Here is a 115,343-nt window from a genome sequence, read left to right as displayed (position 1 = left end):
GAGCAATTGCGCGCGGCAATGCGCAACGGGCGGCGACAGTGGAACGAACAATGGAGCGCTTGAACTTCGACGGCTGGTTGCCGATTCGGGTCTGGCCGGTCGCCGGGCAGTGGCAGGTGGATTGGTGCTGGTTCGGTGACACGCCGTTGCATCAACCATTTTTTCGCGAGGCGGTGGAGGATGCGCTGCGGCTGCCGTTCAATCAGGCTTTTCGACGGCAGACGCCGCTGTCGGCACTGAGCGATTGGCAGGCGCAAAGCCCCGGGCTCGCGCCGAGTGCATTCATTCTGCACGCCTCGCGCTGTGGTTCGACATTGATCAGTCAGATGCTCGCGCGGCTCGATGACCACATCGTGGTCTCCGAGCCGCCGCCACTCGATGCGCTATTACGCAGTGATTTACCCGAAAGCGCACGGCGTGCCGCCCTTCGCGGATTGCTTTCTGCGTACGGGCAGCGCCGTTGCGGCATTGAGCAACGGTTGGTGATCAAGCTCGATGCCTGGAACATTGGTGAGTGGCCGCTGCTACAGGAATGTTTCCCCGATACGCCGTGGCTGTTTCTTTATCGCGACCCTTTGGAAATTGCCGTTTCTCATCTGCGCCGGCCGGGCATGCACATGGTGCCGGGGATGCTCGGCGACTGTGTGCTGGAGGATGGCTTGCCGTTTGAGGGGCGCGAAGATTTCATTGCCCGGCGTCTGGGGCGGTTGCTTGAGGCGGGGTGGATGCATTGCCGGGATTCGGCGGGATTGCTGGTGAATTACAGCGAGCTGCCCGAGGCGATGGCCGATCGTCTGGCGCGGTTTTTCCGCTTGAGCGAAGCGCAGCGCCAGCAAGTATTTACAGCGACCGCACAGCATGCGAAACAGCCTTCACAAGTGTTTGTTGCCGATGGTGAAGACAAGCGCCGCGAGGCTTCGGCACTGTTGCAAACGCGCGTGCACAACTGCACCCGTGCGCCCTATGAAGCGCTGGAAAAACTTCGCCTGAGTGCCACTGCGTTTGCTTCATGACTTGCCGGACAAATCCGCCATGCCCTTGAGCAACTCGATCGGCAACGGGAAGACAATCGTCGAACTCTTGTCACCGGCAATCGAACTCAAGGTCTGCATATAACGCAACTGCATCGCGCCGGGCTGGCGACCGAGCATTTCCGCTGCCTGCATGAGTTTTTCCGACGCCTGCAACTCGCCTTCGGCGTGGATCACCTTGGCTCGCCGCTCGCGCTCGGCTTCGGCCTGTTTGGCGATGGCGCGAACCATCGATTCGTTGAGGTCGACATGCTTGATCTCGACGTTGGCGACCTTGATGCCCCAGGCATCGGTCTGCGCGTCGAGCACTTGCTGAATGTCGATGTTCAACTGCTCGCGTTCGGCCAACAGTTCATCCAGTTCGTGCTTGCCGAGCACGGCGCGCAGGGTGGTTTGCGCCAATTGGCTGGTGGCTGACAGATAATCTTCAACCTGAATAATCGCCTTCTGCGGGTCGAGCACGCGGAAGTACAGCACGGCGTTGACCTTCACCGACACGTTGTCGCGGGTGATCACGTCTTGCGGCGGCACATCGAGCACGACCGTGCGCAGGTCAACCCGGACCATTTGCTGCACCACCGGAATCAGCAGGATCAGACCGGGACCTTTGACCTGCCAGAAGCGGCCAAGCTGGAACACCACGCCGCGCTCGTATTCGCGCAGGATGCGAAACGTCGAACCGGCCAAAGCGATGACCAGTAACAGCAGCGCAACAAAACCGATTTGCAGACCCATGATCACTCTCCGAGTGTCGCCGCGTCAGTCGCGGCCACTTGCAGCAACAATCCCTTGCGCGCCACCACGCGCACCGATTGCCCGGTTTGCAGCGGGGTGGCGCTGAGCACTTGCCAGCGTTCGCCTTGCAGTTGCACCCAGCCGTTGCGGGCATCGTCCGGTTGCACCGTGGTGATTGCGGTCACACTGCCGAGCAGGCCGGCGTCGCCACTGACGGCGTGGCGCGGTCGGGTTTTCAGGGCGCGGATCAGCAGCGCGATCAACAGCAGGGCGCTGATCAGACCGAGGCCGATCATCATCGGCACCGGCAGTTCGGCGTTGCTGAGGATCAGCGCGCCGATGACGAACATGATGATCCCGCCCAGGCCGATGACGCCGTAATTGGGCAGTGCGGCTTCGGCGATCAGGAACACGATACCCAGCGTGATCAGCCACAGACCTACCGGGCTCATGGCTGGCAATGAGGTGTCGGCGGCGAGTGCGGATGTGCTTGTCAGCAGGAGCAGGGCGAAGGCACAACATCGGCTGTTCACGTGACTCTCCATGAGCGTCAGTGGCGGGTTCTTTCAGTCTAGTTGAGGGTTGGGCTGGATGAATTTTGATCAATGTGCGGATGTGTCCGGTGAGCGGATTTCCCTTCGCCAGCGGCCCGCCGAACTAGACTCAAAAACACAGCAACAACCTTCCGCGCGACACCGAGGTGCATCATGCGAATGGCAAAAAAGGTGCAAAGCAGCCTGACCCGGGCGCACTGCGAATACGACATCGTCGCCCACCGGCATTCATCGAGCAGCCTGGAAACCGCACGAGTCGCCGGGGTGCCCGCCGAGCGCGTGGCCAAATCGATCATCCTCGACGACCACCACGGGCACTACCTGATGGCCGTGCTGCCGGCCAGTCGTCACCTGGACCTGAGCAAGGTGCGCCTCAGTGGCGAATGGCAACTGACCCGCGAAAGCAATCTGGCGCACATCTTCGACGACTGCGAACGCGGCGCGGTGCCGCCGCTGGGCGATTCCTACGGGCTCGACATGGTCATCGACCCGCTGCTGACCCGGCAGAAGGATATTTACCTGGAGGCGGGCAACCACAACTATCTGCTGCACATGAGCATGCCGGAGTTTCTGAAAATGGTGCCGCATGCCGAGGTGCGGGAGTTGAGTGATTAGGTTTTGTGGTGCCGGCACTGAGGCCTTCGCGAGCAGGCTCGCTCCCACAGGTTGATCGCATTCCCCTGTGGGAGCGAGCCTGCTCGCGAATAATCTTCCACACACCCCATTTTTGAAGGAGCTCAGCAATGGAGCAACCAACCCACAGTCTCCCATCCCTGTTCAAACAACTCGGCCTGGACAACGACCCGACCAGCATCGACCAATTCATTGCCACCCATTCCCCGCTCAAACCCGACCTGCATTTGGCTGATGCGTTTTTTTGGACGGAGAGCCAGTCGCAGTTTTTACGGGACGAGATTCTGGATGACGCCGACTGGGCGGAGGTGGTGGATCAGTTGGATGTGTTGTTGCGAAAGGGCAGAAGCATGTAAAAAAAATTGTAGGAAAAGGCTGAAATGTAAAAAAAACATGCGCGGTGTAAAAAAAACTGGGCTTTAATCGTCGCAGTGAATTTTTTATGTGGACGATGACGATGCCAACTGTTGGATATGCCCACCTGCGTGATGCGCTGAAGCTTAATGCATTTGTCCCCAAGCGCATTGCGATGATCAAACCGGTTACCCGGATTACCTTGATCGGTGAGTGTCTAGCGGTTCCAAACGGCGTCGCGCCGGCACAGGGTTCGACACTTGAGCACATCTTGTTTGCTCTGAAGCATGAGGGAATAAACCTGTGCATTCTTGCTCAGGCGCTTGAAACCGTTGAAGCGGACGAGTTGCTAGGTGAGTTGAGCCGATCACCTAACGGGGTATTTATCCGCAAGGCCTGTTTTCTTTGGGAAAGTTTCACGGGCAAACAGCTGGAATATTCCGTACCGGTTCGGGGCAACGTTGTCGCTTTGTTTGATCCCAAGCGTTATGTCACCGGGCCTGCAATTCGAAATAGTCGTTGGCGGGTAGATTTTAACGGGTTGGGGTCAATGCGTTACTGCGCCACAGTCGAGCGTACGACGGAGCTGCAGGCGCTGCTTGATCTGGACATCCTTGGTCGAGCCCAGGCTTTTATGGCGACGTTGCCGCCGGAAATGATGGATCGGGCAATCAATTGGGCCTATCTGCATGAGACCCGCGATTCTTTCGCCATTGAGAAAGAAGAGCCCAACGAAGAAAAGTCGCGACGTTTTGTTCGGCTTCTCCGCCAAGCCCATGAGCGAACAGAGTTGAGCGAAGACTATTTGGTCGAGTTGCAGAACAGTACGGTTTCCAATCCTTTCGATAAAGCTGTGCTTTTCCGTCATGAACAGAACCATTTACACAACGGCTTGAGAGGCGCAGCTGGCGTCAGCTATGTCCCGCCTCCACCGCAATTGTGCAGGGAGTTGATGGACGAGTTGATGAGTTTTGCCAATCACTCAGCCAAGCAGGTTGATCCGTTGACAGCTGCAGCGGTTGTGGCTTTCGGGTTTGTCTTTCTTCACCCGTTCATGGATGGCAATGGTCGACTTTCACGTTTCCTGATTCACCAGACGCTTTGCCACTCTGGCGCTCTAAAAAATGGTTTGTTGTTACCGGTTTCCGTAGCGATGAAACACGAAGAGTCTGGCTATCTCGAAGCGTTAAAGGAGTTCTCGAAACCAGCAAGAGAGTTCTGGAATGTCACTTGGCTGGACGCTGATCAGATGGCTTTCGATTTTATTGGGCACGACTCAATCTATCGATTCTGGGACGGGACTCAATGTGCAGAATTTACCTTGCAGATGGCCTTGCGAGCATTGGAAGTGGAGTTGCGCGAGGAGACCGAGTTTCTTGAAAAATACGACTACGTCATCAAAGAGGTGAATGGGCGTTTTGACGTACGGGGGAGCGACCTCTCGAAACTGGTAATGATGTGTCTGGACAACGGTGACAAAGTTTCAAAGCATCGACGTAAGCAGTTCCAGTTCAGCGTGCCGGAGGAGGTTTTCGATTTCATTGAGCAGATAGCGGGTGATTTCGATTCGGTAGGCTAACCCTGAACAGGCAATTTGTTTCAAAACTTGACTGAAATTCCCCTCCAATGCGATATTGATAGTTAGCAAACTAACAGTGTGCATTTCCCCGTGCCGAACGATCTCGACGCTCTCCAGATGAACATCAGCAGTGCCATGGTGGTGGCCGCCAGGCATTGGCGGAAGATCTGCCAGACCACGCTGGTCAACTATGGAATCTCTGAAGCCTGCGCGGTCCCGCTGCTAATGATCGGGCGTCTGGGTGAGGGCGTGCGCCAGGTACAGGTGGCGCAGGCGGCCGGAATGGAGAGTCCGTCGCTGGTGCGTCTGCTCGATCAGCTGTGTCATTCCGGCTACGTCTGCCGCACCGAAGATGCCCAGGATCGCCGGGCCAAATGCCTGAGCCTGACCGACACCGGTCGTGAACTGGTGCAAGCGGTCGAGATCGAACTGGTGCGCTTGCGTCACGAGGTGCTCGAAGGCATCGAGCAAAGCGATCTGGAAGCTACGCTTCGGGTACTCAGAGCTTTTGAGGCGGCCAACCCGCCATGGGTGGTTAATTCTTGAACGGTTTTTTCTCCGGCATTCCGCCGGCCCGTGACTGGTTCTACGGGGTGCGGACTTTTGCAGCGTCGATGATCGCGCTGTACATCGCCTTGCTCATGCAAATGCCGCGTCCGTATTGGGCGATGGCCACGGTGTATATCGTCTCCAGCCCGTTTCTCGGGCCGACCAGTTCCAAGGCCTTGTACCGCGCCATTGGGACTTTTCTCGGTGCCGCGGCGGCGGTTTTTTTCGTGCCGATGTTCGTGCAGAGCCCGTATGTGCTGGTGGTGGTCATCGCGCTGTGGACGGGCATTTTGTTGTTCCTGTCCCTGCAACTGCGCACGGCCAACAACTATGCATTGATGCTCGCCGGTTACACCCTGCCGCTGATTGCCTTGCCGGTGGTGGATAACCCGCTGGCGGTGTGGGACGTGGCGGAAGCGCGGACCGAAGAGATTTTCCTCGGCATCGCCGTGGCTGCGGTGGTCGGCGCGATGTTCTGGCCACGCCGTCTGGCGCCGGTGTTCAACGACGCGGTGAGCAAGTGGTTCGCCGACGCGACGACCTACAGCCTGAAATTTCTCAGCCGCGACGTGCAGCCCGAAGAAGTCACTGCGCTGCGCATGGCCATGGTTGCCAACTTCAACAGTCTCGAATTGATGATCGGCCAGTTGCCCCACGAAGGCGCACTACCGCAAACCGTGCGCAACACCAAAGAATTGCGCGGGCGCATGATTCATCTATTACCGGTGATCGATGCGCTGGAAGATTCGCTCTACGCCCTAGAGCGGCGCACACCAGAGCTGGTGGAAAAATTCGCACCGCTGCTGGCTGCAACCCGCGAATGGCTCGCTCATCAGGACGCCGATCTCGACCGCTGGCAAGCGCTGAAAGATCAGCTCGAAGCCCTGCAACCGAGCGTCGAGGCGCTTGAGGATCGCAGGCAATTGCTGTTCTCCAACTCGATTTATCGCCTCGGCGAATTCATCGATTTATGGCAGGACTGTCGCAGTCTGCAGGACGCGATTCTCTGCGAGCGCCAGGACAGCTGGCGTGCGGTCTACCGTCACTGGCGCCTCGGTCGTCTGACGCCGTTCATTGATCGTGGGCTGATGCTCTACTCGGCGGCCTCGACCGTTCTGGCGATCATCACCGCCTCGGTGCTGTGGATTCTGCTCGGCTGGCCGGACGGCGGCAGCGCGGTGATTCTCGCCGCGGTGGCCTGTAGCTTCTTCGCCTCGATGGACGACCCGGCACCGCAGATTTACCGGTTCTTTTTCTGGACTGGCATGTCGGTGTTGTTCGCCAGCCTTTATCTGTTTTTGATTCTGCCCAACCTGCATGACTTCCCGATGCTGGTGTTGGCGTTTTCCATCCCGTTCATCTGCGTCGGCACCCTGACGGTACAGCCGCGGTTCTTCCTCGGCATGCTGCTGACGCTGGTCAACACCTCCTCATTCATCAGTATTCAGGGCGCTTACGATGCGGATTTTTTCGCCTTCGTGAACTCCAACCTCGCGGGTCCGTTAGGGCTGTTGTTCGCGTTTATCTGGACGCTGGTTGCACGCCCGTTCGGCGCCGAACTGGCGGCCAAACGCCTGACCCGCTTCAGCTGGAAAGACATCGTCCACATGACCGAACCGGCCAACCTTGCCGAACACCGCAAATTGGGCGTGCAGTTGCTCGATCGACTGATGCAGCACTTGCCGCGTCTGGCCCTCACCGGCCAGGACACCGGCATCGCGATGCGCGAAGTGCGCGTCGGCCTGAACCTGCTCGATTTGCTCGCCTACACCCCACGGGTGACCGGCGCGCCGAACGCGCTGTTGCAGCAAGTGGTCAGTGAAGTCGGCGAGTATTTCCGCGCCTGCCTCAAGGCCGGCGAACGCTTGCCGGCGCCGGCCCCGCTGCTGATGACTCTGGATCGCACCCGTCGCGCACTCAATGGCCACGGCGACGATGAAACCCGTCTGAACCTGTTGCACGCCTTGAGCGGTTTGCGTCTGGCGTTGCTGCCCGGCGTCGAATTCGTCTCCAGCGCCGACTCCGAAGAACCGCTGCCCGATGGAGCGCCCCTATGATCGGTGATCTGGACATCAGCGGCATTTTCCTGCCGACCCTGCTGGTGTTGATGGGCATCACGTATGTGCTGTTTTTGCTGGTGCATGCCGTGCTTACGCGCGTGCACTTTTACCGTCTGGTCTGGCACCGGGCATTGTTCAACGTGGCGCTCTACGCGGTACTTCTGTACGGCGTGGACTCACTCAGTCGATACCTGATGACATGAAAAAACCGTTTTTGACCATCGGTCGCGTAGTACTGACCCTGCTGATCGTGACTTTTGCCGTTGTCCTCGTCTGGCGCATGGTGATGTATTACATGTTCGCGCCATGGACCCGCGACGGCCACATTCGCGCTGACATTATCCAGATCGCCCCGGACGTGTCCGGGTTGATCCAGCAGGTTGAAGTGAAAGACAACCAGTTGATCAAGCGCGGCCAGGTGCTGTTCAGCATCGACCAGGATCGCTTCAAACTGGCCTTGCGTCAGGCCAAAGCGGCTGTGGCTGATCGCGAAGAAACCCTCGCTCAGGCCCAGCGTGAAGCCAAGCGTAACCGTGGCCTCGGCAATCTGGTGCCGGCCGAGCAACTGGAAGAAAGCCAGTCGAAGGTCGCCCGCGCGCAATCGGCGCTGGCCGAAGCTATGGTCACGGTGGACAGCGCTCAGCTCAACCTCGACCGCTCAGTGATTCGCAGCCCGGTGGACGGCTATGTCAACGACCGCGCGCCGCGTCCGCAGGAATTCGTCACCGCCGGACGTCCGGTGTTGTCGGTGGTCGACAGCAACTCGTTCCATATCGACGGCTACTTCGAAGAGACCAAACTTGACGGCATTCATGTCGGCCAGTCGGTGGATATCCGCGTGATCGGTGACCGCGCCAAGCTGCGCGGGCATGTCGAAAGCATCGTTGCCGGTATCGAAGACCGCGACCGCAGCAGTGGCAGCAATTTGCTGCCGAATGTCAACCCGGCGTTCAGCTGGGTGCGGCTGGCACAGCGGATTCCGGTGCGGATTGCCTTTGATGATGTGCCGGAAGATTTCCGCATGATCGCCGGGCGCACTGCCACGGTGTCGATCATCGATGACGCAAAAGTCGACGATAAAAAGCAGGAGCCCGCGCAATGAGCAGGGCGCTGATGATCGCCGGGTTGGGCGTGATGCTATCGGCCTGTCAGATGGTCGGGCCGGATTATCACGTGCCTGAGGAGGCAGCGGTTCAGCGCAAGGATTTTCAGGGTGAGCTGGCGGTGGCGGGTAAACCGGTGGTGTCGGCGCCGGTGCCGGCGGATTGGTGGCGGCTGTATAAAGACCCACGCCTCGATCAACTGGTGCAGCAGGCCATGGCTTCCAACACCGATTTGCGCGTCGCCGCCGCCAACTTGCAGCGCGCTCGCGCCCAAGTCGACGAAGCCGAGGCCGCTGGTGGCTGGAGTGCTGGCGTGAAAATGGGCGCCCAGCGTTTGCAGGAGTCCGGACAGGCGTTCTTGTTGCCGGAGAAAGTGCCGGTGGACAACGTTGGCGATATCGGCATCAGCGCTTCGTATCAGTTCGATCTGTGGGGCACGTTGCAGCGCGGCATCGAAAGCGCCAAAGCCAACGCCGACGCGACCCAGGCCGCCGCCGACACCGCACGCATCACCTTGGTGGCCGACGTAGTTCGCGCCTACACCCAAGTCTGCGCGGCCAACGAAGAGCGCGAAATCGCCCAGCACTCTCTCGACCTGCAATCGCAAGGCACCACGCTGATTCAGCGTTTGCGCGATGCCGGCCGTGGTGATGAAACTCAGGTGACTCGCTCGCAAACCCAATTCAAATCCCTGCGCGCCGAACTGCCGCGTTATGAAGCCGCGCGTCAGGCCGGGCTGTTCCGTTTGTCGATGTTGCTGGCGAAACCGGTTGATCAGTTGCCCGCCGGTACCGCGACCTGCGCCGAGTTGCCGAAAATCGCCCAATTGGTGCCGGTCGGCGATGGCGCTGCGCTGCTCAAACGTCGCCCGGACATTCGCCAGGCCGAACGTCGTCTGGCCGCTTCGACCGCCGGGATCGGCGTCGCCACTGGCGAGTTGTATCCGGACATCAGTATCGGCGCGACCATCGGCACTGTTGGTCTTATCGATGACTTGGGTGATCCGTCGACCAACCGTTGGGGCTTCGGCCCGTCGCTGAGCTGGAAAGTCCCGACCAACGGCGCCCGTGCGCGCATCCGTGAAGCCGAAGCGACCACCCAAGGTGCGCTGGCGCATTTTGACGGTGTGGTGCTCAACGCCATTCGTGAAACCCAAACCGGCCTCGCCCAGTACAGCGCACTGCTGCAACGTCGCGATGCGCTGGCCGATGCCGAGCAGTCGGCGAAACTGGCAGCAGACCAGACCCACCGCTTCTTCCAGGCCGGCCGCGAGTCGTTTCTCGCCGACCTGCAAGCGACCCGCACCTACACCGATGTCACCGCGCAACTGGCCGCCGCCAACACCCAGGTTGCGATGAGCCAGATCGATTTGTTCCTCGCCTTGGGCGGCGGCTGGGAAAGCGGACGAACGCACGCTCCAAGCCCCAGCAAACCCTGAGGCCGTTGCTATGCTTTGAAGTGTTGGAAGGGCGCCCCGTGCAAAGCACCCTTCCAGCGCACATTGCTAGCGCTGGTCTAGGGGAAACCAATAATGAAAAACCCTTACGCTCTCGGCTTCTGGTGCGCCCTCGCAGCGCTGGTGCTGCTCTCGGCCACCTATTTCTACGGCATCATGCTGGCCCACCAGATCGACAAGGCCATGGTTTTCCTCGACAGCGCCGTCGCGCTGATTGCGGTCATGGCAATCGTCGTGGTCGCCTGGGCGTCGCTCCAGGTGCAGCGGGTGAAGAAACGTCAGCTTGAACAGGGCAAAACCCTCGTTCTGATCTGGGACACCAAGGTCGCCCTGCGCCGGGTCGAAACCGTGTTCGACCGGTATTTCTGGGGCAGTTACTGGCAACCGGGGCGAACCTTCGCCGAAGTCATGGGCGAACTCACCGGCACGCCGCTGGAAAAAAGCCTCGAAGCGCTGAAAAAACAGTGCCTGGAGCTCGACAAGCAGATTGATGGCGAGGGCTGGCACTGGCTCAACAATGCCCGTGAACTGTCCGATGTCGCTACGGCCATGGCCCGTGAGCGCTATCAACTGGATTTCTGCGATCCGCGCGCCGATGGGCCGGGCGGGGCGGTGATCGATCGGGACTTTGAAGTGCTGGTGTATACCTGGACCGCGCGGCTGAAAAGCTTTGATCATCAGCTGGATGAGATTGAGGTTCAGTATTCCTGAATCTCGCTGAATCGACCGGCCTCATCGCGAGCAGGCTCACTCCTACATTTGGAATGCGTTTCCCTGTAGGAGTGAGCCTGCTCGCGATAGCGTCCTAAAAAACAGCGAAACTCTTCCAGCCTAGCGATTGTCCATTCCCCCCATAGACACTCTTTAACCTTTAAACATTGGGCCGTCTTGCGCGCCCGGTGCTAATCTCCATCGCTGAATTCAGCGCAGTCGAGCCGCGACCCGGTCACGGGTTCAGGGAAGACGACCACACTCACAGCCACGGAAATCGATCAGGTCATTCATGAATAAATCAGCAGGCGTGCTTCTCGGAATTGTTGTTGCCATCGGCGCGATCAGCGCAGGCGGGGCCTGGTACACCGGGACCAAGATCGAAGGCGTGTTGAACAACGCCGTCAGCAATGCCAACCAAGAGCTGCAAACCGCGATGGCCGGCTCCAACGGCAGCGCGTCGCTGGAGTTGGTGTCGCTGGAACGCCATACCTTCACCAGCACCGCGCACTATCGCCTCAAGGGTGAAGGCGAGATGTTTGGCGACAAACCAGTCGAATTGCTCTTCGTTGACCACATCGAGCATGGTCCGTTGCCGTTCTCGCGTCTGGTTTCGCTGAAATGGCTGCCGGTCATGGCCACCAGCAACTATGAGCTGGAAAAGAATCCGGCCACCGAGAAATGGTTCGCCGCGACCAAGGGCGCCGCGCCGCTCAAAGGCGTAACCAGCATCGGCTACGACGAGTCCACCACCAGCACCCTCGATCTGCTGCCGTTCGAAACCGCACTGGATGAGCAGTCGAGTCTGAAGTTCTCCGGCCTGACCATGAACATTTCTGCCAACGCCAAAGCGCAGAAGGTCAAGGCGGACGGCTACATGGACAACCTGAAACTGGTCACCGTCGCTGAAGATCAGGCGCCGGTGCAGGTCGAACTCAACGGTCTGACCCTGGCCAGCAACCTCGCCAAGAGCAGCTATGGCTACTACACCGGGGAAAACACCCTGGTGCTGACCAACAGTAAAACCACTTTCGGCACCAAGCAGTCGGTCCTCGGTGTGAAGAACTTCGAAATGAAGAACCTCACCGAAGAAAACGGCAGCAATGCCTCGGGCCGCGCTGACTACAAGGTTGGCGAAGTCAGCCTGAACGACAAGAAAATCGGCTCGGCCAATATGGCCATGAGCCTGAAAAACCTCGACATCCCGTCGACCATGTCGCTGATGCAGATCTACCAGACCAAATTGCAGCCATACGAAAAAGCCGCCGCCGAGGCAGCAGCCCAAGGCCTGCCAGCGCCGGAGCTGAACCTGACCGAAGCGGAAAATGCGCAGGTCAAAGCCGATCTGCAAAAACTGCTGGCCGCCGGCCCACAGTTCGCGCTGGAAAACCTCTCGTTCAACACCGCCAACGGCGAGAGCAAGGCCAATCTGGTGATCGACCTGACCAAGCCGCAATCGTTGGACTTGCCGCCGGATCAACTGGGCAAACAACTGATTGCATTGCTTGACCTGAATATCCAGGTATCGAAGCCGATGCTGGTTGATCTGCTCAGCGTGCAGGCGCAACTCGACGGTCAGACCGATGCCAAGGCTATTGTCGATCAGTCCAAGGAAGCCGCCGACATGTTCGCCGGCATGGCGGTCGGTTCGCAGTTGGCCGTCGTCGACGGCACCAACGTCGTGACCAAGCTGCATTACGCCGCCAATCAGGTCGAATTCAACGGCCAGAAGATGACCGTCGAGCAGTTCGTCGGCTTCCTGATGAGCAAGTTCGCAGGCGTCACGCAAGTGCAGTAATCCTGCGCTTTAAATAGCAACGCCCGGCCTCCGTATTGCACGGACGCCGGGCGTTTTGCTGTCTGGTGTTCGGGTTTTTGGCGTTCCGGCTAAGCCGTCGCGAGGATTCTGAACAATTATTGTGTTGTGGATCCTGGTCAACGCTTGCGTGCAAGACTGCCTGACTAAGCTTGGCCGTTGGATGTGCATTGGCGGCCACCGTTACGAATGGGCAAGGAGGGCATTGCGACCCGGCTGGCCATGTAAGGATGCTGACGAATGCCGCGTATTGATGTTCCTGTATTACATCGTGGTTTACGCCCTTTGTTCCGAGTCGCGCTGTGCAGCCAGTTGCTCTGGCCGGCGATGGCGTTTGCCGACACACCCTATGATCAGATGGTGCGCGACGCCCGTGCCGGGCAAACCACGCCGGCGCTGACGGTTTTGCGTCAGGTGCCACCGGGTCAGTCGACGATCGGGCAGATCAGCGATCACCTGCAAATCGCCAGTTGGGCCGGCCTCGATGCCGAAGTGGTGCAGGTTTATGAAACCCAGGGCCGCGATCGCGTCCTGCCGGTTCAGGCGCTGACCGCCACCGCCCGCGCCTATCGCAACCTCAAACGCTGGGATCAAGCCACGCAGGTCTACAACAAGGCCCTGGCGCTGGAGCCGGATAACGCCGACCTGCAACTGGGCCTGGCCCTGACCCAGGCTGACGCCGGCAAGCCCGACGAAGCGGTGACTCGTGCCAAAGCGCTGGTGGTGGCCAAGCCTGATGATCCTTCCCGCCGTCTGGCGCTGGGCTACGCGTTAACCCGCGCCGGCAAACAGTACGACGCCCTGTTCGAATACGATCAAGCCTTCAAACGCGCCGGCAGCAAACCGGAAGTCGCCCGTGAATACGTGGTCGCTCTGCAAAAGGCGCGTCTGCCGGAACCGGCGCTGCGTCTGGCCAATCAGCGTCCGGGCCTGATCGATCCGGTCACGTTGCGTCGCCTCGAAGGTGATCTGGCCGCCGAGCGTGTGCGTCTCGCCGAGCTCGCCACTCGCAGCGAAAAAGAGCGCTACGTCATCACCGATCGCGCGCTGGCCGATTACGACAAGCTGCTCGCCACCTGGACCCCCGACTCGACCCCCCACGACGACGTGATTCGCTGGCGCATTGACCGCATGGGGGCGCTCAAGGCCCGCGCACGCACCGCCGACGTCATCACCGAGTACCAGAAGCTGCAAGCCGAGGGCGTGAAGGTTCCAACCTACGCGTTGCGCTGGGTAGCGGCGTCGTATCTGGATCAGCGTGAACCGGAAATCGCCACGGACTTGTATCGCCAGGTGCTGTCGGCGCCGGACGCTGATGTCGGTGATCGCCTCGAAGACACTACCGCGCTGTATTACGCATTGCTGGAAAGCGACCGCGCCGATGAAGCGCGCAAAGTCGCCGAGGACGCCGCCAAGTCCCAGCGTCCGCGTGTCGAACTCAAAGGTTTGCCCATCGGCAACCCCAACCATGAATGGATGGACGCCCAGCAGTTGGCCGCGCAAGCCGGGACCTATGGTTCCGACCTGCCCCACGGCGAAGAACGCTTGCAAACGCTGGTCGATCAGGCGCCCGGCAATGTCGGCCTGCGTCTGGCTCAGGCCGACCTGTATCTGGCGCGGCAATGGCCGCGCCGCGCGGAAATCCAGCTCAAGGAAACCGAGAGCATGGTGCCGCGCGCCATGGGCCTGGAAATCGGCCAGGCCCACACGGCCATGGAATTGCAGGAATGGCGGCAAATGGATGCGCTGACCGACGATGTCGTCGCACGCTATCCGGATAACCGCCAGGTGCAGCGTCTGGCTCGCGAGCGCGAAGTCCATGACATGTCGGAACTGCGCGTCGAAGCCTATGGCGGCAAGGCCAATGGTGGCGGCAGTGGCGATGCCGGCGCCGTCAGCGGCAGCCGCGACTTTGGCATCCAGACCACCTTGTACAGCCCGCCGATGGATGAAGACTGGCGCGTGTTTGCCGGGGCTGGCTATGCCACCGGCGACTTCGCCGAAGGCACCGGTCACCACCGCTTCCAGCGTGTCGGCCTGGAGCGGCGCACCCGCGACATGACCCTCGAAGCGGAAGTCTCTAACCATTCCTACGGTTTTGGCGACAAACAGGGCGCGCGTCTGGCGATCGCCCGCGACATCAACGACCACTGGCAGTACGGCGGCAGCCTCGAATACCTCTCGGCCGAGACGCCGTTGCGCGCACTCAACAGCGACATCAAGGCCAACGGCGGCAGCGGTTTCCTCCGCTGGCGCGCCAACGAAAGCCGCGAGTGGAAACTGTCCGTCAGCCCGTCGCATTTCAGCGACGGCAACAACCGCGTCGAAGCCTTGCTCACCGGTCGCGAGGGCGTCTACAGCTCGCCGAACGTGCAGGTCGATGCGGGTCTGGAAGTCGGCACCAGCCACAACTCCAAGTCCGATGACGTGCCGTACTTCAACCCCAAATCCGACTTCAGCGTGATGCCGCTGGTCAACGTCAATCACGTGCTCTACCACCGCTACGAAACCTCCTGGAGCCAACAATTCCAGGCCGGCGCGGGCACGTACAGCCAGCGTGATCACGGCACCGGCGGCATGGCGTTGCTCGGTTACGGCCAGCGTTATGCCTGGAACGACGTGTTCGAGGTGGGCGGCTTGTTCAGTGTGATCAACCGGCCTTACGACGGTGATCGGGAGACCGATCTGCGTCTGCTCGTCGACCTCACTTTCCGCTTCTAGAAGAGTTTGAAGATGCCTTTGATTTCGCGTTTCATCCTTCTGCTGGGAGCGCTGCTGGTCAGCGCCTGCGCCCAGCAAGCTCCGGCCTTCGCGCCGCCGTCCGAGCGTCCGCTGGCGGCCAGTGAAAAACCGTGGCCGAAAAATCACGTGCTCGGTATCGCCTATCACGATGTTGAAGACCGCGATCCCGATCAGGCCGTGGTGGCGGTGCGCACCGAGCGCATGATCGAGCAGCTCGCCTGGTTGCGCGAGAACGGCTACAAACCGGTGACCGTCGACCAGATCATGGCCGCGCGCAAGGGCGGCCCGGAGCTGCCGGCGAAAGCGATCCTGCTCAGTTTCGACGACGGTTATGCGAGCTTCTATACTCGCGTGCTGCCTGTGCTGCGCGCCTACAACTGGCACGCCTTGCTGGCCCCGGTCGGCGTCTGGATCGACACGCCACTCAATCAATCGGTGGATTTTGCTGGCGCCCCGCGCGCACGTTCAGACTTCCTGACCTGGGACCAAGTGCGCGAGATCTCGCAATCCGGTCTGGTGGAAATCGCCGCGCACACCGACGCCAATCACAAAGGGATTCTGGCCAACCCGCAGGGCAATATGCAGCCGGCGGCGGCGACCCGACGCTACGATCCAGTGACCAAGCGTTATGAATCCGAGGCCGATTTCCAGGCGCGGATTCGCACCGACGTGAACGCCATCTCGGAAAAAATCCGCAAGGTCACTGGCAAGAAACCGCGTATCTGGGTCTGGCCATATGGTACGGCGGACGGCACTTCGCTGACCGTGGTCGGCGAGGAAGGCTATGAGATGGCCCTGACGCTGGACGACGGCCTCGATGCCCTCGACAACCTGATGAGCAGCCCGCGCTTCCTGGTTGCCTCCGATCCCGACGGCGAGGTTTTCTCCAATAGCATCGTCGACGTGCAGTCGGATTTCGTCATGCGTGTGGTGCATGTTGATCTGGATAACGTCTACGACCCGGACCCGGCACAACAGGACATCAACCTCGGCAAGCTGGTGCAGCGCATGGCCGACATGGGCGCCAACACGGTGTTCCTGCAAGCCTTTGCCGATCCGCAGGGCGATGGTCTGGTGCACTCGCTGTACTTCCCCAACCGTCACTTGCCGGTACGTGCCGACATTTTCGACCGCGTTGCCTGGCAACTGCGCACTCGCGCCAATGTGAAGGTGTTTGCGTGGATGCCGGTGCTGAGTTTCGGCCTTGATGCGAAGCTGCCGCGTGTAACGCGCTGGGATCCGAAAACCGGCACCACCGCAGTCGATCCGGATCAGTACAAACGACTTTCACCGTTCGATCCGGAGGTGCGGCGGATCATCGGCGAAATCTACGAAGACGTGGCACGGCTGACATCGGTCGACGGCATCCTCTATCACGATGATGCGGTGCTTTCAGACTTTGAAGACGCCAGCCCCGAAGCCTTGAAAGCCTACGCCGCCCACGGTTTGCCGGGTTCGATTGCCGCGCTGCGCGATGATCCTGCAGCGATGCAGCGCTGGACGCGCTTCAAGAGCAAATACCTCATCGACTTCACCAACGAGCTCACCGCCAAAGTCCGCGCGATTCGTGGCCCGCAGGTGCTGACCGCGCGCAACATCTTCGCCGAGCCGATGCTCAATCCCGAGAGCGAAGCATGGTACGCACAGAACCTCGACGACTTCCTCGTGACCTACGACTGGACGGCGCCGATGGCCATGCCGCTCATGGAAAAACAAACCCAGGCCGAGTCCGGCCCGTGGCTGGAAACCTTGGTGCAAACCGTCAGCAAGCGCCCCGGAGCCCTGAACCGCACGGTGTTCGAATTGCAGGCACGGGACTGGACGAAAAAGGACCAGGCCGACATCGACGGTGCGCATCTGGCGGACTGGATGGGCCGTCTCAAGCGTCAGGGCGCGACCAGTTTCGGTTACTACCCGGACAACTTCCTCGACAACCTGCCGGACCTGAAAACCGTAAGGCCTGCACTCTCCAACAAATGGAATCCATAACATGCTGGATAGACTGTTAGCCCTGCTTGTTCTGGCGCTCGTCCTCGGCGTGCCGCTGGGCCTGATCTTCCTGGTCACCGGGCAGTTCCTGATGGACTTCGTGTTCTTCTACCCGCTGTTCATGTCCGGGTTGTGGATTGCCGGTGGCCTGTATTTCTGGCTGCACTGGGAGCGCCACTGGCCGTGGCAGGACGACACCCTGCCGCCGCCACTGGAAGGCGAGCCGCTGATCTCGATCCTGATCCCTTGCTACAACGAAGGCGACAACGCCGCCGATACGATCCACGCGGCGCTGGCCCAGCATTACCCGAACATCGAAGTCATTGCGATCAACGACGGCTCCAAGGACAACACCGCCGAAGTGCTCGATGCGCTGGCCAAGGAAGATCCACGTCTGCGCGTGCTGCATCTCGCGGAGAACCAAGGCAAAGCTGTGGCCTTGCGAATGGGGGCGATCGCTGCGCGCAGTGAGTATCTGGTGTGCATTGACGGTGATGCGCTGCTGGCACCGAACACGGCGGCGTATCTGGTCGCACCGATGCTGGATAACGCACGCCTTGGCGCGGTGACCGGCAACCCTCGGATTCGCACGCGTTCGACGCTGGTCGGGCGGGTTCAGGTCGGTGAGTTCTCCTCGATCATCGGCCTGATCAAACGCACGCAACGGGTGTTCGGGCGGATCTTTACCGTCTCCGGCGTGATCGTCGCGTTCCGCCGTACCGCGCTGAACCGCGTCGGTTACTGGAGCCCGGACATGATCACCGAAGACATCGACATCAGCTGGAAGCTGCAACTCGATCACTGGAGCATCTTCTACGAGCCGCGTGCGTTGTGCTGGATCCTCATGCCGGAAACCCTCGGTGGTTTGTGGAAGCAGCGGTTGCGCTGGGCCCAGGGCGGTGCCGAAGTGCTGTTCAAGAACATCCGTGGCATCTGGCAGTACCGCCATCGTTACCTGTGGCCGCTACTGTTCGAATACTGCCTGTCGACCGGGTGGGCATTCACCTTCCTGTTGTCGGTGATTTTCTGGGGCGTCGGCAAGTTCGTGGTCATGCCGGAAGCCATTGCGGTAGATCACCTGATGCCGCCGGCGTTTACCGGGTTGCTGCTGGCCTTCGTCTGCCTGGTGCAGTTCGCCGTCAGCATCATCATCGACCGCCGCTACGAGCCTGGGTTGGGCAAGACCATGTTCTGGGTGGTCTGGTACCCGATTGCATTCTGGTTTGTCAGTTTGCTGACCACGCTGGTCAGCTTCCCGAAAGTCTTGTTCGGCCAACATCAGAAACGTGCGCGTTGGGTCAGTCCCGACCGGGGTATCAAACCGATTGGCGACGACGAAGAGGAGGTCATCAAATGAAAATCATCCGGACCCGCCAGCGGCCGTTCCTGGTCGTGGTCGATGTGATTCTTACCGTTGTGGCGTGGGTTGGCCTGCTGTTTCTGCTGATCCGTGGCTTGTGGCCGCTGATCGAAACTCACGCGGGCGGGCCGCTGATCGATAAATCGGCGTTCGACGCGCTGGGCACCCTGCAGATTTATCTGTGGGTGGCGTTGGTCAACGCGGTGATTCTGATCGGTTGGGCGCGTTATCAGCAGCGTAAAAGCCGCAGCTTCGCCCAGCGTCGGTTGCCGTCGCCGGTGATCGACGATGAAGGGCTGAGCAAGAGTTTCAAACTCTGCGATGAGCGCTTTCAGAAGCTGCGCACACCCGGGGTTATGACCATTCACAACGATCAGGAAGGTGACATCAGCCATGTGGTGACGCACTTCTGGCCGGTTCGGCAGCAGGAACTGCCACCGCCGCTGGCACCGCTGGAGCATCCACGGGTGATCTTTCTGCATGCCGAGGATGACGATAATCGCGAACCGGTGAATCGTATTACCTGAATGGTGAACCCCGTGTAGGAGCTGCCAAAGGCTGCGATCTTTTGAACTTAAAGATCAACAGATCGCAGCCTTCGGCAGCTCCTGCACGGTTTTTTCAATCGCGGATCAATGTCCAGGCCTCTTCCATAGCCAGCGGTTGCTTCATGCGCTCGGCCAGCAGCGCCATCGCCCGGTCCTTCTCGCAGGCGACTGCAGCGACCAGAATGCCGTTTCTGCCAAACAGACCAATAAATGGCGGATGTTCAGGCTCGCCGCGAAACTCCACCTCATCCCAATGCTCGGCGTGGCCCAGGTAGTCGTAGTTCTTGCCGAAATGCCAGGTCCAGAAGAACGGCACGTCGAGGTAATGTTCGTCGCCACCGAGCATGTTGGCAGCGGCGATGCGTGCGTGTTGCTGAGCCAGGCGCCAGTGCTCGATACGTTGCGGCTGGCCGTGGAGCGGAAACGTAGCGATATCGCCGATGGCCCATAGGCTTTCGCTCAGGCGCATGCGGTCATCGACGCGCAATGACTGATCCTTTTCCCTTGGCAGTGAGGCGAAAGCCTCGGTGGCTGGTTGTACACCGATCCCGACCAGTACCAGATCCGCAGAAAGCCGCAGACCATTGTCCAGCAGCACCGCTTCGACCTTGCCCTCACCGATAATCTCTGTGGCCTCGTGCTCGCTGATGAACTTCACGCCGTTTTCCTCGTGCAAAGCGCGGATGGCTTTGCCCACGGCCTCGCCGAATTGCGCGGCGAAGGGAATCGCGTGGCGAGCCAGCACCGTGACATCGAGGCCATGCTGACGCAGGGCCGAGGCGCATTCGAGGGCGATGAAGCTGTCACCGATGATCACGGCGCGTTGATCGGGGCTGGCCGCTTTCATGATCTGTTCGGCCTGGGCTTTTGAGCGCAGCACGAACACCTGCGGAAGATCGGCTCCGGGTAACTTCAGCGGGTTGGGCTCACCGCCAGTGGCCAGCACGGCCGCGTCGTAGCGCAAGATCTGGCCATCGCTGAGGTGCAAAACCCTGCTTGAGGCGTCGAGCGAGGTGATTTCGTTTTCCAGTCGCTCAATACGCTGCTCTTTATAAAAAGCTTCATCTCGCAGCGGAGGGGTTTCCTCGGGGGGCATTTCCCCTGCGAGAACAAATTTGCTCAGCACCGTGCGGTCGTAACCGGCATCTGCCTCGCGATCAATCATCACGATGCGGCCACCAAAACCTTTTTCCCGCAGCGCTGCCGCACACGCGGTACCGGCCGCACCCGCGCCGACGATCACGAACGTGCGCGAATCATCCGCCGGAGGGGTATGCGGATCCGCCAACGGCTGATCATCGACCCAGACCTCATCGCCACGCAGTTCCAGCGGATAACGTTTGAGGCTGTCGAGCGCCGGTGGCTCGCACAGTGCGCCGTCTTCTGCGCGAAACGCAGCCTTGTGCCACGGGCAGATCAGGCGCCCGTGACACAAGGCACCGTCAGCCAGCGGCGCCCCGGCATGTGGGCATTCGCCTTGAAATGCGCGTAATTGCCCAGCGGCGCGCAGCAGCACAATCTTGCATTCACCGATTTCAACTTGCAGGCCACGGTCTTCAGGGACATCGGCAATACGGGCGACGCGGTGCAGGGACATGGGCGGCTTCCTCGCGGGGCATTTCTCTTGTGAGTTTGCGTCGTAGTGCGAGGTTCAGCCATTTGCTACTGCCACGGCACGAACGGTACGGCTATAGTTTGCAGGCCGAACACGGCCCCACTGCACAAGGTGCTCCCGGAATGACCCGATTGACCTCTCTCAACCCCTGGCTGGCGGCACTCGCCGTCACCCTTTGCGTGCAGTTTCCGGCGCAGGCCCAAGAGCGTTTCACCCTGAGCATTCCGGGTGTTTCCGATAACCGCCTGTTCACCTCGGCAGCGGCGAGCGATGCGCCCGGTTGTGGCGGCAAGAACCAGTCACCGGCCCTGAGCTGGAACGCAGGGCCTGCCGGCACCCAGAGTTATGCGATCGTCATGCACGATCCGGACGGCCAGAAAGGCCTGGGCGTCGATCACTGGATTCATTACGGCATCAAGTCCACCACGCGCCAGATTGCGGCAGGTGTCGGGGCCAAATCCGCGTTCGAAGGCGTTGGCGGCACCAACAGCAAGGGCAACACGCATTACATGGGGCCTTGCCCGCCAGTGGGTGACAGTGCGCACCACTACATCATCCAGATCTACGCACTGGATCTGGCGCCGGACGCCTTGCCGGCCGGTCTGACCCGCGCCGAGCTGATGGAAAAAATCAAAGGTCATGTGCTGCGCAACAGCAGCGCAGTGCGGCGTTATCACCGCTGAAAATATTTTCAGCGGCGTTTAACCCGAACTGAAGGGGCTGCCCGTCTCAGTGGATGAATGATCAATTTCATCCCGAGGTCAGCCCCCATGTCACTTGCTCTTTTGCGTCCTGTCGCGGTTGCTGTGCTGCTGGCGCTCGCCGGTTGCGGTGCTTCGTCCACGCCCGATTCCGCTGCTGTGCCCGCGCCTGCGCAGTCCGAAGTTCTCGTTCGCCAGGAAGCGGTCATGGCTGACACCTCAATGGCCAAACGCGCGCTGTACAGGATGCCCAATGCGGGCAGTGCGCCGATGCCGTTGAGTGAAAGTTATCCACAGGGCTATCGCGACGAGCAGCGCGAGCAGTATCAGGCGTTGGCGGATAACCCGATCCACAGCGTTGCCGAAACGCCGGTTTCAACGTTCAGTGCTGACGTCGACACGGGCGCTTATGCCAACGTCCGTCGCCTGCTCAATCAAGGCCGATTGCCGCCGGAAGGCGCGGTGCGTCTGGAGGAAATGATCAATTACTTCCCTTACGACTACGCGCTGCCCAGCGATGGCTCGCCCTTCGGCGTGACCACCGAACTGGCCGCTTCACCGTGGAACCCGCACACCCGCTTGCTGCGCATCGGCATCAAGGCTTCCGACCGCGCGGTGGCGGAACTGGCCCCGGCCAATCTGGTATTTCTGGTCGACGTGTCCGGCTCGATGGATCGTCGCGAAGGGCTGCCGATGGTCAAAAGCACGCTGAAATTGCTGGTCGATCAATTGCGCGATCAGGATCGCGTGTCACTGGTGGTGTATGCCGGCGAATCCAGAGTGGTGCTTGAACCGACTTCCGGGCGCGAGAAAGCGAAAATTCGTACAGCCATTGAGCAATTGACTGCCGGCGGTTCGACCGCCGGCGCTTCAGGCATCGAATTGGCCTACCAAATGGCGCAGCAGGCCTTCATTCCCAAAGGCATCAACCGCATCCTCCTGGCCACCGATGGCGACTTTAATGTCGGCGTCAGTGACTTCGACAGCCTCAAACAAATGGCTGTGGATAAACGCAAAACCGGGATTTCGCTGACGACCTTGGGTTTCGGTGTGGATAACTACAATGAACACTTGATGGAACAACTGGCCGACGCTGGCGATGGTAACTACGCCTACATCGACAACCTGCGCGAGGCGCGCAAAGTGCTGGTGGATCAGTTGAGTTCGACCCTCGCCGTGGTGGCGCAGAACGTCAAACTGCAGGTGGAGTTCAACCCGGCGCAGGTCAGCGAATATCGCCTGCTCGGCTACGAAAACCGTGCGTTGAAGCGTGAGGATTTCAGCAATGACAAAGTCGATGCCGGTGAAATCGGCGTAGGACATACGGTGACCGCGTTGTACGAAATTGTTCCGGCGGGTGAAAAGGGCTGGTTGGAGCCGCTGCGTTACGCCAAGTCGGAACCGGTTGTTTCCGCGAAGAGCGGAGAATTGGCGATGCTGCGTGTGCGTTATCAGCGTCCCGAAGGTGGGAAAAGTCTGCTGATCGAACGGCCGATCGCCAACCAAGTCGCAACCGCCAGCGAAGATCTGCGTTTTGCCGCCGCCGTGGCCGCATTCTCCCAGCAACTCAAGGACAGTCGCTACACCGGCGACTTCAGTCTGAAAGACACCGAGGCATTGGCCCGTGGCGCGCGCGGCGATGATCGCTTCGGCTTGCGCAATGAGTTCGTGCAACTGGTCGCGCTGGCGCAGAGCTTGCGCAACTCAACCGCTTCGAACGCGCTGGCTACTGAACGACGGATGGAATAAGTGAGTCGTCTGAAAGGCTTCATCAGTCAGCTGTTTGCTTCGGCAGACAGCTCAACCGCCAACAGCGATGAATCGCTGCTGGCGCGTTATCGCGAGGGCGACGGCGCGGCGTTCGAGATCTTGTACGCGCGCCATCGCCAAGGCCTGTACCGGTTTCTACTCGGATTGAGCGGTAAACCGGAACTGGCCGACGAGGTGTTTCAGGAAACCTGGCTGAGCCTGATCCGCAGCAGCAGTCAGCCACAAGGCCGGGCGACATTTCGCACATGGCTGTTCCAGATTGCCCGTAATCGCCTGATCGATCACTGGCGCAAGCATGGCGCCCAGCAACCGCTGCACGACAGTTATGATGAACAAGCACATGCCGTCAGCGACGAGGCGAACGATCCCGAGCAACTGTTCAGCCTCAGCCGCGACAACCAGCGTCTGGAAAGCGCCCTGCAAACCCTGCCCGCCGACCAGCGCGAAGTGTTCCTGCTGCGTGCCCACGGCGACCTCGACCTGGGACAAATCGCCAGCCTCACCGAAACGCCGCTGGAAACCGTCAAAAGCCGCTTGCGCTACGCCCAGCAAAAACTGCGTCGGCTGCTGGCCGAGGAGGTACTGACATGACTGACGCCCGCCAGACACCTGAAGATCCGCTGATCAAACATGTGCGCGAACAGCACAACGCTGAACCGCCAGCGCATCTCGATGCGTTCATCCTCGACGCCGCGCAGCGTCAAACTCCTGCGCCGAAATCAACCCTTTGGCAACGCTGGCTGGATCTATGCCGCAAACCACGCTGGCAAGTCGCGTTCGCCAGCCTCGTTGGCGTGGCATTGATGCTGTCGCTGGTGCAGCGCGCCCCTGAACCGCTGCGCCAGTACGACTACGCCCCAGCCCCCGAACTTGCCGTACCGATGACCGACACGGACTCAGCGCAACTGCACCGATTGTCCGCCCCGGCCGGCGCCATGCCGGCACCTGTGCCGATGATGGAAATGGCCGCGCCGATGCAAGATCAAGCGATCAGCGCCGATGAAACCAAATTCAGCAAACGCGCCACCGCCCCGGCCAATGGCCTCGACGCGCAACTGCGTGAAGTCCTGCGCCTGCGCCAATCCGGACAGTCGCAAGCAGCTGACAGCCTGTTCAACAACCTGCACAAACGCTACCCGAACGCCGATCTCGACGCTCGACTCGAACAGTTGCAAGAAAAATGACCCTGTAAACCTCAGCCATTTGGCAATGCCCCGCAAAAACGCGCACTATCGGGGCATTGCCAATACGCTGGAGGACAACGTGGCATCGAAAATTGACCGCATTGCCCAATTGCTCAACTGCCCGGAAAAGGGCGAAGAGATGCGGCGCGCTATTACCGAGGCACGGAAGGAATTTCTGCTGAACCAGCCGGAAGAAGACGTCGTTGATGAGGACGAGGTTTTTGAGGAGGTTGAGGGGGAAGAGGACGACGATGAATATGATGAGTTTGATTGGACGACGGAATGAATTGAGCTTCAGGCGCTTGCTCAGTTTTTGGTCGCCTGATCCAAGGCAGTGGGCTCAGTGCCGACTCTTTTGTGAAATGTGGCGAAGTGCTTCAATGGCTGACCGTTCGCCTTCTGTCTCTTTCAGAGCCCTGCGTCGTTCGGCATAAATTTCATATTCAGCTCGGGCTTTTTCTTCCGCTGCTTGATTAGTTGTGTGCCCCGATCCTTGCAAAATCTGGCGGCTGTTGAATTCCAAAAACTGGTTCAACTTCTCCTGCCAATCCCGCAGAAAAACCTGTTTGCGCATCATTGCTTGGTCTTCGGCGAAATCCAGCCACATCGTAACGATGCGATTGAGAGCATTGATTTCTTCTTGGATGAGGTAGTTTTTAGCGATTGTGACATCGCTTTTGCGCACTTCATCTCCCTTGAAGTTGGTTAGACCCATATATGGTTTTGAGGCGTCAACGCGCTGGAAGATTAACTCGGCGGCAGTCAGGCCAGTGCTGGCGAAATGAAGCTTGTTTTGGATGATCTGAAAGAACGCAGTCGTATCTTTGTTGGACGGCACATAATCGGCCGCCATCGCGAAGATATCCTTCACCCTTAAATAAACCCGTCTTTCGCTGGCTCGAATATCTCGGATGCGCTCAAGCAGTTCGTCAAAATAGTCAGGTACCTGTGAGTGCCCCACTGGAGGGTTTCTCAATCGCTCGTCGTCCATGGCGAAGCCCTTGACCAGATATTCTTGAATGACCTGGGTGGCCCATCGACGGAATTGGGTTCCTCGCTTGGAACGGACGCGGTATCCCACCGCGATAATCAAGGGCAGGCTGAAATATTTGACGTTGTAAGGTTTGTTGTCGGCGGCAGTTGTTCGGTAAAACCGAACAACTGAATCCTCTGACAACTCGCCCTCGGCAAAAATATGGCTGATATGTTCGCTGATGGTTGCTTTGGCCTTACCGTACAGTTCACAAATCATCGACTGAGATAGCCAAAGCGTTTCGGACTCGAATCGACATTCCAGGCGTACCTGACCTTCGGAGCTTTCAAAAAGCAAAAGCTCCCCTTGAGGGGCTGCAGGATAGGCTGTGTCGTTCTGATCAATCATTGGGCTGTCCGCGACCAGTTCTGGCGAGTCTTTACATTGATCGCAAAGGCTCAGGTTTGGCTACGTAGTGTGGCGAAAACCGCTGGCCTAATGAACCCGATTGTCGTGTAATTTTGTTTCCAACCGATCTTTTCATAAAACCATCGCCCACAAAAAAGCCCCGGACTTCATCAGTCCGGGGCTTTCTCGTTCAAATCAATGGTGCACCAGGCGGGATTCGAACCCACGACCCCTGCCTTCGGAGGGCAGTACTCTATCCAGCTGAGCTACTGGTGCAGCGGGCGACATCATACCTAGGTCGGCTCGGGGCGTCCATGCTGGGTTTGAGCGGGTATTGTCAGTGCGCGTGTCGGCGCAAATCGCTGCATTCCATAAAACGGTAACGTCCTGCAAAACCCTCGCTTGGCGCTTTCGCGGGACTGTTCTATGGTTTTGTGGCGGCTGAGGCTTTTGGCTCGTTGATCTGAAAAATTCCACAAACACGGCGTTTTTGTTCTTTTTTTCGAACGACCTATTGTCCTTTAACCCCTTTGATCCTACGATCCGTTTGAGATTTCAAACGCTCGTTGACCGGGCGTTGAAGCGCCGGTGTTTCGAATCGTGCACTGTTGATGCGCCACACCCGGTCACTGATTTCCCTGACGGCAGCCTCGCGAGGCGCCTTTCTACAATCATAATTTGCTCCGCGCAGGCCGCGGTGCTGTTAAGGAAAGCCGACATGCAGCTTAAAGACACCCTGTTGTTCCGCCAGCAAGCGTTCATTGATGGCGCTTGGGTCGATGCGGACAACGGTCAGACGATCAAGGTCAACAACCCGGCCACCGGCGAAATCCTCGGTACCGTGCCGAAGATGGGCGCTGCCGAAACCCGCCGTGCCATTGAAGCCGCCGACAAGGCGCTGCCAGCCTGGCGTGCCCTGACCGCCAAAGAGCGTGCCGGCAAGCTGCGTCGCTGGTTCGAACTGATGATCGAGAACCAGGACGACCTCGCGCGTCTGATGACCCTCGAACAGGGCAAGCCGCTGGCCGAAGCCAAGGGCGAAATCGTTTACGCCGCTTCGTTCATCGAGTGGTTCGCCGAAGAAGCCAAGCGTATCTACGGTGACGTGATTCCGGGCCATCAGCCAGACAAGCGCCTGATCGTGATCAAGCAGCCAATCGGTGTGACCGCCGCAATTACCCCGTGGAACTTCCCGGCGGCGATGATCACCCGCAAGGCCGGTCCAGCACTGGCTGCCGGTTGCACCATGGTGCTCAAGCCTGCTTCGCAAACTCCATTCTCTGCATTCGCACTGGCCGAACTGGCTCAGCGCGCGGGCATTCCTGCGGGCGTGTTCAGCGTGGTGTCCGGCAGCGCCGGCGACATCGGCAGCGAGCTGACCAGCAACCCGATCGTGCGCAAACTGTCTTTCACCGGTTCGACCGAAATCGGTCGTCAACTGATGTCGGAATGCGCCAAGGACATCAAGAAAGTCTCGCTTGAGTTGGGCGGCAATGCGCCGTTCATCGTGTTCGACGACGCGGACCTGGATAAGGCCGTCGAAGGCGCGATCATTTCCAAGTACCGCAACAACGGCCAGACCTGCGTCTGCGCCAACCGTCTGTACATTCAGGATTCGGTCTACGACGCGTTCGCCGAGAAGCTGAAAGTGGCCGTGGCCAAACTGAAGATCGGCAACGGTCTGGAAGACGGCACCACCACTGGCCCGCTGATCGACGAAAAAGCCGTGGCCAAGGTCCAAGAGCACATCGCTGACGCCGTCTCCAAAGGCGCCACCGTACTGGCCGGTGGCAAGCCGATGGAAGGCAACTTCTTCGAGCCGACCATCCTGACCAACGTGCCGAAAAATGCTGCTGTGGCCAAGGAAGAAACCTTCGGTCCACTGGCGCCGCTGTTCCGCTTCAAAGACGAAGCCGAAGTGATCGCGATGTCCAACGACACCGAGTTCGGTCTGGCCTCCTACTTCTACGCTCGCGACCTCGGTCGTGTGTTCCGTGTCGCTGAAGCGCTGGAATACGGCATGGTTGGCGTCAACACCGGGCTGATCTCCAACGAAGTCGCGCCGTTCGGCGGCATCAAGGCCTCGGGCCTGGGCCGTGAAGGCTCCAAGTACGGCATCGAAGATTATCTGGAAATCAAATACCTCTGCCTGGGCATCTAAGCCGAGAAAGGGATCGCTGCAAACGCAAAGGGCACGAGAGCGCTGTCCCTTTGTGTCGTTTCAAACCGGAATTTTCTCTGCGGCCAGGAACGCCGTGGCAGTCGATCATCGCATGCTGCCACCGTCGATTCCTCCCGCTTAATCCTTGAACCACGCCGCCCGATGAGCGGCGAATGAGGACTGTAATGAGCAAGACTAACGCTGAACTGATGGCCCGTCGTACCGCAGCTGTTCCACGTGGTGTTGGCCAGATTCACCCGATCTTCGCTGAATCGGCCAAGAACGCTACCGTGACTGACGTTGAAGGTCGTGAGTTCATCGACTTCGCTGGCGGTATCGCGGTACTGAACACCGGCCACGTGCACCCGAAAATCATCGCTGCCGTGACCGAACAGCTGAACAAGCTGACTCACACCTGCTTCCAGGTACTGGCTTACGAGCCGTACGTTGAGCTGTGCGAAAAGATCAACGCCAAGGTGCCGGGTGATTTCACCAAGAAAACCCTGCTGGTCACCACCGGTTCCGAAGCCGTGGAAAACGCCGTGAAAATCGCCCGTGCTGCCACTGGCCGTGCCGGCGTGATTGCGTTCACCGGCGCCTACCACGGTCGCACCATGATGACCCTGGGCCTGACCGGTAAAGTCGTGCCGTATTCGGCCGGCATGGGCCTGATGCCAGGCGGCATCTTCCGCGCGCTTTACCCGAACGAACTGCACGGTGTGAGCATCGATGATTCGATCGCGTCCATCGAGCGCATCTTCAAGAATGACGCCGAGCCGAAAGACATCGCCGCGATCATCATCGAGCCTGTACAGGGTGAAGGTGGCTTCTACGTCGCGCCGAAGGAGTTCATGAAGCGTCTGCGTGCGCTGTGCGACCAGCACGGCATCCTGCTGATCGCTGACGAAGTACAGACTGGCGCTGGCCGTACCGGCACCTTCTTCGCCATGGAGCAGATGGGCGTTGCTGCCGACCTGACCACCTTCGCCAAATCCATCGCAGGCGGCTTCCCGCTGGCCGGTGTGTGCGGCAAGGCCGAATACATGGACGCCATCGCCCCGGGTGGCCTGGGCGGCACTTACGCCGGTAGCCCGATCGCTTGCGCCGCTGCACTGGCAGTGATGGAAGTGTTCGAAGAAGAGCAACTGCTGGACCGCTGCAAGGCTGTTGGCGAGCGTCTGGTCACTGGCCTGAAAGCTATCCAGGCCAAGTACCCGGTGATCGGCGAAGTCCGTGCCCTGGGCGCGATGATCGCGGTCGAGCTGTTCGAAAACGGCGACAGCCACAAACCGAACGCTGCCGCTGTAGCGTCGGTTGTGGCCAAGGCGCGCGACAAGGGTCTGATCCTGCTGTCCTGCGGCACCTACGGCAACGTTCTGCGCGTCCTCGTACCGCTGACTTCGCCGGACGAGCAACTGGACAAAGGTCTGGCGATCATCGAAGAGTGCTTCTCCGAGCTCTGATCTGCCCGTGTGACCTGATCGACAAAAAACCCGCTTCGGCGGGTTTTTTTATGCCCTTTGAAACACATCGGGCGCTTTAGCGCTGTATCGAATGGCCAGCATTGGCTAAGGTTCAGGCATTGCAAGGGAGAGCGCGCATGACTGCCGTTGATTTACCCGCCGTACCGCGAGTGCTGATCGCCGAGGCTGATCCGTGGTCTCGCGACCTGCTCAAACAAGTGTTGCTGAACGTGCGTTGCGATGCCCGGCTGGACCTGTGTGCCGATGGCCAGCAAGCCCTGTCGATGCTCAGCGAAATTCCTTATGACCTGGCCATCGTCGATTGGGAGCTACCCGGCGTCGATGGCTTGAGCGTGTTGCGCAGCGTGCGGCAGCGCAAACGCAATCCGCCGCTGCCGTTCATTCTGATGAGCAGCCGCAACGACAGCGCCAGTGTGCGCGAAGCGATTCCGTTGGCGCCGACGGCGTATCTGACCAAACCGTTGAACATGGAAAGCCTGACCGAGCGCTTGCAGGGTTTGCTGCTCGATGCTGGTGAAGAGGTTTTCTGTGAAGTGCCGGCATTGGCGCCGGGCATGACCTTGTCGGTGTTTCTCGAGCGACGTCGTGAGCAGGCCGACGGCGCGCCGTTGATGACCGATGTGCAGGTCGCGGTGAAGCGCAGTCTCAATCCCAATGGCCTCGATCTGAAGCTGCTGGAAGATGAGATCAAAACCGATCCGCAGATCACGGCGGTGTTGATCGCTGCGGCCAACAGCGCGGCGCAGCACCATGGCGCACCGGTGCAAACACTGGCTCAAGCGCTGCATCGTCTGGGCACCGGGCAGAGCATGAACCTGATTCTGGGGCTGGCGCTCAAGCGCAGCGCCAGGCTCAGTGATCCGTGTTTGGCGGATTATGCGGAGCGTTATTGGGGCTTGTCGCTGCACACCGCTGAATATGCGCGCACCCTCGCGCGGCTGCTCGATCTCGATCAGGAGCGCTGCTATTGCGCGGGCATGCTGCATCGGCTGGGTGATCTGGCGTTGCTGCGTTGTCTGCAGGAGTGGCAGCAGGCCGGCGGGGCGCTGGATGAACTGGAGGAAGTCGGCGAGGCGTTGGCTGAGTTTGGCGCGGCTTATGGTTCGGCGTTGCGTACTCGCTGGCGATTGCCGCTGGAATTGCGGGAGCTGATTGCCTCGGTCTACCAGCTCGGCGGTGGCGTGTATTCCCGTGAGGCGCTGGTGATGAACATGGCGGCGCAGATGGCCCGCTTGACCGAGCATGAAGGCGTTGAGGCGCTGGCAAAGAGTCGCACGGCAAGGTTGCTTAAAATCGGCTTGCCGGAGTTGATGCGGATGCGTAAATAAACGACGTACACATTTCCAATGTAGGAGTGAGCCTGCTCGCGATAGCGGAGTGTCATACAACAATTGTTCGTTTGACACTCCGCTATCGCGAGCAGGCTCACTCCTACACTTGATCTCTGTGTGGTTGAAATAGGGCTCAGGCAGAAATAATCCGATTCTTGCCCTGCCGTTTGGCCTCATACATCGCCGCATCCGCCCGGGCGAACAGGCTGTCGAGGTTTTCATCGCCATCGGTCAGATTGGTCAGACCCTGGCTGACGGTGATGCCAAACGTCTGCCCGTCATGGCTGAAACTCAAACGCTGAATTTCCTGCTGCAACCGCTCGGCCACTTGCTTGGCCATGTCCGGTGCGCACCCTGGAAATACCGCCGCAAACTCTTCCCCGCCAATCCGCCCGAACAGATCACCGCGACGTAACGAGCCGCGCCCGCACTCGGCGATCCGCTGCAACACGTTGTCGCCTTCGGGATGGCCGTAACTGTCGTTGATCACTTTAAAGTCATCGATATCCAGCAGCAAAAACGCCATAGGCGAACCCTGCGCACGCGCCTCTTCGAACTCACGGTTGGCGCACTCGAAGAAGTGGCGGCGATTGCTGCTTTGCGTCAGCACGTCGGTGGTCGCCAAGCGATGCAGCTCGGTTTCCATCTGTTTTTTGTCGGTGATGTCCTCGGCGATGCCGACGATGATCACCGGCTGACCGGGTTCGTCCTGACGGTTGATAAAGCATTTGTCGCTGAGCCAGCGCACCTGGCCGTCGGCGGCGATGATGCGGTATTCGCGATCCTCCACCGCGCCTTTGTGCAGGACTTCGGCGAGGCTGCGTTCGGCGTATTCCAGGTCATCGGGGTAGATGCTGTCGCGCCACTGGTTGTAGTCGGCCAGCAGCAGGCCGGCGGAGCGACCGAAAATCCGTTCATAGGCGGGGCTGACATACAGCACCTGCCGGGTTTCCCAGTTGAACGCCCAAAGCACGGCGTTGACGCTGACCAGCAAAGAGCTGAACAGCTGCTCGCGTTCGCTCAAACGGGCGACCTCGCCCTGGGCATGCATCAATGCCATGAGGGTTTGCGCGGCCTCGGGCCACTGCGGGAGGGATGAGTCTTTTTGGTTGTTATTGACCATCGGCACAGATCTCAAAGGACGTGCCGCAATTCGACAACGGCCACAATACAGCCCGCCGGGATGGCGAAGTGTCTTTGAGATAAGCGATTTTTAGCGAAGTTCCGAAGGGTGCACCCGGGAGTCGGGTGCACCGATCAACGGTCTCAGACCGCTGCAGGACGCAGCGAGTAGGTTTTCAACTGGTCGGCAAATTCACGCAAGGACTGGATGCCACTGGCTTCTGCCTCGTGAATCCACTCTTTGATGGCGGCGAGCATGTCGTGGCCATTTGCGCTGGTCTTGACCCAGATCTGCTGCAGGGCCAAGCGTTTTTCGTAAATTACCTTCAATGCCTGGCTGTGCTCGAGCATGGTCTGGATGCGCAGGTGGTGACGATCTTCCAGCAGGCTGGTTTCCCGTGACAGCAGGCGTTTGGCGCGGTGGAACTGGTGGCGCACCGAATGATCGACCTTGGCCAGTTCTTGCTTGACCAGCGGACCGATCACCAACTTGCGGTACTGGGCCATGATCTGGAAGCGGTTGTTGAGGATCGCCATGGCAGTGTCCATGTCCAGACTGCCCTTGCCTTCAACGCGGTGGGCAATCGGCGCTACACGCTGAACCTTGGCCAGACGCAGGAAGCAGAAGACTTTGATCCACGCCCAACCGAGGTCGAACTCCCACTTTTTCACCGACAACTTGGCCGAGTTAGGGTAGGTGTGATGGTTGTTGTGCAGTTCTTCGCCGCCGATCAGGATGCCCCACGGTACCAGATTGGTCGCCGCGTCGCGGCATTCGAAGTTGCGGTAGCCGACGGCATGGCCCAGACCGTTGATCACGCCAGCGGCCCACACCGGGATCCACATCATCTGGATCGCCCAGATGGTGATGCCGATGGTGCCGAACAGCAGCAGGTCGATAACGCCCATGATCGCCACGCCCAGCAGCGGGTAACGGCTGTAGACGTTGCGTTCGATCCAGTCTTCGGGGCAGTTCTTGCCGTAGATGCGCAGGGTTTCCGGGTTCTGCGCTTCGGCGCGATACAGCTCGGCGCCGGTACGCAGCACGGTGGAAAGGCCTTTGATGACCGGGCTGTGCGGGTCGTCTTCGGTTTCGCATTTGGCGTGGTGTTTACGGTGGATGGCGGTCCACTCGCGGGTGTTCTGCGCCGTGGTCAGCCACAGCCAGAAACGGAAAAAGTGCTTCAGGCCGGCATTCAGTTCCAACGAGCGATGGGCCGAGTAGCGGTGCAGATAGACCGTGACGGCAACAATCGTCACGTGGGTCATCAGCAGGGTGACTGCGACCAGAGACCAGGCCGACAAGCCAAGAAAACCTTCGTACCACATAGGCTATAGGGCCCTCGATAAAGATAAAAACAGCCGTTGCATTATCACCAAGCACACAGATAAAACCAGTCGCCCTTTCAGATAAGAGTCGCTGGATGTTTCTTGACCTATAATTCCAACCTTTTTGTAGGGACATGGACAGCCGAATGCCTGCCACTTACCGCGATGCATTGCGTGCAGCGCTGCTCTATCTCGTGCTTGCCGCTGTCTGGCTGCAAGGCACTGATCATTTATTAAACAATTTCTTCGATAACTCCGTCGATCTTGCCCGATGGCAACTGATCAACGGTTACTTCTTTGCGGCACTCAGCGCCGGGCTGATTTTTCTTGCGCGAGCGCGTTTGTGCACGTTTCTCGGAATCGGTGCACGGTTGCGCGAGCGCCATGTCGATCGCGAACGCTTGCGTCAGGCCGCGGCGGTATTTGATTGCACCCGCGAAGGCGTGTTGGTGACCAACCATCATGGGCTGATCGTGCACGTCAATCGCGCGTTCATGGAGATCACCGGTTATCAGCGTGAAGAAGTCATTGGGCAGCAGCCGAGTCTGTTCAAATCCGGCCATCATCCGCCAGGTTTCTATCAGGCAATGTTTGCCACCCTTGAGTCGCAGGGCGAATGGAGCGGTGAAATCTGGAATCGCCGAAAAAGCGGCGAGATTTATCCACAGTGGCAGACCATTCGGATTATTCACGATGATCAGGGCCGGCTCAGCCACTATGTCGCGGTGTTCTCCGATATCAGTGCGATCAAGGATTCCGAGCATGAGCTCAAACACCTCGCGCACCACGACCCGCTGACGGATCTGCCCAATCGTCTGCTGTTCAGCGACCGCGCCGAACAGGCGCTGGCCTCGGCGCAAAATCACAAGCGCGGCTGTGCATTGCTGATGCTGGATCTCGATCACTTCAAAATGATCAACGACAGCCTCGGACATAACATCGGCGATCGCTTGCTCAAGGCAGTAGCAGCGCGCCTGCAAGAACTGTTTGGCCCCGGCATTACCCTGGCGCGGCTGGGCGGCGACGAGTTCGCGGTGTTGGCAGAGAGTTGTCCTCAGCCGGTGCAGGCAGCAGCGCTGGCGCAACGTATTCTCGATGCGCTGAAGGAGCCGTTCAGCATTGATGGCAATCAGTTGTTCATCAACGCCAGCCTCGGCATCAGCCTGTTCCCCAGCGACGCGCTAAGCGCCGAGCAACTGTTGCGCAATGCCGACGCGGCGCTGTTCAAGGCCAAGAGCAGCGGCCGTAACGGGTACGCCTTGTACACCGAAGAACTTACCGCCCACGCCCAGCAACGGGTGGAAATCGCTTTCGAGCTGCGTCGCGCGCTTGAGCAGCAGGAACTGCGGGTTTACTACCAGCCCGTGCATGACTTGAAAACCAGCCGCCTGATTGGCGTCGAAGCGTTGGTGCGCTGGCAGCATCCGGTGCGTGGTCTGGTCTCGCCGGCGGAGTTCATTCCGATCGCTGAACGCACCGGGTTGATCGCCGAAATCGACGCCTGGGTGATGCAGCAGGCGTGTCGACAAATGTGCCAGTGGCAGCAGGCCGGAATCGTGCTGTCGTTTGTCGCGGTGAATGTTTCGTCACGATTGTTCGCTCGTCGTGAGCTGTATCAACAAGTGGCGCAGGTGCTGCGCGATACTGGGCTGGATCCGGCCTACCTGGAGCTGGAAGTCACCGAGAGCGCGGTGATGGATGATCCGGAGGTGGCGCTGGAGCAGATGCACCGTTTGCGTGAGCTGGGGATTCGCCTGGCCATTGATGATTTCGGCACGGGTTATTCGTCGCTGTTGCGGCTCAAGCGTTTGCCGGTGCAGAAGCTGAAGATCGATCAGGGATTTGTTGCAGGTTTGCCGTGGGATGAGGACGACGCGGCGATTGTCCGGGTGATCATCGCGCTGGCCCGGAGCATGGGCATGCAGGTGCATGCCGAGGGTATTGAACAGGTTGAGCAGGCGGCGTTTCTGCTTGAGCAGGAATGCGATCTGGGGCAAGGGTATTGGTTTGGGCGGCCGAGTCCGGCGCAGGAGATAGATTGGACGAGCGCACCGTTGATTGGCTAAGGCAGGCTCAAACTTGTTCCTGCGCGCAGCAAAGGCACGCCCTGCGTCGGCCCAAAATCGCGGCGCAGAGCGCCGCCGGCGGCATTCCTTTGCTGCGCGTGGGAACGATCAGTTTTTCAGTTATATAAACATTCTTAAATAGTCTTTTTAAGAATATCCGTGCCTCTCTTATATTGCTCCTACGCCGAACGCAGTGCCGCCCACTGCCAGGCAAATCCCATTCAAAGGAGCAGCACCATGAGCGCATCCCTTCGCAGCGTTGACGGTCAGGACGAAAGCACCATCTTGCGTGAAATCCAGAGCGCCCTGCGCGATCTGCGTTTCGGCGCGGTGGAAATCACTGTGCACAACGCGCAAGTCGTGCAGATCGAACGCAAAGAGAAATTCCGTTTGCAGCAACCGGGTAAACAACCGGGCTAAAAGATCGCAGCCTGCGGCAGCTCCTACGGGGGATTCATGTAGGAGCTGCCGAAGGCTGCGATCTTTGAACCGGCAACACGATTTCCGAAACACATAAGAAAAAGTCACCACCAGAATTCCAGGAGCTTTCACCATGTCGTCGATTCGCCGTTACGCTTTGGCCGCCCTGGCCAGCGCTGTGTTTGCCGGTTCCGCGGTTGCCAAGGATTACGAACTGCTCAACGTGTCGTATGACCCGACGCGCGAGCTGTATCAGGACTACAACGCTGAATTCATCAAGTTCTGGCAGAAAGATCACGCCGGCGACACTGTGAAAATCCAGCAATCCCACGGTGGTTCGGGCAAGCAGGGCCGCGCGGTCATCGACGGTCTGCGCGCTGACGTAGTGACTCTGGCGCTGGCTGGCGACATCGACGAAATCGCCAAACTCGGCAAGACCCTGCCCGCCGACTGGCAGAAGCGTCTGCCGGAAGCGAGCACGCCGTACACCTCGACCATCGTCTTCCTGGTACGCAAGGGCAACCCGAAAGGCATCAAGGACTGGGGCGATCTGGTCAAGAACGACGTCTCGGTGATTACCCCGAACCCGAAAACCTCCGGCGGTGCGCGCTGGAACTTCCTCGCCGCGTGGGCCTATGGCCTGAAAGCCAACGGCGGTGACGAAACCAAAGCCAAAGAATATGTGCAGACCCTGTTCAAGCACGTACCGATCCTCGACACCGGTGCACGCGGTTCGACCATTACCTTCGTCAACAACGGGCAGGGTGACGTGTTGCTGGCCTGGGAAAACGAAGCGTTCCTGGCGCTGAAAGAAGATGGCGGCGCTGACAAGTTCGACATCGTTGTGCCTTCGCTGTCGATCCTCGCCGAGCCGCCAGTGGCGGTGGTCGACAAGAACGCCGAGAAGAAGGGCAACGAGCAGATCGCCGAAGCCTACCTGAAGCATCTGTACAGCCCGGCCGGTCAGGAAATCGCCGCGAAGAACTTCTACCGTCCACGTGACAAGGACGTGGCCGCGAAGTACGCCCAGCAGTTCCCGAAACTCGATCTGGTGACCATCGACAAAGACTTCGGCGGCTGGAAAACCGCGCAACCGAAATTCTTCAACGACGGTGGCGTGTTCGACCAGATTTATCAGGCGCAGTAATCTGACTTCAGCCACACATCAAGCCTGAAGCCAGGCGCGGAAAATGTGGGAGCGAGCTTGCTCGCGAAAGCGGAGTGTCAGACGACGTAGAGTTGACTGATACTCCCTCTTCGCGAGCAAGCTCGCTCCCACATTGGTGCGTTCAGCGGAATGCTTTTTAACCAAGGACTTTTATGTCGCGTCGTATCTCCCCCGTCATACCCGGCTTCGGGCTGACGCTGGGCTACACCTTGGTGTACCTCAGCCTGATTGTGCTTATCCCGCTGGCGGCGATGTTCGTCCACGCCGCCCAACTCACCTGGGATCAGTTCTGGGCGATCATTTCCGCACCACGGGTGCTGGCCGCGTTGAAGCTGAGCTTCGGCACCGCGCTGTGTGCGGCGATCATCAACGGCATCATCGGCACATTGCTGGCGTGGGTGCTGGTGCGCTACACCTTCCCGGGGCGCAAGGTGATCGACGCGATGATCGATCTGCCGTTCGCCCTGCCGACAGCCGTGGCCGGTATCGCGTTGACCGCGCTGTACGCGCCGGCCGGTCTGGTTGGGCAATTCGCTGCCGACCTCGGTTTCAAAATCGCTTACACCCCACTGGGTATCACTTTGGCGCTGACCTTCGTCACGCTGCCGTTCGTGGTGCGCACGGTGCAACCGGTGCTGGCCGACATACCTCGTGAAGTCGAAGAAGCTGCCGCGTGCCTTGGTGCGAAGCCCTTGCAGGTGTTCCGCCACATCCTCGTGCCCGCGCTGCTGCCCGCCTGGCTGACCGGTTTTGCCTTGGCGTTCGCCCGTGGCGTCGGCGAGTACGGTTCGGTGATTTTCATTGCCGGCAACATGCCGATGAAAACCGAGATTCTTCCGCTGCTGATCATGGTCAAACTCGACCAATACGATTACACCGGGGCCACTGCCATCGGCGTGCTGATGCTGGTGGTTTCCTTCGTCCTGTTGCTGCTGATCAACTTGCTGCAGCGGCGCATCGAAACCCCATAAGGAGGCGCGAACCATGTCCCAATCGTCTATTGCGGCCGCCTCTTCGGCCAACGCTGCACGGCGTGGCAGTGCCACATCGCGCAGAGTCCTGATCGGTCTTGGCTGGCTGGTTTTTTTCCTGTTTCTGCTGCTGCCGTTGTTCATCGTCGTATCGCAGGGGTTGAAGAATGGCCTCGGCGCATTTTTCACCGCGATCTTTGAACCGGACGCACTGTCGGCACTGAAACTCACCGTGTTCGCCGTGCTAATTTCGGTGCCGCTGAACCTGGTGTTCGGCGTCAGCGCGGCGTGGTGCGTGAGCAAATACTCGTTCCGTGGCAAGAGCATGCTGGTGACGCTGATCGACCTGCCGTTCTCGGTGTCGCCGGTGATCGCCGGTCTGGTCTACGTGCTGATGTTTGGCGCGCAAGGCCTGTTCGGGCCGTGGTTGCAGGATCACGACATCCAGATCGTCTTCGCCCTGCCGGGCATCGTACTGGCGACGATTTTCGTCACCGTGCCGTTCGTGGCGCGTGAACTGATTCCGCTGATGCAGGAACAAGGCACGCAGGAAGAAGAAGCCGCGCGTCTGCTCGGCGCCAATGGCTGGCAGATGTTCTGGCATGTCACTGTGCCGAACATCAAGTGGGGCCTGATCTATGGCGTGGTGCTGTGTACCGCGCGAGCCATGGGTGAATTCGGTGCGGTGTCGGTGGTGTCCGGGCACATTCGCGGGGTGACCAACACCTTGCCGCTGCACGTCGAGATCCTCTACAACGAATACAACCACGTGGCCGCGTTCGCCGTGGCGAGCCTGTTGCTGATCCTGGCGCTCTTCATCCTGCTGCTCAAGCAGTGGAGCGAAAACCGTATCAACCGCCTGCGCGCCAGCGCCGCGGAGGAATAATTCATGTCGATCGAAGTGCGTAACGTCAGCAAGAATTTCAATGCGTTCAAGGCGCTGGACAACATCAGCCTGGATATCCACAGCGGTGAACTGGTCGCGCTGCTCGGCCCCTCGGGCTGCGGCAAGACCACGCTGCTGCGGATCATCGCTGGTCTGGAAACCCCGGATAACGGCAATATCGTTTTCCACGGTGAAGACGTTTCCGGCCACGACGTGCGTGATCGCAACGTCGGTTTCGTGTTCCAGCACTACGCTTTGTTCCGCCACATGACCGTGTTCGACAACGTCGCGTTCGGCCTGCGCATGAAACCGAAAAACCAGCGCCCGAGCGAAAGCCAGATTGCGGTCAAGGTTCATGAGTTGCTGAACATGGTGCAGCTGGATTGGTTGTCGGATCGTTATCCGGAGCAATTGTCTGGTGGTCAGCGTCAGCGGATTGCTTTGGCGCGTGCCTTGGCGGTCGAGCCGAAAGTGTTGCTGCTCGATGAGCCGTTCGGCGCCCTTGATGCCAAGGTACGTAAAGAGCTGCGCCGCTGGCTGGCGCGGTTGCACGAAGACATCAACCTGACGTCGGTGTTCGTGACCCACGACCAGGAAGAAGCGATGGAAGTTGCTGACCGCATTGTGGTGATGAACAAGGGCGTGATCGAGCAGATTGGTTCACCGGGCGACGTCTACGAAAACCCGGCCAGCGATTTCGTTTATCACTTCCTCGGTGATTCGAACCGTTTGCTGCTGAGCGACGACAATCACGTGCTGTTCCGCCCGCATGAGGTGTCGTTGTCCAAGCATGAGCTGGAAGATCACCATGCGGCTGAGGTGCGTGATATTCGACCGCTGGGCGCGACTACGCGGGTGACGTTGAAAGTTGAAGGGCAGACTGATTTGATCGAGGCCGAAGTGGTGAAAGACCACGATAGCCTGATCGGCTTGGCCAAGGGGGAGACCCTGTTCTTCAAGCCGAAGGTCTGGCAGAAAGTCGCCAGCCTTTAAGATCAAAAGCTTCGCGAGCAAGCTCGCTCCCACAGGGAATTCGGTCAGACATGAAGTTTGTGTTCAGCACCAGTCCACTGTGGGAGCGAGCTTGCTCGCGAATGTGATTTAGACAGCCGCACGATTCGGATTGACCCGCACAACTCCGGCCCGCGCCTCGATCTGCTCCTTCAATTCGAGTCGCATCCCGAGCATGAACGCCACCTCGGCCACGACAAACAACGGCCCGACAATCAGCCCCGAGACATCATCGACAAACGCCGGTTTGCGCCCTTCATAGTGATGCCCGACAAACTGGATCACCCAGCCAACGACAAACATCGCCAGCCCGCTGCTCAACCAGACCATCGTGCTCTGCTGCGCCAGCACGTGCCCGGCCCAGACGGATAAGCTCATCAGTACGGCCATCAGCACGCCCAACTTCACCTCAAGACGCAGATAAAACCACGCCGAGGCCAGCGCCACGATCACGGCTGGAGATATCCACAACCCGCCCAGCGACCATTCTGGCCGCGACAACAAAACCGCCACCGCCACCACAATCAGCGGAATGCCGATAAAGTGGCTGGCGATGTTGCGCGGATCGCGGTGGTAGGCAGCGTATTGACTGAGATGGTCGACGAGGCTTTTCATTGTTGTTCCTCCGGTAGGGTTGATCACATCATCCCTCGGGATCAGGGTTCGCTCTGTCAGGCAGGCGACAATCCAGGAGTGTTTATGCAAATTCGTTCACGGCTGATGAGCGGGCAGTGGTTCAGTCATCTGCCTGTGTCCTTTCAGGATAGCTTGCTGGCGGCGGCCCGAGAGCGGCGGCTGACGGCGGGTCAGCGCCTGTTTCAGCGCGGCGATGCGCCGTGCGGTTTGTACGCGGTGCTTGATGGCGCCGTGCGCATCGGTGCGGTGAGTGAGCAGGGTAAGGAAGCGTTGCTGAGTCTGGTGGAAGCGCCGCACTGGTTTGGTGAAATCTGCCTGTTCGATGGCCAGCCGCGCACCCATGACGCCTATGCGGTCGGGCCGTGCACGTTGCTGAATATCCCGCAGGCGGTGCTGCTGAAACTGCTCGATGAGCAGCCGGTGTACTGGCGACACCTGGCGCTGCTGATGAGCCACAAACTGCGCCTGGCCTTCATCAACCTCGAACAACTGAGCCTGCTGCCAGCGCCGGCGCGTCTGGCCCATCGCTTGCTGATGATCGCCGAAGGCTACGGCGAACTCGACGCGCCACGCCGGGTACTGCAACTGCCGCAGGAGCAGTTGGCGTCGATGCTGTCGCTGTCGCGGCAGACCACCAACCAGATTCTCAAGGATTTGCAGGGGCAGGGGATTATCGGGCTCGGGTATGGCGAAATCGAAATCCTCGACGCCACGCGGTTGCGCGCCCTGGCCACGATCTAGGATCTAACACCGAACCATTGTAGGAGTGAGCCTGCTCGCGATAGCGGTCTGTCAGTCACAGATTGATCAACTGACAGATTGCTATCGCGAGCAGGCTCACTCCTACAGGGGGATTTGTGTAGGGCTCAGGAACCGCGATAGGTCGAGAAGCCGTACGGGCTGAGCAGCAGCGGGATGTGGTAATGCTGATCGGTTTGCTTCACTTCGAAGATCACCGGAATCTCCGGGAAGAACGTGTCGTGCTTGACCTTCTTGAAGTACTCGCCGGTCTTGAACACCACGCGGTATTCACCTGCTTCAAAAGGCTGTTTGGCCGGGAACAGCTCGGCAATCCGCCCTTGTTCATTGGTCGTGCCCTGAGCCAGTGGCTGCCAGTCCTGGCCGACGTGTTTCTCCAGCGTCACGTTGATGCCCGGCGACGGCAGGCCGTTTTCCAGATTGAGCACGTGCACGCTCAGTGGGTTGCCAGCGGCCAGCGCCAGGCTTGAAAAAGCACTCAGGCCGAGCGCGGCGAAGGTCATGCGCAAAGTATTCATGGATGCATCTCCTTATTGGGAACGGGTGATGGCCAGACCGGTTTTCTCGGCAGCCTTGATTGCACAGTTTTCGTCTTGCTCACCGCCGCCGGAACCGGCCACGCCCATTGCGCCAACCAGCTCATCAGCGGCGAACAATGGAATCCCACCGCCGAGCAAGAGCAACTCGTCGAGGGTATTGAGATTGGCGGTTTCCGGATTGCTGCGAGCGCGTTCTGCAAACAGCCGGGTGGCGGTTTTGGTCGACAGCGCGGTATACGCCTTGCGCTGGCTGGCGGCGGTGTTGTGCGGGCCGACACCGTCGCCGCGCAGGATCACCAGCAGATTGCCGCCACGGTCGAGCACCGACACCGTGCCGGTGCAGTTGGCCATGGCGGTGTCGGCGAGCAGCCGTGCGGTTTTCAGATCGAGATCAGCGTGACGCGGCAGCTCAGGACTGGCGACAGCAACGCCACTGAGGCCGATCATCAGGCTTGCAACGAGGAATTTGACGGTCATGGACAGCCTCCAAAAGCGAAGGTCGCCACCTTAATCGCCGGTCTTCGTCAGAACCTCGTCAGTCTGATTACAAGTTTGTAATGGGCAACGCCGCCGAAGGCGCCTAGCCTGTGTGCCTATCAATCGAGGTGTGCCATGCGTTTGCTGGTCGTAGAAGATGAAGCCAAAACCGCGAATTTCCTCGCCAAAGGCCTGGGCGAGTCGGGTTTTGCCGTGGACGTGGCGCTCAACGGCCTCGATGGGCGCTATTTCATCGAGCAACAGGAATATGACCTGATCATCCTCGACGTAATGCTCCCCGGCCTCAATGGCTGGCAATTGCTGCAGCTGATCCGCCAGCGCGGCGCCACGCCGGTGCTGTTCCTGACTGCCAAGGACGCCATTGAAGACCGCGTGCGCGGCCTCGAACTGGGCGCCGACGATTACTTGCTCAAACCCTTCGCCTTCGCCGAACTGCTCGCGCGGGTGCGCACGTTGTTGCGACGCGGGCCAATGCGCGAAGCCGAGTCGTACACCATTGCCGATCTGGAAATCGACGTACTGCGGCGCCGCGTCAGTCGTGGTGGTCAGCGTATTGCCCTGACCAACAAGGAATTCGCCTTGCTGCAATTGCTCGCCAGCCGTCAGGGCGAAGTGCTGTCGCGCACGTTGATTGCCTCGCAGGTGTGGAACCTGAATTTCGACAGCGACACCAACATGGTCGAAGTAGCGGTGCGTCGTTTGCGCGCGAAAGTCGATGATCCGTACATGCCGAAACTGATCCACACCGTGCGCGGCGTCGGCTATCAATTGGAAGCGCCGGACGATGCGCTCTAGGTCGATCGCCTGGCGTCTGGCGCTGGCGTTCGCATTGGTCTGCGCTTTGGTGTTGAGTGCTATCGGTGTGTTTCTCTACCGTTCGCTGGCCTCGGAAATCGCCTACCGCGACGACCTCGCGTTGCTCGGTCGACTGGAGCAGGTGCGCGCCTTGCTCGCCGACAGCGACAGCCTCGATGCCTTGCAGGCGCGGCCGCGGCTGTATCAGAACATGCTCGGTAATCTCGACAGCCTGCTATTGGTGCGCCGCGCCGATGGCTCCAGTGTGATCGCTATCAACCCACGGCAACGCGAGTTGCCCGCGCTGAACGCGATCCCCCGCGAGCAAACGCCGCAGCGCCCCGATGTGCTCACGTGGCAAGCACCGGACGGTGCCGAATTGGCGCTGTTGTCCGGCGAAGCGCAAGGGCCGAATGGCGAGCCGCTGACGATCATCGCCGGTAAAGTGCTGAGTGAGCGCGAGCAGATGCTCGGCAGCTATCGCATACGCTTGTACCTGTCGGTTGGCCTCGGTGCGTTGCTCGCCTTTGCCTTGGGCTTGCTGTTGCTGCGCCGGGGCCTGCGACCGTTGCGCCAGTTGAGCGAAGCGGTACGGGGTATCGACCTGCGCAGCCTCGATCAACGCCTTCCCGCCAATGGCACGCCGGCAGAATTGCTGGAACCCGTGCAGGCGCTCAACGGCATGCTGGCCCGACTGGACGACAGCGTGCAGCGCCTCTCGCAGTTCTCCGCCGACCTCGCCCACGAGATCCGTACGCCGTTGCACACCTTGCTGGCGAGCAACGGTCAGGCGCTGAATCATCCGCGCAGTACGGCGGAATATCAGGAAGTGCTGGCCTCGAACATGGAAGAGTTCGAGAGGCTCAAGCGCATGGCGGAAAACCTGATGTTCCTCGCCCGGGCAGAACAGGCCGAACGCGCGCTTAATCTGCAAACGCTGGATTTGCACAGCGTTGGCAGTGAACTGTGCGATTACTTTGAAGCCTTGGCGGATGACCGCGACGTGCGGCTGGACAATCAACTGCATGGCGAACTGCTTGCCGATCAGCAATTGCTGCAACGTGCGCTGGGCAACTTGCTGGCCAATGCCGTGCGTCATGCTGATCCCGGAACCGTGATCAGCCTGCGTCGCCGCGATGAGGCGGGTTGGTGTTGGTTGCAGGTGCACAACCACGGGCCGGCCATTGCGCCGGAGCATCTGGGCAAACTGTTTGACCGCTTTTACCGTGTCGATCCTTCGCGCGCCGAGCCGGGGGATTCGGGTGGCTTGGGGTTGGCGATCGTGCAGTCGATCATGCAATTGCATGGTGGGCAGGTGCAGGTGAACAGTGATGTTGGCGGCACTATTTTTGAGCTGGGCTTTGCGTTGAATTAAAGGGCGCTATTGCGAGCAGGCTCACTCCTACAATTGGAATGCGTTCCCCCTGTAGGAGTGAGCCTGCTCGCAATAGCGCCAGATCAGACAAACTGATTCTGGATCAGCGCAACCCATCGCGAAACTGCCCCGGCGTCATTCCCGTCCAGCGCTTGAACGCGCGGCTGAAGCTGCTGGTATCAGCAAACCCGAGCAGATAACTCACCTCACTCAACGAACACTGCGGATCGCGCAGATGCAGCAGCGCCAGATTCTCCCGGCTTTCGTTAAGCAACGTATCAAAGCGGCAACCCTCATCCGCCAGATGCCGCTGCAAACTGCGCAAGCTCAAATGCAACGCCTGGGCAATGCGCTCTGCACTTGGCTCACCTTCCGGCAATTGTTCTTCAATCGCATCGCGCACCTTGCGCTCCCAGGTCAGCGGTTGGAGCTGGGCCATCGTGCGTTTGAGCACGGCTTCGTTGTGTTCGGCGAGTTCCGGGTTGGCGTCGTCGAGGTGGCTGTCGAAGTCGGCGAGAGCGAACTCCAGGCGATCCTCGGCGCAGCCGAAATGCACCGGGGCGCGGAAGACTTTGTGCCATTGGTGTGCATCGGTTGGTTCCGGACGCCGCAGGTAAACCGCCAGTGGCGCGTAGTCGCGACCAAGGCGATTGCGGCAGGTACGCACGTAGATCGCGGTGAACGCGTCGATGGCTTCGAAGGCTGGTGCGGGATTGCCTGACGGAATTTTCAGACGGAATTGGTAGCGGTCCTCGCCACGACTCAGCTCCAGTTCCAGCGCATCGCTGACCACCGGGTGATAGCGCACGATACGTTCGAACACCTCACGCAGGCTGCCACTGGCGACCAGCGCATAACCGAGGGCATGGAACGTGGTCGGGCTGACAAAGCGTGACACGCGCAGCCCGATCGCCGGGTCGCCGCTGACCTGCACGGCGATTTCCCACAGGCGCGTGGTGCCGGACAGTGGATAGCGCGCGTTGGGGTCGTCCATCAAATTCGGGTCGAGCCCGGCCTGCTGGCACAGGGCAATGCTGTCCAGCCCCAGCGCATCGAGTTGTTTGCGCAAGGCACGGGTCCAGCTGGCGAGAGAGGTCGGTTCCTTCATGCAGATTGGCGCTTCCGGTCAACAGGTTGGCGTTCTCGGCTACCGCAATTGAAGCCTTGGCGAGGCACGATGCGAACATCATAAACCCGAGGATGGAAGCATGGACGGTACTTCTGCAAGTCCCCAGCGACACAATGCGGCCCAGCGATCAGCGCATATTCGCCAAGTGGTGCTGGCCAAAGGCGTCGAACTGCGCGAGCGCTACCCGATTCTCCAGCATCAGGATGCGCTTGGGGCGGGGATTCTGGCCTTTGCCCTGATCGGGATGATCGGCTCGGCGGCGCTGTATATCAGCGGCCACTTGGCGTGGTGGGTTTGCCTGCTGCTCAACGCGTTTTTTGCTTCGCTGACCCATGAGCTTGAGCACGACTTGATCCACAGCATGTATTTTCGCAAGCAACGTGTGCCGCACAACCTGATGATGGGCCTGGTGTGGCTGGCGCGGCCGAGCACGATCAATCCGTGGATTCGTCGCCATCTGCACCTCAATCACCACAAGGTCTCCGGCACTGAAACCGACATGGAAGAACGCGCGATCACCAACGGCGAGCCGTGGGGCTTTGCGCGCTTGCTGATGGTCGGTGACAACGTGATGTCGGCGTTTATCCGCATGCTGCGGGCCAAGACCTGGGCGCACAAGTTCAGCATCATCAAGCGCACGCTGAAGGTCTACGCGCCGCTGGCGCTGGTGCATTGGGGCGCGTGGTATGTGTTTCTCGGTTTTCATGCGGCCAACGGCATCGCCTATCTGCTGGGCTCGCCAATCGAGTGGTCGGCGACGACGTTATCGGTGATGCAGGTGATCGATATCGCCGCTGTAGTGATCATCGGCCCGAACGTATTGCGCACGTTTTGCCTGCACTTCATCAGCTCGAACATGCATTACTACGGCGATGTTGAACTGGGTAATGTGCTGCAGCAGTGTCAGGTATTGAACCCTTGGTGGCTGTGGCCATTGCAGGCGTTCTGCTTCAACTTTGGCAGCAGTCACGGGATTCATCATTTTGTCGTGAAGGAACCGTTTTACATTCGTCAGCTGACCGTGCCGGTGGCGCATAAGGTGATGCGTGAGATGGGCGTGCGGTTTAATGATTTTGGGACGTTTGGTCGGGCGAACCGGTTTGTTCGTCGGGATGAAGTTGTGGTGGCTGGGGAGGCGGTGAAGGCCTGACAAGCAGCCCTCACCCTAGCCCTCTCCCGGAGGGAGAGGGGACTGATTGGGGGATATTGGGGAAGTACGCCGACGAAAGAGTTTTGTCGAATCCATGATCGACTGGTTTTCACAGGTCGATGTTTAGCGAAAGACACCTCGGTCAGCGCCCTCTCCCTCCGGGAGAGGGCTGGGGTGAGGGTGTTCTTGATCTCCCCTTCAATCCGGCTGAAACGGCGACTCACTCAAAATCACCCCAGTCTCCTCGACATACTGCTGCCAATGCCCAATCAACGCGCTGAGCTTCTTCGGCCGACTCACCGCCAGATCATGAATCTCCCCCGGATCATTGCTCAAATCATACAGCTGCCACGTCGCCGGCCCCACCGGGCCAGGAATCCACACCGCTTTCCACGACCCCTGCCGAATCGCCCGGCGCCCGAACAACTCCCAACCCGTCACCGTGTGCTCGTCATGCACCTGCGCAGTCTCACCCGACAAAAAACCCAGCCACGATTTGCCACGCAACGGCGCCACCGGTTTGCCGTGCCAGAGCTTGCCCGGATGACGCACACCGGCCAGATCGAGAATGGTCGGCGTGATGTCCATCACCGTGCCGAAACCATGGCTGATCTGCCCTTTGATCGCCAGTTGCGGATAGTGCAACAGCGCCGGCACGCGAATCCCGCCTTCGGTGGTAAACGCCTTGAACAACCGCGACGGCGCGGTCGCCACCTGCGCCCAGTTCGGCCCGTACCAGACGTAGGAATTGGCTCGGCCAATGTTGTCGAGGCTGTTGTCGTAATGATGGCTGAGGTACGTCACCAGTTCCGGGCCGAACTTGGGGAACGCTTCCAGCAGCGCGCCTTCGGCACCGTTGTCGGACATGAACAGGATGAACGTATTGTCGAGTTGCCCTTGCTGACGCAGGTAATCGACGACCCGGCCAATGTTCCAGTCCATGCGCTCGACCATTGCCGCGTAGACCTCCATGGCCCGCGCGGAAATCTGTTTTTGTTCCTCGCTTAATGCGTCCCACTGCTGGGTCAACTGAATCAATGGATGCGGCTCGACGTCCGGTTCAATCAGGCCGAGAGCTTTGAGTTTTTCCAGTCGCTCCAGGCGCAACACTTCAGGGCCAGCGTCATAGCGGCCACGGTATTTCTCGACGATCTCGGCCGGTGCCTGCAACGGCCAGTGTGGCGCGGAGAACGGCAGATAGGCGAAGAACGGCCGGGTCTGGTCACGCTCTTTGAGGTACTGCAATAACTTGTCGCCGAAGGCGTCGGAGGAATAGAAGTCCTTGGGCAGTTCGTCGAGAAACGTGTCGTCCTCGATGTACAGCGCCGGAGTGGATTTCAACAGACCGGGCGTTTTTTCATCGTAGGTCGGCTCGAAACCGTAATGGTTGGCCGCGCCGGGCAACAGCGAAAACGAACGCTCGAAACCCCGCGCATGCGGCGCCAGTTCAGCCTTCAAACCCAAGTGCCATTTGCCGCTCATCAACGTTTGATAACCGGCCTCGCGCAGCAACTCCGGCAGCGCCACCACGCGATCATTGAGATAGCCCTCATAACCCGGTTTACCGATGAGTTCCGGGGTCAGCGTTTCGGCCATGGTGCCGATGCCGGCGATGTGGTGGTCGGTGCCGGTCAGCAACATCGAGCGCGTTGGCGAGCAGGTCGGCGCGGTATGAAAATCGGTCAAACGCAAGCCATTGTTGGCCAGGGCATCAAGGTGCGGCGTGGCGATTTCGCCGCCGAACGCACCGATGTCGGAGAAGCCTAAATCGTCGGCCAGAATCACCAGAAAATTGGGACGTTGCGGCATCGCAAAACTCCTGTTCAGCAGGCAATGAACGTCAGCGGCAGATCGCGGATCTGTACCGGTACGCTCGGTTGGTAATGGTCGTCACTGGTCAGCTCGTGCAGCAGCTCTTCACGCAACTGATGGAAGTCGAAACTGCTGCGCTGGCGCGGATGGGGCAGGGCGATGTCGACCACTTGCTTGATCCGCCCCGGACGCGGCTCCATCACCACCACGCGGTCGGCGAGGAAGATCGCTTCTTCGACGTCATGGGTGACGAGGATCGTGGTGATTTTTGCGCGGTCGCGGATCGCCAGCAGCTCGTCCTGCATCTGCTGACGGGTGAGTGCATCGAGCGCGCCCAAGGGTTCGTCGAGCAGCAGAATTCTGGGGCTGGCAACCAGGCCGCGAGCAATCGCCACGCGCTGGGCCATGCCGCCAGAGAGCTGGTGCGGGTAGGCACGGGTGAAGTCGCGCAGGCCGACCAGATCGATGAAATCGTTGATCCGCTGTTGCTTCTGCGCAGCGCTCAGCGGCTCGTTGACCAAGCCCAGGCCGATGTTGTCGGCGACGGTCAGCCACGGAAACAAACGGTGCTCCTGAAAGACGATGCCGCGCTCGCCGCCGATGCCACTGACGGCTTTTCCATCCACTGTGATCTGCCCGCGAAATTGCGTGTCGAGACCGACCAGCAAGCGCAGCAAGGTAGATTTACCGCAGCCGCTGGAACCGACAATCGCGACAAACTCGCCCTCGGCAATGTCCAGATTGAATTCGCGAATCGCCTCCAGTTCGAAACCGTCGACGTCGAAGGATTTGCCTACATGTTTGAAGCTGACAATCGGTGCGTTCATGCGTGTCTCCAGCGGGTCGCGCGAATTTCCAGGCGTTGGCCAATGAGGTTGAGCAGGGCGCCGGTGATGCCGACGAAGAGCATGCCGGCCATGATCAGGTCCATGCGCAGCAGTTGTTGTGCGCCGATCATCTGGCTGCCGATGCCGCCGTTGGACGGCATGAAATATTCAGCGCCGATGGTGCCGAGCCAGGCGTAGATCAGGCTCAGTCTGATGCCTGCGAAAATTCCCGGCGCGGCGCCCGGCAGCACCAGCCGACGCAGGCGTTGGCCGAGGCTGAGGCGCAGCACTTGTGCGGCTTCATTGAGTTGTGGCGAGAGGTTGGCAACGCTGCGTTGCGTGGCGATAAACAGCGGAAAGAAGGCGGCGAGGGCGACGAACACCCACTTGGCCAATTCGCCGAGACCGAACCACGCGGTGAGCAGCGGCACCCAGGCGAAGATGGCGATCTGGCGGAGGGCGGCGAGGGTCGGGCCGAGCAGGCGTTCGCTGGTGCGCGACAAGCCCAGCAGCAAGCCGAGGGCAAAACCGAGTCCGCCGCCCAACAGCAAACCGCCGAGGGTGCGACCGAGGCTGAGCGCCATGCCGCTGATCAATGTGCCATCGAGCACGCCAGCCCATGCCGTGCTCAAAACGGCCAACGGGCTGACCAGAATGTTGGCATCGACCCACTGCAGTTCGTTTGCCAATTGCCACAGCGCCAACAAGCCCAGCGGTAGCAGCCATGGTTGCAGCCGCTGCCAGCCTTCATAACGCGGGCCGCGGCGAATTTCAGCAGTGGCCGGGTGCGGCCAGTGCACCAGTTTCTTGTCCAGCAGGCCGATACCGCGATCCATCGCTACACCGATCAAACCGATCACCACGATGCAGACGAACACGATGTCGAGCATGAACAACTGCCGCGCCCAGACCATCAGGTAACCGATGCCTTCGCTGGAGGCCAGCAGTTCGACTGCTAGCAATGAGGTCCACCCGGCGGCCAATGCCAGACGTACGCCAGCCATGAACGCGGGAAGGGCGGCGGGCAGCACCAGGCGTCGAATCAAAAGGTGCGGTGGCAAGCGTAAAACAGCGGCAGCTTCGCGCAGTTTTGGTTGTGCATCTCTTACGCCGACCAGTGTGTGCAGGGTTACCGGAACCACGATGGCTTTGATCAGCACCACCAGTTTCAGTACTTCGCCGATGCCGAAGAACACCATGAACAAGGGAATCCACGCCAGCGTCGGTATTTGTGAAAGTCCGGCGAAGGTCGGGAAGATCAAGCGTTCAAGACGACGACTGAATCCCAGTGCTGCGCCGAGCAATGCACCCGCAGAAACCCCCGCGAGCAGTCCCCAGAACAAACGCTGCAGACTGATCCACAGATGGCTCCACAACTCGCCCTGCGACAACTCGACAGCGCTGTTCCACACCAGTGACGGCGCGGGCAGGATCTGTTCGCTCATCCATTCGTTGCGGGCGGCCAGCCACCACAGGGCGAACAGGCTGAGCGGCAGCAGCCACGGCAACAGTCGTTGGTTCAGGCTTGGCCATGTACGCCGACTCTTCAGCGGCGGAGCGGGGAGTGGAAGACTGAGCAATGATTGGCGGGCCATGGGTGACCTCCGTTGTCGGGTTGGCTCAAGATCAAGATCAAAAGATCGCAGCCTTCGGCAGCTCCTACGGGGGAATGCGTCCTTGCATTGACCCCTGTAGGAGCTGCCGAAGGCTGCGATCTCTTGCGGTATTAACTAAGAGCTAATGGTTATAAATAATCGTTAATAAGTTGTTTTTAGAGATAAGCAGCGCCATTTAAGGCCTCCAGCCCACACGCATCCAATGCATTCGAAGAATATTTTCGATGCTGTTAATGCATACGCCGCTGCAAGCCCCGTTAATGCTCGCTTAGCGTTAAAAGCTATAAAAATGTGCATTTATAGTATTTAAGCGAAGGTATTCATTCGGCCTACTTTCGGCTCCTCAACGCCCGTCGTGATCAAGGAGCTGCACCCATGAACCTCCCCTTCAAACGTGTTTTCAGTCTGTTTGCCGTTCCTGCTCTGGCGGGCCTGTTGGCGTTCACCGCGCATGCCGACGAACTCAAGGAAATCAGAATCGCCGTGCCCGACCTGAGTGCCGGCACCCAGCACAGCGGCGGCGGCGTGGTCGACGTGTTGCGCGATCAGCAGATTTTCGAAAAAGCCTTCGCCGAGCAGGGCATCAAGATTCAGTGGAGTTTCTTCAAAGGTGCCGGGCCGGTGATCAACGAGGCATTTGCCAATGGTCAGGTTGATCTGGCGTATCTGGGCGATCTGGCGGCAATCATCGGCAAGTCCAATGGTCTGGATACACGTTTGCTCAGCGCCAGTGCGCGTGGCGTGAAGCAGTATCTGGGGGTGGTGCCGGGTTCTGGGATCAAAACTTTGCAGGATCTCAAGGGCAAGCGCGTGGCGATCTTCCGTGGCACCGCCACGCAGTTGTCGTTTGATGCGGCGCTGGCCAGTCAGGGCCTGAGCGAGAAGGATCTGAAAGTCATCAATCTGGATTTCAATGCAGCGGTCGCGGCGTTGGCAGCCAAGCAGATCGATGCGTCCTGGGGCAGTTCCGGGTTGACCGCATTGCAGGCCAAGGGCCTGGCCGAGTTGCCGCTGAACACCAAGGATCTCGGTGGCGCAGGCAGCGTGCAGTCGGTACTGGTCGGCACGGGCAAGTTTGTCGACGCGCACCCGGAAGCGGTGGCGAAATTGCTCAAGGCACAGCAGCAGGCGGTGGAGTGGCTGACCGAGGACAGCAACAAGGCGGCTTACGTGCAACTGGTCTCGGGTCTGGCCAGTTATCCACCGGTGATCCTGACGCAGGATCTGCAGGATCAGAAATTGAGCGAAGTGTTCCCGTCGACGCTGGATCCGGTGTTCCTCGGCAGCTTGCAGGACAAAGTGGATCTGGCGGCGCAGCAGAAGCTGATTCGCAAGCCGTTCAAGGTCAACGATTGGGTGGCGCCTGAGTTGGCCGCGGCCAAACTCTGAATCTTTAGCGTTTGACCCGGTGCCATCGCGAGCAGGCTCACTCCTACATTTGGAATGCGTTCCCCTGTAGGAGTGAGCCTGCTCGCGATAGCGTCCTAAACAGCGACGCTGACGTCCTGCCGATCCACCGCGACCAACGTCTCGATCAGCGCCCGCGCCGCCGGCGACAGGCGAAACCCGGTGCGACTGACGATCCCGCAGCGCGCATTCATGCTTTCCAGGTTCTGCGGCAGATTGCGCCAGTGCAGCAACACCAGCGAACCCTTGGCAATGTCCTCGACAAACGCCTCCTCCGTGCCCACGCCAATCGCATTCGATTGCAGCACCACCTTCACCAGCGCCGGAAAGTGCTCGGTCTCGATGGTCGGGGAAAAGTCGATGCGTCCACTGAGGTTCGCCAGCAATTTACGAATGCCCGGCGGGATCAGCGTGGTCGCCAGCGGGTAGTCGAACATGTCGTTGGTCGACAGGCTTTCCTTGGCCAATAGCGGATGCCCCGGCCGGCAGAAAAACACCCCACGTTTGGGTGTCAGTGCCTGGGTCTGAAAGTTCGGATCGGATTCGAAATGGCGGATGTCGGCGATGAAGAACTCGATCTCTTCACGGCTCAGGGCGCGACTGAGTTTTTCCCAGTTATCCACCTGAAAACAGGTGCGCACTTTCGGGTGCGCGTTGATGAATTGCGCCACCGCATCCGGCACCAGTTTCACTGCTGGCGCCGGGCCGCAACCGAAGTGCACCTCGCCGGCGTCGAGCTTGGTCATCTGCGTCACTTCGGCGCTGAGCAGCGCCGCGCCTTGCACCAGGCTCAGGGCGTGTTGCAGCACCACTTGGCCCTCGGGTGTAGGGCGCAAATCCTTGTTGCCGCGATCCACCAGCACGCAGCCGAATTCCTGCTCCAGCCCCTGAATACTGCGACTGAACGCCGGCTGTGTGATGCCCATCGCGTCCGCCGCACGGACAAAACTGCGGTGTTCGTTGAGGGCGATGAAGTAACGCAACTGGCGAAGATCCATATGCTTTTCCGGCATCCTAAAAATAGCTCGAAGGCATTTGCGACGAGGGTTGCTAGAGGTTTTAAATGCAAGCTCTTATTCCGTCAACGAAGCATGTGAATATCTATTAGATGTAAATGGAATATAGATAGAGCGTTGTTTCGCTGCCGTCCAACCGTAAGCAGTCGATGAGGGTCTACCCATGAGCAATGCCGCACTCGCAGTTAAACCCGCTGTCCACGCGCTGGAAATCCACCCGGTGGCCGGTCGTATCGGCGCCGAGATCCGTGGCGTGCATTTGTCCGGTGAACTGGACGCCGCCACGATCGAAGCCATTCAACAAGCGTTGGTGCAATACAAAGTCGTGTTCTTCCGTGAGCAGACCCAGCTTGATGATCAGCGTCAGGAAGCCTTCGCCCATTTGCTCGGCGAACCCGTGGCGCACCCGACCGTCCCGTCCCGTGAGGGCACCCGTTATCTGCTCGAACTGGACGGCGCTGAAGGCCAGCGCGCCAACTCCTGGCACACCGACGTAACCTTCGTCGACGCCTACCCGAAAGCCTCGATCCTGCGCTCGGTGGTAGCCCCGGCCTTCGGTGGCGACACGCTGTGGGCCAACACCGCGACGGCGTACAACGGCTTGCCGACCGAGCTGCGTGAACTGGCCGACAAACTGGTCGCCGTGCACAGCAACGAATACGACTACGCCAGCGCGAAACCGGACGTCTCGGTGGAGAAGCTTGAGCGCTATCGCAAGGTCTTCACCTCCACCGTGTACGAGACCGAGCACCCGGTAGTTCGCGTGCACCCGATCAGTGGCGAGAAGAGTTTGTTGTTGGGGCATTTCGTCAAACGCATCAAGGGCTATTCGCAGGCGGATTCGGCGCATCTGTTCGGGCTGTTGCAGAGTCATGTGATCCGTCAGGAAAACACCGTGCGCTGGCGCTGGAAGGCTGGTGATGTGGCGATCTGGGACAACCGCTCGACGCAGCATTATGCGATTGATGATTACGGTACTCAGGATCGGGTGGTGCGGCGGGTGACGCTCAAGGGTGAAGTGCCGGTGGGGGCGAATGGGCAGCGCAGTCAAACCATCAAAGGTCGTGACTGAAGATCAAGAGCCCCTCACCCCAGCCCTCTCCCGGAGGGAGAGGGAGCCGACCGAGTTGTTTTGGGTTATGCGTGGACCTGAAAGATCTTTATCGATTATGGATTCGGTGAAGCACGATCAGGTCGGTGTACCTCTGAAATATCCCCCATTCAGTCCCCTCTCCCTCCGGGAGAGGGTTAGGGTGAGGGGCACTTCCCGCTACCAAACCCCAATCTGCACAACCTTCTCGGTCTCCGGCTCACCATAACGAAACCGCTGCCCCCGCAAATCAATCTCCTGATGACTGATCGTCGTCCTCCGCTTCAACCCCCGCACCCATTCAAACAAATACCCCGCATGCTCCTCGCGCACCGCCGCGAACGCCGGGTCATCCCCCAGATCACGCAACTCCTGCGGATCATTCAGCAGATCAAACAACTGCGGTCGAAAACCGTCGTACGCCAGGTATTTCCAGCGCTCGCTACGCACCATGGTCATGCGGCAACGATCAATCGGCTGGCCCAGACGCTCCCGCGCCGGCGCCTGGAAGGCATAGTCGTATTCGCTGATTGCATAACGCCGCCAATCTGGGTTTTCACCGTGCAGTAGCGGGATCAACGAGCGCCCTTCAAGCCGATGCTCTGCCCCCGGCAACCCCAACGCTTGAAGAAACGTCGGTAGGGCGTCGATGGTTTCCGCCAGTCGATCATCTACCGTTCCGCGCGTGACATCCGCCGCCGCGCGAGGGTCGCGCACGATCAACGGTACCCCCACCGCCTGCTCCAGCAAAAACTCCTTCTCACCGAGCCAGTGATCGCCCAAAAAGTCGCCGTGATCGCTGGTGAACACGATCAGCGTGTCATCCCATCGACCATTGCTCTGCAGAAAATCGAACAGCCGTCCGAGTTGATCATCCACCTGCTTGATCAGGCCCATGTACGTAGGGATTACAGTCAATCGTACTGAGTCGCGGGAAAAGTTGAGGCTTTCCTCATGCTGACGAAAGGCAGTGTATACGGGGTGTTTGCTGGCTTCGGAGGGCGTCGCGCGGATCGCTTCGAGAATCGATTTCGTACTGTACAAGGCGTGGTACGGCGTCGGTACGATGTAGGGCCAGTGCGGTTTGATATAGGAAAGGTGTAAACACCACGATTTCTCGCCTTGCTCGGTGATGAAGTCGATGGCTCGATTTGTAGTGTAGACAGTCTCTGAGTGTTGCTCGGGAATTCGTGCTGGCAAATTCGCATGACGCATTTGCCAGCCGCTGAGGATTTCACCGTTGGCGCCTTCGGCGGCGTTGGCCCAGTCGTGCCAAGGGTTTTTGCCGTCGAAGCCGTGTTCACGCAGGTAATGGGTATAGGGCGCGGATTCGCGTTTGTCGTCGAACAGCGGGTCGTCGGGGTAGATGCCGTCGTGGCGCATGTAAGGTTCGAAACCGACTTCGTTGAGGATTTCGGCCTGTTCGCTTTCGGGATTGATTGCCAGGCGTTGCAAGGCATCGACATTCGCCGTCGCGTGGGTCTTGCCGACCAGCGCAGTACGAATGCCGTGCGGGCGCAGGTAATCGCCGATGGTCAGTTCTTCCAGCGGCAACGGCACGGCGTTCCACGCCACTTGATGGCTGCTGACATAGCGTCCGGTGTAGGCCGACATCCGCGACGGGCCGCAAATTGTGCCTTGGGTGTAGGCGCGGCTGAAACGCACGCCGGCTGCAGCCAGGCGATCGATATTCGGCGTGTGCAGATGCGGATGGCCGTAGCAGGACAGGTAATCGCGGCGCAGTTGATCGCACATGATGTACAGCACGTTGCGCACGGGGTTTGGCGAGTTGGACATGGTTTCACCGGTCAGAGAGACAGGTGGGGTTTTTCGCTTTCAGTGGGGGTGTTCGGCAAGTGCATTTGGGGAATGGGTTTTATGCAGGAAATGCATCGGTGCCTGTGCCGGCCTCTTCGCGAGCAGGCTCGCTCCCACAGGGTTGGTGGCGATCACACATTCTGTATTCACCACAATCCATTGTGGGAGCGAGCTTGCTCGCGAAGAGGTCCGATCAAACGGCGAGATTCTGTAGTGAGCAAACCTCTTCATCCTGCTGATCAATCGCCTTGATCTGCTCAATCATCGCCTCCGCCAACGGCGACAACCGATACCCTGCGCGGCTGACAATCCCGTAGCGGGTGTACAGCTCCTCAAGATCATCCGCCAGTCCTTCGATGCGCAAGCACACCAACTCACCTTTGGCCTGATGCAGCGCGTCGGAATACGCCCCGACAATCCCGATCGCATCCGAACGCAGCACCACGCTGAGCAGGCTCGAGCTGTTTTCACACTCCACATTGGGTGTGAAATCCGGCCGCCCACTGAGGTCGACTATGACTTTGCGCAGGTTCGGCGGACGAATACTTACCGCCAAGGGATAGCTCATCAATTGCTCGGCGGTGACCCGCTCAAACCCGGCCAAAGGGTGGCCGGCACGGCAGCAGAAATGCCATTTGCGCGGTCGCAACCGGTAGGTCAGGTAATCCGGATCTGCCTCGAAGTGCCGAGTGTCCGCGACGAAAAATTCAAACTCTTCGCTGAGTAACCGCTTGCTCAGACTTTGCCAGTCATCGACCTGAAACTGCACCCGCGCTTTCGGATAGCGGCCGATGAAGCTGCCAATCGCCCGAGGGATCAAACCCGCCGCCGGCGCCGGCCCACAACCGAAGCGTAATTCCCCCGCTTCCAGCCCATTGAACTGACTGATCTCGTTGGCCATCTGCTGCGCGCCACTGACCAGTCGCCGCGCGTGCTCAAGCAGGACCTGGCCCTGTTTGGTCGGCGGTAATTCCTTGCGCCCGCGATCGACCAACTGGCAGCCGACGCTGTGCTCGAGCGCCTGAATGCTGCGGCTGAACGCCGACTGCGACAGGTTCACCGCCTGCGCGCCGGCGACGAAGCTGCGTTGTTCAGCTAGGGCGATGAAGTGACGAAGTTGGCGCAAGTCGATATGCATTTTTCACATAAAAAATATCCGGGAAATGCATTGGATATGCATTAGGTCGACTCCTTATAAAGGCAATCTCTTATGCAGTAAATATTTGTAAATCCATAAATAAATAACTTAAAAGAATATACAGCGCTGATGATGTCTGTGTATTTTTTGACCAGGAGCCGCGCCATGAGTCCGTTGAACCTTGCGTCACCCCTAACGCCACGACGGCTCAAACGCCTGCCTCTGGCCCTGTTGCTGGCAGGGAGCGCGAGCTGGACTCACGGTTACGCCGCCGACTCCGAAACCCCGGCGCCGGTGCCGGCCGGCAAGCCTGCCGCTAACAGTTCACAGCTGGAAACCGTAACCGTCACCACCCGCCGCCGCGAAGAAAGTTCGCAGGACGTACCGACGCCAATGAGCGTGGTCAGCGGGCAGAATCTGGAGACGCAACGGGTTTACCGGATTCAGGATTTGCAGCAACTGGTGCCCAGCGTCAACGTCGCCTACATGCACGCGCGGCAGTCCAGCGTATCGATCCGCGGTCTCGGTAATAACCCGGCCAGCGATGGCCTGGAAGGCAGCGTTGGCCTGTACATCGACAACGTCTATCTGGGCCGCCCGGGGATGGCGGTGTTTGACCTGATGGATATCGAACAGCTCGAAGTCTTGCGTGGGCCGCAGGGGACGTTGTTCGGCAAAAACACCACTGCCGGGGTGATCAACATCAGCACCCGCGCGCCAACCTTCACCCCTGAGCGCAGCATCGAAACCTCGGTCGGCGAGGACGGGTATTTCCAGACCAAGGGCACCATTTCCGGGCCGCTCAATGATCAACTGGCCGGGCGTTTTTCGGCCTATCGCACCCGTAGCGACGGCGACATCAAAAACGAATACGACGGCCATGATTTGAATGGCGGCTCGCGCGAGGGCTTCCGCGCGCAGCTGCTGTTCAAGCCCAACGAAGATTTCAACCTGCGCTGGATCGGCGACTACAACGAAGAAGATTCCAGCGCCGGCACCCGCGTGTTGTACAACACCGGGCCGACCATCAATGGCGTCAATCTTTACCAGTCGCGCGCCAATGCCGCCGGCGCAACGCTGGTCAATGGCTCGCACCGCAAGGTCAATCTGGACAACGATCAGCATGTCACCGTGCATCAGGGCGGCACTTCGGTGGAGGCTAACTGGACGCTTCCGAGCGACTTCACGCTGACCTCGATCAGCTCCTATCGCTTCTGGAATTTCACCCCGCGCAACGACGATGGCCTCAACGTGCCGGCGAGTTACAACGCCGGGGTGTCGGTGGAAGACAAACAGTACTCGCAGGAATTTCGCCTGGCCTCGCCCAAGGGCGAGTTCTTCGATTACGTCGTCGGCGCCTACTACTTCGGTTCGGATCTGGACAATAAATCCTTCGCTTATTACGGCCCGCAAGCCGATATCTGGAATGGCACCGCGCGCGGTGCGCTGGCCAACGTCACCAGCATTGGCAACGGCCATATCAAGACCGACAGTTTTGCGCTGTTCGCCCAAGGCACATGGCACCTCAGCGAGCGGCTGGATTTCACCGCCGGGGTGCGTGGCACTTATGAAGAAAAATCCGCTTGGGTCACGAGGGATGCGCCGATTGGTGGCGCTGCTGTAACAGGCGCGGCGGCCACCGCACGACGTGGTCGTGCCGGCGCTTACGATTCCGGCGATTTGAATCAGTACAGCTCCAGTCCCTCTGGGCTGCTCAATCTCAGCTACCGGATCACCGACGATGTGCTCGGCTACGCCACGTTATCCCACGGCGAGAAATCCGGCGGGGTTAACCTCGCCGTCGGTTCTGCGCCGGTGGCCGGCGCCGATTCGCTACTGATCGGCACTGAACGCGCGAACAACGCCGAACTCGGCTTCAAGAGCACGCTGTGGGATCACCGTCTGCAACTCAACGCCAACGTCTTCTGGACTCAGGTCAACGCTTACCAGACCAACGCCTACGACGCGGAAAACCGTGTGCAGTACCTGACGAACGCCGGTTCCGTACGTTCACGCGGGGTCGAGTTCGAAAGCACGGTGATCCCGCTGCGCGGCCTGACCCTGAACATCAACGGCTCCTACAACGACGTCAGTTACCTCTCGTACAAAGATGCCCCGTGCCCGCCGGAAGTCAGTCAGGCGCCAGGTGCTCCAGCGTCCTGCGACCTCAGCGGCCATCAAGTGGTCGGCGCCTCGAAATGGATCGGCAACGCCAACGGTGAATACAAATGGAATCTGGGTAACGGCTTCGAACCTTACGTCACCGCGAGCTATGCGTTTCGCTCGAAAGCCGTCGGTACCGTCGAGGATTCCGACTTCGGACAGATCCCGAGTTACGCCGTGGTCAACTTCTCCACCGGCCTGCGCGGCGATTTCAATCAGGGCCAGTGGGACGTATCCCTGTGGCTGAAAAACGCTTTCGACAAAACCTACTACACGACCCTTTGGACGGGCGGTAACGGCGGCTATGAAGGCTTGCTCGGCACACCTCGCACCCTCGGCGTCACCGGTCGCTACGACTTCTGATTCGTCACGCAAGGAACTGCATCATGTTGCGTATCAAAACCGCTTTGCCGGTGTTGCTGTCCGGCGCAGTGCTCAGTGCCGGCGCATTCGCCGCACCGAGTGTTTACCCGACCGGCGTGACCCGTTATGACCCGAACAAGGCTTTCAATCAGTACGTGATTTTCAGCGGCGCCGACAAGCAGACGCACCTGATCGACATGAACGGCAACGAGGTGAAAACCTGGCCACAGGCAGGTTTCCCGTCAGCGATCATCGACCCGAAACTGGTCGGCGGCGAGCGCGGCCATGTGCTGTTGCAACTGAGTGAAAAGGATCCCGGTAAACTCGGTTCGGCCGGCAACGGGTTGGGCAATCAGAGCGTCGGCGAGCTGGACTGGAATGGCAAAGTCGTCTGGCAGTGGGGCGACAAGGCGCCCGGTGGCGCAGCGCAACAACACCATGATCAGCGCCGTTTGAGCAACGGCAACACCGTGGTGCTGGCGAACAAGGTGCACAAGGTCAAAGGCTTTAAAGTGCCCGAGGTGATTGACGATGCGATCTATGAAGTCAGCCCCGACGGCGCGCTGAAATGGCAGTGGCTGGCCTCGGAGCATCTGAATGAATTCGGCTTCACCGCCGAGCAGTTGAAGCTGGTGCGCGCCAGTGAAAATCCGGACTACCTGCACATCAACAACCTCAGTCTGGTGGGGCCGAACAAGTGGTTCGATGCCGGTGACAAGCGCTTCAATCCGGACAACCTGCTGATCGATTCACGCAACGCCAACTTCATCGCGATCATCGACAAGAACAGCGGCAAAGTGGTCTGGCGTCTCGGCCCGAACCTGCCGCTGATCAACCCGAAAACTGCGCAAAAATTGCCGCGCCCGGTGGATCAGTTCGTCGGTCAGCATGATGCACACATCATTCCGGCCGGATTGCCAGGTGCCGGCAATTTGCTGGTGTTCGATAACCAGGGATCGGCGGGTTATCCGAACGTTACCCTCGGGCTGATTTCCGGCTCGCGGGTACTGGAAATCGATCCGGTGAAAAGTGAGATCGTCTGGCAGTACAGCGCGGCCAATTCGAAGCAACCGGGGTGGGCGTTCTACAGCTCGTTTATCAGCAGCGCGCGGCGCTTGCCCAACGGCAACACGCTGATCGACGAAGGCATGAACGGACGGTTTTTCCAGGTGACGGCCAGTGGTGAAAATGTCTGGGAATACGTCAGCCCGTATCTCGGTAAGGCGCCGGGCAGCGACGCGATCAGCAATTGGGTCTATCGGGCGTTGCCTGTGAGTTATGACTGGGTGCCAACCGGTACGCCACGCTCCGAGACGGCGGTTAATGCCCCGGTTGTCGGCGCGCAACAAACCAATGCCAGTCGTTAGTTGAATTGGAATTAGTGTTCGAACGAACGGCGATAAGTTATGAGCGGGTTGAAGGGTGCTTATTGCAAATTCGTTAGTAAGTCGCGTGGACAATAATTGAATGTGCAACCATCCTGACTGTCGTGAGTTTCCAGGAGGAAACTTGCTCTCATCGGAAGATACTTATCCCAACGATAAAGGAAATCGAATCATGTCGAGCATTAATGGCACTTATGTGAACGCTAACGCTGGCGCCAAACTGACGATTACCGATGGCAACGATTCCAACGGTACATTCAGTGGCACGTTCAGCCAGGGCGGCGTTAACTATGACGTCAGCTACGGGCATTACCATTTCCAGAACAGCACCGGACAACCTACCACCATTACGTTTGTCGGTCTGAATGGTAATAGCGGGTTTCAAGCATGGTCATTGTTTTCTCCCGATCACAATTACGCGAAAGTTCGCGCGGCCGGTTCCCGTACTAACTTTGACGGTGAAGTAGTGACCCTGGCAGGGGAGTTCGTCAAGCAGTAACAGTGGCTAAAGAAGCCGCCACGCCTTTATCGGGCGTGGCGGCTTTTTTATAACCCTCGAGAAAGTCGCCGCTACGATACCGGCGATCAGTTAATTGCCCGTAATTAATACACAGGTTTGCGCTCTGCAGCCTTTTGCGTGACTAAGCGTCACAAACTTGATCGCCGCCTCGGGTGTCGATGTAGCGACTGTCACAGCTGACTCTTTGTAGTCCTTGGTCTGAATACGTTCGCCCGGCAACACAACTTTGCGCCACTCGTTTTGAAATACATAAAGGGGGAAGCTGGTTTTGTTGCTGATCTCCAGTTGCGCAGGCAGCGTGATCTTCGTCGCGGCCGAGGCCACCGATAAGGGCGCCAGTAGTAGCGCCATGTAAATCATTGTCCGTTTGGTTAATTGCATCATTACTCTTCCTGAGTCGATTGAACATGCGCTGATGATCTAATGCGTCCACGACTAATCGCGCAACTTGATTGTTGTAAGCAGGAATGTAGGGCTGCCCCATACCTTCAGCGAATACTTTTAATGCTTGAAAAGCATGGCGTTTTTGGCGCTGGGCTGCGGCCCTTGATTGGCGTGGCTTTGCGAGAAATGATCAATTTTAATATAGCCAAATGGTCTATATATAACTTGAAAGGTTACTTTCGGAGATAAGCTTCAAGCCCAATGATTCACCCAACGATCCACCGTGGGGGATTCAACAAAACGGTTGATCGGCAGTTTTTGTAGAGAACGCAAAAAGACCGCAGGGAGTGAATCAATGGGCAATGTCCAGACCGCCGCCAGCGCAGAGGAATTGCTGTGGCGTCAGACGCCGGGTGGCGAGTTGGTCGATCTCGGCCGGCCGCATCGTGTGCCGTTGGGGCAGTTGCGTTTGCAGCGTGCGCCCAAGGGAATTCTGAGTCGGCGCGAAACTATTCTGCTCGGCGTGCTCGCATTGGTGGTGCACGGCGCGGTGATCTACTGGATCAGCCAGAAGCCGACGCCAGTGCTGCCGATCGTGCCACCGGAAATTCCGCCGATGACCATCGAGTTCTCGCGCCCGGCGCCGCCAGCGCCACCGGTTGTCGAGCCGCCACCACCTGCGCCTGTGGTTGAGCCACCGCCGCCGGTGGAAGACGAACTGGCGGTAAAACCGCCGCCGCCAAAACCCGTTCCGAAACCGAAACCGGTGGTTAAACAGGCACCCAAACCAACACCGAAAGCGCTTGAGCAACCACCGGCGCCGCCACAACCGGCAGCCCCGGTTGCGGCGCCAGCGCCACCTGCACCTCCCGCGCCGGCACCGGTAACCCCGGCCTCGGCAAATGCCGCGTACCTGAAAAACCCGGCACCGGAATATCCGTCGCTGGCTCAGCGTCGCGGTTGGGAAGGCACGGTGTTGCTGCGCGTGCATGTGCTTGCCAGCGGTAAACCGGGTGAGATCCAGATAGCCAAAAGCAGTGGCCGGCAACAGCTCGACGACGCGGCGCTGAATGCCGTGAAGCGTTGGAGTTTCGTTCCGGCCAAGCAGGGTGATGTGGCCCAGGACGGCTGGGTCAGCGTGCCCATCGATTTCAAGATTCATTAAACCGAAACCAAATTCGCGCGAAATGTTTACACGAGGGAATACATCATGACGTTACTGGCATCTCCACTGGAATCCATCGAAAGCGCGGTGATCTGGCTGCTGGTGGTTTTTTCCGTCGCCACCTGGGGCCTGGCATCGCTCAAGGCTGTGCAGTTCGGACGTCTGAAGGCACAGGACCGGCGTTTTCATAAACGTTTCTGGGCGGCGTCGAGTCTGGATTCCGCCGCTGAATTGAGCGAGACCCAACCCGGCGCCGCCGCACGAGTAGCGCAGGCCGGTTACGCAGCGATTCAAGTGGGCGAGGCGCCACAGGCCAATGATTTGAGCCAGGCGATCAACCATCAGGATCGACTGGAGCGCGCACTGCGCCAGCAAATTGTCCGCGAACGGCGTTCGCTGGAAACAGGCTTGGCAGTGGTCGCCAGTATTGGCAGTACGTCGCCGTTCATTGGTTTGTTCGGCACGGTGTGGGGAATCATGGAAGCGTTGAAAGGCATCAGCGCGGCAGGTTCGGCGAGCCTGGAAACGGTGGCCGGGCCGATCGGTGCGGCACTGGTTGCGACTGGTGTGGGGATCGCCGTCGCGGTGCCAGCGGTGCTGGTTTACAACTACTTTTTGCGTCGTCTGAAACTGACGGCGGCGGATCTCGATGACTTCGCCCACGACTTCTACAGCCTGGCGCAGAAGAGTGCGTTCCGTGTGTTGATCCACCCGACCGCGCACAAGGTTGCAGCGCCGGGCAACGCGGCAAAAGTGAAGGAGGCGTCCTGATATGGCCTTCTCCACGCAAGACAGTGACGAGGTACTCAGCGAGATCAACGTGACGCCGCTAGTGGACGTGATGCTGGTGCTGCTGGTGGTGTTTATCGTCACCGCGCCGCTGCTGACCAACGCGATCCCGATCAATCTGCCGAAGACTGAGGCGGTGGCGCCGGTCGAGCAGAAGGATCCGCTGGTGGTGAGCATCGACGGCGCGGGCAAACTGTTTATCAACAAGGATGAGATTCAGCCGGACTTGCTGGAATTCAACCTCAAGTCGGCCAAGGCCAAGGACCCGGAAGTGCGCGTGCAATTGCAGGCCGATGACGGGGTGAACTACGGCGAAGTGGCACGGGCCATGGCTTCGATTGAACGGGCGGGGATTACCAAGTTGTCGGTGATTACTGCGCGGTAACAGATTTCATGTTTTTCCGGGGCCGTCTCCTTGGCAGGGTGCGGCCCTTTTTTTATTTTTGGCAGGGAGAAAAGCCCCTCACCCTAGCCCTCTCCCGGAGGGAGAGGGGACTGACCGCGTTGTTTGGCCGCTATACGCCGACCTGAAATACCCAGTCGAACTCCGGATTTGAAAGGCCAGGTGATCGGCTCCCTTCCCCCTCGCCCCCTTGGGGGAGAGGGCTGGGGTGAGGGGGAAAAGATTTCAAGCCATGCACACATCTCATATTCAATTCAGGTCTTAATAAATAGCTTCTTATTCCTTAACGAATATAAATCCCCTCCCTATACTCGTTCAGGAACAGACACGACGCAGGAGAGCTCCCCATGCGCAACGAATCAATCCGCTACCTGATTGTGCCGGGCTGGCAAGGATCGCCAGAAGATCATTGGCAAAGCCACTGGCAGAACAGCCTGCCGAACAGTGCGCGGGTCGAGCAGGCCGACTGGCTGACGCCGCGTCGAGAAGACTGGGTCGCGGCACTGGCCGAGGCGATTGCTGCCGACAGCACGCCCGTCATCCTTATCGCGCACAGCCTCGGCTGCGTTACCGTTGCCCACTGGGCAGCCACTGCGCCGCTGCAATACCTGCGTCAGGTCCGCGGGGCCTTGCTGGTTGCGCCAGCGGATGTCGAACGTCCGGCCTGCGCCCCGGCACTGCGCAACTTCGCACCGATTCCGACCGATCTGCTGCCATTTCCAAGCCAGGTGGTCAGCTCCGACAACGATGCTGCCGTGAGTGCGCCGCGCGCGCTGGAGCTGGCGCGCAACTGGGGCGCCGAGGCGGGGATTCTCGCCGGTGCCGGACACATCAACGTCAAGTCCGGGCATCAGCGCTGGGAGCAGGGTTTCGCTTATCTCTATCGCCTGCAAAACCGCATGGAACACCACGCCCGCCGCCGCGCCTGATTTTTATTTCTTTCAACGCCCCCGTCTGCCGGCGGTTTTGGGCGGGAGTCTGCCATGAGTTTTGAAACATTCGGTCAGCCATTGCTGACCTTTCCCGACGCTGAAAAAAGCCCCCTGAGCATTCGTGCCAAAGCGCTGGTTTTTGTCGACCCGCGCTCGCGTCAGTTGCGCGAGGAGTTGGAGCTATTAGCCCCGCGTGCGATTTCAGTATTGATTCGCGGTGAGACGGGGACAGGTAAAGAATTGCTCGCCCGGCACATCCATCGCGCCAGTGATCGCAGCGGCTTATTCGTCTCGGTCAATTGCGGCGCCATCAGCCCCACTTACGCCGATGCCGAACTGTTCGGCTATGCCGCTGGCACCTACAGCGGTTCGGCCAGCAGCCGCGCCGGATGGTTCGGTTCGGCCAATGGCGGCACCTTGTACCTTGATGAAATCGGCGATTTGCCGCTGCCGATCCAGATCAAATTGCTGGCGGCTTTGGAGAACCACGAAGTCACCCGGGTTGGTGCGCCGCAGCCGAGTCCAGTGGATGTGCGCCTGGTGGCGGCGACCAGCATCGATCTGGCGCAAGCGGTGGACGCCGGCAAATTTCATGAGCGGCTCTATCACTACCTGAGCGATGGGCAACTGGAATTGCCCGCCTTGCGCGCGCGCATCGGCGACATTCTTTCGCTGGCCGAGTATTTCCTCGGCATTTACAGCCAGCGCCTCGACTTGCCCGTGCCGCTGATCAGCGAAGCGGCGCAGCACGTGCTCGAACAACACAGTTGGCCGGGCAACACCCGCGAGCTGGAAAATGTCATTCACTTTGCCTTGCTGGTGAGTACCGGCGACGAGATTCTGCCGGAGCACCTGAATCTGCCCGAGGTGTCTGGCCCGCAGCTTCAGATCGAACGGCTAGTGACACAAATCAACATCGGTGGCAGCGTCGCCGAGCGTAAGGCATTGAAAGATTTGCTGATTCGTTTGAGTAAGACGTTGTAACCGTTTCGTTCAACATGAACAAAATGGAATATGAAGCTGAATAAACGTTATTGTCCGGGAATAAAAAATCCCGGTATTGTCCGACCCACGCCAGCGATATCACTTCACTGGCACACGTATTAATGCCGTCGTCGATGACGACCGTGATTTTCGATAAGGACACTGCATGAAAAAGGTTCTGTTGTTTACCGCATTGGCGGCTGCTCTGACTGCTTCCCTGGCCAATGCCGGCGAGAAACTGGTGGTTGCCGCGACCCCGGTGCCGCACGCTGAAATCCTTGAGCTGATCAAACCGACCCTGGCCAAAGAAGGCGTGGATCTGGAAATCAAAGTCTTCACCGACTACGTTCAGCCGAACGTACAGGTTGGCGAGAAGCGTCTGGACGCCAACTACTTCCAGACCCTGCCGTACCTGAACAGCTTCAACCAGGGCAAATACAAGGACGACAAGTCCAAGTACCTGGTGACTGTGCAGGGCGTGCACGTTGAACCGTTCGGTGGCTACTCGAGCAAATACAAGACCCTGGCTGAACTGCCGGACGGCGCGACCATCGCCATCCCGAACGAAGGCAGCAACAGCGGCCGTGCGCTGATCCTGCTGCAGAAGGCTGGCCTGATCGAACTGAAAGATCCGAAAAACGCGCTGGCCACGCCGAAAGACATCGCCAAGAACCCGCACAATTTCAAGTTCAAGGAACTGGAATCGGCCCTGCTGCCACGCGTTCTGAAGGAAGTTGATCTGGACATGATCAACACCAACTACGCGCTGGAAGCCAAGTTGAATCCGACCAAGGATGCGCTGGTGATCGAAGGCGCTGACTCGCCATACGTGAACTTCCTGGTGGCCCGTGAGGACAACAAGAACAGCGACGCGATCCAGAAACTGGCCAAAGCCCTGACCAGCCCGGAAGTCAAAGCGTTCATCGAGAAGAAGTACAACGGTGCGGTACTGCCGGCGTTCTGATCTGACGCTTGAGTGAACCCCTTCAAGGTGTGAAAACGCCGATGACCAGTGATGGGCATCGGCGTTTTTGTGTGTGCGTTGAAAAAGCCCCTCACCCTAACCCTCCCGAAACGTCGGACCGCCCAGAGGGAGAGGGCTGGGGTGAGGGGCTTTTGACTTACGCTGCAGCCTTCAACGCCCGCCTCAACGCCACCAACAATTTCACAATCTCTTGCGGATCCAGTCGCTGCGGCACTTTTACGTCCATGTTTTCTTCCTTGTTATGGGGTTGGCCGGGAGAGTCTGGCCAAAAGCTGTTCATCCTTGGAGGGCTTTCGTGAAAAAAAGATCCGTCCTACAGCGCAAAGGAAAATAGCCTTCTTATTCCTTCCCGGCAAACCCACAGGATAGTTTTTTGGGTGATATCAATATGCTTTAACGGTATTTAAATTCTTGTTTTTATACCTATAAAGTCGGTGCTTGCGGGACAGCCATCCGCTGTCCACGGACTGCACCACCGTCGCTTACCGAGCGGCGTCCAGGACGTTTCATGACTTTCGATTACGCATTTATCCTCAGCACCCTGCCGGCGTTTCTCAAAGCCGTGGGCGTGACGCTGCAGGTCGGATTCATCGCCATTGGCACCTCGTTGCTGGTGGCGCTGCTCAACGCGACGATTCTGGTGTTCCGCACGCCGTACCTGCAAAAACTGGTGGGCCTGTACGTGGAACTGGCGCGCAACACGCCGCTGCTGATCCAGTTGTTTTTCGTCTACTTCGCCTTGCCGGCAGTGGGGATTCAGGTGTCCGGTTTCACTGCCGCGATCATCACCATGACCTTCCTCGGCGGCGCCTATCTCACCGAAGTGCTGCGTGCGGGCGTCGATGCGGTGCCGCAGGCGCAACTGGAATCGGGGCGCTCCATCGGTCTGTCCCACGGCCAATTGTTGCGTTACGTGATCCTGCCGCAAGCGGGGATCCTCAGCTTGCCATCGCTATTCGCCAATTTCATTTTCCTGCTCAAGGAAACCACCGTGGTCTCGGCGGTGGCGGTGCCGGAAATTCTCTACACCACCAAGAGCTACATCGCGCTCTATTACAAAACCTACGAAATGCTCGCCGTGCTGACGCTGATCTGCGTGCTGCTGTTTTTGCCGCTGTCGCTATTGCTCAGCCGTCTGGAAAGGAGGCTCCAGCATGGCCAGTTCGGGTCTTGAACTGCTCTGGGTGTCGTTGCCGCAATTGGCCAAGGGCGCCGGACAAACCTTGTCGATCTCGTTTCTGAGCATCGCCATCAGCACCGTCGGTGGCGTGCTCTACGGTGTGTTGCGCACGTTGAACGTGACGTGGCTCAACGCGATTTTGCGGGTGTATCTGGAGCTGTTCCGGGCGATTCCGGTACTGGTCTGGTTGTACCTGCTGTTCTTCGGTCTGCCGATTTTCTTCGGCCTGAGCATTCCCAGCTTTTGGTGCGCGGTGCTGGTGCTGTCGCTGTGGGGCGCCAGCGAGGTGGGCGAAGTGGCGCGTGGCGCGCTGCATTCGTTGCCACGCGGACAGCGTGAAGCGGGGCTGTCGATCGGTCTGAACGCCGCACAACTGTACGGTTACGTGTTGCTGCCGCAAGCGCTGAAACGCATGACGCCACCGACCATCAACGTCTACACACGGATCATCAAGACCAGCTCGCTGGCGGTGTTGATCGGTGTGGTCGACGTGATCAAGGTCGGCCAGCAGATCATCGAGCGCACTTACGAATCGGTGCTGATCTACGGCGCGCTGTTTCTGTTTTTCTTTTTCATCTGCTACCCGCTCTCGGCCGCCTCGCGCGTGCTGGAGCGGCGCTGGACGCAAGCATGAGCGCATTGATCGAGTTTCACGGCTTCAACAAATTCTATGGTGAGCAGCAGGTGCTTAACGGCATCGATCTGCAGGTGCAGAGCGGCGAAGTGATCGTCATCCTCGGCCCCAGCGGCTGCGGCAAAAGCACTTTGCTGCGTTGCCTCAATGGTCTGGAAGAGGCCCACAGCGGCAGCCTGAAGTTTCTCGGCCGAGAGCTGCTGGACAAGGTCACTGACTGGCGCGACATCCGCCAGCAGATCGGCATGGTCTTTCAGAGTTATCACCTGTTCCCGCACATGAACGTGCTCGACAATCTGCTGCTTGGGCCGCTGAAGGTGCAAAAACGTCAGCGCCGCGAAGCGCAGCAACAAGCCGAAGCGTTGCTCGAACGCGTGGGGCTGGCGGACAAGCGTGACGCCTTCCCGCGTCAGCTCTCCGGTGGTCAGCAGCAACGTATCGCCATCGTCCGTTCGCTATGCATGAATCCACGGGTGATGCTCTTCGATGAAGTCACCGCCGCCCTCGACCCGGAGATGGTCAAGGAAGTTTTGCAGGTCATTCAGGGCCTCGCTCGTGAGGGCATGACCCTGTTGATCGTCACCCATGAAATGGCCTTCGCCCGCGCGGTGGCCGACCGCATCGTGTTCATGGATGCCGGGCGCATCCTTGAACAGAACCCGCCCGAGATTTTCTTTACGAACCCGCAAACCGCACGCGCGCAGCAGTTTCTGGAGAAGTTCTCCTTCGTGGCAACACTGCCAAAAACGAATCCGACAAAGGAACTGGAACTGTTATGAAAACTGCCGCTTTTTTACTGCCCCTGCTCAGCCTCGCCTTGCTCGCCGGTTGCAGCAAAACCGAAGAACCGCCGAAGCCGAAAGTCGCCAGCGAAAGCACTGCGCCGGCTGGTTACCTGGACAAGATTAAGGCTCGCGACAAACTGATCGTCGGCGTCTTTACCGACAAGCCACCGTTCGGCTTTGTCGATGAGGCCGGGCGCTACGTCGGCTTCGATACTGATATCGGCCGCCGTTTCGCCAAGGATCTGCTCGGCGATGAAAACAAGGTCGAGTTCGTTGCCGTCGAGCCGGCGAGCCGTATTCCGTTCCTGCAAAGCGACAAGGTCGATCTGATCCTCGCCAACATGACCGTGACGCCTGAGCGCAAGGAAGCGGTGGAATTTACCAATCCGAATCTCAAGGTTGCGGTGCAGGCGCTGGTACCGCAAAGCAGCTCGGTGAAAAACCTCGATGATTTGGCGACCCGCACCACTATCGTCACCACCGGTACGACGGCGGATATCTGGCTGACCAAGAATCATCCGGACTGGAAGCTGCTGAAGTTCGAGAAAAACTCCGAATCGCTGCAAGCCTTGGCCAATGGTCGTGGTGATGCCTATGCGCAGGACAATCTGGTGCTGTTCAGCTGGGCCAAGCAGAACCCGGGCTATCGCGTGCTCGATGAAAAGCTGGGGGCTGAAGCGCCAATTGCGCCGGCGGTGAAGAAGGGCAATATCGAGTTGCGTGACTGGGTGAATACCGAGCTGACGAAGTTGGGTGAAGAGAAGTATCTGCTCAAGCTGTACGACCAATACGTGCGTAAAGAACTGAGCGATGACACCAAGCCTGAGAGCGTGATTGTCGAGGGTGGCAAGTGGCAGGGGTGATTGTCTGTTGAGTCGGTGGTGAGGCCTGCCCCTCACCCCAGCCCTCTCCCGAGGGAGAGGGAGCCGATCCTCATGCCTTTCAAAACTTGAGTTCAGCTCAGGAATTTCACGTCGGCGTAGTTCGAAAGAACAACTCGGTCAGTCCCCTCTCCCTCGGGGAGAGGGTTAGGGTGAGGGGCTTTTGGCTGAAACGCTCAATCCGGCCAATGCCACGCCGGTTCATCCAGCACCCGCTGCCCGACAATCCCGGTCTGCCCCAGTGTCTTCTCCAGCACAATGCAATTGCACTCCGGGTCTTCCTGCAACGCTGAAATCAACCGCCGCGCATGCGACACCACCCACACCTGACACTGCTCAGACGCACGAATGATCAAGCGCGCCAACGCCGGCAACAGATCCGGGTGCAGACTGGTTTCCGGTTCGTTCAGTACCATCAATGACGGTGGCCGTGGCGTCAGTAATGCCGCGACCAGCAGCAGATAGCGCAGCGTCCCGTCCGACAACTCCGCCGCCGATAACGGCCGCAACAAGCCTTCCTGATAAAACTCGATGGCAAACCGTCCACCGGCCTGCGCTTCGATATGCACCCGCGCGCCAGGAAACGCATCGGTAATCGCCGCACGCATCGCATCCCCATCACCAATCTCGATGATGGTCTGCAACGCCGCCGCCAGATCCCGACCGTCGTGATGCAGCACCGGCGTGCGCGTGCCCAGTTGCGGTTGGCGCACCGGTGCATCGGCATCGCTGCGAAAGTGATCGTAAAAGCGCCAGCGGCGAATGAACTCGCGCATCTGAAACACTTCCGGCGAGCTGCGCAGGCTGCCGACCTGATCGAACAGGCTGTCAAAGTTCGGCGTGTGTTGCGCCAGCACATCCCATTTTCGTTCGGTGCGTGCGCGGATCATCGGGCCGTCGCGATCGACCAGCAGGCTGGCGGGGCGGTAAAGCGCGCCGGCCCAGATGCATTCGCGCTTGATCTGCGGGTCGAGGCTGAAGCGCGAAGGGATTGGTCGCGAATGCTCGGGCAGCATGAAGTGACCGTTGGAATCGGGCAGCCCGAGGCTGATCGAATAACTGAAATCTTCCCCAGCGAACCCCAGGCGCAGTCGCTTCACCCCCTGGCGCACCGTCGACTGAATGGGCACTTCGCCGTTGCGCATACGTCGACTGATGGTTTCCGGCCCGGCCCAGAAGGTCGACTCCAGTCCGCCTTCACGGGCCAGCGCATTGACTACGCCACCCTGTGCGGTTTCCGCCAACAGGCGCAAGGCCCGGTAGAGGTTGGACTTGCCGCTGCCGTTGGGGCCGGTGATCAAGTTCAGTCGGCCGAGCGGGATCACCAATTTATTGATCGAGCGGTAATTGGCCACTGCCAGAGTGTTGAGCATGGAATTCCTTCTCTTGAGGCGCCCATTGTAGGAGCTGCCGAAGGCTCCTACAGGGAAATGTTGTGATCGCGCAGGCGAAGGCGGAACCCTGTTCTAAGCTCACAGTCGTATCGTCACTTGCACGTTCGTACACAGGAAGGAGTCTGCATGGCGAGTCCCGGTTTGAAAACAGCGGTCGTGCTGAGTCTGCTCACCTTGGTGACCGCTTGCGGCGAGAAAAAAGCCCCCGCTGAGTACCTGCCACGGGTTTTTGTACAAGAGGTCAAGCCCACGGATTACGCGGCTGCGGTGACATTGACCGGGGACGTGCAGGCGCGCGTGCAGACTGAACTGTCGTTCCGCGTCGGCGGCAAGATCATCCAGCGCATGGTCGACGTCGGCGATCGCGTCACCGCCAAACAAGTGCTGGCCAAACTCGACCCCAAGGATTTGCAGACCAACGTCGATTCGGCTCAAGCCCAGGTGGTCGCTGAACAAGCCCGGGTGAAACAGAGCGCCGCGGCGTTCGTGCGCCAGCAAAAACTCCTGCCCAAGGGCTACACCAGCCAGAGCGAGTACGATTCCGCCCAAGCCGCGTTGCGCAGCAGCCAAAGCGCCTTGAGCGCGGCGCAGGCGCAATTGGCTAATGCGAAGGACCAACTCAGCTACACCGCGTTGATTGCCGATGCGCCGGGCGTGATCACCGAGCGTCAGGCCGAGGTCGGCCAGGTCGTGCAGGCCACTGCGCCGATTTTTTCGTTGGCCCGCGACGGCGACCGTGACGCGGTATTCAACGTCTACGAATCGCTGCTGGCCGAGCGTCCTGCGGATCCGTCGATTGTCGTCAGCCTGCTCGATAACCCTGCCATCAAAACCACCGGCACGGTGCGTGAAATCACCCCGGCGGTGTCGGCGCAGTCCGGCACGGTGCAAGTCAAAGTCAGCCTCGACAGCTTGCCACAAGGGATGCAGCTGGGCTCGGTGGTCAGCGCCACCGCTAAGGGGAGCGGCAAGTCGGCAGTCGAATTGCCATGGTCAGCGCTGACCAAAAACATCAGTGATCCGGCGGTGTGGATGGTCGACGATAAAGGTGAGGCGCAGTTGCACAACGTGACCGTCGGCCGCTACCTGATTGGCAAGGTCATCATCAGCGAAGGCCTCAAGGGCGGGGAAAAAGTCATTGTCGCCGGTGGGCAGTTGTTGCATCCCGGCATGAAAGTCGAAATCGCTGAAAACACCTACAAGGATCTGCAACCGGGAGCACAGCCATGAAGCGTCTGGGGCTGTTGTCCGTGGGTGTGTTGCTGGCGGCCTGCTCGAAAAGCGAGCCACCTCCGGAGCCGGTACGTCCGGTGTTATCGGTCAAGGTTCAAGCGTTGAGCGAGGAAAGCCTGGGGCGTTTCGCCGGCAGCATCCAGGCGCGTTATGAAAGCAACACCGGTTTCCGCGTCGGTGGCCGCATCGCCAGCCGCAACGTCGATGTCGGAACCGAAGTGCAAAAGGGCACGCTGCTCGCCACCCTCGATCCGTCTGATCAGCAGAACCAATTGCGTTCGGCCCAGGGCGACCTGGCCAGGGTTCAGGCGCAACTGATCAATGCCCAGGCCAATGCCCGCCGTCAGCAGGCGCTGTTCGATCGTGGCGTAGGGGCGCAGGCACAACTGGACATCGCTACCACAGACCTGAAAACCACCCAGGCCTCGCTGGACCAGGCACGGGCGGCGGTCAATCAAAGCAAGGATCAGCTCGGCTACACCGAACTGCGTTCCGATCATAAAGCCGTGGTCACCGCCTGGAACGCCGAAGCCGGGCAAGTGGTGACGGCGGGCCAGCAGGTCGTGACCCTGGCGCAACCGGACATCAAGGAAGCGGTGATTGATCTGCCGGACACCCTGGTCGATCAGATTCCTTCCGACGTGGTGTTTCTGGTGGCCGGGCAACTCGACCCGAGCATCAACACCACGGCAACCCTTCGCGAGATCGAACCGCAGGCGCAAAGCGCCACGCGTACTCGTCGCGCACGCCTGACGCTGGCCGAGACACCAGACGGTTTCCGCCTCGGCACGGCGATCAGCGTGACCCTCAGTTCGGCAATCAAACCGCGCATCGAATTGCCGGCTACCGCTTTGCAGGAGGTCGACGGCAAACCACGGATCTGGGTCATCGACACCCAGAGCAAAACCGTCAGCCCCCGCGACGTCAGCGTGATCAGCCGCACCGACAGCAGCGTAGTGCTCGCGGGCGGCGTGAAGAACGGCGAGCGCGTGGTCAGCGCCGGCGTCAACAGCCTCAAATCCGGACAATCGGTAAAACTTGACGAGGACAGTCAATGAAAGGCTCTTTCAACCTCTCCGAATGGGCCCTCAAGCATCAGTCATTCGTCTGGTACCTGATGTTCGTCGCGTTGCTGATGGGCGTGTTCTCGTACTTCAATCTGGGCCGCGAAGAAGACCCGTCGTTCACCATCAAGACCATGGTGATCCAGACCAAATGGCCGGGCGCGACCCAGGAAGAAACCCTTGCGCAGGTCACCGACCGCATCGAGAAAAAACTCGAAGAACTCGATTCTCTCGACTACGTGAAAAGCTACACGCGCCCCGGCGAATCGACGGTGTACGTGTACCTGCGCGACACCACCAGCGCCAAGGACATCCCGGAAATCTGGTACCAGGTGCGCAAGAAGATCGACGACATTCGCGGGCAGTTCCCCCAAGGTATTCAAGGGCCCGGGTTCAACGACGAGTTCGGTGATGTGTTCGGCTCGGTCTACGCCTTCACCGCCGACGGCCTGACCATGCGCCAGTTGCGCGATTACGTAGAGCAGGCGCGGGCCGAGATCCGCAATGTACCGGGGCTGGGCAAGATCGAAATGATCGGCCAGCAGGACGAAGTGATTTATCTGAACTTCTCTACCCGCAAACTGGCGGCGTTGGGTATCGATCAGCGTCAGGTTGTGCAGAGCCTGCAATCGCAGAACGCCGTAACTCCGGCCGGTGTGATCGAGGCCGGCCCTGAGCGGATTTCCGTGCGCACTTCGGGGCAGTTCGCCTCGGAAAAAGATCTCGCCGAGGTCAATCTCAAGCTCAACGACCGTTTCTATCGTTTGGCTGACATCGCCGACATCACTCGCGGTTACACCGATCCGGCTACCCCGGAATTCCGCTTCGACGGCAAACCGGCCATCGGTCTGGCGATCGCCATGCAGAAGGGCGGCAACGTTCAGGAGTTCGGCAAGGCGTTGCACCAGCGCATCGATGAACTGACCGCAGACTTGCCGGTTGGCGTGGGTGTGCACACCGTGTCCGATCAGGCGGTGGTGGTGGAAGAAGCGGTCGGTGGCTTTACCAGTGCCCTGTTCGAGGCGGTGATCATCGTGCTGGTGGTCAGCTTCATCAGCCTCGGCGTGCGCGCCGGCCTGGTGGTGGCGTGCTCGATCCCGCTGGTGCTGGCGATGGTCTTTGTGTTCATGGAATACAGCGGCATCACCATGCAGCGGATTTCCCTCGGCGCACTGATCATCGCCCTCGGCCTGTTGGTCGACGATGCGATGATCACCGTGGAAATGATGGTCACGCGCCTGGAAATGGGCGAGACCCGCGAGCAGGCCGCGACGTTCGCCTACACCTCGACGGCGTTCCCGATGCTCACCGGTACGCTGGTGACCGTCGCGGGTTTTGTGCCCATCGGCCTCAATGCCAGCTCCGCCGGTGAGTACACCTTCACCCTGTTCGCGGTGATCGCCGTGGCGATGCTGGTGTCGTGGGTGGTGGCGGTGTTCTTCGCCCCGGTGATCGGCGTGCACATTCTCAGCGCCAACGTGAAACCCCATGAAGCCGAGCCGGGCCGCGTCGGGCGTGCGTTCAATGGCGGTCTGTTGTGGGCGATGCGCAATCGCTGGTGGGCCATCGGCATTACTGTGCTGCTGTTTGTGCTGGCGGTTTTTTGCATGCGTTTTGTGCAGAACCAGTTCTTCCCGTCCTCGGATCGTCCGGAAATTCTCGTCGATCTCAACCTGCCGCAAAACGCCTCGATCGACGAAACACGCAAGGCCGTCGACAAGCTCGAAGCGACGCTCAAAGGCGACCCGGACATCGTGCGCTGGAGTACCTACATCGGTCAGGGCGCGATCCGTTTCTACCTGCCGCTCGACCAGCAATTGCAAAACCCGTACTACGCACAACTGGTGATCGTCAGCAAAGACTTCGAGGCCCGTGAGGCACTGAGTCAGCGTCTGCGCGAGCGCTTGCACAAGGACTTCGTCGGCATCGGCAGTTACGTCCAGGCGCTGGAAATGGGCCCGCCGGTGGGGCGGCCGATCCAGTACCGGGTCAGTGGCAAGGACATCGATCAGGTGCGCAAGCACGCCATCGATCTGGCCACCGAACTGGACAAGAACTCGCACATCGGCGAGATCATCTACGACTGGAACGAGCCGGGCAAAGTCCTGCGCATCGACATCGCCCAGGACAAGGCGCGCCAGCTCGGGCTGTCGTCCGAAGACGTGGCGAACCTGATGAACAGCATCGTCAGCGGCGCGCCTCTGACCCAGGTCAACGACGACATCTACCTGATCAATGTGGTCGGCCGGGCGGTGAATTCGGAGCGCGGTACGCCGGAAACCCTGCAGAATCTGCAAATTGTTACGCCCAACGGCACATCAATACCGTTATTGGCGTTCGCCACTGTGCGCTATGAACTGGAACAGCCGCTGGTGTGGCGTCGCGACCGCTTGCCGACCATCACCATCAAGGCCTCGGTGCGCGACGAGATCCAGCCGACCGACCTGGTGAAACTGCTCAAGCCGTCGATTGATGCCTTCGCTGACAAACTGCCAGTGGGCTACAAGGTCGCGACCGGCGGTACGGTCGAGGAAAGCGGCAAGGCCCAGGGACCGATCGCCAAGGTCTTGCCGTTGATGCTGTTTTTGATGGCGACCTTCCTGATGATCCAGTTGCACAGCGTGCAGAAGATGTTCCTCGTCGCGAGTGTTGCGCCGCTGGGACTGATTGGCGTGGTGCTGGCGCTGGTGCCCACCGGCACGCCGATGGGTTTCGTGGCGATTCTGGGGATTCTCGCGCTGATCGGCATCATCATCCGTAACTCGGTGATTCTGGTGACGCAGATCGATGAGTTCGAGCGCAAGGGTTACGCGCCGTGGGATGCGGTGGTCGAAGCGACCGAGCATCGGCGCCGGCCGATCCTGCTGACCGCGGCGGCGGCGAGCATGGGCATGATCCCCATCGCCCGGGAAGTGTTCTGGGGGCCGATGGCGTACGCGATGATTGGCGGGATCGTGGTGGCGACGTTGCTGACGTTGCTGTTCCTGCCGGCGCTTTATGTGGCCTGGTACAAGATCCGCGAGCCGAAGAAGGACGCTTCGTCATCGACCCACTGAGTGCGTTTGTTACACCTTTGGGAAAGGTCTGACTTACAACTGTGATGCCTTGCGTTACCGTCCTTCCTCCATTTGGAGGAGGGACGCCTGATGTCGACTGTCATTTGCTGGTTGCGCCAACTGCTGTTAGTGGCCGGCCTGTGCCTGTCGCCCTCATCGCTGGCCGAAACGCTGCTGCAAAACCCGCTGTGGCGCGTACAGCTCGACCCCGCGACCCTCGCCGTGCGAGTCACCCCGGCCAACGGCGCGACTGTGCAGGCATCGACGGGTGTCGCCGCGCACAGGATCAGCAACCTGGTGCAACGTGACAATCGTGTCGACTGGCAATGGGACGATGGCGCCTGGTCACTCAGCGTTGATCTCGATCAACGCGAGCTGAACTTCTCGATCACCGCACGCGCCCCGGCTGAACTTGAGTTCTTGCGCCAGCCCGGCAATGCCATGGGCAAGGGCCTGATCTGGCCCTTGGCCGAGGGCCATTATGTGCCGCGCGGCGATCCGGTGTGGCAGGCGTTTCTGGTGAGTCAGGGGGTACTCAATGCCACTCAGGATATGAGTCTGCCGATCTGGGGCGTCGAGCATGAAGGATTCAGCCTCAGCTGGTTGCTGAGCAACCCCTACAACAATCAACTGCTGTTCAGCGCTGAGGGCGATGCGCTCGCGTTGTCGGTGCGGCATCAATTCACCTCACTCAAGCCGTCGACAGCGCTGACGTTCAGCCTGTTTCTGGGTGACGCCGAGCCGCTGGCCGGCGCCAAGCGCTACCGACAATGGCTGATCGACACTGGTCGTCACGAAAGCCTGAGCAGCAAGCTTGAGAAAACACCGACATCGCGAAAGCTGTTGGGCGCCAGTCATGTCTACCTGTGGGGTAACGATCTGCTGGGGCAAAAGGATGTGCTTAACTGGCCGGCGTTGCTTGGCAAGTTGCGCGGCCAGACTGACCTTGCCGGTGCGTTGCGCGGCGGCATGGATGGTGAAGCCTTGCAACTGCTCGCCACGCAGACCGTGCTCAATCGTTATCAGCAAAGCATTCTGCTGCGTAGCCTCAATCGGGCGCTGAACTCTCAGGCGCGCAAAACCTGGCAAGCCCGCGCGGTGCCGGACATGCAAGCACTGGTCAACGGTTACGCTGCCCTGCGTGGCCAACTGGCCCGCGAATTCGCCGGTGCCGTGACAGCCAGTCCCGAGCAATGGGGCAGCACCCTGTCGCTGGATACCATTGAGCAATTGCAAAACGCCGGGCTGTCGCGCTTGTGGCTGGGTCTTGGCGAGGGCTGGGAGGGCGGGCTCTGGCATCCCGAGGCGGTTCGAGCAGGCGTGCAGGCCGGGTATCTGCTGGCACCGTATGATTCTTACGAGACGGCGCTGAGTCGGGATGAGAACCCGGACTGGACCACCGCGCATTTGGGTGACACGGCTTACCGCGAGTGCGCCATCGTGCTGGAAAATCGCACGCTGAAAAGCGGCTTTCAGCAATCAGGTCACTACACCGACCCACGTTGCGTGCGCCCTTTGCTGGAGAAACGAGTCAAAGCGGTCAGCGTCGCCGCCGGTTTCAACAGCTGGTTTCTCGACGCCTACGCCACAGGCATGGTGTTCGACAGCTACCGTGCGGATGCCCCAATGACACAGGCACAGAACGCCGAAGGCAATGTCGAGGCGTCGCGCTGGATCAATGAAGTGCTGCAATTGCCCAGCGGCTCAGAAGACGGCAATGCAACGACGGCCCAAGGCGTACTGTTCGCTCATGGCATGCAGACACCGGTGATCGGTTGGGGTGATGCCGACATGAGTAAAAACCCGGATTCGGAATACTTTGTCGGCAAGTGGTTTCCGCCGGAGCAACCGGCCGTGTTCTTCAAATCCGTGCCAATAAAGGAACCGTTGCGGCGCATTCACTTTGACCCGGTCAGCCGTTTGCCGCTGTATCAAGCGGTGTTCCACGGCTCGCTCATCACCACCCATCACTGGTTGTTCGACAGCCTTAAATTGAGCAACGCAAGGGTGGAAAACGAACTGACGCAATTGCTTTACAACGTGCCGCCGCTGTACCACCTGAGTGCGGCGACGCTGGCGCAGCGACTGCCGCTGATGGCTCGTCAGGATGCATTTTTCCGTCCGCTGCATGAGCGCCTGGCGACGCAGGCACTCATCAGCTTCCATTGGCTGAGCGAAGACCGACGGGTGCAGCAGACTACGTTCGAAGACGGCACTCGGCTGCTGGCCAACTTCGATCCAGCCCCGCGTGAAGTGGGCGGCCGCACCCTGCCCGGCGAGAGCATCACGCTGCTGCTGCCGGAAGGTACCGTCAGCCACTACCGGGTGCAGGCAACTCCCTGACTCAGCCTTTGCGCCAGACGCTGGCCAACCACGGCTGCTGCTCGCGCGGCAGGCCTGCGGGACGGAAGTAGTGTTCCAGTTCGACGAATCCGGCGCGGGCAAGCAGCCCGCGCCATGCCTCCAAATCGTGATACGAGCCATAGCGCGGCCCGTTCCAGCCCTCGCGGTTATCCCCGCGCGGGTTAGAGCTGAACAGCACACCGCCCGGTTTCAAGGTATCGCGCAGCTGTTGCAAAACCCGTGGCAATTCCTGCAATGGCACATGAAACAGCACCGCATTGGCGAAGATTCCGTCGAAGCGTTCGGCGGGTAAATCAAGCTTGAGGAAATCCTGGCACCACACTTCACAGCCACTGTCCTCACGGGCCATCCGCGCAAACTCGGGTGAGCCGTCGAGACCAACCGCGACGTGCCCCATGCGTGTAAACGTCTGCAGATCCCGTCCCGGTCCACAGCCAAAATCAAGAATCGCCAACGGCGCTACGCCCTGGATGTGCCGCAACAGCGCCTCGATGTTCTGGCTGACATCGTGATCGCGGGTGCCCTCACGGAAGTCTTCGGCCACTGCGTTGTAGTGGCCAAGGGTGGTGGCGGTGATCTGTTCGAGGTCGGTCGGGGTCTGCTTCATGGTCGGTTCGTGGTGGCAAGGACGATGGGCAGACTATAAGCGCTTTCGTGCTTTAAAAGATCGCAGCCTGCGAGCCTTGGATCTTCATTCTCCAGAAAGCACAAAACCCCGGCGTCCGTGCAATACATATGTACCGCACGCAGTAGCGCGCTCCGGGATGTAATGACGCCTGCGCGATAGACCACTGTCGCGATGTCTGCCCTGTTTTTTATCGGGGGGGAATCACTCAGGAAAAGGATGTTCATGAGCATTGTTCGCAAACCTGGCGCTAGCTCGCCAACCAGCCGCAACCCGGTGAACGCCACACCACCGCGGAAAAGATCCGGCAGTTCGCCGTCCGGCGACGGGACTCCCGTGAAGATTTATCGCTTTGATACGGATCCAGCGAGCCTGGAGGCGGGGGCACATTCCCCCGCCGTTACGATTACGCCGTTGCACTCTGCCCAGATCCGGCCCGTGTCTACGCAGGTCAAAACCCTTGAGCGCTACAGCTTGCGCGCGCCAGCCAACTTGCCTGCCGCCAATGCGCAAGGCCTGCGCGTGTACAAGAACCGAAAATATGTCGATATCGCACCCGGCGAGATCGTCCTGGTCAGGGAAACCGGTACAGCCGGTGAGTATCGGGCATCGCTGGTCTCTGAATCGGCGGCGTTGGGCCCGGCGTTGTTTCTTGATCCACGCAGCAAGATCTGGACACTCGAACGGCCTCAACCGTTGACCGGTCCAGGCAAAGTGATTGACATCGACATCGATGAGCTCATTGGCGAGGTCAGAAGGGAACATGCGCAAAAAAACCGGGTTCATACCGGTAGCGATGACTCGTTTGAGTACACGGCGGCACAGAAGGGCGCGCTGGTCGCCCGCGGCTTGAAGCAGTTCTCGCCAGAACAGGTGGCGATCATTCGTTCAGAACTGAAAGCGGTTGAAAACATCTTCGCTGATGCCCGCCACGCCATTGGCCTGAAATACCGGGATGCGGATGCCGTTTACGAAAGTTTCTTCGGCACCGGGCACCTCGACGTTGCGCAACGATTCTCTGATTCGGTCGCGCGCGGCCTGGCGGTTTCCAGGGAATACCAGGGTGTTTGGGGCGGCGAAAAATTCCTCGGCGTCGATGCGCACAGCAATAGCGCGGCGTGGATGTACAAAAGCGATTTCCACGGCCGGCTGTTCATCAATCGCAAGTACATGCAGCGCGGTACGTTGAGCCTGTCGTTGGGCCATGAAATGTTGCACACCAACAGAATCGACCGGTTCCAGGCCATCGGGCCCAACGCCGCAGACTATTTCTATCTGGACGGCCGACTGGGTCGTTTGCTGGTCTGGGATTCGCTAGCCGTATACGACGTTCCCGAGCGCGGCGTCTCCGAGGCAATCATGCGTGGCGGTTTAACGGTCGACTATCTGAACGCATTTTCAGACGACCACGATGCGTTCCTGTTCGCTGTCAGTGATTACCTGGGTATCGGCGACGATCTGGAACTTCAGGCGGCGGTTGACGCGTTCAACGCCAGTCCGCCGTTGCGTGCGCAGTTGGCGGTGAACAATGCTGACAGCCTGATTTGTGCGGCAAAAGCTCTGCAAGTGCTGCATCAAAACAAAAGCGAATATTCATGGCTGGACAGCCTGATTGAAGATTAAACCGGCGCTCCGTCAATTCAGCTGTTTTGAGTGTGCACCTGTTAGTTCTTACAGTATCGGAACACCGCCAAAGCGCTCATTCTTCTCCGAAGGTGAAAAAGGACGCTTGTGACCATGAATGTTCATCACGACGCCGCCACGCCGACACTGTCGGTCATTGATCCACGTTCGCTGATGATCCGCAGCGTCGGCTATTGCCGGCATCCTGACCTGCCCGACATCGATCCGCGCATTACCCGACAAGTGTTCGATGCGGCGGGACGTCAGATAGCGGCGTGGGATCCGCGATTGTGGGGAACGGCGCCGAAGCCGAACCTGGCCACCACGTACGGATTGAGCGGGCAGGCATTGCTGACGGACAGCGTCGATGCTGGTTGGCAGCTAAGTCTGCCGGATCAGGCTGGCTCGTCGTGCTGTTCGTGGGATGCTCGAGGCAGCGCATGTCATCGCGAGTACGACGACCTGCAGCGCCCGATTGTTGTAACGGAGCAAGCACGTGGCGAACAGCCTTATGTGGTTGAGCGATTGACCTACGCCAGTGCTGGCGATGCCTTCGCCCAGCACAATCAGTGCGGTCGCCTGATCCGCCATGACGACCCGGCGGGGACCCGGCTCCTCAACGACTATGGTCTGGCCGGTGCCGAGCTGGTGGAATCGCGGCGCCTGCTGACGAATCTTGATCTGCCCGACTGGCCCAGCGACCCTGAACACCGTGATGTGTTTCTGGAGGAGCAGTCCTACGTCACCCGCTACGCTTTCTATCCGACGGGCGAACTCCAGCACCAGACCGATGCCATGGGCAATGTCCAGACCCGTCAATACAACGTGGCGGGCGAACTTTCCGCGACATGGCTTCTCCCGACCGGTGAAGGCAAACAACCCAAATGCCTGGTCAGTGATATCCGTTACAACGCGCACGAGCAGATTGAACATGAGACCGCCGGTAACGGAGTCATGACCCGCGCAGAGTACAGCCCTGAAGATGGCCGCCTGCTTAAGCTCAGCGCAGCCGTCGGCGAACAGACACCCTTGCAGAATTTGCACTACGTCTACGACCCGGTGGGCAATATCGTCAGCCTTGAAGACAAAACCCAGGCCGTGACTTACTTCAATCAGCAGCGCATCGAACCGGTCAGCCGCTATCGCTATGACAGCCTGTATCAACTGGTCGAAACCAAGGGTTGGGAAGTCAGCCAGCCGAGCCATGGCCCGGCGTTACCGGAATTGCTGCCAACCCCACTGGATCCTAATCAGCGGCGCAATTACACCCAGACATTCGATTACGACGCAGCGGGCAATCTGCTCACCCGTCACCACAGCGGTGCGCCGGGTTTTTCGATGTTTACCTCTGCTTACAGCAATCGAAGTCTGGCGCAACGCGACGATGGTTCTTTGCCCGGAGAGACCGATATCGTTAACGGATTCGATGCCTGCGGTAATCAGTTGGAGCTGTTGCGCGGGCAGGGCTTGAGGTGGGATGTGCGCAACCAACTCAGTCAGGCCACACTGGTTTCCCGTCAAGCCATGTCTGACGACAACGAGTGCTACCAATACGACCGCTTGGGTCATCGCTTGCGGAAACTGTCCTTTAGTCGTGCCTCGGGCCGGGCAATGATCCGCGAAGTTCGCTATCTCCCCGGTCTGGAGTTGCGATTACAGATTGATGGCGAAGTGCACCATGTCATCAGCATCGAAGCGGGACGCAGCGCTGTCCAGATGCTGCATTGGCCGAATGGGGCTCACGCTGATCAATGGCGTTACAGCTATGGCGAGCTTCTCGATTCCAGCATGTTGGAACTGGATGCTGAAGCCGGTGTGATCACGCAAGAGCATTATTACCCTTTCGGAGGCACTGCGTGCTGGGCGGGCAAGAGCGTATGGGTGGCGAAATACAAAACTGTGCGCTATTCAGGCAAGGAGCGAGATGCGACAGGTTTGTATTACTTCGGTTTTCGTTATTACGCGCCTTGGCTTCAGCGTTGGATAAACCCTGACCCGACGTGGGATGGACCGAATGCGTATCAAATGCTTGGGAACAATCCGGTGAATTCGGTTGACCCTGATGGTCTGAGTAAGAGCGATGCCCAGAGTCGATGGCGATCGGCATACGCAGCGGTAGTAGCGTCACAAGATGGGGTGCGGGTTCGTACTGTCGCGCCGGGAATAATCGCTGTCGACATTCAAGGCCGGAATGAGCTGCTGAACCGCATGGGAATGGGGCTGACTCGCCCCGTGAGAGGGGACAGAAAGCTTTCGTATCTGTCGATCGCCTCCTCACTGCGGGGAAAAGTTGCAGGTGCGGAGCAAGGTATCCGCCTGAATACAGTGTCTGGGGAAGCGATCAAGGCACAGGCAGGTCTTAACAATGCTGGTGCTGTCGCCTACATAAACGGCGGCTTTTTCAACATCGCCAATCTGGGCAATAAACACGTCTCGCCGTTTGCGCCGATCGGTCCCAGCGTGATTGGTGGCACGGAACAAGTCTATGCACCTGTGCCATCTGACTATAAAAAATATTACACGTCGATTTCGATGAGAGACGGCTCGAAAATCCAGTCTGGACCTGTGTTATCGAACAACGGGCAACCTGCTTTCCCGCAAAGTTGGCTAGGTCTGACTAAATTTTTGTTTGATCCCAAAAACAATCAACCGGGCAAGCTGGGCCATGCAGGTGCACCCAATAGTCGCTCCGGTATCAGTCTGCCTGGAACATCCGGGCCTGGGCAGCGTACCCGTTTGGCACTGGGCTTGAGCGATGGGCGAAGCGAGAAAGCTACGGGTTACACCATGCCTGAGTGGTCTCTTGTAATGGCCAGGCTCGATGGAATGAACAGTGGTGGGGGGAGGGCGGTGAATCTTGATGGCGGATATTCAGCTGGAATTGGAGTTGTCGGCGCAAATGGTCAATCGCTCATGAGGCGACCAGAAGAGGCCGAACCGAGATCCATCGCTAACTTTATTGCCTACTATGAAAAGCCTCCGACACGCAGCTTTTTCAAGAAATTGTTTTCATGACTTTGCAGATGGAATTTCGATCCTGACTTGCTGATTGCCGATATTCCCTGCACTGACGACAAAATACTATGGCCTGTGGCGCCGGGATGGCACCTGTTAGTTCTTACAGTATCGGAACACCGCCAAAGCGCTCATTCTTCACGGAAGGTGAAAAAGGATGCTTGTGACCATGAATGTTCATCACGACGCCGCCACGCCGACACTGTCGGTCATTGATCCACGTTCGCTGATGATCCGCAGCGTCGGCTATTGCCGGCATCCGGACTCGCCCGACATCGACCCGCGCATTACCCGGCAAGTGTTCGATGCGGCGGGACGTCAGATAGCGGCGTGGGATCCGCGGTTGTGGGGAACGGCGCCGAAGCCGAACCTGGCCACCACGTACGGATTGAGCGGGCAGGCATTGCTGACGGACAGCGTCGATGCTGGTTGGCAGCTGAGTCTGCCGGATCAGGCTGGCTCGTCGTGCTGTTCGTGGGATGCTCGAGGCAGCGTATGTCATCGCGAGCACGACGACCTGCAGCGCCCGATTGTTGTGACGGAGCAAGCACGTGGCGAACAGCCTTATGTGGTTGAGCGATTGACCTACGCCAGTGCTGGCGATGCCTTCGCCCAGCACAATCAGTGCGGTCGCCTGATCCGCCATGACGACCCGGCGGGGACCCGGCTCCTCAACGACTATGGTCTGGCCGGTGCCGAGCTGGTGGAATCGCGGCGCCTGCTGACGAATCTTGATCTGCCCGACTGGCCCAGCGACCCTGAACACCGTGATGTGTTTCTGGAGGAGCAGTCCTACGTCACTCGCTACGCTTTCTATCCGACGGGCGAACTCCAGCACCAGACCGATGCCATGGGCAATGTCCAGACCCGTCAATACAACGTGGCGGGCGAACTTTCCGCGACATGGCTTCGCCCGACCGGTGAAGGCAAACTACCCAAATGCCTGGTCAGTGATATCCGTTACAACGCGCACGAACAGATTGAGCGTGAAACTGCCGGTAATGGTGTTATCACCCAAGCGCAATACAGCCGTGATGACGGTCGGCTGCTCAGACTGGTCGCCAGTGTTGGCGCGCAAACTCCTTTGCAAGATTTAAATTACGTCTACGACCCGGTGGGCAATATCGTTAGCCTCGAAGACAAAACCCAGGTCGTGACTTACTTCAATCAGCAGTGCATCGAACCGGTCAGCCGCTATCGCTATGACAGCCTGCATCAACTGGTCGAAACCAAGGGCTGGGAAGTCAGCCAGCCGAGCCATGGCCCGGCGTTACCGGAATTGCTGCCAACCCCACTGGATCCTAATCAGCGGCGCAATTACACCCAGACATTCGATTACGACGCAGCGGGCAATTTGATCTCCCGTCACCACAGCGGTGCGCCGGGTTTTTCGATGTTTACCTCTGCTTACAGCAATCGAAGTCTGGCCCAGCGCGACGATGGTTCTCTACCGGGAGAACCGCAGATTTCGGAAGGGTTTGATCTCGCTGGCAATCAGTTGGAATTGCAGCGCGGACAGGCCATGAGCTGGGATGTGCGCAATCAATTGAGACGAGTGACGCTGGTGCAACGCCAGGACGAGCCGAATGACCACGAAGGTTATGTTTACGATCGACCCGGCCATCGGTTGCGTAAAACACGCCTCAGCCAGACATCCGGGCAAACCCTGAAATCAGAAGTGCGTTATCTGCCGGGTCTTGAGGTGCATCGCGAAGCGAACGGAAAAGAGCGGCATGTGATCAGTGTCGAAGCCGGGCGTAATCAGGTGCGAATGCTGCATTGGCCTGATGGCGCTGAAAGCGATCAACTGCGTTACAGCCTGAGTGATCATCTCGGTTCCAGCACTCTGGAGTTGGACGATGGCGCGGGAGTTTTGAGTCAGGAGCACTATTACCCGTTTGGTGGCACGGCGTGCTGGGCGGCTAAAAGTGCGTTGCTGGCGAAGTACAAAACTATCCGTTATTCGCTCAAGGAGAGGGACGCGAGCGGGCTTTATTACTATGGGCATAGGTATTGCGCCGTATGGTTACAACGGTGGATTAGCCCGGATCCGGCAGGAGTTGTGGATGGAATAAATATTTATTTGTTTGTTGGGAATCAACCGGTAATCAACTCTGATCCCGATGGTAGGAAACGAAATAAAAATATTGCCAGGGGTCCCATTGCTGCAGATCCTATAATTCATGAATTCTACGAAGATAACGTGAAAAATCTTAAAGAATGGGCTGATATTGGGCCAGATCTAGAGATAGTTCATACGCTTAGGCTGAATGATCCTTACTTTCCAAAGCCGAGTGCTTTGTTGACTGAAAGCGCAGATAAGCTTTTTTCATCATGGGATGCGATTAGTACATCTCTGATAGATTTGAGAGATCGTGATACTAAGATGGTAAATAAAATTGTACCTGAAGCGTCCGCAGGAAATGGGGCGCGAGGTTACGAAAAAGTTGAGAGTTTTTCGGCTTCAAAAAAAATCACTCGTGGAGAGATTGCGTTTGTATTAAATGTCGCCCCTTCTAACATCATTGGGACTTCACCGGTTGATGCTTTTTTTCCTAACCATATTGGTGCTGGGGGAGAAACCATAGAGGAGAAGGGAATGCTCGCCAAAGCTGTTTTTTCCGGTCAACTGACTGTGCCTGATGCTAGAAAAGGAGTGACCAGTCACTATAAAATCGATACACCAACCAACTTGGTGCGGGATCAGAAAAAGATTGGTGATAAACGTCCTTACAACGAAGTAATTGTTGTGGGGAAAGGAGGTGTTTCCGTTCACCAATCTATGCCTGCCTCTCAAAACATTACTGTTAAAGAAATCGTAGTGCTGCCGTTGGACGAGCTGCGCTTAGTCAACGGTAAACCTATACTTCCAGAGTACTTACAAAATGCAGTGGATAGTATTCGTCTCGCCAATCCGGGATTGAATGTTTCTATTCGTTGATTACATGCGGGGATATATATCCATTACGAACTGCTGCATGAGAGTTTGTCACGATAGCAAGCGGGTCAAATCAACGGCGAGATGGCGAGGAGTCTGATTTTCCTCTAAGCCATCAACCTCTACGCCACAAAGCGTTGTGGCTCGCGAAATCCTCAACGCTTGTTCAACCCCCGCGCCAACCGATCCCCACCGAGCTGAATCACCGCCACCAACGCCACCAGCAACACAATCACCGTCAGCATGATCTGGCTGTCAAAGCGCTGATAGCCGTAGCGATAGGCGATGTCGCCGAGACCGCCCGCACCAATCGCGCCGGCCATCGCCGACGAATTGATCATGGTCACCAACGTGATAGTGAACCCGCCGACAATCCCCGGCAGCGCCTCCGGCAACAACACATGCCAGACAATGTGCCAACGCCGGCAACCCATCGCCTGCGCCGCCTCGATCAAGCCATGATCAACCTCGCGCAAACTCACTTCAGCAATCCGTGCAAAGAACGGCGTGGCGGCAATCGTCAGCGGCACGACGGCAGCCCAGACACCGTAGGTGGTGCCGACAATCAAACGGGTAAACGGAATCAGCGCGACCATCAGAATCAGAAACGGGATCGAGCGAAACAGGTTCACGAACGCGCCCAAGGCGCGATTGAGTATCGGCGCTTCATAGATCCCGCCCTTGTCGCTGGTGACCAGAATCACCGCCATGGGAATCCCCGCCAGCAGGGCGATCAGCGACGACACACCGACCATCAGGAAGGTGTCGATAAAGCCTTGCAGCAAGCGATCAAGCCACATAACCCAATACCTCCACTCGTTGCGCCCATGGTGCGGCGCGCTCGCGTAATTGTTCGGCGCTGAACGCTGAACCGCTGATGGCCAACAACAGTTGCCCGAGCGCATGCCCCTGAATCCGCTCAACGCCGCCCTGAAGCAACTTCACCCGGCCGCCGAGCGCTGTGAACAGCGCGGCCAGATCCGGTTCATCACTGGCGCTGCCGGTGAACTGCAGACGCAACACCACAGCAGCGTCGGAGGCGGTGGGCTGCGTTTGCAAACGACTCTGCAGCTCTTCCGGCAACGCGTGTTGCAGCGGTGCGAGCAAGGTCTGGCTGACTTCGTGCTGCGGATTGCCGAACACTTCCCAGACCGGGCCTTGCTCGACAACCCGCCCGTGCTCAAGCACGACAACGCGGTCGCAGATTTCGCGGATCACCGCCATCTCGTGCGTGATCAGGACGATGGTCAGGCCCAGGCGTTTATTGATCTCGCGCAGCAGGCCGAGGATCGACTGCGTGGTCTCCGGGTCGAGCGCCGAAGTGGCCTCGTCGCAGAGCAAAATATCCGGGTCATGCACCAACGCGCGGGCGATACCGACACGCTGTTTCTGCCCACCGGAAAGCTGCGCCGGATAAGCCTTGTGCTTTTCTTGCAGGCCGACCAGTTCGAGCAGTTCGCGCACCTTTTTCTCGCGTTGTTCTTTCGGCACACCCGCGACTTTCAGCGGCAGTTCGACGTTCTGCCAAACGGTCTTGGCCGACATCAGATTGAAGTGCTGAAAGATCATGCCGATGCGCCGGCGCAGGGCGACAAGACGGTCTTCATCGAACTCGCCGATGTCGACCTGATCGATCAGCACTCGCCCCGAGGTCGGTTGTTCCAGACGATTGATCGTACGGATCAGCGATGACTTGCCAGCGCCGCTGCGACCGATAATGCCGAACACTTCGCCGCGCTGGATCGCCAGATCAATGCCCTGCAATGCCGCGACCGGGCCTTGGCGACCGTTGTAGGTTTTGCCCAGACCGATGAAGCGTACGTGGGCGCGATTCAACTCAGGGTGAAGCTCGGTTTTTTCAGCATTGTGTGGCTCTGGAATCTCCAGTCGCCGTTGGATCGCGGCCGTCATGCTCAGCTTTCCCAACCGGCTTGATACAGCTTGCCGTGGGCCTTATCCAGTGCCGCGCGAACCACCGGCGAGTGCTGGTAGATGTCGACGAATTTGATCAGGCGCGGATCGGTTTTGCTCTTCGGCTGGATAACAAACTGGATCACGTATTCCTTGTGGTCGAGGCCGTCGAACAGCAGCGCCGAACCGGCATCGAAGGTCTTCGCCAGACGAATGTAGGCCGGGTAGCCCTGGACCAGATCAGCGTCGTCATAGGCGCGCACCAATTGCACGGCTTCGACCTGCAGAATCTTGATCTTTTTCGGGTTGGCGACAATGTCATCTTCGGTGGCTTTGTAGCCGACGCCCGGCTTCAGCGTGATCAAACCGGCCTTGGCCAACAGTTGCAGACCGCGACCGCTGTTGATCGGGTCGTTGGCGATGGCAACGCTGGCGCCTTCGGGCAGTTCATCGAAGCTTTTGTATTTTTTCGAATAGAGGCCGACGTTGTTGATGATCCCCGGCGCGAATGGCACCAGATCAAAACCCGAAGCGGCCTTGGCGTTTTCGAGGAACGGGATGTGCTGGAAGTAGTTCACGTCGATGTCGCCAGCGGCGAGGCTGACGTTCGGCGCGATCCAGTCAGTGAACTCAACCAGCTCGACTTTCAGGCCTTGTTTGGAGGCCTCTTCAACGGCAGCTTCCAGCGGGATGGCGAAGGCGGCGGTGGTGCCGATTTTCAACGGTGCGTCGGCGGCGAAAACGGCCGAGCTGAACAGGCCGAGGGCCAGGGCCAGTGCTTTGACTGGGTGGGACAGGGTTTTCTGGGTCATGATGGGTTTTTCCAGTCAGTGCATGAAATTTGTGGTGTTTGTTATGGCCTCATCGCGAGCAGGCTCACTCCTACATTTGGAATGCGTTCCCCTGTAGGAGTGAGCCTGCTCGCGATGCTTTTAGCGGCGAAACGCGGAGCCTGTGTGTTGCTCGGGCAATTGCCCCGCACCGTGAAACAGCTTCTCGCGCAAGCTGCCGGTGTCGTACGCGGTCTTGTACGACCCACGCCGCTGCAACTCGGGAATCACCAGCTCAATGAAATCGACGTAGCTTTCCGGCGTAACGATCCGGGTCAGGTTGAAACCGTCCAGACCGGTCTCGGCAACCCACGATTCCAGCTCATCCGCCACTTGCTCAGCCGAGCCGACCACGGTGATGTAACGACCACCGAGGGCGTGCTGGTCGAGCAATTTGCGCCGGGTCCAATCGTTGTTCTGCAGGTTTTTCGTCGCCGACTGAATGGCGTTGCTCTTCACGTACTGGATCGGTTCGTCGATCTGGTACTGGGAAAAATCGATGCCGGTCGACGCCGAGAAATGCGCCACGCCGGCTTCGGCACTGGCGTAACTCAGGTACTCGGCGTGCTTGGCCCATGCCGCCTCTTCGGTCGCGCCGACAATCACGTTAAGGCCCATGAACACCTTGATGTCCTCAGGATTACGCCCGGCCTCCACTGCACTGGCGCGGACCTTGTCGACCTGAACTTTGGTCGACGGTTTGTTCTGGCCACTGATGAACACGCACTCGGCATGGCGCCCGGCGAACAGCAAACCGCGATCGGAACTGCCGGCCTGAAACAGCACTGGCGTGCGCTGTGGCGATGGCTCGCAGAGGTGATAACCCTCGACCTGATAGAACTCGCCCTTGTGCTCGACCTTGTGCACTTTCTCCGGGTTGGCGTAGATACGTTGCTCGCGGTCGTTGAGCACCGCGCCGTTTTCCCAGCTGCCTTCCCAGAGTTTGTAGAGCACTTCCAGGTACTCGTCGGCCTGATCGTAACGACGGTCATGCTCGACTTGTTCGCGCAGGCCCATGGCCTTGGCCGCGCTGTCCAGATAACCGGTGACGATGTTCCAGCCGACGCGGCCACGGCTCAAATGATCGAGCGTCGACATGCGCCGGGCGAACAGATAGGGCGGCTCATAAGTGAGATTTGCGGTCAGACCGAAACCGAGATTTTTGGTCACGGCAGCCATGGCTGAAACCAGCAACAGCGGATCGTTGACCGGCAGCTGGATCGACTCTTTCAGCGGCACGTCGACCGAGTTCTGATAGACGTCATACACGCCGACGATGTCGGCGATGAACAGCCCGTCGAAGAGTCCGCGTTCCAGCAACTGCGCCAGTTCAGTCCAGTATTCGATGGTGTTGTAGCGCGTCGAGGTGTCGCGCGGATGCGTCCACAGGCCATGGTTGATATGGCCGATGCAGTTCATGTTGAACGCGTTGAGCAGGATCTTCTTTTTTGCCGCGCTCATCAGATCGTCCCTCGCAACGGAGGGTTTTCATCGTTGAGGTAGTAGTTGCCCACCGCGTGATACTTCCAGCGCACCGGATCGTGCAGGGTGTGTACGCGAGCGTTGCGCCAGTGACGGTCGAGGCCGTGTTCGATCAGCGTGGCTTGGCTGCCGGCCAGTTCGAACAGTGTGCTGCCGGCGGCGAGGGAAATTTCGGTGCTGATCGCGCGGGCCTCGGCGACGGCAATCGAGGCCGCCGCAACCGTGTCAGCGTTGGTTTCAGTCTGCGCGGCATCCAGGAATTCGCCGGCCCGTTCAAGCAAGGCCTCGGTGGCATGCAGGCGGATACTCAAGTGGCCGAAGCTTTTCAGTGTCAGTGGATCTTCGGTGGCTTTGTCGTTGCCGGAATCGATCCACGGGCGCGTCTTGCTGCGCACAAAGTGCAGGGCATCTTCGTAAGCGGCGCGGGCGATGCCGGTGTCGATGGCGGCGTGAAGGATCTGCGCCAACGGGCCGACAGTGGTCGGGCGTTCGAAGGCACTTTGAAACGGCAGCACGTCTTCAGCCGCAACGTACACGTCTTCGAACACCACCGAACCGCTGCCGGTGGTGCGCTGACCGAAGCCGCTCCAGTCGTCGATCACCGTCAGGCCTTTGCTGTCACGCGGGACAAAGGCCAGTTGCTGCACACCGTTTTCATCCACCACAGAAGTAGGGATGCGCTGTGCGTAAATCGCGCCGGTCGCATAGAACTTGCGGCCGTTAATGCGATAGCCGTCACCGTCGCGCTTGAGACTGGTGACGCGGTCGTGAGCGGTTTTGGTGCCCAGTTCCGCCAGGGCATTGCCGAAGCGCTGGCCGGCGAGAACCTCGGCGTACAGCCGTCGTTTTTGCGCGTGGCTGCCGTTCACCCGCAGCACTTCCAGCGCGTAGAAATGGTTCTGCGGAATCTGCCCGAGCGAGCCGTCAGCCTGAGCGATCAGCGCAATGACTTTGGCCAGAGTTACGTTGGAGACGCCAGCGCCGCCGTATTCCTTGGGCACGCTGATGCCCCATAGACCGGAGCGGGAAAATACATCGAGTTCCGGCAGTGGCAGGCGGCGTTCGCGGTCACGGACGGCGCTGTCGCGTTTGAAATCTTCGGCCAGGTCGCTGGCGACGATCAGGGCTTGCTCATCGCTGGTGATGACCGCGACGTGATGGGAAAAAGTCATAGGTTTCTCCAGAGGTCTGGTCAGATCCAGGAATGGCGAGCCGGTAAAGTGCCGTTGAGGCGATAGGCGCCGACCGCGTGATATTTCCAGCGCACCGGGTCGTGCAACGTGTGCACGCGGGCGTTGCGCCAGTGACGGTCGAGATTGAATTCGGCGAGGGTCGCGCGGCTGCCGGCCAATTCGAAAAGCTTTTCGCTGGCGAGCAGTGAGATCTCGGTGGTGAGCACTTTTGCTTCGGCCACGGCGATCGAAGCGCGGGCGGCGGACTCGGCAGTGAGCGGCGCGGCGTGCACTTGATCGAGAACCTGCCCGGCCTTGCGCAGCAGCGCTTCGGCGGCGTGCAGTTCGATTTTCAGTTTGCCGATATCGGCGATCACATAGAGGTCATCGCTGGCGCGATCAACCTTTGCGTCGATCCACGGCCGTGCGCGGGTTTTGACGAACTCGATGGCGTCATCAATGGCGCCACGGGCGATGCCGGCGTCGATCGCGGCTTGAATCAGCTGCGACACCGCGCCTTGGGTGTTCGGGGTTTCGTTGATCTTCCAGTTGTCGACCACCAGGCTCGATTCGACACGCACGTTGTTCAGCAGAATCGTACCGCTGGCGGTGGTGCGCTGACCGAAGCCCGACCAGTCATCAACAATGCGCAAACCCGGCGTGCCGCGACGGACGAAGGCCAGCACTTGTTTGCCGTCATCGTTGAGTGCCTTGACCGCGACCCAGTGCGCAAATAGCGCTCCGGTGGAATAGAACTTCTGGCCGTTGATCACGTAATCGTCGCCGTCGGCGGTGATCCGCGCTTTCAGTTCCAGGGTGTTTTTGGTGCCGCGTTCCGGGCCGGCATTGCCGATGCGCCAACCTTCCAGAACGCTCTGGAACAGCTGTTGTTTCTGCGCTTCGGTGGCGCTGCCGAGCACCAGATTGATGATGCCGAACTGGTTCTGCGGGATCTGTCCCAATGCCGGGTCTGCCGCAGAAATGATTGCGAAAACTTCGGCCAATGTAACGAACGACACCTGCGGGCCGCCGTATTCGCGCGGGATGGCAATGCTGCCCAGACCGCTGCGGGTGAACTGTTCGATTTCCGACCACGGCAGCTTGCGCTGGCGGTCGCGCTTGGCGGCCTGCACGCGGGCGGCTTGCGCCAGCTCACGGGCGGCCTTGATGGCTTGGGCGTCGTTGCGCAACACCTGCGCGGGCAACAACAACGGGGCGATGTCCAGATCCGACTGGACGTTTGCGTCTGCCAGACTGGACATCAGTGCCGCTCCTTGGCTGCACGCAATGCCCTGGCGATCTGCACTGGGGTGATTGTGTTCCGGACCATACTACCTACCTCACATCTCATGAAAAACGCCGCAAAGTGCGGCGAATGAAAGAATGTCCGGTGGTCCGGTTCATATACCCTAAGCGTGTATAAAAATTAAATAAACTAACTTTTAGGAATATGTATAGAAGGGGTGATGGTCGGGTTGGTTAAGAATTTTCAGGTGAGGGGGCTGAACCCCCGCCACCACCAAAGCGCATCAGGCCTTGCGCGATTCGGCCGCCTTGAGTTCCTGCCTCAGAGGGACTTTCAGATAAGGATTTACACAGCCGATCTTCAATGTGCGGGGCGGTGCCCAACGTGAGTTATTGCCGACTCGGTCAATCACGCAATAAGTCACGTCCAGCCGCAGATCCTCACCCGCTTCGACAATCACCGCTGGCGGTACCCAGACCTGAATCGGCAAGCCGATATCTGCGGCAGTGACTGGCGCCAGATCCATGCGCACATCACCCCAGCGCAAGGTAATGGCGTCGTCCTCAGCCATGTTCAGGTATGGCTCGATAGTCAGAGGGACGCCACGTTTGATCTGGTTCGGATTCACGCCCTGGCGGCGAATGGCGTCGGGAATGGTCACGGGGGCCAGTTGCTGGTTTTCGTCTGCGCTCAGTGCCGAGGGCTGACCGCCGGGGCAGTCCAGTTTGACCTGAACCCGCGTCGCCGCCGATAACGCCGGCCCCTGACCCACCTGCATCACCCGGTAGTGGACGCGCGCCGTGCCGCTGGCGATGAAACTCTCCGGCACCCGCAGGCTGACGGCCATGCCGACGTCCTCGGACGTCAGCACCCTGGAAGCGACGTAGCATTTGTTCCAGAACAGCTCAATGAGGTCGCCGCTATCCATATCGGGATAGGGCGACACATCGACCAACAAATGTGCGGCGGCAGTCAGATTGATGCCGGTTTTTTGCGCTGGCGCCAGGGTCGGTGCTGCCAGTTCGGGGGTATGCGAAGTGCGGGTCATCGATTTCTCTCCTTGAAGCCTTGCAACGAAGTCCGTTTCTGGAAGAACAAAAGACGTGAATAAACTGGCAATAAAGCTTTGAACTTTTATTCAGGTTGGATTCGGGTTTGGTGAACTAAGTGGTGCCGGTTGCCGACTAGATAAGAGTGCGCGGGATAAGCTGTCAATAGACGATATTAGTTAATTCATGAATTACGAATTAATCAGAAGTTTCCTACGTCGCTATGACGTCTTGCCTAGTCCTACAAGTGAAATAAGCCACAGTGCCTCGGGCGTTTTGCCGGTTTTTACGCAAGATTCATTCGAGCATGGTCAGGTCAGTCGGAGAGGAAGACAGGCGGGTATTATCTGTTGCAGAACATATATATGTAGCGCTTCTGATAATTTTTGTTTGGGCAGGGGTATTGGTTGATGCTGAAGTTATATAGGGGTAACTTCCGTCCGTGGAAGTTTTTGATGATGCAATGAAAGTTCTCAGGCGTGATTCAGAAACTTGCTGAGAAACTGTTTAGTGCGTTCTTCTTTCGGATTGGCAAACAATGCCTTGGCGTCGCCTTGTTCGACGATCACACCTTTGTCAAAGAACACTACACGGTTGGCCACATCGCGAGCAAAACCCATTTCGTGGGTGACAATCACCATGGTGCGTTTCTCTTCCGCCAAGCCACGAATGGTTGCCAGCACTTCACCGACCAGTTCCGGGTCGAGGGCCGAAGTCGGCTCGTCGAACAGGATCACTTCCGGTTCCATCGCCAGCGCTCGGGCAATCGCTACGCGCTGTTGCTGACCTCCGGACAGGCGACGCGGATAGGCGTCTTCCTTACCGGCAAGACCGACCTTGGCCAGCAGCTTCTTGCCCAGGCCAACAGCCTCGTCGCGCGGCATCTTCTTGACCACGATCGGGCCTTCGATGACGTTTTCCAAAGCAGTGCGATGGGGGAACAGATTGAAGTTCTGGAACACGAAGCCCACATGCTGGCGCAGATTGCGCACCAGGCTTTGCTGCTGGTTCAGCGGGCGACTGGTATCGATTTCGATATCGCCGACCTTGATCCGGCCGCTGGTGGGTTGTTCAAGGAAATTCAGGCAACGCAGGAACGTCGTTTTCCCCGAGCCGCTGGGGCCGATAATCGCGACCACCTCGCCTTCCTTGACCTCGAGGTCGATACCGTTGAGCACGACTTGACCCTTGAATTGCTTGGTCAGTTTTTCCACGACAATCATCAGGTCAGGACTCCTGGTCATGCCGATTGACCCGCTCTTCCAACTTGTTCTGGAAGTGCGAAAGCACTGTGGCCAGAATCCAGTAGATCAGCGCGGCGGCAAGATACATGGTGAAGACTTCGAAAGTCCGGGCGGTAATCAACTGCGCCTGACGGAACAATTCCGGCACTTGAATGGTGGCTGCCAGAGCAGTGTCTTTGACCAGCGAAATGAAGCTGTTGCCCAGCGGCGGCAATGCCGTGCGCATCGCTTGCGGCAGGATGGCCCGGCGCAAGGTCTGCGCGCGGGTCATGCCAATGCTCGCAGCCGCTTCCCACTGACCACGCTCGATCGAACCGATCGCGGCGCGCAGAATTTCACAGGCGTACGCGGCCATGTTCAGCGAGAAGCCGATCAGCGCTGCTGGTAACGGATCCAGTTCGAGACCCAATTGCGGCAAGCCGTAATAGATCACGAACAGTTGCACCAGTAGCGGCGTGCCGCGAAAGAACGACACGTAGATGCGTGCCAGCCAACTGACCGATCTGAAGCGCGACAGGCGCATCAATGCCAGGCCAAAGCCCAGCAGCAGGCCGAAAAACATGCCGCCGAGGCTGAGGACTACCGTGTAATACGCGCCCTTGAGCAGGAAGGGCGCAGAGTCCAGTGCGAGTTGGAAAGCTTCTTCCATTATTGAGTGACGTCAGCGTTGAAGTACTTCTCGGACAGCTTCTTCAGGGTGCCGTCGGCACGCAGTTCGTCGAGGGCCTTGTTCAGCGCGGCCAGCAGTTCAGGCTCGCCTTTGCGCAGGGCGATACCAGCTTCCTGACGGGAGAAGGCTTCACCGGCGGCGACGGTTTTCGGCGCTTTCTTGGCGTATTCCAGGGCGGCCAGACGGTCGATCAGGATGGCGTCGGTGCGGCCGTTGTTCAGGTCGGCGAACTTGGTCGGATCATCGTCGTAGGTGCGCACGTCGGCACCCGGCACGTTGGCGCGGACCCATTGTTCGTAGTTGGTGCCCAGGCCTACACCGACTTTCTTGCCGGACAGGTCGGCGGCGGTCTTGATGTTCAGCGCGGCTTCTTTGCTCTTCAGCACCAGCGCCTGAATCCCGGAAACGGTGTACGGCTCGGAGAAGTCATACTTCTTCTTGCGCTCTTCGGAGATGGTCACCTGGTTGACTACGACATCCAGACGCTTGGATTCCAGCGCGGCGAGGATACCGTCCCACTTGGTTGGCTGAACCTTGGCTTTGACGCCGAGTTTTTGTGCCAGGGCTTCGGAAAGCTCGACTTCGAAACCGGACAGTTTGCCGTCGGCATCGACGAAGCTGAACGGTGGATAAGTGCCTTCCAGGCCGACGTTGATAACGCCTTTGTCCTTGATCTGTTGCAGCTGCTCACCGGCCACTGCCTGGCCGATCAGACCTGCGCTCAGCGCCAGGCCCAGCGAACCCACCAGCAGATTGCGACGTAGTGCGGAAAAATTCATGACGAGCCCCTGTGTTTTCTTATGGAAGACGCTAAAGGAAAGTTGGCGAATGGGTGATTCGGACGACAGCGCTATCCTGCCTTAAAGCAGCTTATGCGTCTCTCGCGAAATTCGCCTGCGGCGAGACTATAAGGTGTCTGCGTTAGACTTGAAAATACTTAATATTGAAAATGATATTCTTTATTGGAATATGCAGCGTCTGTGGAAAAAGATCGCAGCCTGCGGCAGTTCCTACAGGTAATCCCGTGTAGGAGCTGCCGCAGGCTGCGATCTTTTGATCTTGCTCTTACAAAAAATCCCTATAGGCAAACAACGCCGGCGCGCCGCCGGTGTGCAAGAAAATGATCGGCCCCTCATCAAAACGCTGACGCCCGATCCCGTCCAGTAATCCCGCCATCGCCTTGCCGGTATAAACCGGATCCAGCAACACTGCTTCCTGACTCGCCAGCAGCTTCACCGCCGCCAACGTCCCGGCATTCGGCTCGCCATAACGCGGGCCAAAGTATTCGTCCCACAACTCGACCTTGAAACTGGCCGGCAGTTCGGCGCCGAGCAGCTCTGCCGTGCGTTCCGCAAGTCCTTGAACCTTCGGCCGCTGATCTTCTTCACTGCGCGAAACGGTCACGCCAATCACCGGTAGTTGCGGCAGCACTTCGCTCAACGCCAATGCCAGACCGCTGTGAGTGCCGGCACTGCCTGAGGCCAACACTACCGCGGCGAAATTCAGGCCGGTGTCCTTGATCTGTTCGGCGAGCTCCAGACCGGCGCGCACATAACCCAACGCACCGAGCGCATTCGAGCCACCGATTGGCACCAGATACGGCTTCTTGCCGTTGCTGCGCAAACGTACGGCGAGGGCCGCGAGTTGTTCGTCGGCGTTGTCGAGGTTGTCGACCAGTTCGACTTTGGTATCGAACAGATCCAGCAGCAGGCGGTTGCCGTTGCCGGTGTAATTGCTGTCGTCAGTGCCCAGCGGATTTTCCAGCAACGCCACACAGCCGAGACCGAGTTTGGCGGCGAGTGCGGCGGTTTGACGAACGTGGTTCGATTGCAGAGCACCGGCGGTAACTAGCGTATCGGCGCCTTGCGCGAGAGCGTCAGCGGCGAGGTATTCGAGCTTGCGCAGCTTGTTGCCACCCATGGCCAGCGGCGTCAGATCATCACGTTTGATGTACACCTCGCGGCCGAGCCAGGCGGACAGTCGTTCGAGTTTTTCCAGCGGCGTCGGGTGCCCGAGCAGGTCGAGGCGGTTAAAGCGGTCCAGCTGTTGTTTGATCATGAGTCCGTACTGGCGGAGGAAGATGGAAGGACTATAGGCACGTGCTTTTACCCGGGCAACCGTGAATCGCTTATAGCCAAATGAACTGAGCCCAGCACTATCGGTTCTTAATTCGCCCTCGCGAGCATGCCGTAAAGTAGGCGCCGTTGACGCGGCCAGACAGTCCGGCCGCCCGTGAGGAGTCTTTACCGTGAGCGAGCGTTCCAGCCATTGGCAATTGCAGACCATCGTCAGTCAACTGCGCAGCGCGCGGGATCAGTGGCGGGCACAGAACGGCCGGGCATCCGGCGAGCAGGGTGGTCGCGAGTTGCCGTCGCGGGCAGCGATGGCGGAGATTCTTGAAGCGCTGTGTGGTGCGCTGTTCCCGATGCGTCTGGGGCCGGTGGATCTGCGTGAAGAGAGTGAGGATTTTTACGTCGGTCACACCTTGGATGTGGCGCTGAATGCGTTGTTGGCGCAGACCCGCCTGGAGCTGCGTTACGTCGCCCGCCACAGTGCGCAGGCTGACACCGAAGTCGAGGCCCGCGCGATTCAGATCGTGCAGGATTTTGCCCTCGCATTGCCGGGCTTGCGTACGCTGCTCGACACCGATGTGCTGGCGGCCTATCACGGTGATCCGGCAGCGCGCAGTGTCGATGAAGTGCTGCTGTGCTATCCGGGGATTCTGGCGGTGATTCACCATCGCCTGGCGCACCATTTGTATCGCGCCGGGTTGCCGTTGCTGGCGCGGATCAGCGCGGAAATCGCCCATTCGGCGACCGGTATCGATATCCATCCGGGTGCGCAGATCGGCCGTAGTTTCTTTATCGACCACGGCACGGGCGTGGTGATCGGTGAGACCGCGATCATTGGCGAGCGCGTGCGGATTTATCAGGCGGTGACGTTGGGCGCCAAGCGCTTCCCTGCGGATGAAGACGGCCAGTTGCAGAAGGGCCATCCGCGCCATCCGATCGTTGAGGATGATGTGGTGATTTATGCCGGGGCGACGATTCTTGGGCGGATTACCATTGGCAAAGGTTCGACCATTGGTGGCAATGTGTGGCTGACGCGCAGCGTGCCGGCGGGGTGCAATCTGACCCAGGCGAATTTGCAGCATGATGACGGGACGCAGAAATAGGGCTTTAAAAGCTGACCCTCACCCCAGCCCTCTCCCGGAGGGAGAGGGGGCCGACCGAAGTGTCTTGCGTCATACATCGACCTGAAACACCGAGTCGATTCTGGATTCGGTACAGATGCATCACGTCGGCGTATCTCTCAAATATTCCCCAATCAGCCCCTCTCACTTTGGGAGAGGCAGCCGACCGAAGTGTCTTGCGTTATACATCGACCTGAAATACCGAGTCGATTCTGGATTCGGTACAGCAGGATCACGTCGGCGTATCTCCCCAATATCCCCCCAATCAGTTCCCTCTCCCTTTGGGAGAGGGTTAGGGTGAGGGGCTATTGAACGAATACCCTCAAACCCGCGTCATACCCATCCTTGAGCTAGCGTAGGAAAACTACCGCCTAGCCGTACGATTAGTCCTTACCACCCCATCCATGTTTAACTTGAACGTTCATTCAAGTTAAACCGGTGGTTCGCTGCCCGCTCACAACAGGAGGCTTGCCTTTGCTGAGTCCGATCATTTCAGCCACGTTTCAACCCCTCGAGGTGCACGTTTCATGAGTGCATCGTCCACCCCCGCCAGCGGTCTGGTACGCATGAATCCGCCGGTGTTCTACTTCGCCGCGACGGTCATTCTGCTGTTTGGTCTCGTCGTCATCGCCATGCCTGAACAGGCCGGCGCCTGGCTGCTGGAAGCGCAAAACTGGGCGGCCAACACGGTCGGCTGGTACTACATGCTCGCGATGACGCTGTATCTGGTCTTCGTGGTGGTCACCGCCTTATCTGGCTACGGCAAGATAAAACTCGGTGCCGACCACGACGAACCCGAATTCAGTTACCTGTCCTGGGCCGGCATGCTGTTCGCCGCCGGGATCAGCATCACGCTGTTTTTCTTCTGCGTCTCTGAGCCGCTGACCCACATGCTGCAGCCGCCGCAAGGCGAGGCCGGCACGGCGGACGCGGCGCGTCAGGCGATGCAGATTCTGTTTCTGCATTGGGGCCTGCATGGCTGGGGCGTGTTCGCCTTTGTCGGCATGGCGCTGGCCTATTTCGCCTACCGCCACAACCTGCCGCTGGCGCTGCGCTCGGCGCTGTATCCGCTGATCGGCAAACGCATCAACGGCCCCATCGGTTACGCGGTGGATGGCTTCGGCATCATTGCCACGGTGTTCGGTCTGGGCGCCGACATGGGCTTCGGCGTGCTGCACCTCAATTCGGGTCTCGACTACCTGTTCGGCATCGCTCACACCCAGTGGATTCAGGTCGGCCTGATCACGCTGATGATGGGCGCGGCGATTATCGTGGCTGTCTCCGGCGTCGACAAAGGCGTGCGGGTGATGTCCGACATCAACATGCTGCTGGCCTGCGCGCTGCTGCTGTTCGTGTTGTTCGCCGGGCCCACCCAGCACCTGCTCAACACCTTGATCCAGAACATCGGCGACTACCTCGGTGCCTTGCCGATGAAGAGCTTCGACCTCTACGCCTACGACAAGCCAAGCGACTGGCTCGGCGGCTGGACGGTGTTTTACTGGGCCTGGTGGATTGCATGGTCGCCGTTCGTGGGCCTGTTCATCGCCCGGATTTCCCGTGGCCGCACCATCCGTGAGTTCGTCTTCGGCGTGCTGTTGATTCCGCTCGGTTTTACCCTCGCGTGGATGTCGATCTTCGGCAACAGTGCCATCGATCAGGTCCTCAACCACGGTATGAGCGCGCTGGGCATGTCGGCCCTCGACAACCCGTCGATGAGTATTTACCTGCTGCTGGAAACCTACCCGTGGAGCAAAACCGTCATTGCCGTGACAGTGTTCATCAGCTTCGTGTTCTTCGTCACCTCTGCCGACTCCGGCACCGTGGTGCTTTCGACTTTGTCGGCCAAGGGCGGTAGCCCGGACGAAGACGGGCCGAAATGGCTGCGGGTGTTCTGGGGCGCGATGACTGCACTGATCACCAGCGCACTGCTGTTCTCCGGCAGTATCGATGCGCTGAAGTCAGCGGTGGTGCTGACCTCGTTGCCGTTCTCGCTGATTCTGCTGCTGATGATGTGGGGCCTGCACAAGGCGTTCTATCTGGAGTCGCAGAAGCAGATCGCGCAGTTGCATTCGCTGGCACCGGTCTCCGGTTCGCGGCGTGGCACGGGGGGCTGGCGACAGCGTCTGAGTCAGGCTGTGCACTTCCCGTCACGTGACGAGGTGTACCGCTTCATGGACACCACGGTACGCCCGGCAATTGAAGAAGTGACGGCGGTGTTCGTCGAGAAAGGCCTGAACGTGGTCACCCAGCCGGATCCGGCAAATGACAGCGTCAGCCTCGAAATCGGCCATGGTGATGCGCATCCGTTCATCTATCAGGTGCAGATGCGCGGCTACTTCACGCCGTCGTTCGCGCGTGGCGGGATGGGCTCGAAGCAGCTCAACAATCGTCGCTACTATCGAGCTGAAGTGCACCTGAGCGAGGGCAGTCAGGACTACGATCTGGTCGGCTACACCAAAGAGCAGATCATCAACGACATCCTCGACCAGTACGAACGCCACATGCAGTTCCTGCATCTGGTGCGTTGATCGGGAGTTGAGCGTCGGGACGTTTTTATGACTCGGCGCTCAGTACCATGAACAACACCATCGCCGCCATCGGCACGCCGAATACCGCACTGCCAATCGCTATTTCCGAACCTAGCGGCTGGCCCGCATGCACCACGCCCACCGCGCCATTAATCACCGTCAATGCCAGCCACAGGGCGGCGAAGCCGTAGGCCATGGTCTGGCGACTGAAGCCGATGCGCTCGCCGATGTAGAGCATCAGCGCGAGCAGGACCAGGCCGAAGAAGATGATGATGGCGGTGTGCATGGCGGGTTCTGCCTGATGGAGGTGCATTGCCTGAAGGATCGCTTTCGCGAGCAGGCTCGCTCCCACAATGGATCTCGGCTGGACATAAATTTCATGTACACAGGAAATCCCTGTGGGAGCGAGCCTGCTCGCGAAAGGGCCACCTCGGTGTTCTTTAGAGCATAGCCAGTCCCGCCACATCTCTATTGGACATATTTTGCGACCCTTACAGAGAGTTTGGCCGGCGACGTGTTTTTCTTGCTGGCCCAAGCCTGCCGTTGATCTGCCCCATAACCGAGAGATTGTTCAGTGAGCTAATATTTATCTGAGTGTGTATCGTGTGTATCAAAGGCTCCTGCGCCCTCTAGAGTAAATGGCTCTAGCTGTCGAACAGGGCAAAGGAAATGCGCAGTCGGGAAATGATCAGGATGATCGAAGACGATGGTTGGTATCTCGTGGCGGTGAAAGGCAGCCATCACCAATACAAGCATCCGCACAAGCCAGGAAGGGTGACGATCAAGCACCCTGATTCGGATCTGCCCAAGGGCACGATCAACAGCATTTTGAAACAGGCGGGCTTGAAATGAGGCCCGTTATTGGAAACGAAGGCCGTTTTATGGGCCTGTCAGAGGAAGGATTCACTCATATGAAATTCCCGGTCGTTCTGCACAAGGATGCCGACTCAGACTACGGAGTGATCATCCCGGATGTCCCGGGTTGTTTCTCCGCAGGCACTACGGTCGCTGAGGCGTTTGAAAATACTCAGGAGGCATTGGCGCTTCACTATGAGGGGTTGGTCGCCGACAGCGCGCCGTTACCGCAAGTGCGGGACATTGATGCTCATCTCGATAACCCGGATTACGCGGGAGGGATCTGGGGCGTGGTCGATTTTGATATCACCCCGTATTTCGGCAAGTCAGTGTGTTTTAACGCCACGCTGCCGGAGCAGTTGCTTGAGCGTATTGACCAGACAGTCCGCCGGGACCAGCGCTATCGATCCCGTTCCGGATTTCTCGCGGCGGCCGCCTTGCGCGAACTGTCGGTATAGCGAAGTCAGGTACTTTCCCGTTCGATGACTTGGCACTGCAGCAGGTTCAGACGTTGCACTTCGTCGCTCGGCAACACGCCAAGGCTTTCCAGCACGCGTGTTGCGGCGAGTACACCGATCTCCAGCGCCGGTGGTTTGATGGTGCTCAGGCTGGGCAGCAGCATCTCGGCGAAGGGGTAGTCGCCGAAGCCGAGAACGGCGCAGTCATTGGGGATTTTCATACCGGCGCGTTGCCCGGCGAGCAGGCCGCCGGCGGCGAGGTTGTCGTTGGCGAAGATGATCGCGTCGGGGCGCGGTGAGGTGTTCATCAAGGCGTCCATCGCCTGTTTGCCGGCCTCGAATGGTGCGCGGTCAGCGTCAGGGGCGAATACCCACGGCTCCAGGCCGGACTCTCGCAAGGTCGCCGCGTAACCGTCGCGGCGCTCCAGGGCGCTGAAGTCTCCCGTTGCGCTGTTCTGCACGAACGCAATGCGTCGATAGCCTTTTCCCAGCAGATACTTCGCCGCCGTCACGCCCACCTCGAAATGCGAAAAACCGATCTGCATCGGCTCACGCTCCGGCTGGTAATCCCACGTCTCGATCACCGGAACATCCGCCTCGGCGATCATCTTTTCCGTGCCCGCACTGTGAAAGTGACTGGTCAGCACCAGCGCCGCTGGCGACCAGCCGAGAAACGCACGCACGGCGTTTTCTTCTTGTTCAGTGCTGAAGTAACTCGACGCCAGCAACAGCTGATAGCCATAACGACTGAGCGTATCGCTGAAGCCTTGAATGGTATTGGCGAAGATCGGACCGGAGATGTTCGGGATCACCATGCCGACGATCTTTCCCCGCGCCGATGCCAGCCCGCCGGCCACCAGATTCGGCACGTAACCCAACTCCGCCACCACCGCCGCAATCCGTTCGCGGCGCTCGGGCGAAACCTGTTCGGGCTGATTGAAATAGCGCGACACGGTAATCGCCGAAACCCCGGCCTCACGCGCCACGGCATTCAGGGTCACACGTCCGGCGCCACGACGTTTGCGCGGTTTTTCTTCGCTCAAGGCTCGATCCTTCTTAAAAACCAAATCGCATATAAAAGTAATTTTTCAGTATTGGACGCTCTATGTGCGGCTTGCCAATACTGTCGATGGTAGCGCTAACAAGGCGCGCTGTCTGCTACTCGCTCGAGCGAATGCCCAAGACACCGATTCAGGCGCTGTCGTCGCAGAGCGGCAGCGGTTAAGGGCCAATTTCGAGCGGGCAAACATGCACAATATTCCTGGGGCGACACACACACTGACGCAATCGATTCGCGCCGCTGGCTGGTTATTCACGGGATTGGCGGCGCTGCCGCTGCCCAATGCATTCGCCGCTGATAGCAGCGAGCAAGAGCCGACACTGAAGTCGGTGACAGTCACTGCCACCCGCCGCGAAGAGTCGCTGCAAAAAGTACCGGTCGCGGTTTCGGTCATCGATGGCGAACAACTGGAGCGCGACAACCGCAACGGCGTAGCGAGCATCGTCCAGCAGGTGCCGTCGCTGAACTTTCGCACCGGCGCGTCGAACAAGGACACCTCGTTGTTCGTGCGCGGCGTCGGCACCATTTCCACCTCACCTGGCGTCGAGCCGACCGTGGCGACGGTGATCGACGGCGTGGTCTACGCGCGTCCCGGCCAATCGACTCTCGACTTGCTGGATCTGGAGCGCGTCGAAGTGCTGCGCGGCCCGCAAGGCACGCTGTTCGGCAAAAACGCCTCGGCCGGTGTACTCAATATCACCAGCAAAGCACCGACCGCCGAGACTCACGGCTACATCGATCAGTCGTACTACAGCGGCAACGAAAGCCGCACCCGTTTCGGCATTGGTGGCAGCCTGATTCCGGACACGTTGAAAGGCTCGATCAGCACGCTGTTCGGCACCTACGACGGCAACGTCGATAACGAACATAACGGTCAGGAGGTCAACGGCTACAACCATCGCGGCGTGCGCGGCAAACTCGAGTTCACCCCGAATGACGACGTCACTTTTACGCTGATCGCCGACTACATGCAGTCCCACGACGACGGCCCCAACGGTGTCGTCAGCAAGTCGCTGACCCCGGCCTTCGCCAACGCGCTAAGCCCGGTCAATGCGACCAGCCACAACCGTGACATCAACACCGACACCCGTTCACACGTCGAGGACATCAACAAAGGTTTGTCCGGCCAGCTCGACTGGCAGTTGGGCGATTACACCCTGACGTCGATTACCGCGTGGCGCGGCTGGGACAATACTCAGTATCAGGATGGCGACCGTCTCGGCACCGTGACCGCAGCGTTTCCCGGCACGGCGGACAAGGGCGATCTGGCCTTCGATCAATATTCGCAAGAGCTGCGTTTGGCCTCGCCGAAGGGTGAATTCCTCGAGTACGTCGGCGGCCTGTTCTACATGCACGGTAAGGACGACGAGACCTATCAGCGCACGCTGACAACGACCACGCGCAGTGACCGTGGCGTCGCCAATTACAGCACCACCAGCGACAGTTACGCCGTGTTCGGCGAGAGCACGCTGAACTTCACCTCCGACTTTCGCGGCATCGCCGGCCTGCGCTACACCCACGATGATCTCGAATACGATCACCGCCGCGTCTCGACTTCGGCGACCACCGTCAGCGGCATCCAACCGGCCACCAGCAGTTCCGGTTCGGTGGACGAAGACGGTTGGTCCGGGCGCCTCGGTGTGCAATACGATTTGAGCGATGCGGTCACCACTTACCTGACCTACTCGCGCGGCTATAAAGGGCCGGCCTACAACGTGTTCTTCAATATGCAGCCGCGCGATACCGAAGCGCTCAAGCCGGAGACCTCGAACACCTGGGAAGCCGGGATCAAAGCCACGTCCTGGAACAATCGCCTGACCACCAACCTCGCGGTGTTCCACAGCGAGTACGACAACTATCAGGCGAACTTCTTCGACACCGTCGCCGGCCAAGTGGTGACGCGATTGATCAACGCCGGCAGCGTCAGCACCGAAGGCGTCGAGCTCGATTACGCCCTGCAGGCCACCCAACAATTGAAACTGTCCGGCGCGCTGGCCTACACCCGCGCACGCATCGACGAGTTCGCCTGCCCGGCGGGCGCGGCGGCATCGTGCAACGTCAACGGCAAACCGCTGCCGTTCAGCCCGGACTGGAAAAGCTACGTGCGCGCCGACTACACGATCCCGCTGGATAACGGTCTGGATATCGAACTCGGCACCGACTACAGCTGGCAGAGCGAAGTGCAGTACGACATCAGCCAGAACGCCGACACCAAGCAGGGCGCCTACGGTCTATGGAACGCCAGTGTTGCGCTGGCCGATTACAGCAATGGCTGGCGCGTCGCGCTGCTGGGCAAGAACCTCACCGACAAGTCTTACTCGCCGTTGCTTGCCAGCGGTGGCAACTACATCTATCGCGCTGTGCCACGGGACGACGAGCGCTACTTTGGCGTGCAACTGCGCAAGGATTTCTGAGATGAGCAGACAGTTGAAACTCGGCGCGTTCCTTATGGCCACCGGGCACCACGTGGCGGCGTGGCGTCATCCTGATGTGCCGGCCAATGCGGGTCTGGATTTCGCCCATTACAAGCGGCTGGCGCAGATTGCCGAGGCGGCGAAGTTCGATGCGTTGTTTGTTGCTGACAGTGTTGCCGCGCCGACCCAGGACATCGCCAGTCGCATGGCGCGCTCCGATCACTTTGAACCGCTGACGTTGCTCTCGGCACTGAGTGCAGTGACCGAGCACATCGGCCTGATCGCCACGGCGACCACCAGTTACAACGAGCCGTATCACGTGGCGCGCAAATTCGCTTCGCTTGATCATCTTTCGGGAGGGCGAGCGGGGTGGAATCTGGTGACCTCAGACAACGCTGCCGAAGCGCTGAATTTCGGACGCGACGAACATATCGGCCATGCCGAACGCTACGGCCGAGCCCGCGAGTTTCATCAGGTGGTGACCGGGCTTTGGGACAGCTGGGAGGATGATGCCTTCATTCGCGACAAGGCCAGCGGGGCGTATTACGACCCTGCGAAACTGCATGTGCTGGATCACGTCGGCGACCACTTCCGGGTCAAAGGCCCGCTGAACGTCGCGCGTTCACCGCAGGGGCAACCGGTGATCGTGCAGGCGGGATCCTCCGAAACCGGACGCGAGTTGGCCGCGCAGACGGCTGAAGTGGTGTTCACCGCGCAAACTTCATTGGCTAACGCTCAGGCGTTTTACGCCGACCTCAAGGGACGTCTGCCCAAGTACGGTCGCAGCACCGATTCGCTGAAAATCATGCCCGGAGTTTTTGTCGTCGTCGGCCGTACCGAAGCCGAGGCGCAGGAAAAATGTGAAACGTTTCAGCAATTAGTCGAACCCGAGGTTGGCGTCGCCTTGCTTGGGCGTATGCTGGGCAGCTTCGATTTGTCGAAGTACCCGCTGGACGGTCCGTTGCCTGAGTTGCCGCTGACGGAAAGCGGCCAGCGGAGCCGGCAGAAATTGCTCACTGAGTTGGCGGGGCGGGAGAACCTTAGCCTTGCCGAACTGGGTCGCAAGATTGCTGGCGGACGCGGGCATTACAGCCTGGTCGGTACGCCGGAGCAGATCGCTGATCGCTTGCAGGAATGGTTCGAACAGGGCGCTGCGGACGGCTTCAACGTGCTGGTGCCGCACCTGCCAGGCGGGCTTGAAGACTTCGCCAATGGCGTGGTCCCGGAACTGCAACGGCGTGGGCTGTTCAGAACGGAGTATGAGGGCCGGACGTTGCGCGAGAACCTTGGCCTGGCCCGACCCGGCAATCGATTTGTGTAACACCCTTCGCGAGCAAGTTCGCTTCCACAGGGAAATGCATTCCAAAGGTGGGAGCGAGCTTGCTCGCGAAGCAGTCGACACCCCATTCAAGACAGACAAGAGAGGATTCGATGACTTACACCGCTGCCGAAAACCGCTATGACTCCATCCCTTACCGCCGCGTCGGGCGCAGCGGTCTGGTGTTGCCGGCGCTGTCGTTGGGCCTGTGGCACAACTTTGGCGACAGCACGCCGATCGACACCCAACGCGCCTTGCTGCGCACTGCGTTTGACCTGGGCATCAACCACTTCGACCTGGCCAACAACTACGGCCCGCCGTACGGCAGCGCCGAGATCAATTTCGGTCGTCTGCTGCGCGAAGACTTCAAGCAGTACCGCGACGAGCTGATCATCTCCAGCAAGGCCGGTTGGGACATGTGGCCCGGCCCTTACGGTCAGGGTGGCGGCTCGCGCAAATACGTGCTGGCCAGCCTCGACCAGAGCCTGCAACGCCTGGGTCTGGACTATGTGGATATCTTCTATTCGCACCGCTTCGACCCGGACACCCCGCTGGAAGAAACCGCCAGTGCCCTCGCCACTGCCGTGCAGCAGGGCAAGGCGTTGTACATCGGCATCTCGTCGTATTCCGGGGTGAAAACCCGTGAGATGGCGGCGCTGCTCAAAGAGTGGAAAGTGCCGCTGCTGATTCATCAGCCGGCCTACAACTTGCTCAATCGTTGGGTGGAAAAAGACCTGCTCGATACCACCGATGAACTCGGCACCGGCGTGATTGCGTTCACCCCGCTGGCGCAAGGTCTGCTCACCGACAAATACCTCAACGGCGTACCGGCGGATGCGCGGGTCAATCGTCCGGGCGGAGGTTCGTTGCAGGCCTCGCACTTGTCCGAGGCCAACATCGCTCACGTGCGCGCGCTGAACGAGATTGCCAAGCGTCGCGGTCAGAGCCTGGCGCAACTGGCGCTGGCGTGGACGCTGCGGGATCCACGGGTGACTTCTGCGCTGATTGGTGCGAGCCGACCGGAGCAGATTATCGAGAACGTCGGGGCGTTGAAGAATTTGAGTTTCAGTGCTGAAGAGCTGGCGGAGATTGACCGGTTTGCCCAGGAGGGCGGGATCAATCTTTGGGAGAAGCCTTCGACGGCGGAGTAAGTCACCCTCACCCCAGCCCTCTCCCAGAGGGAGAGGGATCCGACCGAGGTGTCTGTAGCCATACATCGACCTGAAAAACCGAGTCGATTATGGATTCAGCAAAGCACATTCAGGTCGGCGAATATCTACAGCATCCCCCAATCAGTCCCCTCTCCCTCCGGGAGAGGGTTAGGGTGAGGGGCTTTTGCTGTTCAAGGCTCAACGAAAAAACGGCACATCCCCCAACACCGTCGCCCGTTGCATCACCCGCCGCGCCGGGCGGTAATCATCCACTGCGTAATGCTGTGTCACGCGGTTATCCCAGAACGCAATATCGTCCTGCTGCCAGCGCCAGCGAATGGTGAATTCCGGCCGCGTCGCATGGGCGAACAGAAACTTCAGAATCGCCTCGCTCTCGGTTTCCGACAGCTCATTGATCTTCGAGGTGAAGCCTTCATTGACGAACAACGAGCGCCGCCCGCTGACCGGATGCGTACGAATCACCGGGTGCGACAGCGGTGGATTCTTGCGTCGTGCCTCTTCCCACTGTGCCAACGCTTCAGGCGTGTTGCCATAGCGCTCCAGCGGAAACGAGCGAGTGAAATCGTGAGTCGCGGTCAGGCCTTCAAGCAAACCTTTCAGCGGCGCCGACAGCGCTTCATACGCGGCAATGCCGCTGGCCCACAACGTGTCGCCACCGAACTCCGGCAGCAACTTGGCGCTGAGCACCGCGCCCATCGCCGGGGTTGGCAGGAAGGTCACGTCGGTGTGCCAGATCGCGTTGTCGCGCACGTCGGTGACGGCGGTGTCGAGGATCAGCACTTCCGGTTGTTCCGGTACGTTCGGGTAGATCGGGTGAATGTGCAGGTCACCAAAGTACGCAGCGAAACGCGCCTGTTGCGGTGGCTCGATTGGCTGATTGCGGAAGAATAAAACCTGATATTTGAGCAGCGCCTGCTCGATCGCGTCGCGGTGTTCCAGGCTCAGCGGCTGGCTGATGTCGACGCCGCTGATCTGTGCGCCTAGGGCTGAGCTTAATGGGGTGATGTTCAGGTTGCTCATGGTCTTTCTCTTAAATTCCGGATAACCACCTCCCTGTAGGAGCTGCCGCAGGCTGCGATCTTTTGATCTTGATCTTTTTAAAAACAAGATCAAAAGATCGCAGCCTGCGGCAGCTCCTACACGGGGATTCAAAAACGGGATGTGTCAGTGGGCCTGGCCGTGCCACGGCACCAGTTTGCGCTGCAGGGCGCGCAGGCCCATTTCCATGGCGAAGGCGATCAGCGCGATGACCAGAATCCCCAGCACCACCACGTCGGTGACGAGGAACTGCGCGGCCGACTGCACCATAAAGCCCAAGCCGCTGGTGGCCGCGATCAGTTCCGCCGCGACCAAGGTCGACCAACCAACGCCCAGACCAATGCGCACGCCGGTGAGAATGTCCGGCAGGGCGCTCGGCAAAATCACATGACGAATCAGCTGCAAACGCGTCGCGCCCAACGACTGCGCCGCACGCAATTTCGCTGGATCAACCGTACGCACACCGGTGGCGGTAGCAATCGCAATCGGCGCGAAAATCGCCAGATAGATCAGCAGCACTTTCGACAACTCGCCGATACCGCACCAGATCACGATCAGCGGCAGATAAGCCAGCGGTGGAATAGGGCGGTAGAACTCGATCAGCGGATCAAGCACGCCGCGGGCAATGCGATTGGCGCCGATGGCAATGCCCACGGGCACGGCGGTCAGAATCGCGAAACCGAGGCCCAGACCGATGCGGCTCAGGCTTGCACCGAGGTGCTGCCACAACGTTGAATCCATGTACCCAGTGGTCGCCAGCAACCAGCCCTTTTGCAGCACGGCGGACGGTGGCGGCAGGAACAGCGGTTCGATCATTCCGGTGGCGGTGACCGCCCACCAGATCGCCAACAATGCAACCAAGGTCAGCAGGCTGATCCAGCGCGTGCTGAGGCTACGGCGCACGGGTATCGCCGTCGAAGCGCTGACCGGTTTTACCGCAGCCGAGGAAACGTCGTAACTGCTCATGCGCGCTCCTGCCGTTGCCCGGCGCTGCGTTGCGAGAACACTTTGCTCAGCACGTGTTCGCGGGTTTCGATAAAGCGCGGATCGGATTTGATCGCGCGGGCGGACTCGCCAGCGGCGTAACGCTGACCGAAATCCAGCTGCAGGCGCTCAACGATCTGCCCCGGGTTCGGCGCGAGCAGAATCAGGTCAGTGGCGAGGAACACCGCTTCTTCAATGTCGTGGGTAATCAGGAAAACCGGCTTGGCCGTGCGCTGCCAGACTTGCAGCAACAGCTCCTGCATCTGTTCGCGGGTGAACGCATCGAGGGCGCCGAAGGGTTCGTCCATCAGCAATACGCGTGGGTCAGCGGCGAGGGCGCGGGCGAGGCCGACGCGTTGTTTCTGGCCACCGGAGAGTTGCCAGATACGGCGGCTTTCGAAACCGGAAAGATCAACCAGTGCGAGCATTTCGCGGGCAATCTTTTCACGTTTGTCTTTGGCGACACCGGCCAGTTCGAGACCGAACGCGACGTTGGCCAACACATCCTGCCAAGGCAACAAGGCGTCATCCTGGAACACCACGCCCCGTTCGGCGCTCGGGCCTTTGACCGGCACGCCGTCGAGGGTGATGCGCCCGGCGCTCGGTTCGACGAAACCGGCAATCAGGTTCAACAGCGAGGTCTTGCCACTGCCAGACGGGCCGAGGGCAACCAGCAATTGCTGAGGCCCCAGGGTCAGAGAAATATCCGCCAGCACCGGTGTCGGGCTGCCCGGGTACTGTGCGCTGATGCGCTCCAGCTGTAGCAAGGCCATCGCAGTTAACTCCCGATCAATTGGTGATGTATTTGGCGCTGACGTACGGCGCGTAGTCCGGCAGAACGGCTTCGACCTTGCCTTGCTCCTTGAGGAACGCGGCGGTGTCGGTGATGGCTTTGGTGGTCGGCGCGCCGAGGGTGACGACCTGGTCAGCCGCCAGCGGGTAAACGTTGCCTTGCAGCAGCAACGGAATATCGCTGGCCTTGGCGCCGGAGAGTTTCACCAGTTTGTCGACGTTGGATTGATCGGCGAGCCAGGCTTTCGGGTCTTTGCGGTAATCGGCGTAGGCGTCGAGGGTGACTTTGGCGAATGCAGTGACGATTTCCGGGTGCTTCTCGGCAAAGTCTTTACGCACGATCCACGCATCGAAGGTTGGCGCGCCAAACTTGGCCAGCTCGCCGGAGGTGATCAGCACTTTGCCGTTTTCCTTGGCCACACCGAGGGCCGGATCCCACACGTAGGTGGCGTCGATGTCACCGCGTTTCCATGCGGCGATGATCGCCGGTGGCGCGAGGTTGAGCACGGTGACTTTCGACGGGTCGATGTTCCAGTGCTTCAGCGCCGCGAGCAGGCTGTAGTGTCCGGTGGACACGAATGGCACGGCGATTTTCTTGCCGATCAGATCCTGCGGGGTCTTGATGCCGGAACCGTCACGGGCGACCAGTGCTTCAGCGGCGCCGATCTGGGTGGCGATGAGGAACGTTTCGACCGGGACTTTGCGCGTGATCGCGGCGGTCAGTGGGCTCGAGCCGAGATAGCCGATCTGCACGTCACCGGAGGCGATGGCGGCGATGATGTCGGCGCCGTTGTCGAACTTGCGCCAGGCGATATCGGCTTGGGTGGCTTTTTCGTAAGCGCCGTCGGCCTGGGCGACTTTCGCCGGGTCAACAGTAGTTTGGTAGGCGACGGTGAGGTCGGCGGCCTGAGCCAGAAAACTCGCGGCAGCCAGAGAGGCTGCGGCGAGCAGGCGAAGCGGGAAATTCAGTTTCATTGGACAGCTCCATATCAGGCGACCGAGCGTCGGCGTGAAAGGAGACTAAATGATCTAAGAATCGGTAAATAAATAACTTTTTAGAATGAGCTTATGAGCGGAAAAATCTAAGCGGGAGATGTGTTCGAGAAAAGTTGTGTCATTGAGATCCAGCCCCTCACCCCAGCCCTCTCCCAATGGGAGAGGGGGAAAGGGAGCAGATCGGGGGCTTTTCAAATCCTGAGTTCGACTTGGTCGTTCAGGTCGGTGTAGCTCGAACTGACAACACGGTTGATCTGGTCAAACGATACTGGACACGGTTATAGGGTTTTACCCTTTTTCATGCCGCCAGGGCCTCCATGTCCACCGGAGTTCGGTAGCCATTGTGACTGTGCAGCCTGATCCGATTGTAATAATGGGTCAGGTAGCGCAACACATCGGTACTGGCCTCGTCTTCGTTTCGGTAGCCTGTCTTGGGTATCCATTCAGATTTCAAACTGCCAAAGAAACGCTCCATCGGCGCGTTATCCCAGCAGTTTCCTCGTCGACTCATGCTTTGTTTTATGCGCATATCCGCCAGGGTTTCACGAAATACTTTACTGCTGTAATGACAGCCCTGATCCGAATGAAACATTAGGTTTTCAGGGCGTCCTCGCGACTCGAAAGCCATCTTTAACGCTCGA

General features: G+C 59.2%; 100 protein-coding genes and 1 tRNA gene (1 of these 101 running past the window's edge). 63 read left to right on the top strand and 38 right to left on the bottom strand.

The features are described 5' to 3' along the window. Both GTU76_RS19995 and GTU76_RS19990 read left to right on the top strand, forming a co-directional pair. Positions 1-63, top strand: partial view of an aspartyl/asparaginyl beta-hydroxylase domain-containing protein gene (locus tag GTU76_RS19995; protein ID WP_016983934.1) — the end only. It extends 723 nt beyond the left edge of the window; 63 of the gene's 786 nt are visible here — the last part of the coding sequence; the start codon falls outside the window, past its left edge; it ends in the stop codon at positions 61-63. Then, positions 51-1,013 (top strand): sulfotransferase family protein, encoded by a 963-nt coding sequence (locus tag GTU76_RS19990; protein ID WP_016983935.1) that lies wholly within the window; start codon positions 51-53, stop codon positions 1,011-1,013. The genes GTU76_RS19995 and GTU76_RS19990 overlap by 13 nt, the downstream gene beginning before the upstream one ends. Here the strand turns inward: GTU76_RS19990 and GTU76_RS19985 are convergent. Both GTU76_RS19985 and GTU76_RS19980 read right to left on the bottom strand, forming a co-directional pair. Further along, a complete protein-coding gene (locus GTU76_RS19985; RefSeq protein ID WP_007917711.1) occupies positions 1,008-1,766 on the bottom strand; it encodes a slipin family protein in 759 nt (252 codons plus the stop codon). The genes GTU76_RS19990 and GTU76_RS19985 overlap by 6 nt on opposite strands. A 2-nt stretch (positions 1,767-1,768) precedes the next feature. Further along, the gene (locus tag GTU76_RS19980) at positions 1,769-2,299 is read right to left on the bottom strand and encodes an NfeD family protein (protein WP_016983936.1); all 531 of its coding nucleotides are present in this window, start codon (positions 2,297-2,299) and stop codon (positions 1,769-1,771) included. Between the two features lie 174 nt (positions 2,300-2,473). Here GTU76_RS19980 and GTU76_RS19975 point away from each other — a divergent pair, with 174 nt between their 5' ends. From GTU76_RS19975 to pgaD, 14 genes are all read left to right on the top strand, one after another. Further along, the gene (locus GTU76_RS19975; RefSeq protein WP_016983937.1) at positions 2,474-2,935 is read left to right on the top strand and encodes an aminoacyl-tRNA deacylase; all 462 of its coding nucleotides are present in this window, start codon (positions 2,474-2,476) and stop codon (positions 2,933-2,935) included. Positions 2,936-3,063: 128 nt separating this feature from the next. Continuing rightward, on the top strand, positions 3,064-3,309 hold the full coding sequence (locus GTU76_RS19970) for a DUF2789 domain-containing protein (RefSeq protein WP_175552834.1): 246 nt from the start codon (positions 3,064-3,066) through the stop codon (positions 3,307-3,309). Positions 3,310-3,395: 86 nt separating this feature from the next. Then, a complete protein-coding gene (locus tag GTU76_RS19965) occupies positions 3,396-4,886 on the top strand; it encodes a Fic family protein (protein ID WP_016983938.1) in 1,491 nt (496 codons plus the stop codon). 117 nt (positions 4,887-5,003) lie between these two features. Continuing rightward, positions 5,004-5,432 carry a MarR family winged helix-turn-helix transcriptional regulator gene (locus GTU76_RS19960; RefSeq protein WP_038367319.1) on the top strand — a complete coding sequence of 143 codons (429 nt, stop codon included), beginning with the start codon at positions 5,004-5,006 and terminating at the stop codon, positions 5,430-5,432. Beyond that, positions 5,429-7,492 carry an FUSC family protein gene (locus GTU76_RS19955; RefSeq protein WP_180699404.1) on the top strand — a complete coding sequence of 688 codons (2,064 nt, stop codon included), beginning with the start codon at positions 5,429-5,431 and terminating at the stop codon, positions 7,490-7,492. The genes GTU76_RS19960 and GTU76_RS19955 overlap by 4 nt, the downstream gene beginning before the upstream one ends. Beyond that, a complete protein-coding gene (locus tag GTU76_RS19950) occupies positions 7,489-7,698 on the top strand; it encodes a DUF1656 domain-containing protein (RefSeq protein WP_007917703.1) in 210 nt (69 codons plus the stop codon). Before GTU76_RS19955 ends, GTU76_RS19950 begins: the two co-directional genes overlap by 4 nt. Continuing rightward, the gene (locus tag GTU76_RS19945; RefSeq protein WP_180699403.1) at positions 7,695-8,597 is read left to right on the top strand and encodes an efflux RND transporter periplasmic adaptor subunit; all 903 of its coding nucleotides are present in this window, start codon (positions 7,695-7,697) and stop codon (positions 8,595-8,597) included. Before GTU76_RS19950 ends, GTU76_RS19945 begins: the two co-directional genes overlap by 4 nt. After that, positions 8,594-10,036: an efflux transporter outer membrane subunit gene (locus GTU76_RS19940; RefSeq protein ID WP_180699402.1), complete on the top strand. Its 1,443-nt coding sequence runs from the start codon at positions 8,594-8,596 to the stop codon at positions 10,034-10,036. The genes GTU76_RS19945 and GTU76_RS19940 overlap by 4 nt, the downstream gene beginning before the upstream one ends. Positions 10,037-10,129: 93 nt before the next feature. Beyond that, on the top strand, positions 10,130-10,765 hold the full coding sequence (locus GTU76_RS19935; protein WP_016987623.1) for a hypothetical protein: 636 nt from the start codon (positions 10,130-10,132) through the stop codon (positions 10,763-10,765). A gap of 292 nt (positions 10,766-11,057) precedes the next feature. Continuing rightward, entirely contained in the window at positions 11,058-12,563 is a 1,506-nt protein-coding gene (locus GTU76_RS19930; RefSeq protein WP_180699401.1) for a YdgA family protein, read from the top strand. Between the two features lie 258 nt (positions 12,564-12,821). Then, the gene (gene pgaA, locus GTU76_RS19925; protein ID WP_180699400.1) at positions 12,822-15,302 is read left to right on the top strand and encodes a poly-beta-1,6 N-acetyl-D-glucosamine export porin PgaA; all 2,481 of its coding nucleotides are present in this window, start codon (positions 12,822-12,824) and stop codon (positions 15,300-15,302) included. Between the two features lie 12 nt (positions 15,303-15,314). Then, a complete protein-coding gene (pgaB, locus tag GTU76_RS19920) occupies positions 15,315-17,312 on the top strand; it encodes a poly-beta-1,6-N-acetyl-D-glucosamine N-deacetylase PgaB (protein WP_180699399.1) in 1,998 nt (665 codons plus the stop codon). 1 nt (position 17,313) lies between these two features. Further along, positions 17,314-18,669 (top strand): poly-beta-1,6-N-acetyl-D-glucosamine synthase, encoded by a 1,356-nt coding sequence (gene pgaC / locus GTU76_RS19915; RefSeq protein WP_016987619.1) that lies wholly within the window; start codon positions 17,314-17,316, stop codon positions 18,667-18,669. Continuing rightward, positions 18,666-19,199, top strand: coding sequence for a poly-beta-1,6-N-acetyl-D-glucosamine biosynthesis protein PgaD (gene pgaD, locus GTU76_RS19910; protein ID WP_180699398.1), 534 nt, complete (start codon positions 18,666-18,668; stop codon positions 19,197-19,199). Before pgaC ends, pgaD begins: the two co-directional genes overlap by 4 nt. A 94-nt stretch (positions 19,200-19,293) precedes the next feature. On the opposite strand, the gene GTU76_RS19905 is transcribed toward pgaD, so the two are convergent. Then, positions 19,294-20,817 (bottom strand): FAD-dependent oxidoreductase, encoded by a 1,524-nt coding sequence (locus tag GTU76_RS19905; protein WP_180699397.1) that lies wholly within the window; start codon positions 20,815-20,817, stop codon positions 19,294-19,296. 140 nt (positions 20,818-20,957) lie between these two features. On the opposite strand from GTU76_RS19905, the gene GTU76_RS19900 reads away from it, so the two are divergent. The 5 genes from GTU76_RS19900 to GTU76_RS19880 all read left to right on the top strand — a co-directional run bounded on the left by GTU76_RS19900 (position 20,958) and on the right by GTU76_RS19880 (position 24,776). Continuing rightward, a complete protein-coding gene (locus GTU76_RS19900; RefSeq protein ID WP_095047045.1) occupies positions 20,958-21,518 on the top strand; it encodes a YbhB/YbcL family Raf kinase inhibitor-like protein in 561 nt (186 codons plus the stop codon). A gap of 87 nt (positions 21,519-21,605) precedes the next feature. After that, positions 21,606-23,285 (top strand): vWA domain-containing protein, encoded by a 1,680-nt coding sequence (locus GTU76_RS19895; protein ID WP_016987614.1) that lies wholly within the window; start codon positions 21,606-21,608, stop codon positions 23,283-23,285. Between the two features lie 30 nt (positions 23,286-23,315). Beyond that, the gene (locus tag GTU76_RS19890) at positions 23,316-23,897 is read left to right on the top strand and encodes an RNA polymerase sigma factor (protein WP_026000794.1); all 582 of its coding nucleotides are present in this window, start codon (positions 23,316-23,318) and stop codon (positions 23,895-23,897) included. Continuing rightward, on the top strand, positions 23,894-24,490 hold the full coding sequence (locus tag GTU76_RS19885) for a hypothetical protein (protein ID WP_016987612.1): 597 nt from the start codon (positions 23,894-23,896) through the stop codon (positions 24,488-24,490). Before GTU76_RS19890 ends, GTU76_RS19885 begins: the two co-directional genes overlap by 4 nt. 19 nt (positions 24,491-24,509) lie before the next feature. Beyond that, on the top strand, positions 24,510-24,776 hold the full coding sequence (locus GTU76_RS19880) for a hypothetical protein (protein WP_016987611.1): 267 nt from the start codon (positions 24,510-24,512) through the stop codon (positions 24,774-24,776). 54 nt (positions 24,777-24,830) lie between these two features. Here GTU76_RS19880 and GTU76_RS19875 read toward each other — a convergent pair whose 3' ends face one another. Next, complete coding sequence (locus tag GTU76_RS19875) at positions 24,831-25,871, bottom strand: virulence RhuM family protein (RefSeq protein WP_016987610.1); 1,041 nt, start codon at positions 25,869-25,871, stop codon at positions 24,831-24,833. Positions 25,872-26,070: 199 nt separating this feature from the next. Beyond that, positions 26,071-26,147: transfer RNA gene (locus tag GTU76_RS19870), tRNA-Arg, on the bottom strand. A gap of 442 nt (positions 26,148-26,589) precedes the next feature. On the opposite strand from GTU76_RS19870, the gene gabD reads away from it, so the two are divergent. The 3 genes from gabD (at position 26,590) to GTU76_RS19855 (ending at position 30,844) form a co-directional block, all read left to right on the top strand. After that, positions 26,590-28,032: an NADP-dependent succinate-semialdehyde dehydrogenase gene (gene gabD, locus GTU76_RS19865; RefSeq protein ID WP_016987609.1), complete on the top strand. Its 1,443-nt coding sequence runs from the start codon at positions 26,590-26,592 to the stop codon at positions 28,030-28,032. Positions 28,033-28,217: 185 nt separating this feature from the next. Further along, on the top strand, positions 28,218-29,495 hold the full coding sequence (gabT, locus tag GTU76_RS19860; protein ID WP_016987608.1) for a 4-aminobutyrate--2-oxoglutarate transaminase: 1,278 nt from the start codon (positions 28,218-28,220) through the stop codon (positions 29,493-29,495). A gap of 137 nt (positions 29,496-29,632) precedes the next feature. Continuing rightward, positions 29,633-30,844 (top strand): response regulator, encoded by a 1,212-nt coding sequence (locus tag GTU76_RS19855; RefSeq protein WP_016987607.1) that lies wholly within the window; start codon positions 29,633-29,635, stop codon positions 30,842-30,844. Between the two features lie 136 nt (positions 30,845-30,980). Here GTU76_RS19855 and GTU76_RS19850 read toward each other — a convergent pair whose 3' ends face one another. Then, positions 30,981-31,970, bottom strand: coding sequence for a GGDEF domain-containing protein (locus tag GTU76_RS19850; RefSeq protein ID WP_016987606.1), 990 nt, complete (start codon positions 31,968-31,970; stop codon positions 30,981-30,983). Positions 31,971-32,113: 143 nt separating this feature from the next. Then, positions 32,114-33,298 (bottom strand): delta-9 fatty acid desaturase DesA, encoded by a 1,185-nt coding sequence (desA, locus tag GTU76_RS19845; RefSeq protein WP_016987605.1) that lies wholly within the window; start codon positions 33,296-33,298, stop codon positions 32,114-32,116. A 146-nt stretch (positions 33,299-33,444) separates the two neighbouring features. Between desA and dibA the strand changes: the two genes are divergently transcribed. The 6 genes from dibA (at position 33,445) to GTU76_RS19815 (ending at position 39,802) form a co-directional block, all read left to right on the top strand. Beyond that, positions 33,445-35,364, top strand: coding sequence for a phosphodiesterase DibA (gene dibA / locus GTU76_RS19840; RefSeq protein WP_180699395.1), 1,920 nt, complete (start codon positions 33,445-33,447; stop codon positions 35,362-35,364). A gap of 237 nt (positions 35,365-35,601) precedes the next feature. Next, positions 35,602-35,784, top strand: coding sequence for a sulfur starvation response protein OscA (gene oscA / locus GTU76_RS19835; protein WP_007917682.1), 183 nt, complete (start codon positions 35,602-35,604; stop codon positions 35,782-35,784). A gap of 133 nt (positions 35,785-35,917) precedes the next feature. Beyond that, positions 35,918-36,931 carry a sulfate ABC transporter substrate-binding protein gene (locus GTU76_RS19830; protein ID WP_016987603.1) on the top strand — a complete coding sequence of 338 codons (1,014 nt, stop codon included), beginning with the start codon at positions 35,918-35,920 and terminating at the stop codon, positions 36,929-36,931. 173 nt (positions 36,932-37,104) lie between these two features. Beyond that, positions 37,105-37,923: a sulfate ABC transporter permease subunit CysT gene (gene cysT, locus GTU76_RS19825; RefSeq protein WP_008080019.1), complete on the top strand. Its 819-nt coding sequence runs from the start codon at positions 37,105-37,107 to the stop codon at positions 37,921-37,923. 13 nt (positions 37,924-37,936) lie between these two features. Beyond that, a complete protein-coding gene (gene cysW, locus GTU76_RS19820; RefSeq protein ID WP_108224225.1) occupies positions 37,937-38,809 on the top strand; it encodes a sulfate ABC transporter permease subunit CysW in 873 nt (290 codons plus the stop codon). Positions 38,810-38,812: 3 nt separating this feature from the next. Continuing rightward, positions 38,813-39,802 carry a sulfate/molybdate ABC transporter ATP-binding protein gene (locus GTU76_RS19815; protein WP_016987602.1) on the top strand — a complete coding sequence of 330 codons (990 nt, stop codon included), beginning with the start codon at positions 38,813-38,815 and terminating at the stop codon, positions 39,800-39,802. A gap of 108 nt (positions 39,803-39,910) precedes the next feature. On the opposite strand, the gene GTU76_RS19810 is transcribed toward GTU76_RS19815, so the two are convergent. Continuing rightward, the gene (locus tag GTU76_RS19810; RefSeq protein ID WP_016987601.1) at positions 39,911-40,435 is read right to left on the bottom strand and encodes an Mpo1 family 2-hydroxy fatty acid dioxygenase; all 525 of its coding nucleotides are present in this window, start codon (positions 40,433-40,435) and stop codon (positions 39,911-39,913) included. 84 nt (positions 40,436-40,519) lie between these two features. On the opposite strand from GTU76_RS19810, the gene GTU76_RS19805 reads away from it, so the two are divergent. Continuing rightward, the gene (locus tag GTU76_RS19805) at positions 40,520-41,197 is read left to right on the top strand and encodes a Crp/Fnr family transcriptional regulator (RefSeq protein WP_180699394.1); all 678 of its coding nucleotides are present in this window, start codon (positions 40,520-40,522) and stop codon (positions 41,195-41,197) included. Positions 41,198-41,322: 125 nt separating this feature from the next. Here the strand turns inward: GTU76_RS19805 and uraH are convergent, their stop codons facing one another. Together uraH and GTU76_RS19795 are read right to left on the bottom strand one after the other, a co-directional pair. Next, complete coding sequence (uraH, locus tag GTU76_RS19800; RefSeq protein ID WP_016987599.1) at positions 41,323-41,733, bottom strand: hydroxyisourate hydrolase; 411 nt, start codon at positions 41,731-41,733, stop codon at positions 41,323-41,325. A gap of 12 nt (positions 41,734-41,745) precedes the next feature. Continuing rightward, positions 41,746-42,231: a GlcG/HbpS family heme-binding protein gene (locus GTU76_RS19795; RefSeq protein ID WP_016987598.1), complete on the bottom strand. Its 486-nt coding sequence runs from the start codon at positions 42,229-42,231 to the stop codon at positions 41,746-41,748. A 135-nt stretch (positions 42,232-42,366) separates the two neighbouring features. Between GTU76_RS19795 and GTU76_RS19790 the strand changes: the two genes are divergently transcribed. Together GTU76_RS19790 and GTU76_RS19785 are read left to right on the top strand one after the other, a co-directional pair. Then, entirely contained in the window at positions 42,367-43,047 is a 681-nt protein-coding gene (locus GTU76_RS19790; RefSeq protein ID WP_016987597.1) for a heavy metal response regulator transcription factor, read from the top strand. Next, the gene (locus GTU76_RS19785; RefSeq protein ID WP_180699393.1) at positions 43,037-44,422 is read left to right on the top strand and encodes a heavy metal sensor histidine kinase; all 1,386 of its coding nucleotides are present in this window, start codon (positions 43,037-43,039) and stop codon (positions 44,420-44,422) included. Before GTU76_RS19790 ends, GTU76_RS19785 begins: the two co-directional genes overlap by 11 nt. A 103-nt stretch (positions 44,423-44,525) precedes the next feature. Here GTU76_RS19785 and GTU76_RS19780 read toward each other — a convergent pair whose 3' ends face one another. After that, positions 44,526-45,530: an AraC family transcriptional regulator gene (locus GTU76_RS19780; RefSeq protein ID WP_180699392.1), complete on the bottom strand. Its 1,005-nt coding sequence runs from the start codon at positions 45,528-45,530 to the stop codon at positions 44,526-44,528. A gap of 100 nt (positions 45,531-45,630) precedes the next feature. Between GTU76_RS19780 and GTU76_RS19775 the strand changes: the two genes are divergently transcribed. Then, a complete protein-coding gene (locus GTU76_RS19775; protein WP_180699391.1) occupies positions 45,631-46,701 on the top strand; it encodes a fatty acid desaturase in 1,071 nt (356 codons plus the stop codon). Positions 46,702-46,899: 198 nt separating this feature from the next. On the opposite strand, the gene GTU76_RS19770 is transcribed toward GTU76_RS19775, so the two are convergent. Genes GTU76_RS19770 through GTU76_RS19760 form a run of 3 tightly spaced genes read right to left on the bottom strand, consistent with a single transcriptional unit; the run spans position 46,900 to position 50,935 of the window. Continuing rightward, the gene (locus tag GTU76_RS19770; RefSeq protein ID WP_180699390.1) at positions 46,900-48,510 is read right to left on the bottom strand and encodes an arylsulfatase; all 1,611 of its coding nucleotides are present in this window, start codon (positions 48,508-48,510) and stop codon (positions 46,900-46,902) included. A gap of 14 nt (positions 48,511-48,524) precedes the next feature. Then, positions 48,525-49,340, bottom strand: coding sequence for an ABC transporter ATP-binding protein (locus tag GTU76_RS19765; protein ID WP_180699389.1), 816 nt, complete (start codon positions 49,338-49,340; stop codon positions 48,525-48,527). Further along, a complete protein-coding gene (locus GTU76_RS19760) occupies positions 49,337-50,935 on the bottom strand; it encodes an ABC transporter permease (RefSeq protein WP_180699388.1) in 1,599 nt (532 codons plus the stop codon). Before GTU76_RS19760 ends, GTU76_RS19765 begins: the two co-directional genes overlap by 4 nt. A 396-nt stretch (positions 50,936-51,331) precedes the next feature. On the opposite strand from GTU76_RS19760, the gene GTU76_RS19755 reads away from it, so the two are divergent. Next, complete coding sequence (locus GTU76_RS19755; protein ID WP_180699387.1) at positions 51,332-52,345, top strand: ABC transporter substrate-binding protein; 1,014 nt, start codon at positions 51,332-51,334, stop codon at positions 52,343-52,345. Positions 52,346-52,440: 95 nt separating this feature from the next. Here the strand turns inward: GTU76_RS19755 and GTU76_RS19750 are convergent, their stop codons facing one another. Then, on the bottom strand, positions 52,441-53,361 hold the full coding sequence (locus GTU76_RS19750; RefSeq protein ID WP_016985202.1) for a LysR family transcriptional regulator: 921 nt from the start codon (positions 53,359-53,361) through the stop codon (positions 52,441-52,443). Positions 53,362-53,542: 181 nt separating this feature from the next. Between GTU76_RS19750 and GTU76_RS19745 the strand changes: the two genes are divergently transcribed. Further along, the gene (locus GTU76_RS19745) at positions 53,543-54,451 is read left to right on the top strand and encodes a TauD/TfdA dioxygenase family protein (protein ID WP_180699386.1); all 909 of its coding nucleotides are present in this window, start codon (positions 53,543-53,545) and stop codon (positions 54,449-54,451) included. A 198-nt stretch (positions 54,452-54,649) separates the two neighbouring features. Here GTU76_RS19745 and GTU76_RS19740 read toward each other — a convergent pair whose 3' ends face one another. Together GTU76_RS19740 and GTU76_RS19735 are read right to left on the bottom strand one after the other, a co-directional pair. Further along, a complete protein-coding gene (locus GTU76_RS19740) occupies positions 54,650-56,266 on the bottom strand; it encodes an alkaline phosphatase family protein (protein WP_180699385.1) in 1,617 nt (538 codons plus the stop codon). 214 nt (positions 56,267-56,480) lie between these two features. Beyond that, positions 56,481-57,425 (bottom strand): LysR family transcriptional regulator, encoded by a 945-nt coding sequence (locus tag GTU76_RS19735; protein ID WP_093440466.1) that lies wholly within the window; start codon positions 57,423-57,425, stop codon positions 56,481-56,483. 165 nt (positions 57,426-57,590) lie between these two features. Between GTU76_RS19735 and GTU76_RS19730 the strand changes: the two genes are divergently transcribed. From GTU76_RS19730 to GTU76_RS19720, 3 genes are all read left to right on the top strand, one after another. Continuing rightward, the gene (locus GTU76_RS19730; RefSeq protein ID WP_180699384.1) at positions 57,591-59,951 is read left to right on the top strand and encodes a TonB-dependent receptor; all 2,361 of its coding nucleotides are present in this window, start codon (positions 57,591-57,593) and stop codon (positions 59,949-59,951) included. Positions 59,952-59,974: 23 nt separating this feature from the next. Further along, positions 59,975-61,318: an aryl-sulfate sulfotransferase gene (locus tag GTU76_RS19725; RefSeq protein ID WP_180699383.1), complete on the top strand. Its 1,344-nt coding sequence runs from the start codon at positions 59,975-59,977 to the stop codon at positions 61,316-61,318. A 190-nt stretch (positions 61,319-61,508) separates the two neighbouring features. After that, positions 61,509-61,835 carry a hypothetical protein gene (locus tag GTU76_RS19720; RefSeq protein ID WP_038359731.1) on the top strand — a complete coding sequence of 109 codons (327 nt, stop codon included), beginning with the start codon at positions 61,509-61,511 and terminating at the stop codon, positions 61,833-61,835. 90 nt (positions 61,836-61,925) lie between these two features. Here the strand turns inward: GTU76_RS19720 and GTU76_RS19715 are convergent, their stop codons facing one another. Further along, on the bottom strand, positions 61,926-62,237 hold the full coding sequence (locus GTU76_RS19715; protein WP_180699382.1) for a hypothetical protein: 312 nt from the start codon (positions 62,235-62,237) through the stop codon (positions 61,926-61,928). Between the two features lie 358 nt (positions 62,238-62,595). On the opposite strand from GTU76_RS19715, the gene GTU76_RS19710 reads away from it, so the two are divergent. From GTU76_RS19710 to GTU76_RS19665, 10 genes are all read left to right on the top strand, one after another. Further along, a complete protein-coding gene (locus tag GTU76_RS19710; RefSeq protein ID WP_180699381.1) occupies positions 62,596-63,405 on the top strand; it encodes an energy transducer TonB in 810 nt (269 codons plus the stop codon). A 45-nt stretch (positions 63,406-63,450) separates the two neighbouring features. Continuing rightward, positions 63,451-64,176: a MotA/TolQ/ExbB proton channel family protein gene (locus tag GTU76_RS19705; RefSeq protein ID WP_180699380.1), complete on the top strand. Its 726-nt coding sequence runs from the start codon at positions 63,451-63,453 to the stop codon at positions 64,174-64,176. Between the two features lies 1 nt (position 64,177). Then, complete coding sequence (locus GTU76_RS19700; protein WP_003220570.1) at positions 64,178-64,579, top strand: ExbD/TolR family protein; 402 nt, start codon at positions 64,178-64,180, stop codon at positions 64,577-64,579. A 365-nt stretch (positions 64,580-64,944) separates the two neighbouring features. Further along, positions 64,945-65,526, top strand: coding sequence for an alpha/beta hydrolase (locus tag GTU76_RS19695; RefSeq protein ID WP_077570156.1), 582 nt, complete (start codon positions 64,945-64,947; stop codon positions 65,524-65,526). A gap of 54 nt (positions 65,527-65,580) precedes the next feature. Next, on the top strand, positions 65,581-66,513 hold the full coding sequence (locus GTU76_RS19690) for a sigma 54-interacting transcriptional regulator (RefSeq protein WP_180699379.1): 933 nt from the start codon (positions 65,581-65,583) through the stop codon (positions 66,511-66,513). A gap of 166 nt (positions 66,514-66,679) precedes the next feature. Next, positions 66,680-67,477, top strand: coding sequence for a MetQ/NlpA family ABC transporter substrate-binding protein (locus GTU76_RS19685; RefSeq protein ID WP_016985636.1), 798 nt, complete (start codon positions 66,680-66,682; stop codon positions 67,475-67,477). A gap of 529 nt (positions 67,478-68,006) precedes the next feature. Beyond that, positions 68,007-68,672: an amino acid ABC transporter permease gene (locus GTU76_RS19680; RefSeq protein WP_008083580.1), complete on the top strand. Its 666-nt coding sequence runs from the start codon at positions 68,007-68,009 to the stop codon at positions 68,670-68,672. Then, positions 68,653-69,312, top strand: a complete 660-nt coding sequence (locus GTU76_RS19675; protein WP_007918714.1) for an amino acid ABC transporter permease — start codon at positions 68,653-68,655, stop codon at positions 69,310-69,312. Before GTU76_RS19680 ends, GTU76_RS19675 begins: the two co-directional genes overlap by 20 nt. Further along, positions 69,309-70,091 carry an amino acid ABC transporter ATP-binding protein gene (locus tag GTU76_RS19670; protein ID WP_016985633.1) on the top strand — a complete coding sequence of 261 codons (783 nt, stop codon included), beginning with the start codon at positions 69,309-69,311 and terminating at the stop codon, positions 70,089-70,091. The genes GTU76_RS19675 and GTU76_RS19670 overlap by 4 nt, the downstream gene beginning before the upstream one ends. Continuing rightward, complete coding sequence (locus tag GTU76_RS19665) at positions 70,088-70,960, top strand: transporter substrate-binding domain-containing protein (protein WP_016985632.1); 873 nt, start codon at positions 70,088-70,090, stop codon at positions 70,958-70,960. The genes GTU76_RS19670 and GTU76_RS19665 overlap by 4 nt, the downstream gene beginning before the upstream one ends. 194 nt (positions 70,961-71,154) lie before the next feature. Here GTU76_RS19665 and GTU76_RS19660 read toward each other — a convergent pair whose 3' ends face one another. Further along, positions 71,155-72,351 (bottom strand): AAA family ATPase, encoded by a 1,197-nt coding sequence (locus GTU76_RS19660; protein WP_016985631.1) that lies wholly within the window; start codon positions 72,349-72,351, stop codon positions 71,155-71,157. A 147-nt stretch (positions 72,352-72,498) separates the two neighbouring features. On the opposite strand from GTU76_RS19660, the gene GTU76_RS19655 reads away from it, so the two are divergent. The 4 genes from GTU76_RS19655 (at position 72,499) to GTU76_RS19640 (ending at position 80,068) form a co-directional block, all read left to right on the top strand. Continuing rightward, entirely contained in the window at positions 72,499-73,602 is a 1,104-nt protein-coding gene (locus tag GTU76_RS19655) for an efflux RND transporter periplasmic adaptor subunit (RefSeq protein ID WP_016985630.1), read from the top strand. Then, complete coding sequence (locus GTU76_RS19650) at positions 73,599-74,663, top strand: efflux RND transporter periplasmic adaptor subunit (protein WP_180699378.1); 1,065 nt, start codon at positions 73,599-73,601, stop codon at positions 74,661-74,663. Before GTU76_RS19655 ends, GTU76_RS19650 begins: the two co-directional genes overlap by 4 nt. After that, positions 74,660-77,725 carry an efflux RND transporter permease subunit gene (locus tag GTU76_RS19645; RefSeq protein ID WP_016985628.1) on the top strand — a complete coding sequence of 1,022 codons (3,066 nt, stop codon included), beginning with the start codon at positions 74,660-74,662 and terminating at the stop codon, positions 77,723-77,725. The genes GTU76_RS19650 and GTU76_RS19645 overlap by 4 nt, the downstream gene beginning before the upstream one ends. Positions 77,726-77,815: 90 nt before the next feature. Next, a complete protein-coding gene (locus GTU76_RS19640; protein WP_180699377.1) occupies positions 77,816-80,068 on the top strand; it encodes a glycoside hydrolase in 2,253 nt (750 codons plus the stop codon). Position 80,069: 1 nt separating this feature from the next. Here the strand turns inward: GTU76_RS19640 and GTU76_RS19635 are convergent, their stop codons facing one another. Continuing rightward, the gene (locus GTU76_RS19635; protein ID WP_175552867.1) at positions 80,070-80,696 is read right to left on the bottom strand and encodes a class I SAM-dependent methyltransferase; all 627 of its coding nucleotides are present in this window, start codon (positions 80,694-80,696) and stop codon (positions 80,070-80,072) included. A 237-nt stretch (positions 80,697-80,933) separates the two neighbouring features. Here GTU76_RS19635 and GTU76_RS19630 point away from each other — a divergent pair, with 237 nt between their 5' ends. The 3 genes from GTU76_RS19630 (at position 80,934) to GTU76_RS19620 (ending at position 88,293) form a co-directional block, all read left to right on the top strand. Further along, a complete protein-coding gene (locus GTU76_RS19630; RefSeq protein WP_246376087.1) occupies positions 80,934-82,337 on the top strand; it encodes a hypothetical protein in 1,404 nt (467 codons plus the stop codon). Between the two features lie 114 nt (positions 82,338-82,451). After that, positions 82,452-85,352 carry an RHS repeat-associated core domain-containing protein gene (locus GTU76_RS19625; RefSeq protein WP_180699376.1) on the top strand — a complete coding sequence of 967 codons (2,901 nt, stop codon included), beginning with the start codon at positions 82,452-82,454 and terminating at the stop codon, positions 85,350-85,352. A 169-nt stretch (positions 85,353-85,521) separates the two neighbouring features. Further along, the gene (locus GTU76_RS19620; protein WP_175552869.1) at positions 85,522-88,293 is read left to right on the top strand and encodes an RHS repeat domain-containing protein; all 2,772 of its coding nucleotides are present in this window, start codon (positions 85,522-85,524) and stop codon (positions 88,291-88,293) included. A 152-nt stretch (positions 88,294-88,445) separates the two neighbouring features. Here the strand turns inward: GTU76_RS19620 and GTU76_RS19615 are convergent, their stop codons facing one another. From GTU76_RS19615 to GTU76_RS19565, 11 genes are all read right to left on the bottom strand, one after another. Further along, positions 88,446-89,090 carry a methionine ABC transporter permease gene (locus tag GTU76_RS19615; protein WP_016983642.1) on the bottom strand — a complete coding sequence of 215 codons (645 nt, stop codon included), beginning with the start codon at positions 89,088-89,090 and terminating at the stop codon, positions 88,446-88,448. Further along, a complete protein-coding gene (locus GTU76_RS19610) occupies positions 89,080-90,201 on the bottom strand; it encodes a methionine ABC transporter ATP-binding protein (protein ID WP_016983643.1) in 1,122 nt (373 codons plus the stop codon). The genes GTU76_RS19615 and GTU76_RS19610 overlap by 11 nt, the downstream gene beginning before the upstream one ends. 2 nt (positions 90,202-90,203) lie before the next feature. Then, a complete protein-coding gene (locus GTU76_RS19605; protein ID WP_016983644.1) occupies positions 90,204-91,013 on the bottom strand; it encodes a MetQ/NlpA family ABC transporter substrate-binding protein in 810 nt (269 codons plus the stop codon). A 120-nt stretch (positions 91,014-91,133) separates the two neighbouring features. Further along, the gene (locus tag GTU76_RS19600) at positions 91,134-92,492 is read right to left on the bottom strand and encodes an LLM class flavin-dependent oxidoreductase (protein WP_180699375.1); all 1,359 of its coding nucleotides are present in this window, start codon (positions 92,490-92,492) and stop codon (positions 91,134-91,136) included. Then, on the bottom strand, positions 92,492-93,685 hold the full coding sequence (locus GTU76_RS19595; protein WP_016983646.1) for an SfnB family sulfur acquisition oxidoreductase: 1,194 nt from the start codon (positions 93,683-93,685) through the stop codon (positions 92,492-92,494). The genes GTU76_RS19600 and GTU76_RS19595 overlap by 1 nt, the downstream gene beginning before the upstream one ends. A 20-nt stretch (positions 93,686-93,705) precedes the next feature. Continuing rightward, the gene (locus tag GTU76_RS19590) at positions 93,706-94,947 is read right to left on the bottom strand and encodes an SfnB family sulfur acquisition oxidoreductase (protein WP_180699374.1); all 1,242 of its coding nucleotides are present in this window, start codon (positions 94,945-94,947) and stop codon (positions 93,706-93,708) included. Positions 94,948-95,214: 267 nt separating this feature from the next. Next, positions 95,215-95,979, bottom strand: coding sequence for a hypothetical protein (locus GTU76_RS19585; RefSeq protein WP_180699373.1), 765 nt, complete (start codon positions 95,977-95,979; stop codon positions 95,215-95,217). A 474-nt stretch (positions 95,980-96,453) separates the two neighbouring features. Continuing rightward, on the bottom strand, positions 96,454-97,203 hold the full coding sequence (gene tcyN, locus GTU76_RS19580) for an L-cystine ABC transporter ATP-binding protein TcyN (RefSeq protein ID WP_016983649.1): 750 nt from the start codon (positions 97,201-97,203) through the stop codon (positions 96,454-96,456). Positions 97,204-97,207: 4 nt separating this feature from the next. Beyond that, positions 97,208-97,873, bottom strand: coding sequence for a cystine ABC transporter permease (gene tcyL, locus GTU76_RS19575; RefSeq protein ID WP_016983650.1), 666 nt, complete (start codon positions 97,871-97,873; stop codon positions 97,208-97,210). Then, positions 97,873-98,673, bottom strand: coding sequence for a cystine ABC transporter substrate-binding protein (gene tcyJ, locus GTU76_RS19570; RefSeq protein ID WP_016983651.1), 801 nt, complete (start codon positions 98,671-98,673; stop codon positions 97,873-97,875). Before tcyJ ends, tcyL begins: the two co-directional genes overlap by 1 nt. A 286-nt stretch (positions 98,674-98,959) precedes the next feature. Continuing rightward, entirely contained in the window at positions 98,960-99,952 is a 993-nt protein-coding gene (locus GTU76_RS19565; protein ID WP_016983652.1) for a D-cysteine desulfhydrase, read from the bottom strand. Positions 99,953-100,142: 190 nt separating this feature from the next. Between GTU76_RS19565 and epsC the strand changes: the two genes are divergently transcribed. Continuing rightward, positions 100,143-101,069, top strand: coding sequence for a serine O-acetyltransferase EpsC (gene epsC, locus GTU76_RS19560; protein ID WP_016983653.1), 927 nt, complete (start codon positions 100,143-100,145; stop codon positions 101,067-101,069). A gap of 584 nt (positions 101,070-101,653) precedes the next feature. Further along, positions 101,654-103,615 (top strand): choline transporter BetT, encoded by a 1,962-nt coding sequence (gene betT / locus GTU76_RS19555; protein ID WP_171057266.1) that lies wholly within the window; start codon positions 101,654-101,656, stop codon positions 103,613-103,615. Between the two features lie 25 nt (positions 103,616-103,640). Here betT and GTU76_RS19550 read toward each other — a convergent pair whose 3' ends face one another. Beyond that, positions 103,641-103,901 carry a hypothetical protein gene (locus GTU76_RS19550; protein ID WP_034151866.1) on the bottom strand — a complete coding sequence of 87 codons (261 nt, stop codon included), beginning with the start codon at positions 103,899-103,901 and terminating at the stop codon, positions 103,641-103,643. 383 nt (positions 103,902-104,284) lie between these two features. On the opposite strand from GTU76_RS19550, the gene GTU76_RS19545 reads away from it, so the two are divergent. After that, entirely contained in the window at positions 104,285-104,467 is a 183-nt protein-coding gene (locus GTU76_RS19545) for a type II toxin-antitoxin system HicA family toxin (RefSeq protein WP_026000492.1), read from the top strand. A 59-nt stretch (positions 104,468-104,526) separates the two neighbouring features. Then, entirely contained in the window at positions 104,527-104,928 is a 402-nt protein-coding gene (locus GTU76_RS19540; RefSeq protein ID WP_246376085.1) for a type II toxin-antitoxin system HicB family antitoxin, read from the top strand. A gap of 5 nt (positions 104,929-104,933) precedes the next feature. On the opposite strand, the gene GTU76_RS19535 is transcribed toward GTU76_RS19540, so the two are convergent. Continuing rightward, positions 104,934-105,971: a LacI family DNA-binding transcriptional regulator gene (locus GTU76_RS19535; protein WP_180699371.1), complete on the bottom strand. Its 1,038-nt coding sequence runs from the start codon at positions 105,969-105,971 to the stop codon at positions 104,934-104,936. Positions 105,972-106,176: 205 nt separating this feature from the next. Here GTU76_RS19535 and GTU76_RS19530 point away from each other — a divergent pair, with 205 nt between their 5' ends. From GTU76_RS19530 to mgrA, 3 genes are all read left to right on the top strand, one after another. Next, entirely contained in the window at positions 106,177-108,402 is a 2,226-nt protein-coding gene (locus GTU76_RS19530) for a TonB-dependent receptor (protein ID WP_180699370.1), read from the top strand. A gap of 1 nt (position 108,403) precedes the next feature. Continuing rightward, positions 108,404-109,723 (top strand): LLM class flavin-dependent oxidoreductase, encoded by a 1,320-nt coding sequence (locus GTU76_RS19525; RefSeq protein ID WP_180699369.1) that lies wholly within the window; start codon positions 108,404-108,406, stop codon positions 109,721-109,723. 110 nt (positions 109,724-109,833) lie between these two features. Then, positions 109,834-110,871: an L-glyceraldehyde 3-phosphate reductase gene (gene mgrA / locus GTU76_RS19520; protein ID WP_016983660.1), complete on the top strand. Its 1,038-nt coding sequence runs from the start codon at positions 109,834-109,836 to the stop codon at positions 110,869-110,871. Between the two features lie 198 nt (positions 110,872-111,069). On the opposite strand, the gene tauD is transcribed toward mgrA, so the two are convergent. The 5 genes from tauD to GTU76_RS19495 all read right to left on the bottom strand — a co-directional run. Further along, complete coding sequence (gene tauD, locus GTU76_RS19515) at positions 111,070-111,912, bottom strand: taurine dioxygenase (protein ID WP_175552876.1); 843 nt, start codon at positions 111,910-111,912, stop codon at positions 111,070-111,072. 144 nt (positions 111,913-112,056) lie between these two features. After that, the gene (gene tauC / locus GTU76_RS19510) at positions 112,057-112,896 is read right to left on the bottom strand and encodes a taurine ABC transporter permease TauC (RefSeq protein WP_180699368.1); all 840 of its coding nucleotides are present in this window, start codon (positions 112,894-112,896) and stop codon (positions 112,057-112,059) included. Further along, positions 112,893-113,687 (bottom strand): taurine ABC transporter ATP-binding subunit, encoded by a 795-nt coding sequence (gene tauB, locus GTU76_RS19505; RefSeq protein WP_180699367.1) that lies wholly within the window; start codon positions 113,685-113,687, stop codon positions 112,893-112,895. Before tauB ends, tauC begins: the two co-directional genes overlap by 4 nt. Positions 113,688-113,703: 16 nt before the next feature. Further along, entirely contained in the window at positions 113,704-114,681 is a 978-nt protein-coding gene (gene tauA / locus GTU76_RS19500) for a taurine ABC transporter substrate-binding protein (RefSeq protein WP_180699366.1), read from the bottom strand. A gap of 319 nt (positions 114,682-115,000) precedes the next feature. Next, on the bottom strand, positions 115,001-115,343 hold a 343-nt coding region (locus GTU76_RS19495), incomplete at its 5' end, for an integrase core domain-containing protein (RefSeq protein WP_180699365.1).

Origin of the sequence: Pseudomonas crudilactis (assembly GCF_013433315.1) — a bacterium.
GTDB lineage: Bacteria > Pseudomonadota > Gammaproteobacteria > Pseudomonadales > Pseudomonadaceae > Aquipseudomonas > Aquipseudomonas crudilactis.
This window is presented reverse-complemented; position numbering and strand designations above follow the sequence as displayed.

Coding starts and splice junctions, on each gene's coding strand:
- GTU76_RS19990 (WP_016983935.1), top strand. CDS start 51: ATGGAGCGCTTGAACTTCGACGGCTGGTTGCCGATTCGGGTCTGGCCG.
- GTU76_RS19985 (WP_007917711.1), bottom strand. CDS start 1,766: ATGGGTCTGCAAATCGGTTTTGTTGCGCTGCTGTTACTGGTCATCGCT.
- GTU76_RS19975 (WP_016983937.1), top strand. CDS start 2,474: ATGCGAATGGCAAAAAAGGTGCAAAGCAGCCTGACCCGGGCGCACTGC.
- GTU76_RS19970 (WP_175552834.1), top strand. CDS start 3,064: ATGGAGCAACCAACCCACAGTCTCCCATCCCTGTTCAAACAACTCGGC.
- GTU76_RS19965 (WP_016983938.1), top strand. CDS start 3,396: ATGTGGACGATGACGATGCCAACTGTTGGATATGCCCACCTGCGTGAT.
- GTU76_RS19960 (WP_038367319.1), top strand. CDS start 5,004: ATGAACATCAGCAGTGCCATGGTGGTGGCCGCCAGGCATTGGCGGAAG.
- GTU76_RS19950 (WP_007917703.1), top strand. CDS start 7,489: ATGATCGGTGATCTGGACATCAGCGGCATTTTCCTGCCGACCCTGCTG.
- GTU76_RS19945 (WP_180699403.1), top strand. CDS start 7,695: ATGAAAAAACCGTTTTTGACCATCGGTCGCGTAGTACTGACCCTGCTG.
- GTU76_RS19940 (WP_180699402.1), top strand. CDS start 8,594: ATGAGCAGGGCGCTGATGATCGCCGGGTTGGGCGTGATGCTATCGGCC.
- GTU76_RS19935 (WP_016987623.1), top strand. CDS start 10,130: ATGAAAAACCCTTACGCTCTCGGCTTCTGGTGCGCCCTCGCAGCGCTG.
- GTU76_RS19930 (WP_180699401.1), top strand. CDS start 11,058: ATGAATAAATCAGCAGGCGTGCTTCTCGGAATTGTTGTTGCCATCGGC.
- pgaA (WP_180699400.1), top strand. CDS start 12,822: ATGCCGCGTATTGATGTTCCTGTATTACATCGTGGTTTACGCCCTTTG.
- pgaB (WP_180699399.1), top strand. CDS start 15,315: ATGCCTTTGATTTCGCGTTTCATCCTTCTGCTGGGAGCGCTGCTGGTC.
- pgaC (WP_016987619.1), top strand. CDS start 17,314: ATGCTGGATAGACTGTTAGCCCTGCTTGTTCTGGCGCTCGTCCTCGGC.
- pgaD (WP_180699398.1), top strand. CDS start 18,666: ATGAAAATCATCCGGACCCGCCAGCGGCCGTTCCTGGTCGTGGTCGAT.
- GTU76_RS19905 (WP_180699397.1), bottom strand. CDS start 20,817: ATGTCCCTGCACCGCGTCGCCCGTATTGCCGATGTCCCTGAAGACCGT.
- GTU76_RS19900 (WP_095047045.1), top strand. CDS start 20,958: ATGACCCGATTGACCTCTCTCAACCCCTGGCTGGCGGCACTCGCCGTC.
- GTU76_RS19895 (WP_016987614.1), top strand. CDS start 21,606: ATGTCACTTGCTCTTTTGCGTCCTGTCGCGGTTGCTGTGCTGCTGGCG.
- GTU76_RS19885 (WP_016987612.1), top strand. CDS start 23,894: ATGACTGACGCCCGCCAGACACCTGAAGATCCGCTGATCAAACATGTG.
- GTU76_RS19875 (WP_016987610.1), bottom strand. CDS start 25,871: ATGATTGATCAGAACGACACAGCCTATCCTGCAGCCCCTCAAGGGGAG.
- gabD (WP_016987609.1), top strand. CDS start 26,590: ATGCAGCTTAAAGACACCCTGTTGTTCCGCCAGCAAGCGTTCATTGAT.
- gabT (WP_016987608.1), top strand. CDS start 28,218: ATGAGCAAGACTAACGCTGAACTGATGGCCCGTCGTACCGCAGCTGTT.
- GTU76_RS19855 (WP_016987607.1), top strand. CDS start 29,633: ATGACTGCCGTTGATTTACCCGCCGTACCGCGAGTGCTGATCGCCGAG.
- GTU76_RS19850 (WP_016987606.1), bottom strand. CDS start 31,970: ATGGTCAATAACAACCAAAAAGACTCATCCCTCCCGCAGTGGCCCGAG.
- desA (WP_016987605.1), bottom strand. CDS start 33,298: ATGTGGTACGAAGGTTTTCTTGGCTTGTCGGCCTGGTCTCTGGTCGCA.
- dibA (WP_180699395.1), top strand. CDS start 33,445: ATGCCTGCCACTTACCGCGATGCATTGCGTGCAGCGCTGCTCTATCTC.
- oscA (WP_007917682.1), top strand. CDS start 35,602: ATGAGCGCATCCCTTCGCAGCGTTGACGGTCAGGACGAAAGCACCATC.
- GTU76_RS19830 (WP_016987603.1), top strand. CDS start 35,918: ATGTCGTCGATTCGCCGTTACGCTTTGGCCGCCCTGGCCAGCGCTGTG.
- cysT (WP_008080019.1), top strand. CDS start 37,105: ATGTCGCGTCGTATCTCCCCCGTCATACCCGGCTTCGGGCTGACGCTG.
- cysW (WP_108224225.1), top strand. CDS start 37,937: ATGTCCCAATCGTCTATTGCGGCCGCCTCTTCGGCCAACGCTGCACGG.
- GTU76_RS19815 (WP_016987602.1), top strand. CDS start 38,813: ATGTCGATCGAAGTGCGTAACGTCAGCAAGAATTTCAATGCGTTCAAG.
- GTU76_RS19810 (WP_016987601.1), bottom strand. CDS start 40,435: ATGAAAAGCCTCGTCGACCATCTCAGTCAATACGCTGCCTACCACCGC.
- GTU76_RS19805 (WP_180699394.1), top strand. CDS start 40,520: ATGCAAATTCGTTCACGGCTGATGAGCGGGCAGTGGTTCAGTCATCTG.
- uraH (WP_016987599.1), bottom strand. CDS start 41,733: ATGAATACTTTGCGCATGACCTTCGCCGCGCTCGGCCTGAGTGCTTTT.
- GTU76_RS19795 (WP_016987598.1), bottom strand. CDS start 42,231: ATGACCGTCAAATTCCTCGTTGCAAGCCTGATGATCGGCCTCAGTGGC.
- GTU76_RS19790 (WP_016987597.1), top strand. CDS start 42,367: ATGCGTTTGCTGGTCGTAGAAGATGAAGCCAAAACCGCGAATTTCCTC.
- GTU76_RS19785 (WP_180699393.1), top strand. CDS start 43,037: ATGCGCTCTAGGTCGATCGCCTGGCGTCTGGCGCTGGCGTTCGCATTG.
- GTU76_RS19780 (WP_180699392.1), bottom strand. CDS start 45,530: ATGAAGGAACCGACCTCTCTCGCCAGCTGGACCCGTGCCTTGCGCAAA.
- GTU76_RS19775 (WP_180699391.1), top strand. CDS start 45,631: ATGGACGGTACTTCTGCAAGTCCCCAGCGACACAATGCGGCCCAGCGA.
- GTU76_RS19770 (WP_180699390.1), bottom strand. CDS start 48,510: ATGCCGCAACGTCCCAATTTTCTGGTGATTCTGGCCGACGATTTAGGC.
- GTU76_RS19765 (WP_180699389.1), bottom strand. CDS start 49,340: ATGAACGCACCGATTGTCAGCTTCAAACATGTAGGCAAATCCTTCGAC.
- GTU76_RS19760 (WP_180699388.1), bottom strand. CDS start 50,935: ATGGCCCGCCAATCATTGCTCAGTCTTCCACTCCCCGCTCCGCCGCTG.
- GTU76_RS19755 (WP_180699387.1), top strand. CDS start 51,332: ATGAACCTCCCCTTCAAACGTGTTTTCAGTCTGTTTGCCGTTCCTGCT.
- GTU76_RS19750 (WP_016985202.1), bottom strand. CDS start 53,361: ATGGATCTTCGCCAGTTGCGTTACTTCATCGCCCTCAACGAACACCGC.
- GTU76_RS19745 (WP_180699386.1), top strand. CDS start 53,543: ATGAGCAATGCCGCACTCGCAGTTAAACCCGCTGTCCACGCGCTGGAA.
- GTU76_RS19740 (WP_180699385.1), bottom strand. CDS start 56,266: ATGTCCAACTCGCCAAACCCCGTGCGCAACGTGCTGTACATCATGTGC.
- GTU76_RS19735 (WP_093440466.1), bottom strand. CDS start 57,425: ATGCATATCGACTTGCGCCAACTTCGTCACTTCATCGCCCTAGCTGAA.
- GTU76_RS19730 (WP_180699384.1), top strand. CDS start 57,591: ATGAGTCCGTTGAACCTTGCGTCACCCCTAACGCCACGACGGCTCAAA.
- GTU76_RS19725 (WP_180699383.1), top strand. CDS start 59,975: ATGTTGCGTATCAAAACCGCTTTGCCGGTGTTGCTGTCCGGCGCAGTG.
- GTU76_RS19720 (WP_038359731.1), top strand. CDS start 61,509: ATGTCGAGCATTAATGGCACTTATGTGAACGCTAACGCTGGCGCCAAA.
- GTU76_RS19715 (WP_180699382.1), bottom strand. CDS start 62,237: ATGCAATTAACCAAACGGACAATGATTTACATGGCGCTACTACTGGCG.
- GTU76_RS19710 (WP_180699381.1), top strand. CDS start 62,596: ATGGGCAATGTCCAGACCGCCGCCAGCGCAGAGGAATTGCTGTGGCGT.
- GTU76_RS19705 (WP_180699380.1), top strand. CDS start 63,451: ATGACGTTACTGGCATCTCCACTGGAATCCATCGAAAGCGCGGTGATC.
- GTU76_RS19700 (WP_003220570.1), top strand. CDS start 64,178: ATGGCCTTCTCCACGCAAGACAGTGACGAGGTACTCAGCGAGATCAAC.
- GTU76_RS19695 (WP_077570156.1), top strand. CDS start 64,945: ATGCGCAACGAATCAATCCGCTACCTGATTGTGCCGGGCTGGCAAGGA.
- GTU76_RS19690 (WP_180699379.1), top strand. CDS start 65,581: ATGAGTTTTGAAACATTCGGTCAGCCATTGCTGACCTTTCCCGACGCT.
- GTU76_RS19685 (WP_016985636.1), top strand. CDS start 66,680: ATGAAAAAGGTTCTGTTGTTTACCGCATTGGCGGCTGCTCTGACTGCT.
- GTU76_RS19680 (WP_008083580.1), top strand. CDS start 68,007: ATGACTTTCGATTACGCATTTATCCTCAGCACCCTGCCGGCGTTTCTC.
- GTU76_RS19675 (WP_007918714.1), top strand. CDS start 68,653: ATGGCCAGTTCGGGTCTTGAACTGCTCTGGGTGTCGTTGCCGCAATTG.
- GTU76_RS19670 (WP_016985633.1), top strand. CDS start 69,309: ATGAGCGCATTGATCGAGTTTCACGGCTTCAACAAATTCTATGGTGAG.
- GTU76_RS19665 (WP_016985632.1), top strand. CDS start 70,088: ATGAAAACTGCCGCTTTTTTACTGCCCCTGCTCAGCCTCGCCTTGCTC.
- GTU76_RS19660 (WP_016985631.1), bottom strand. CDS start 72,351: ATGCTCAACACTCTGGCAGTGGCCAATTACCGCTCGATCAATAAATTG.
- GTU76_RS19655 (WP_016985630.1), top strand. CDS start 72,499: ATGGCGAGTCCCGGTTTGAAAACAGCGGTCGTGCTGAGTCTGCTCACC.
- GTU76_RS19650 (WP_180699378.1), top strand. CDS start 73,599: ATGAAGCGTCTGGGGCTGTTGTCCGTGGGTGTGTTGCTGGCGGCCTGC.
- GTU76_RS19645 (WP_016985628.1), top strand. CDS start 74,660: ATGAAAGGCTCTTTCAACCTCTCCGAATGGGCCCTCAAGCATCAGTCA.
- GTU76_RS19640 (WP_180699377.1), top strand. CDS start 77,816: ATGTCGACTGTCATTTGCTGGTTGCGCCAACTGCTGTTAGTGGCCGGC.
- GTU76_RS19635 (WP_175552867.1), bottom strand. CDS start 80,696: ATGAAGCAGACCCCGACCGACCTCGAACAGATCACCGCCACCACCCTT.
- GTU76_RS19630 (WP_246376087.1), top strand. CDS start 80,934: ATGTTCATGAGCATTGTTCGCAAACCTGGCGCTAGCTCGCCAACCAGC.
- GTU76_RS19625 (WP_180699376.1), top strand. CDS start 82,452: ATGAATGTTCATCACGACGCCGCCACGCCGACACTGTCGGTCATTGAT.
- GTU76_RS19620 (WP_175552869.1), top strand. CDS start 85,522: ATGAATGTTCATCACGACGCCGCCACGCCGACACTGTCGGTCATTGAT.
- GTU76_RS19615 (WP_016983642.1), bottom strand. CDS start 89,090: ATGTGGCTTGATCGCTTGCTGCAAGGCTTTATCGACACCTTCCTGATG.
- GTU76_RS19610 (WP_016983643.1), bottom strand. CDS start 90,201: ATGACGGCCGCGATCCAACGGCGACTGGAGATTCCAGAGCCACACAAT.
- GTU76_RS19605 (WP_016983644.1), bottom strand. CDS start 91,013: ATGACCCAGAAAACCCTGTCCCACCCAGTCAAAGCACTGGCCCTGGCC.
- GTU76_RS19600 (WP_180699375.1), bottom strand. CDS start 92,492: ATGAGCGCGGCAAAAAAGAAGATCCTGCTCAACGCGTTCAACATGAAC.
- GTU76_RS19595 (WP_016983646.1), bottom strand. CDS start 93,685: ATGACTTTTTCCCATCACGTCGCGGTCATCACCAGCGATGAGCAAGCC.
- GTU76_RS19590 (WP_180699374.1), bottom strand. CDS start 94,947: ATGTCCAGTCTGGCAGACGCAAACGTCCAGTCGGATCTGGACATCGCC.
- GTU76_RS19585 (WP_180699373.1), bottom strand. CDS start 95,979: ATGACCCGCACTTCGCATACCCCCGAACTGGCAGCACCGACCCTGGCG.
- tcyN (WP_016983649.1), bottom strand. CDS start 97,203: ATGATTGTCGTGGAAAAACTGACCAAGCAATTCAAGGGTCAAGTCGTG.
- tcyL (WP_016983650.1), bottom strand. CDS start 97,873: ATGGAAGAAGCTTTCCAACTCGCACTGGACTCTGCGCCCTTCCTGCTC.
- tcyJ (WP_016983651.1), bottom strand. CDS start 98,673: ATGAATTTTTCCGCACTACGTCGCAATCTGCTGGTGGGTTCGCTGGGC.
- GTU76_RS19565 (WP_016983652.1), bottom strand. CDS start 99,952: ATGATCAAACAACAGCTGGACCGCTTTAACCGCCTCGACCTGCTCGGG.
- betT (WP_171057266.1), top strand. CDS start 101,654: ATGAATCCGCCGGTGTTCTACTTCGCCGCGACGGTCATTCTGCTGTTT.
- GTU76_RS19550 (WP_034151866.1), bottom strand. CDS start 103,901: ATGCACACCGCCATCATCATCTTCTTCGGCCTGGTCCTGCTCGCGCTG.
- GTU76_RS19545 (WP_026000492.1), top strand. CDS start 104,285: ATGCGCAGTCGGGAAATGATCAGGATGATCGAAGACGATGGTTGGTAT.
- GTU76_RS19540 (WP_246376085.1), top strand. CDS start 104,527: ATGAAATTCCCGGTCGTTCTGCACAAGGATGCCGACTCAGACTACGGA.
- GTU76_RS19530 (WP_180699370.1), top strand. CDS start 106,177: ATGCACAATATTCCTGGGGCGACACACACACTGACGCAATCGATTCGC.
- GTU76_RS19525 (WP_180699369.1), top strand. CDS start 108,404: ATGAGCAGACAGTTGAAACTCGGCGCGTTCCTTATGGCCACCGGGCAC.
- mgrA (WP_016983660.1), top strand. CDS start 109,834: ATGACTTACACCGCTGCCGAAAACCGCTATGACTCCATCCCTTACCGC.
- tauD (WP_175552876.1), bottom strand. CDS start 111,912: ATGAGCAACCTGAACATCACCCCATTAAGCTCAGCCCTAGGCGCACAG.
- tauC (WP_180699368.1), bottom strand. CDS start 112,896: ATGAGCAGTTACGACGTTTCCTCGGCTGCGGTAAAACCGGTCAGCGCT.
- tauB (WP_180699367.1), bottom strand. CDS start 113,687: ATGGCCTTGCTACAGCTGGAGCGCATCAGCGCACAGTACCCGGGCAGC.
- tauA (WP_180699366.1), bottom strand. CDS start 114,681: ATGAAACTGAATTTCCCGCTTCGCCTGCTCGCCGCAGCCTCTCTGGCT.